General features: G+C 68.8%; 110 protein-coding genes and 3 tRNA genes (2 of these 113 cut by a window edge). 100 read left to right on the top strand and 13 right to left on the bottom strand.

Translation table 11 applies throughout. The features are described 5' to 3' along the window. The 12 genes from QFW96_RS10760 to rplA all read left to right on the top strand — a co-directional run. Positions 1-602, top strand: the 3' portion of a protein-coding gene (locus tag QFW96_RS10760; RefSeq protein WP_281455423.1) for an alpha/beta hydrolase. 373 nt of this gene lie to the left of the window's left edge; the window shows 602 of its 975 coding nt (coding positions 374-975); its start codon lies beyond the left edge, outside the window; its stop codon occupies positions 600-602. A gap of 315 nt (positions 603-917) precedes the next feature. Beyond that, entirely contained in the window at positions 918-3,545 is a 2,628-nt protein-coding gene (locus tag QFW96_RS10755; protein WP_281455422.1) for a putative bifunctional diguanylate cyclase/phosphodiesterase, read from the top strand. A gap of 132 nt (positions 3,546-3,677) precedes the next feature. Then, positions 3,678-3,750, top strand: a tRNA-Thr gene (locus QFW96_RS10750). 102 nt (positions 3,751-3,852) lie between these two features. Next, positions 3,853-3,928 (top strand) — tRNA-Met (locus tag QFW96_RS10745). A gap of 64 nt (positions 3,929-3,992) precedes the next feature. Continuing rightward, positions 3,993-4,157 (top strand): 50S ribosomal protein L33, encoded by a 165-nt coding sequence (rpmG, locus tag QFW96_RS10740; protein ID WP_132621563.1) that lies wholly within the window; start codon positions 3,993-3,995, stop codon positions 4,155-4,157. A gap of 197 nt (positions 4,158-4,354) precedes the next feature. Then, on the top strand, positions 4,355-4,804 hold the full coding sequence (locus tag QFW96_RS10735) for an FAS1-like dehydratase domain-containing protein (RefSeq protein ID WP_281455421.1): 450 nt from the start codon (positions 4,355-4,357) through the stop codon (positions 4,802-4,804). Further along, a complete protein-coding gene (locus QFW96_RS10730) occupies positions 4,801-5,226 on the top strand; it encodes a MaoC family dehydratase (RefSeq protein WP_281455420.1) in 426 nt (141 codons plus the stop codon). The genes QFW96_RS10735 and QFW96_RS10730 overlap by 4 nt, the downstream gene beginning before the upstream one ends. Positions 5,227-5,404: 178 nt before the next feature. Beyond that, positions 5,405-5,477, top strand: a tRNA-Trp gene (locus tag QFW96_RS10725). Between the two features lie 30 nt (positions 5,478-5,507). After that, on the top strand, positions 5,508-5,882 hold the full coding sequence (gene secE / locus QFW96_RS10720; RefSeq protein ID WP_281455419.1) for a preprotein translocase subunit SecE: 375 nt from the start codon (positions 5,508-5,510) through the stop codon (positions 5,880-5,882). Between the two features lie 79 nt (positions 5,883-5,961). Then, a complete protein-coding gene (nusG, locus tag QFW96_RS10715; RefSeq protein ID WP_281455418.1) occupies positions 5,962-6,801 on the top strand; it encodes a transcription termination/antitermination protein NusG in 840 nt (279 codons plus the stop codon). A 154-nt stretch (positions 6,802-6,955) separates the two neighbouring features. Beyond that, positions 6,956-7,390 (top strand): 50S ribosomal protein L11, encoded by a 435-nt coding sequence (rplK, locus tag QFW96_RS10710; RefSeq protein WP_281455417.1) that lies wholly within the window; start codon positions 6,956-6,958, stop codon positions 7,388-7,390. A gap of 93 nt (positions 7,391-7,483) precedes the next feature. Beyond that, positions 7,484-8,191, top strand: coding sequence for a 50S ribosomal protein L1 (gene rplA, locus QFW96_RS10705; RefSeq protein WP_281455416.1), 708 nt, complete (start codon positions 7,484-7,486; stop codon positions 8,189-8,191). A 198-nt stretch (positions 8,192-8,389) separates the two neighbouring features. On the opposite strand, the gene QFW96_RS10700 is transcribed toward rplA, so the two are convergent. Continuing rightward, on the bottom strand, positions 8,390-9,181 hold the full coding sequence (locus QFW96_RS10700; RefSeq protein ID WP_281455415.1) for a hypothetical protein: 792 nt from the start codon (positions 9,179-9,181) through the stop codon (positions 8,390-8,392). Positions 9,182-9,481: 300 nt separating this feature from the next. Between QFW96_RS10700 and rplJ the strand changes: the two genes are divergently transcribed. From rplJ to QFW96_RS10635, 13 genes are all read left to right on the top strand, one after another. After that, complete coding sequence (gene rplJ / locus QFW96_RS10695; protein WP_281455414.1) at positions 9,482-9,997, top strand: 50S ribosomal protein L10; 516 nt, start codon at positions 9,482-9,484, stop codon at positions 9,995-9,997. A gap of 131 nt (positions 9,998-10,128) precedes the next feature. Continuing rightward, positions 10,129-10,515 carry a 50S ribosomal protein L7/L12 gene (rplL, locus tag QFW96_RS10690; RefSeq protein WP_093414235.1) on the top strand — a complete coding sequence of 129 codons (387 nt, stop codon included), beginning with the start codon at positions 10,129-10,131 and terminating at the stop codon, positions 10,513-10,515. A gap of 479 nt (positions 10,516-10,994) precedes the next feature. Next, positions 10,995-12,269, top strand: a complete 1,275-nt coding sequence (locus tag QFW96_RS10685) for an ABC transporter ATP-binding protein (protein WP_281455413.1) — start codon at positions 10,995-10,997, stop codon at positions 12,267-12,269. Further along, the gene (locus QFW96_RS10680) at positions 12,266-13,054 is read left to right on the top strand and encodes an MlaE family ABC transporter permease (RefSeq protein WP_281455412.1); all 789 of its coding nucleotides are present in this window, start codon (positions 12,266-12,268) and stop codon (positions 13,052-13,054) included. The genes QFW96_RS10685 and QFW96_RS10680 overlap by 4 nt, the downstream gene beginning before the upstream one ends. A gap of 22 nt (positions 13,055-13,076) precedes the next feature. Further along, positions 13,077-13,916, top strand: a complete 840-nt coding sequence (locus tag QFW96_RS10675) for an MlaE family ABC transporter permease (RefSeq protein WP_281455411.1) — start codon at positions 13,077-13,079, stop codon at positions 13,914-13,916. Continuing rightward, positions 13,913-15,256 (top strand): MCE family protein, encoded by a 1,344-nt coding sequence (locus QFW96_RS10670; protein ID WP_281455410.1) that lies wholly within the window; start codon positions 13,913-13,915, stop codon positions 15,254-15,256. Before QFW96_RS10675 ends, QFW96_RS10670 begins: the two co-directional genes overlap by 4 nt. Further along, positions 15,253-16,320 (top strand): MCE family protein, encoded by a 1,068-nt coding sequence (locus QFW96_RS10665; protein WP_281455409.1) that lies wholly within the window; start codon positions 15,253-15,255, stop codon positions 16,318-16,320. Before QFW96_RS10670 ends, QFW96_RS10665 begins: the two co-directional genes overlap by 4 nt. Further along, complete coding sequence (locus tag QFW96_RS10660; protein WP_281455408.1) at positions 16,317-17,297, top strand: MCE family protein; 981 nt, start codon at positions 16,317-16,319, stop codon at positions 17,295-17,297. The genes QFW96_RS10665 and QFW96_RS10660 overlap by 4 nt, the downstream gene beginning before the upstream one ends. After that, positions 17,294-18,487 (top strand): MCE family protein, encoded by a 1,194-nt coding sequence (locus QFW96_RS10655; RefSeq protein ID WP_281455407.1) that lies wholly within the window; start codon positions 17,294-17,296, stop codon positions 18,485-18,487. Before QFW96_RS10660 ends, QFW96_RS10655 begins: the two co-directional genes overlap by 4 nt. Before the next feature lie 56 nt (positions 18,488-18,543). Beyond that, positions 18,544-19,674 carry an MCE family protein gene (locus QFW96_RS10650; protein WP_281455406.1) on the top strand — a complete coding sequence of 377 codons (1,131 nt, stop codon included), beginning with the start codon at positions 18,544-18,546 and terminating at the stop codon, positions 19,672-19,674. Continuing rightward, positions 19,674-20,777, top strand: a complete 1,104-nt coding sequence (locus QFW96_RS10645) for an MCE family protein (protein ID WP_281455405.1) — start codon at positions 19,674-19,676, stop codon at positions 20,775-20,777. Before QFW96_RS10650 ends, QFW96_RS10645 begins: the two co-directional genes overlap by 1 nt. Before the next feature lie 12 nt (positions 20,778-20,789). Further along, a complete protein-coding gene (locus QFW96_RS10640) occupies positions 20,790-21,308 on the top strand; it encodes a nuclear transport factor 2 family protein (RefSeq protein WP_281455404.1) in 519 nt (172 codons plus the stop codon). A 37-nt stretch (positions 21,309-21,345) separates the two neighbouring features. Further along, complete coding sequence (locus QFW96_RS10635; RefSeq protein WP_281455403.1) at positions 21,346-22,323, top strand: hypothetical protein; 978 nt, start codon at positions 21,346-21,348, stop codon at positions 22,321-22,323. Between the two features lie 235 nt (positions 22,324-22,558). Here the strand turns inward: QFW96_RS10635 and QFW96_RS10630 are convergent, their stop codons facing one another. Then, positions 22,559-25,828 carry a CHAT domain-containing protein gene (locus QFW96_RS10630; RefSeq protein WP_281455402.1) on the bottom strand — a complete coding sequence of 1,090 codons (3,270 nt, stop codon included), beginning with the start codon at positions 25,826-25,828 and terminating at the stop codon, positions 22,559-22,561. A gap of 1,082 nt (positions 25,829-26,910) precedes the next feature. Between QFW96_RS10630 and rpoB the strand changes: the two genes are divergently transcribed. Together rpoB and QFW96_RS10620 are read left to right on the top strand one after the other, a co-directional pair. After that, on the top strand, positions 26,911-30,405 hold the full coding sequence (rpoB, locus tag QFW96_RS10625; RefSeq protein ID WP_281455401.1) for a DNA-directed RNA polymerase subunit beta: 3,495 nt from the start codon (positions 26,911-26,913) through the stop codon (positions 30,403-30,405). A gap of 116 nt (positions 30,406-30,521) precedes the next feature. Further along, a complete protein-coding gene (locus QFW96_RS10620; RefSeq protein WP_281455400.1) occupies positions 30,522-34,433 on the top strand; it encodes a DNA-directed RNA polymerase subunit beta' in 3,912 nt (1,303 codons plus the stop codon). Positions 34,434-35,100: 667 nt separating this feature from the next. Here the strand turns inward: QFW96_RS10620 and QFW96_RS10615 are convergent. Next, positions 35,101-35,574, bottom strand: coding sequence for a DUF6319 family protein (locus QFW96_RS10615; protein ID WP_281455399.1), 474 nt, complete (start codon positions 35,572-35,574; stop codon positions 35,101-35,103). 100 nt (positions 35,575-35,674) lie between these two features. After that, positions 35,675-37,024: a MocR-like pyridoxine biosynthesis transcription factor PdxR gene (gene pdxR, locus QFW96_RS10610; protein ID WP_281455398.1), complete on the bottom strand. Its 1,350-nt coding sequence runs from the start codon at positions 37,022-37,024 to the stop codon at positions 35,675-35,677. A gap of 159 nt (positions 37,025-37,183) precedes the next feature. On the opposite strand from pdxR, the gene QFW96_RS10605 reads away from it, so the two are divergent. The 40 genes from QFW96_RS10605 (at position 37,184) to map (ending at position 72,720) form a co-directional block, all read left to right on the top strand. Continuing rightward, complete coding sequence (locus QFW96_RS10605) at positions 37,184-37,732, top strand: YbaB/EbfC family nucleoid-associated protein (RefSeq protein WP_281455397.1); 549 nt, start codon at positions 37,184-37,186, stop codon at positions 37,730-37,732. 15 nt (positions 37,733-37,747) lie between these two features. Continuing rightward, a complete protein-coding gene (locus QFW96_RS10600; protein ID WP_281455396.1) occupies positions 37,748-38,056 on the top strand; it encodes an ESX-1 secretion-associated protein in 309 nt (102 codons plus the stop codon). Then, entirely contained in the window at positions 38,053-42,585 is a 4,533-nt protein-coding gene (locus QFW96_RS10595) for a hypothetical protein (RefSeq protein ID WP_281455395.1), read from the top strand. Before QFW96_RS10600 ends, QFW96_RS10595 begins: the two co-directional genes overlap by 4 nt. Positions 42,586-42,592: 7 nt before the next feature. Beyond that, positions 42,593-42,946, top strand: coding sequence for a hypothetical protein (locus tag QFW96_RS10590; RefSeq protein WP_281455394.1), 354 nt, complete (start codon positions 42,593-42,595; stop codon positions 42,944-42,946). Continuing rightward, on the top strand, positions 42,943-44,970 hold the full coding sequence (locus QFW96_RS10585) for an ADP-ribosylglycohydrolase family protein (RefSeq protein WP_281455393.1): 2,028 nt from the start codon (positions 42,943-42,945) through the stop codon (positions 44,968-44,970). The genes QFW96_RS10590 and QFW96_RS10585 overlap by 4 nt, the downstream gene beginning before the upstream one ends. Positions 44,971-45,042: 72 nt before the next feature. Next, the gene (locus QFW96_RS10580) at positions 45,043-46,101 is read left to right on the top strand and encodes an ADP-ribosylglycohydrolase family protein (protein WP_281455392.1); all 1,059 of its coding nucleotides are present in this window, start codon (positions 45,043-45,045) and stop codon (positions 46,099-46,101) included. Continuing rightward, a complete protein-coding gene (locus QFW96_RS10575) occupies positions 46,053-46,568 on the top strand; it encodes an ADP-ribosylglycohydrolase family protein (protein WP_281455391.1) in 516 nt (171 codons plus the stop codon). The genes QFW96_RS10580 and QFW96_RS10575 overlap by 49 nt, the downstream gene beginning before the upstream one ends. A gap of 18 nt (positions 46,569-46,586) precedes the next feature. Further along, the gene (locus QFW96_RS10570) at positions 46,587-50,321 is read left to right on the top strand and encodes an ADP-ribosylglycohydrolase family protein (RefSeq protein WP_281455390.1); all 3,735 of its coding nucleotides are present in this window, start codon (positions 46,587-46,589) and stop codon (positions 50,319-50,321) included. Further along, positions 50,318-51,754 (top strand): glycohydrolase toxin TNT-related protein, encoded by a 1,437-nt coding sequence (locus tag QFW96_RS10565; RefSeq protein ID WP_281455389.1) that lies wholly within the window; start codon positions 50,318-50,320, stop codon positions 51,752-51,754. The genes QFW96_RS10570 and QFW96_RS10565 overlap by 4 nt, the downstream gene beginning before the upstream one ends. 507 nt (positions 51,755-52,261) lie before the next feature. Then, positions 52,262-52,636: a 30S ribosomal protein S12 gene (gene rpsL, locus QFW96_RS10560; RefSeq protein WP_009948619.1), complete on the top strand. Its 375-nt coding sequence runs from the start codon at positions 52,262-52,264 to the stop codon at positions 52,634-52,636. After that, on the top strand, positions 52,636-53,106 hold the full coding sequence (gene rpsG, locus QFW96_RS10555) for a 30S ribosomal protein S7 (protein ID WP_093414201.1): 471 nt from the start codon (positions 52,636-52,638) through the stop codon (positions 53,104-53,106). Before rpsL ends, rpsG begins: the two co-directional genes overlap by 1 nt. Positions 53,107-53,203: 97 nt before the next feature. Next, on the top strand, positions 53,204-55,306 hold the full coding sequence (fusA, locus tag QFW96_RS10550) for an elongation factor G (RefSeq protein ID WP_281455388.1): 2,103 nt from the start codon (positions 53,204-53,206) through the stop codon (positions 55,304-55,306). Between the two features lie 204 nt (positions 55,307-55,510). Next, entirely contained in the window at positions 55,511-56,704 is a 1,194-nt protein-coding gene (tuf, locus tag QFW96_RS10545) for an elongation factor Tu (RefSeq protein ID WP_281455387.1), read from the top strand. A gap of 510 nt (positions 56,705-57,214) precedes the next feature. Further along, complete coding sequence (gene rpsJ / locus QFW96_RS10540) at positions 57,215-57,520, top strand: 30S ribosomal protein S10 (protein ID WP_009948626.1); 306 nt, start codon at positions 57,215-57,217, stop codon at positions 57,518-57,520. A gap of 35 nt (positions 57,521-57,555) precedes the next feature. Next, complete coding sequence (gene rplC / locus QFW96_RS10535; RefSeq protein ID WP_281455386.1) at positions 57,556-58,206, top strand: 50S ribosomal protein L3; 651 nt, start codon at positions 57,556-57,558, stop codon at positions 58,204-58,206. Next, the gene (rplD, locus tag QFW96_RS10530) at positions 58,206-58,889 is read left to right on the top strand and encodes a 50S ribosomal protein L4 (RefSeq protein WP_281455385.1); all 684 of its coding nucleotides are present in this window, start codon (positions 58,206-58,208) and stop codon (positions 58,887-58,889) included. The genes rplC and rplD overlap by 1 nt, the downstream gene beginning before the upstream one ends. Next, complete coding sequence (gene rplW, locus QFW96_RS10525; protein WP_093414194.1) at positions 58,886-59,185, top strand: 50S ribosomal protein L23; 300 nt, start codon at positions 58,886-58,888, stop codon at positions 59,183-59,185. The genes rplD and rplW overlap by 4 nt, the downstream gene beginning before the upstream one ends. A gap of 31 nt (positions 59,186-59,216) precedes the next feature. Beyond that, positions 59,217-60,050: a 50S ribosomal protein L2 gene (gene rplB, locus QFW96_RS10520; protein ID WP_093414192.1), complete on the top strand. Its 834-nt coding sequence runs from the start codon at positions 59,217-59,219 to the stop codon at positions 60,048-60,050. 18 nt (positions 60,051-60,068) lie between these two features. After that, positions 60,069-60,350, top strand: coding sequence for a 30S ribosomal protein S19 (gene rpsS / locus QFW96_RS10515; RefSeq protein WP_093414191.1), 282 nt, complete (start codon positions 60,069-60,071; stop codon positions 60,348-60,350). Positions 60,351-60,392: 42 nt separating this feature from the next. Further along, entirely contained in the window at positions 60,393-60,806 is a 414-nt protein-coding gene (rplV, locus tag QFW96_RS10510) for a 50S ribosomal protein L22 (protein ID WP_281455384.1), read from the top strand. Then, positions 60,806-61,648, top strand: a complete 843-nt coding sequence (rpsC, locus tag QFW96_RS10505) for a 30S ribosomal protein S3 (protein ID WP_281455383.1) — start codon at positions 60,806-60,808, stop codon at positions 61,646-61,648. The genes rplV and rpsC overlap by 1 nt, the downstream gene beginning before the upstream one ends. Positions 61,649-61,651: 3 nt before the next feature. Further along, complete coding sequence (rplP, locus tag QFW96_RS10500; RefSeq protein WP_132624366.1) at positions 61,652-62,071, top strand: 50S ribosomal protein L16; 420 nt, start codon at positions 61,652-61,654, stop codon at positions 62,069-62,071. Then, on the top strand, positions 62,071-62,313 hold the full coding sequence (gene rpmC, locus QFW96_RS10495; RefSeq protein ID WP_093414185.1) for a 50S ribosomal protein L29: 243 nt from the start codon (positions 62,071-62,073) through the stop codon (positions 62,311-62,313). The genes rplP and rpmC overlap by 1 nt, the downstream gene beginning before the upstream one ends. Further along, positions 62,310-62,585, top strand: coding sequence for a 30S ribosomal protein S17 (gene rpsQ / locus QFW96_RS10490; RefSeq protein WP_132624370.1), 276 nt, complete (start codon positions 62,310-62,312; stop codon positions 62,583-62,585). Before rpmC ends, rpsQ begins: the two co-directional genes overlap by 4 nt. 318 nt (positions 62,586-62,903) lie before the next feature. Next, complete coding sequence (rplN, locus tag QFW96_RS10485) at positions 62,904-63,272, top strand: 50S ribosomal protein L14 (RefSeq protein WP_010315405.1); 369 nt, start codon at positions 62,904-62,906, stop codon at positions 63,270-63,272. Between the two features lie 2 nt (positions 63,273-63,274). Next, positions 63,275-63,589 carry a 50S ribosomal protein L24 gene (gene rplX, locus QFW96_RS10480; RefSeq protein ID WP_093414697.1) on the top strand — a complete coding sequence of 105 codons (315 nt, stop codon included), beginning with the start codon at positions 63,275-63,277 and terminating at the stop codon, positions 63,587-63,589. 2 nt (positions 63,590-63,591) lie between these two features. Beyond that, on the top strand, positions 63,592-64,155 hold the full coding sequence (gene rplE / locus QFW96_RS10475; protein ID WP_281455382.1) for a 50S ribosomal protein L5: 564 nt from the start codon (positions 63,592-63,594) through the stop codon (positions 64,153-64,155). A gap of 3 nt (positions 64,156-64,158) precedes the next feature. Further along, entirely contained in the window at positions 64,159-64,344 is a 186-nt protein-coding gene (locus QFW96_RS10470; protein WP_093414180.1) for a type Z 30S ribosomal protein S14, read from the top strand. 243 nt (positions 64,345-64,587) lie between these two features. Next, entirely contained in the window at positions 64,588-64,986 is a 399-nt protein-coding gene (gene rpsH / locus QFW96_RS10465) for a 30S ribosomal protein S8 (protein ID WP_093414178.1), read from the top strand. 16 nt (positions 64,987-65,002) lie between these two features. Then, positions 65,003-65,542, top strand: a complete 540-nt coding sequence (gene rplF, locus QFW96_RS10460; protein ID WP_281455381.1) for a 50S ribosomal protein L6 — start codon at positions 65,003-65,005, stop codon at positions 65,540-65,542. Positions 65,543-65,544: 2 nt separating this feature from the next. Continuing rightward, positions 65,545-65,943, top strand: a complete 399-nt coding sequence (gene rplR, locus QFW96_RS10455) for a 50S ribosomal protein L18 (protein ID WP_281455380.1) — start codon at positions 65,545-65,547, stop codon at positions 65,941-65,943. A 35-nt stretch (positions 65,944-65,978) separates the two neighbouring features. After that, positions 65,979-66,590: a 30S ribosomal protein S5 gene (rpsE, locus tag QFW96_RS10450; RefSeq protein ID WP_281455379.1), complete on the top strand. Its 612-nt coding sequence runs from the start codon at positions 65,979-65,981 to the stop codon at positions 66,588-66,590. 5 nt (positions 66,591-66,595) lie between these two features. Next, the gene (gene rpmD / locus QFW96_RS10445) at positions 66,596-66,778 is read left to right on the top strand and encodes a 50S ribosomal protein L30 (RefSeq protein ID WP_093414171.1); all 183 of its coding nucleotides are present in this window, start codon (positions 66,596-66,598) and stop codon (positions 66,776-66,778) included. A gap of 1 nt (position 66,779) precedes the next feature. Further along, complete coding sequence (gene rplO / locus QFW96_RS10440; RefSeq protein WP_281455378.1) at positions 66,780-67,229, top strand: 50S ribosomal protein L15; 450 nt, start codon at positions 66,780-66,782, stop codon at positions 67,227-67,229. Between the two features lie 347 nt (positions 67,230-67,576). Beyond that, positions 67,577-68,059, top strand: a complete 483-nt coding sequence (locus QFW96_RS10435; protein ID WP_281455377.1) for a hypothetical protein — start codon at positions 67,577-67,579, stop codon at positions 68,057-68,059. A 12-nt stretch (positions 68,060-68,071) separates the two neighbouring features. Beyond that, complete coding sequence (locus tag QFW96_RS10430) at positions 68,072-68,725, top strand: hypothetical protein (RefSeq protein ID WP_281455376.1); 654 nt, start codon at positions 68,072-68,074, stop codon at positions 68,723-68,725. Positions 68,726-68,843: 118 nt separating this feature from the next. After that, a complete protein-coding gene (locus QFW96_RS10425; protein ID WP_281455375.1) occupies positions 68,844-69,443 on the top strand; it encodes a hypothetical protein in 600 nt (199 codons plus the stop codon). Positions 69,444-69,747: 304 nt separating this feature from the next. Beyond that, on the top strand, positions 69,748-71,061 hold the full coding sequence (gene secY / locus QFW96_RS10420) for a preprotein translocase subunit SecY (RefSeq protein ID WP_281455374.1): 1,314 nt from the start codon (positions 69,748-69,750) through the stop codon (positions 71,059-71,061). Between the two features lie 194 nt (positions 71,062-71,255). Continuing rightward, positions 71,256-71,810, top strand: coding sequence for an adenylate kinase (locus QFW96_RS10415; protein ID WP_281455373.1), 555 nt, complete (start codon positions 71,256-71,258; stop codon positions 71,808-71,810). A gap of 115 nt (positions 71,811-71,925) precedes the next feature. Continuing rightward, on the top strand, positions 71,926-72,720 hold the full coding sequence (map, locus tag QFW96_RS10410) for a type I methionyl aminopeptidase (RefSeq protein WP_281455473.1): 795 nt from the start codon (positions 71,926-71,928) through the stop codon (positions 72,718-72,720). Between the two features lie 222 nt (positions 72,721-72,942). Here map and QFW96_RS10405 read toward each other — a convergent pair whose 3' ends face one another. Next, positions 72,943-73,539: a class I SAM-dependent methyltransferase gene (locus tag QFW96_RS10405; protein WP_281455372.1), complete on the bottom strand. Its 597-nt coding sequence runs from the start codon at positions 73,537-73,539 to the stop codon at positions 72,943-72,945. A gap of 122 nt (positions 73,540-73,661) precedes the next feature. Beyond that, positions 73,662-74,264, bottom strand: coding sequence for a class I SAM-dependent methyltransferase (locus QFW96_RS10400; RefSeq protein WP_281455472.1), 603 nt, complete (start codon positions 74,262-74,264; stop codon positions 73,662-73,664). Positions 74,265-74,665: 401 nt separating this feature from the next. On the opposite strand from QFW96_RS10400, the gene infA reads away from it, so the two are divergent. The 8 genes from infA (at position 74,666) to truA (ending at position 79,362) form a co-directional block, all read left to right on the top strand. Then, positions 74,666-74,887, top strand: coding sequence for a translation initiation factor IF-1 (gene infA / locus QFW96_RS10395; RefSeq protein ID WP_009948665.1), 222 nt, complete (start codon positions 74,666-74,668; stop codon positions 74,885-74,887). Positions 74,888-74,940: 53 nt separating this feature from the next. Continuing rightward, complete coding sequence (gene rpmJ, locus QFW96_RS10390; protein ID WP_093414693.1) at positions 74,941-75,054, top strand: 50S ribosomal protein L36; 114 nt, start codon at positions 74,941-74,943, stop codon at positions 75,052-75,054. A gap of 162 nt (positions 75,055-75,216) precedes the next feature. Then, positions 75,217-75,597 carry a 30S ribosomal protein S13 gene (rpsM, locus tag QFW96_RS10385; protein WP_093414155.1) on the top strand — a complete coding sequence of 127 codons (381 nt, stop codon included), beginning with the start codon at positions 75,217-75,219 and terminating at the stop codon, positions 75,595-75,597. A 25-nt stretch (positions 75,598-75,622) separates the two neighbouring features. Next, positions 75,623-76,027 carry a 30S ribosomal protein S11 gene (gene rpsK / locus QFW96_RS10380; RefSeq protein WP_093414154.1) on the top strand — a complete coding sequence of 135 codons (405 nt, stop codon included), beginning with the start codon at positions 75,623-75,625 and terminating at the stop codon, positions 76,025-76,027. A gap of 27 nt (positions 76,028-76,054) precedes the next feature. Further along, positions 76,055-76,660, top strand: coding sequence for a 30S ribosomal protein S4 (gene rpsD, locus QFW96_RS10375; protein ID WP_281455371.1), 606 nt, complete (start codon positions 76,055-76,057; stop codon positions 76,658-76,660). Positions 76,661-76,808: 148 nt separating this feature from the next. Next, positions 76,809-77,891, top strand: coding sequence for a DNA-directed RNA polymerase subunit alpha (locus QFW96_RS10370; protein ID WP_281455370.1), 1,083 nt, complete (start codon positions 76,809-76,811; stop codon positions 77,889-77,891). A 50-nt stretch (positions 77,892-77,941) separates the two neighbouring features. Further along, complete coding sequence (gene rplQ, locus QFW96_RS10365; protein ID WP_281455369.1) at positions 77,942-78,463, top strand: 50S ribosomal protein L17; 522 nt, start codon at positions 77,942-77,944, stop codon at positions 78,461-78,463. Between the two features lie 17 nt (positions 78,464-78,480). Continuing rightward, positions 78,481-79,362, top strand: coding sequence for a tRNA pseudouridine(38-40) synthase TruA (gene truA / locus QFW96_RS10360; RefSeq protein ID WP_281455368.1), 882 nt, complete (start codon positions 78,481-78,483; stop codon positions 79,360-79,362). 114 nt (positions 79,363-79,476) lie between these two features. Here truA and QFW96_RS10355 read toward each other — a convergent pair whose 3' ends face one another. Then, positions 79,477-80,208, bottom strand: a complete 732-nt coding sequence (locus tag QFW96_RS10355) for a hypothetical protein (protein ID WP_281455367.1) — start codon at positions 80,206-80,208, stop codon at positions 79,477-79,479. Then, the gene (eccE, locus tag QFW96_RS10350; protein WP_281455366.1) at positions 80,205-81,419 is read right to left on the bottom strand and encodes a type VII secretion protein EccE; all 1,215 of its coding nucleotides are present in this window, start codon (positions 81,417-81,419) and stop codon (positions 80,205-80,207) included. The genes QFW96_RS10355 and eccE overlap by 4 nt, the downstream gene beginning before the upstream one ends. A 263-nt stretch (positions 81,420-81,682) precedes the next feature. Here eccE and eccB point away from each other — a divergent pair, with 263 nt between their 5' ends. The 3 genes from eccB (at position 81,683) to QFW96_RS10335 (ending at position 84,964) form a co-directional block, all read left to right on the top strand. Next, on the top strand, positions 81,683-83,239 hold the full coding sequence (gene eccB / locus QFW96_RS10345; RefSeq protein WP_281455365.1) for a type VII secretion protein EccB: 1,557 nt from the start codon (positions 81,683-81,685) through the stop codon (positions 83,237-83,239). 160 nt (positions 83,240-83,399) lie between these two features. Further along, positions 83,400-83,711 (top strand): hypothetical protein, encoded by a 312-nt coding sequence (locus QFW96_RS10340; protein WP_281455364.1) that lies wholly within the window; start codon positions 83,400-83,402, stop codon positions 83,709-83,711. Positions 83,712-83,713: 2 nt separating this feature from the next. After that, positions 83,714-84,964 carry a WXG100 family type VII secretion target gene (locus QFW96_RS10335; RefSeq protein WP_281455363.1) on the top strand — a complete coding sequence of 417 codons (1,251 nt, stop codon included), beginning with the start codon at positions 83,714-83,716 and terminating at the stop codon, positions 84,962-84,964. A 338-nt stretch (positions 84,965-85,302) separates the two neighbouring features. On the opposite strand, the gene mycP is transcribed toward QFW96_RS10335, so the two are convergent. Both mycP and eccD read right to left on the bottom strand, forming a co-directional pair. Further along, positions 85,303-86,697, bottom strand: a complete 1,395-nt coding sequence (gene mycP, locus QFW96_RS10330; protein ID WP_281455362.1) for a type VII secretion-associated serine protease mycosin — start codon at positions 86,695-86,697, stop codon at positions 85,303-85,305. A 14-nt stretch (positions 86,698-86,711) separates the two neighbouring features. Then, positions 86,712-88,154 (bottom strand): type VII secretion integral membrane protein EccD, encoded by a 1,443-nt coding sequence (gene eccD / locus QFW96_RS10325; protein WP_281455361.1) that lies wholly within the window; start codon positions 88,152-88,154, stop codon positions 86,712-86,714. Between the two features lie 312 nt (positions 88,155-88,466). Between eccD and eccCa the strand changes: the two genes are divergently transcribed. Further along, entirely contained in the window at positions 88,467-92,549 is a 4,083-nt protein-coding gene (eccCa, locus tag QFW96_RS10320) for a type VII secretion protein EccCa (protein WP_281455360.1), read from the top strand. A gap of 184 nt (positions 92,550-92,733) precedes the next feature. Here eccCa and QFW96_RS10315 read toward each other — a convergent pair whose 3' ends face one another. Continuing rightward, positions 92,734-92,955: an HC3 family zinc finger protein gene (locus QFW96_RS10315; RefSeq protein ID WP_281455359.1), complete on the bottom strand. Its 222-nt coding sequence runs from the start codon at positions 92,953-92,955 to the stop codon at positions 92,734-92,736. A 113-nt stretch (positions 92,956-93,068) separates the two neighbouring features. Between QFW96_RS10315 and QFW96_RS10310 the strand changes: the two genes are divergently transcribed. The 18 genes from QFW96_RS10310 to QFW96_RS10225 all read left to right on the top strand — a co-directional run bounded on the left by QFW96_RS10310 (position 93,069) and on the right by QFW96_RS10225 (position 107,690). Beyond that, entirely contained in the window at positions 93,069-93,923 is an 855-nt protein-coding gene (locus tag QFW96_RS10310; RefSeq protein ID WP_281455358.1) for a helix-turn-helix domain-containing protein, read from the top strand. Next, positions 93,908-94,093, top strand: coding sequence for a DUF397 domain-containing protein (locus QFW96_RS10305; protein WP_281455357.1), 186 nt, complete (start codon positions 93,908-93,910; stop codon positions 94,091-94,093). The genes QFW96_RS10310 and QFW96_RS10305 overlap by 16 nt, the downstream gene beginning before the upstream one ends. Before the next feature lie 138 nt (positions 94,094-94,231). After that, entirely contained in the window at positions 94,232-94,630 is a 399-nt protein-coding gene (locus tag QFW96_RS10300) for a hypothetical protein (protein ID WP_281455356.1), read from the top strand. A gap of 19 nt (positions 94,631-94,649) precedes the next feature. Further along, positions 94,650-95,159, top strand: coding sequence for a DUF3558 family protein (locus QFW96_RS10295; protein ID WP_281455355.1), 510 nt, complete (start codon positions 94,650-94,652; stop codon positions 95,157-95,159). Positions 95,160-95,180: 21 nt separating this feature from the next. Beyond that, the gene (locus tag QFW96_RS10290) at positions 95,181-96,521 is read left to right on the top strand and encodes a hypothetical protein (protein WP_281455354.1); all 1,341 of its coding nucleotides are present in this window, start codon (positions 95,181-95,183) and stop codon (positions 96,519-96,521) included. A gap of 69 nt (positions 96,522-96,590) precedes the next feature. Then, a complete protein-coding gene (locus QFW96_RS10285; RefSeq protein WP_281455353.1) occupies positions 96,591-97,406 on the top strand; it encodes an ESX secretion-associated protein EspG in 816 nt (271 codons plus the stop codon). A gap of 377 nt (positions 97,407-97,783) precedes the next feature. Then, the gene (locus tag QFW96_RS10280) at positions 97,784-99,580 is read left to right on the top strand and encodes a type VII secretion-associated protein (protein ID WP_281455352.1); all 1,797 of its coding nucleotides are present in this window, start codon (positions 97,784-97,786) and stop codon (positions 99,578-99,580) included. A gap of 209 nt (positions 99,581-99,789) precedes the next feature. Continuing rightward, on the top strand, positions 99,790-100,104 hold the full coding sequence (locus QFW96_RS10275) for a WXG100 family type VII secretion target (RefSeq protein ID WP_281455351.1): 315 nt from the start codon (positions 99,790-99,792) through the stop codon (positions 100,102-100,104). 63 nt (positions 100,105-100,167) lie between these two features. Beyond that, positions 100,168-100,458: a WXG100 family type VII secretion target gene (locus QFW96_RS10270; RefSeq protein ID WP_281455350.1), complete on the top strand. Its 291-nt coding sequence runs from the start codon at positions 100,168-100,170 to the stop codon at positions 100,456-100,458. Positions 100,459-100,872: 414 nt separating this feature from the next. Beyond that, on the top strand, positions 100,873-101,319 hold the full coding sequence (gene rplM / locus QFW96_RS10265) for a 50S ribosomal protein L13 (RefSeq protein WP_132624452.1): 447 nt from the start codon (positions 100,873-100,875) through the stop codon (positions 101,317-101,319). Continuing rightward, a complete protein-coding gene (gene rpsI / locus QFW96_RS10260) occupies positions 101,316-101,825 on the top strand; it encodes a 30S ribosomal protein S9 (protein WP_406688644.1) in 510 nt (169 codons plus the stop codon). Before rplM ends, rpsI begins: the two co-directional genes overlap by 4 nt. 231 nt (positions 101,826-102,056) lie before the next feature. Continuing rightward, positions 102,057-103,391, top strand: coding sequence for a phosphoglucosamine mutase (gene glmM, locus QFW96_RS10255; RefSeq protein WP_281455349.1), 1,335 nt, complete (start codon positions 102,057-102,059; stop codon positions 103,389-103,391). Positions 103,392-103,442: 51 nt separating this feature from the next. Next, positions 103,443-103,604, top strand: coding sequence for a hypothetical protein (locus QFW96_RS10250; RefSeq protein WP_281455348.1), 162 nt, complete (start codon positions 103,443-103,445; stop codon positions 103,602-103,604). Positions 103,605-103,611: 7 nt separating this feature from the next. After that, positions 103,612-103,734, top strand: coding sequence for a hypothetical protein (locus QFW96_RS10245; protein ID WP_281455347.1), 123 nt, complete (start codon positions 103,612-103,614; stop codon positions 103,732-103,734). 38 nt (positions 103,735-103,772) lie between these two features. Continuing rightward, positions 103,773-104,045 (top strand): hypothetical protein, encoded by a 273-nt coding sequence (locus tag QFW96_RS10240; RefSeq protein ID WP_281455346.1) that lies wholly within the window; start codon positions 103,773-103,775, stop codon positions 104,043-104,045. Positions 104,046-104,195: 150 nt separating this feature from the next. Further along, positions 104,196-104,507: a hypothetical protein gene (locus QFW96_RS10235; protein ID WP_281455345.1), complete on the top strand. Its 312-nt coding sequence runs from the start codon at positions 104,196-104,198 to the stop codon at positions 104,505-104,507. Beyond that, a complete protein-coding gene (locus QFW96_RS10230; RefSeq protein ID WP_281455344.1) occupies positions 104,507-107,083 on the top strand; it encodes a hypothetical protein in 2,577 nt (858 codons plus the stop codon). The genes QFW96_RS10235 and QFW96_RS10230 overlap by 1 nt, the downstream gene beginning before the upstream one ends. A 22-nt stretch (positions 107,084-107,105) precedes the next feature. After that, positions 107,106-107,690, top strand: coding sequence for a hypothetical protein (locus tag QFW96_RS10225; RefSeq protein WP_281455343.1), 585 nt, complete (start codon positions 107,106-107,108; stop codon positions 107,688-107,690). Between the two features lie 42 nt (positions 107,691-107,732). Here the strand turns inward: QFW96_RS10225 and QFW96_RS10220 are convergent, their stop codons facing one another. Then, positions 107,733-108,473: a hypothetical protein gene (locus QFW96_RS10220; RefSeq protein ID WP_281455342.1), complete on the bottom strand. Its 741-nt coding sequence runs from the start codon at positions 108,471-108,473 to the stop codon at positions 107,733-107,735. Between the two features lie 52 nt (positions 108,474-108,525). Then, positions 108,526-109,359, bottom strand: coding sequence for a dienelactone hydrolase family protein (locus QFW96_RS10215; RefSeq protein WP_281455341.1), 834 nt, complete (start codon positions 109,357-109,359; stop codon positions 108,526-108,528). A 153-nt stretch (positions 109,360-109,512) separates the two neighbouring features. Between QFW96_RS10215 and glmS the strand changes: the two genes are divergently transcribed. The 3 genes from glmS to alr all read left to right on the top strand — a co-directional run. Continuing rightward, a complete protein-coding gene (glmS, locus tag QFW96_RS10210; RefSeq protein ID WP_281455340.1) occupies positions 109,513-111,375 on the top strand; it encodes a glutamine--fructose-6-phosphate transaminase (isomerizing) in 1,863 nt (620 codons plus the stop codon). Between the two features lie 152 nt (positions 111,376-111,527). After that, positions 111,528-113,051, top strand: a complete 1,524-nt coding sequence (locus tag QFW96_RS10205; protein ID WP_281455339.1) for an NAD(P)H-hydrate dehydratase — start codon at positions 111,528-111,530, stop codon at positions 113,049-113,051. A 165-nt stretch (positions 113,052-113,216) separates the two neighbouring features. Further along, positions 113,217-114,152, top strand: the 5' portion of a protein-coding gene (gene alr / locus QFW96_RS10200) for an alanine racemase (RefSeq protein WP_281455338.1). The gene runs 216 nt beyond the window's last position; only the first 936 of its 1,152 coding nucleotides appear in the window; it begins with the start codon at positions 113,217-113,219; its stop codon lies beyond the right edge, outside the window.

Below are 114,152 nucleotides of genomic sequence, written 5' to 3'. Positions count from 1 at the left end.
GCGACCTGGTGCGCTGCGAGCGGGAACGCGACTCGCGACCGATCGTGCTGCTCGGCGTGAGCACCGGCGGCAGGCTCGCCTACGACGTCGCCGCGACGACGCAGGTCGAAGGCGTCATCACCACCTGCCTCGTGGATCCCAGCCGCGACGAGGTCCGGCGGGTGCTGGCGGCGCGGCCCGAGATGGCTCGCTGGTCCGGGCTGCTGTCGCTGGTGCGGCCGCCGCTGTCGGCGGCGCGGGTGCCGGTGCACTGGCTGGTCAACATCGCCGCGGTGTCCAACCAGTCCCAGTACGCCAACCTCGTGTGGGCCGACGAGCTCGCCGGCGGTGGCTGGCTCTCGCTGCGCTTCGCCCGCAGCTGCCTGGCGACCGCCCCGGCGCTGCCGCCGGAGCGCTTCACCGGCACGCCGCTGCTGCTCGCCCACCCCGACGAGGACCGGTGGACGCCGCCGCTGCTGTCGGAGGCGTTCTTCGACCGGATCGCCGCGCCGACCCGGTCGGCGGCCCTGCGCGGGGCCGGTCACCTGCCCGTCGAGGAGTCCGGGCTGGCCGACCTCGACCGTGCTGTGCGTGACTTCCTGGACGAGTTCGATCTCCAATGATGACCTCTTGTGGTCAGACCGAACACGTACCGTTACCAGCGTGTGGTGTTGTTGCGGTGATCCTCACAAAGTTGTTCACCGGCGCCGCTGAGCGCAAGCGTATCTTCCGATTCCACTTGATCGGTTCAATCTTCGCAGGTCAGAGTGCTTCTGGCGGAACGAAGAACCACGCCACCCGCCGGTTGAACTCATCTGATGCGTGCATCCGGAGTGCCCTGGCGCGACCATTCGACCCTGGCCATCCGTGCTCTCGTGCGTCACGATCGGCGGACGGACACATGTGGTACGGCCGTATCGCCAGCGGGAGGAGCGTGGATGATCGAGCGTCACCGCTCCCTTGGTCCGCATTCCGGTCTGGAACCAGCCAGGCCTCCGGTCAGAGCCGAAGTGGATCCGGTCCGACGCCGGACGTTCGCGATCTTCTCGTTCGTGGTGCTGGCGGCGGGCATCCTCGTCTCGCTGCTCACCGCGGGCGGCTCGCCCGGGCGGTACAGCCCTGAGCTGCTGTTCATCGGCCCGCTGCTGGCGGTCGGGTTCCTGCTCGCCGAGCAGCTGACCATCGACGTCGACGTCAAGCGCGTCGGCTGGACGATCTCCTTCACCGAGATCCCGCTGCTGCTGGGCCTGCTCACCGCGCCGTTCGAGGTCGTCCTCGCGGCGAACCTGCTGGCCGGGCTCGGCGCCCAGGTGGGCAGGCGCGCGGCGACCCACGTCGTCTACAACGCCGGTGTGCTGTGCCTGGAGATCGCGGTGCCGTTCGCGGTCGCCAACCTGGTCAACGCGGCCCTCGTCGGCGTCGCCCCGGACTGGTTCGGCCCGGTCCTGGGCACCCTGACCTCGCCGCTGATCAGCTGCGGCTTCGCGCTGGCGGCGCTGACCGTGCTCGGCGGTGCGATGAAGGTCGCCGCCGGTGCTCGGCTGGCCGGCCGCACCCTCGCCGTCGGTCTCCTCAACACCTCCGTCGGCCTCATCGGCTACGAGGTCGCCATCGGGACCCCGTGGGGCTGGCTGCTCGTCGGCCTCGTCGCGGTCGCGGTGATCGGCCTCTACCGCGCCTACTCCGACCTGCTGCGCGAGCAGCGCGACCTGGAGGCGCTCAGCGACGTCAGCCTCAGCGTGGCCCGCTCCGGGCAGGGCGCGCCCGCCGCTCCCGACCCCGTCGGCGAGCAGGCCGTGCCGGTGGGCGAGTGGGAACCGGTCGCCGAGCGGATCCGCGAGCAGCTCAACGCCACCCGGGTCGTGCTGCGGCTCCGGCTGGACCCGCGCGGTGAGGTCACCACGCTCGTCGCCGGTGAAGCCCTGCCGGACGCCGCGGTGCAGGCCGCGCCCGACGCGCTGCGCGACGACCCGCTGCTGCAGCTGCCGGGCAGCCACGTGCGGTCCTTCCGGACCCTCGAAGCGCCCGAGGAGGTGCGCCGCGTGCTGCGGCAGCGCGGCGCCTACGAGGCGCTGGTGGTGCCGCTGCGCGGTGCCAGCCAGCTGCTCGGCGCCGTCGAGGTGCACGACCGGGTCAGCCGCTGGCGCGGGTTCGGCCGCGCCGACGTGCGCCTGCTGCACACCCTGGCCAGCCACCTGGCCACCGCGATGGACAACCGCAGGCTGCTCGCGCGACTGCGGCACGACGCCTACCACGATCCGCTGACCGGGCTGCTCAACCGCACCGGCTTCCGCGAGATCTCCGGTGAGGAGCTGCGCAGCGGCCGCGCCGCCGTGGTGCTGCGGGTCGACCTGGACCTGCTCACCACCGTCAGCGAGGCGCTGGGCTACACCTGGGGCGACCGGATGGTCGTCGCCGCAGGGCAGCGGATGCGCGAGGCCCTCGGCGACGCGCCGCTGGCCCGCCTGGAGGCGAACTCGTTCGCGGTGCTGCTGCTCGACCACACCGAGGAGCAGGCGCACGAGGTCGCCGTGAAGCTCTGCGACGTGATCGCGATGTCCTACCCGCTGGACCGGATCGTCGTCGAGGCCGCCGGGGTCGCCGGCTACGCCTCGTCCGACCCGGAGGACGGCGAGGCCGAGACCGACGTGGACACGCTGCTGCAGCACGCCGACGTGGCGGTGCGGGCCGCGCGCAACGGCGAGGACGGCGTCCGCTGCTACGCCCCGGCGATGGGGCAGGTCTTCCTGCGCCGCTTCCAGCTGGTCACCCAGTTCCGGCAGGCGCTGGACACCGGGCAGGTCGAGGTGCACTACCAGCCCAAGGTGGCGCTCCCGGAGCGCCAGGTCGTCGGCGCCGAGGCGCTGGTGCGCTGGTCGCACCCGGAGTACGGGCGGCTGGATCCGGACGAGTTCGTGCCGCTGGTGGAGGCCACCGGCCTGGTCGACGCGCTCACCGCGTTCGTCATGGAGTGCGCGCTGATCAAGATCCGGCAGTGGCTCGACCGGGGGCTGCGGATGTCGGTGGCGGTGAACCTGTCGGTGCGCAACCTCGCCGACGAGACCTTCCCGGACCGGGTCGCCGAGGCGCTGGAGCGCCACGACATCCCGCCCGAGCTGCTCACCCTGGAGCTGACCGAGTCCAGCGTGATGGCCGACAAGGAGCGGTCCCTGCCGGTCCTGCGGCGGCTGCACGCGATGGGCGTGGTGCTCGCGGTGGACGACTTCGGCACCGGCTACTCGTCCCTGGCCTACCTGCGGCAGCTGCCGGTGGACGAGGTCAAGATCGACAAGAGCTTCGTGCTGGGCATGGGAACCGATCTCAGCGACCTGGCGGTCGTCCGCACGATCGTCGAGCTCGGCCACTCGCTGGACCTCGCGGTGGTGGCCGAGGGCGTCGAGGACGACGCCGCGCGCGATCAGCTGGTCGGCATGGGGTGCGACGTGGCCCAGGGCTACCTGATCTCCCGCCCGCTGTCCGAGGAGCGCTTCGAGGCGTGGTTGCAGGCCCGCACCAAGCGCGACCGCGGCAGCCGCGAGGAGACCGTGCTCACACTCCTGCACTGATGACCCGCGTAACCCGATCCGGTGGGGCGCTGGCTGAAAAGGCGGCAGTGACCTGCGGTTTCACGAAAAGGTACCCCCCTGTTCGCAGGGGTTCGGGCGGTGTGTAAAGTTCTACCCGTTCCGCAAGGAAACGCCCCAATAGCTCAGTCGGCAGAGCGTCTCCATGGTAAGGAGAAGGTCTACGGTTCGATTCCGTATTGGGGCTCGAAAGACAGCTGCGGTGCTCGGTAAACTGGGTGCTGTGGCTGTTTTGCGTGGGATATCCTGCGTCGCTTGAGGCAACCGGTTCACACCGCGTCCTCGGCATGGCGGTGTAGCTCAGTCGGTAGAGCAAGCGGCTCATAATCGCTGTGTCGCCGGTTCAAGTCCGGCCACCGCTACCAGTCACGGGTTCGCGAGGATCTGTCCAGCGAACCGCCCAGTAACGACCGAGAGAAAGGCACCCCCGTGGCCGCCACCGACGTTCGACCCAAGATCACGCTGGCGTGCGAGGAGTGCAAGAACCGCAACTACATCACCAACAAGAACCGGCGCAACAACCCGGACCGGTTGGAGATGAAGAAGTTCTGCATGAACTGCGGCACGCACAAGCTCCACAAGGAGACCCGCTGACACCAGCGGTTCCTTCGCGAACGCCTTCGAGAGCCCGTTCCCTCATGGGGACGGGCTCTTCTCGTTCTCAGGACGGGTCAGTGGCCAGTGGTCCTGCTGCGTGGCGGCCGCTCAGAACCCGCGGCGGTGCCGGCGCCTCAGGCGGTGGAGGAGAAAGTGGCTCCGCCGCTTCAAAGGCGACCGGGTAGCCTTCCCGCGTGCCGCTCGACCAGTCATTCATCGGACGTGAATACCCGCCCACCGAGCCCTACGAGGTGGGCCGGGAGAAGATCCGCGAGTTCGCCCGCGCGATCAAGGACGACTCCCCGCTGCACGTCGACGTGGACGCGGCCAAGGCCGCGGGATACCCCGACGTGATCGCGCCGCCGACCTTCGCGGTGATCCTCTCGATGGCCGCCCAGGACCAGATCGTCGAGGACGACCAGCTCGGGCTCGACTACAGCCGGGTCGTGCACGGCCAGCAGGACTTCGTCCACCACCGCCCGATCCGGGCCGGTGACCGGCTGGTGACGGTGGCGCACGTGGACGACATCAAGACGCGCGCGGGCAACGACTTCCTGACCGTCCGCGCCGAGATCGCCACCACCGACGGCGAGCCGGTGTGCACCGCCACGTCGATGTTGGTCGTGAGGGGGCCTGAAGCGTGAGCCTGAAGCTGTCGGAGATCTCCGTGGGCGACCAGTTGCCGGGGCTGAGCGTGCCGCTCGTGCGCTCGGACCTCGTCCGGTACGCGGGGGCCTCGGGGGACTTCAACCCGATCCACTGGAACGAGCGGTTCGCCACCGGCGTCGGCCTGCCCGACGTGATCGCCCACGGGATGCTCACGATGGCCGTGGCCGGGCGGCTGGTGAGCAACTGGACCGGCGACCCGGGCGCGATCGTGCGCTACGGCGTCCGGTTCACCCGGCCGGTCGTCGTCCCGGACGACGACGAGGGCGCGACGGTGGAGCTCAGCGGCAAGGTCGCGAAGATCAACGACGACGGCACGGTGAAGGTCGGCATCACCGCGAAGTCGGCGGATCAGGGCGTGCTCGGCGGGGCGTCCGCCACGGTGCGTGTCGCGGCGTGACACCCTGCGCTCACCAGCGGCGAAGTCGTCTTCCCGCCAACACGGGGGGTGCCGTTGGAGGAGCGTTCCGGTCGTGCCGTACACTTTCGAACCTGGGATGCCCGAGCACCTTGGAACCCCGAGTTCCAGGGATGGTCAAGGGCGTCCCGACTTTGCGGTCGGGCTCCACGGGCCGCAGAGGGGTGTAGCTCAATTGGCAGAGCAGCGGTCTCCAAAACCGCAGGTTGCAGGTTCAAGTCCTGTCACCCCTGCGTCGATGCGACGGTGAGCGGAGGATGGTCGTGAGCGAGGACCGCGAGCAGGGCCAAGACGGTGAGCGCGAAGGCGCACGTCCGTCCAGCGCTGCGGCGCGGCGCGAGCGTCGTGCCTCCGCCCGTTCCGGGTCGGACTCCGGTCCGGCGCGCACAACTGAGTCGAAGGGTCGGCCGACGCCCTCGCGGGATGGCCGGCAGGGTCGGGTTTCGCTGTTCCGGAAGATCGGACGCTTCCTGCGCGAGGTCGTCGCCGAGCTGCGTAAGGTCATCTGGCCGACGCGCAAGCTGCTGATGACCTACACGCTCGTGGTGCTGGTGTTCGTCAGCATCATGGTGGCGTTCGTCGCCGGCGTGGACGTGCTCTTCGCGAAGGGCGTGGGCTGGCTGTTCGGCACTGGCTGAACCTCCGGGCCCGCCTAAGTGGTGCCGGCGGCGAAATGACGACCCGGCACGCAACGCACGAGAGGAAGCGAGACCGACTGTGACCTCGCACGAGGAGACCTCCCAGGAAGCCACCGGCCTCACCGACGAGCAGGTGCAGCCCGAGGCTGCCGAAGCCGAGGCCGCGTCCGTCGAGGCTGAAGAGGCCGGCGCAGTCGATTCCGCGGACACCGACTCCGCCGATGAGGCCGGTGACACCACCGACGCCGACGCCACCTCCGAGGAAGCCGACTCCGAGGACGCCGCTGACGAGGCCGAAGAAGCCGACCCGGTCGAGGAGCTGCGCGCCGCGCTGCGCCGCGCGCCCGGCGACTGGTACGTGATCCACTCCTACGCGGGCTACGAGAACAAGGTCAAGACCAACCTCGAGACCCGTGCTCAGACGCTCGACGTCGAGGACTACATCTTCCAGGTCGAGGTGCCGACCGAAGAGGTCACCGAGATCAAGAACGGCCAGCGTAAGATGGTGCAGCGCAAGGTGCTGCCCGGCTACATCCTGGTCCGGATGGATCTCAACGATCAGTCATGGAGCGCCGTGCGCAACACGCCGGGTGTGACCGGATTCGTCGGTGCGACCTCCAAGCCGTCGCCGTTGACCATTGACGACGTGCTGAAGTTCCTCGCCCCGCAGGTCGAGGAGAAGAAGCCGGAGGCGGGCAAGAAGGCCCCGAGCGGCCAGGCCGCCGCGGCGACCAAGACCGCGGTCGAGGTCGACTTCGAGGTCGGCGAGTCCGTCACGGTGATGGACGGCCCGTTCGCGACGCTGCCGGCCACCATCAACGAGGTCAACGCCGACGCCCAGAAGCTCAAGGTGCTGGTGTCGATCTTCGGCCGCGAGACCCCGGTCGAGCTCTCGTTCGACCAGGTCTCCAAGCTCTGACCGCTCTCCCGGTCGCGGGAGCGCGGCGGGCTGCGCGCGGACCTGGCAGGACCCGCGCAGCAGGGGCGATTCCACCGTCTCGTGGTCTCGCCAGATTCGGTGCCGCCTTCCGGCGTCGCCGAGCAACCGGATAGCGAAGACACAGGAAGCAAACATGCCGCCCAAGAAGAAGAAGCTGGCAGGGATCATCAAGCTGCAGATCCAGGCCGGCCAAGCCAACCCGGCTCCGCCGGTCGGCCCGGCGCTGGGTCAGCACGGCGTCAACATCATGGAGTTCTGCAAGGCGTACAACGCGGCCACCGAGGCTCAGCGTGGCAACGTCGTGCCGGTTGAGATCTCCGTGTACGAAGACCGGTCCTTCGAGTTCAAGCTGAAGACCCCGCCGGCCGCGAAGCTGCTGCTCAAGGCCGCCGGCGTGCAGAAGGGCTCCGGCGAGCCGCACAAGACCAAGGTCGGCAAGGTCTCCATGGAGCAGGTCAAGGAGATCGCCCAGACCAAGATGGAAGACCTCAACGCCAACGACATCGACCAGGCCGCGAAGATCATCGCCGGTACTGCTCGGTCGATGGGCCTGACGGTCGAGGCCTGATCCGCTGCCGGTCCCACCGGCGCGAGAGGGCAGTGGGAGGGCTCGCGCGGCCCGACCAACCACAACTGATCCACACTGACTTCAAGGACAGACATGGCACAGCGCAGCAAGGCATACCAGCAGGCGGCCGAGCTGGTCGACCGGGAGCGCCTCTACACCCCGGCCGAGGCCGCCGAGCTGGCGAAGAAGACCGCCAAGGTCAAGTACGACGCCACCGTTGAGGTCGCTCTGCGACTGGGCGTCGACCCCCGCAAGGCAGACCAGATGGTCCGCGGCACCGTGAACCTGCCGCACGGCACTGGTAAGACTGCCCGCGTCATCGTGTTCGCCACCGGCGACAAGGCCGCTGAGGCCGAGGCCGCCGGCGCGGACGCGGTTGGTTCCGAGGACCTGATCGAGCGCATTCAGGGCGGCTGGCTCGATTTCGACGCGGCGATCGCCACCCCGGACCAGATGGCCAAGGTCGGCAAGATCGCTCGGGTGCTCGGCCCGCGCGGCCTGATGCCGAACCCGAAGACCGGCACCGTCACCCCGAACGTCACCAAGGCGATCGCGGACATCAAGGGCGGTAAGATCAACTTCCGCGTCGACAAGCAGGCCAACCTGCACTTCATCATCGGCAAGGCGTCGTTCGACACCGACAAGCTGGTGGAGAACTACGCGGCCGCGCTGGACGAGATCCTGCGCGCCAAGCCGTCGGCGTCGAAGGGCCGGTACCTGAAGAAGGTCACCTTCACGACCACGATGGGCCCGGGCATCCCGGTGGACCCGGCCGCCACGCGCGCGCCGGCTTCCGCCTGACCGGAACACCGCATCTGAGAAAAGAGGGCGAGCGCTCGCTGGAGCGCTCGCCCTCTTTTTCTCGTTTTCCCGGGCGGGCTCAAGATCGATATCCCTTTTGCCCGGTCAATTGCCGCGGAAAACTTCTCGGCCCGGAAATGGTGACGGCGGGTGCCGAGCCGGACACTCGCGATTCACCCATTTCCGGGCCGGTGGAATTCACGGGCAGGCGGACGAGGTGCGGGCGTAGGCCGAGATGGTCCAACCGCCCTGCGGAGTCCTGGTGAGTTTGAACGTGCCGAGCTGCGGACCACCGGTGACTTGCATCCGGCAACCGAGCACCTGCGCTTCGGAACCGGCTTCGACGATCGCGTCGTGGCCGAATCCAGGATTCGCGTAGGCGTTGGGATCGGTGATCTGCGCGTGCACCGCCCGGGCGGCCGCGGCGCAGTCGCCGGGCGCGCCGTGAGCGCTGCCGAACCCGGCCTTGCCCTGGGCGTCGAACAGCGCGCAGGCCTGTTCCGGCGGCTCGGCGCGCAGGTAGTTGTGGACGCTGCGGATGGCCTGCTGCGGGTTCTGCGCGGTCATCGGAACCGCGTCCACCGGGGCGCTGCCGCCGGTGCCGCCGCCGCTCGACGAGCCGCCGCTGTCGCCGAAGTAGTGGTCGTAGGCCAGGTTCAGCAGGAGCAGGGCGATGAGCACGTAGAGGATCCGCCGGACCCACTTGTACCGGAGCGTCCCGAGAGCCTTCTTCCACCACGGCTTCTCGGGCTGCGGCTGCGGGGCGCTCGCTGCGCCGCCGCCCTGGGCGGCCTGCCACTCCTTGAACCGCTTGAACTCCAGGAACTCCTGGTACTCCGCGTCCTCGGCGGTCTTCGGCGCCTGGGGGCGCGGGGGCGGTTCCGGGGCCCGGTCGGTCTCGGCAGCCCGGTCGGTCTCGGCGACGTCGACGACCTCGGCGTCGACGATCTCGGGCAGGTTGTCGGAGCGCGGTTCCCGCTGATCAGCCACGCACACATGATGCCGGGCAGCGGGGGGTCGGTGGAAGCGCCCGCACCGGGTCCAGTACTCTTGAGGAGGTTCCACCCAAGACCGCTGGTCTTCCTCCACGCTCGGCGACGGGCCGCGAGGAACGAAGGTCCCGTGAGATGCGGGCGACCCGCGCAGGAGGTCCGAGGCTGGTGAAGCGCGTTTCGTGCGCGCGACATCGTTCTTCACGCCCCGTGCTGCCCTGCGCCGGGGCGTTTCGTCGTCTCAGGGCCGACTCTGACCGGCTAGGTCTGCCGCAGTCGGAAACAGAGAGGAGGCGACATGGCGAAGTCCGACAAGGTCGATGCGGTCAGCGAAATCGCGGAGAAGTTCAACAACTCCACCGCTGCCGTGGTGACCGAGTACCGCGGTCTCTCGATGGCTCAGCTGTCTGAGCTGCGACGCGCGCTCGGTTCGAACGTGAGCTACCGTGTCGCGAAGAACACGCTGGTCAAGCGTGCCGCCGAGCAGTCGGGCGTCGAGGGCCTCGACGACCTGTTCGTCGGTCCGACCGCGATCGCCTTCGTCGAGGGCGAGCCGGTCGACGCTGCCAAGGCCATCAAGGAATTTGCCAAGGGCAACCAGAACCTGGTGGTCAAGGGCGGGTACATGGACGGCCGCCCGCTGTCCGTGTCCGAGGTCGAGAGCATCGCCGATCTCGACTCGCGCGAGGTCACGCTGAGCAAGCTGGCCGGCGCGATGAAGGCCAAGATGAACCAGACCGCCGCGCTGTTCCAGGCGCCGGCGTCGCAGGTGGCTCGCATGGCCGCTGCCCTTCAGGAGAAGAAGGGCGAGTAAGGCTCTCCGCAGTCCGCAGTGGACGGTGCGTGAGAGCGCGCCGCCGAAGTGGGCCGCAGGAACGTCTTTCGCGCGAAACCCCTTCCCGGACGCCGCCGGTGCCCGGGCTTTGAGCAGAAAGGAACGCCGACATGGCGAAGCTGAGCAACGACGAGCTGCTGGACGTCTTCAAGGAGATGACCCTCCTGGAGCTGTCGGAGTTCGTGAAGCAGTTCGAGGAGACCTTCGACGTCACCGCCGCCGCCCCGGCCGCGGTCGCCGTGGCCCCGGCCGCCGGTGGCGAGGCCGCCGCCGCTGAGGAGCAGGACGAGTTCGACGTCATCCTCGAGGGCGCTGGCGACAAGAAGATCCAGGTCATCAAGGTCGTTCGCGAGATCGTCTCCGGCCTGGGCCTGAAGGAGGCCAAGGAGCTGGTCGAGGAGTCCGGCAAGGCCATCCTGGAGAAGGTCGACAAGGAGAAGGCCGAGGAGGCCAAGGGCAAGCTGGAAGAGGCCGGCGCCAAGGTCGTCATCAAGTGACCCTCTAGGACCGGTACTCACCTTGCTTGGCGGTGCCGGTAGCGGAACCTGACACGCCGGCTGGACTCCGTGCGCCACTCCTGATGTATGCCAATACACGGCGTCGCGGCGTACTCGCCAGACGACGTGTCAGAACCCGCGGCGGTGCGAGCTGCTTAGGTGGCTTTCACTGCTCGCGGCTCCGCCGCTTGCACAAGGTTTCATACCGGTTCTGGTCTGAGGACTCACAGTAAGAGAACGGGCACTCGCTGTTGCGGGTGCCCGTTCTCTTTTCCTGAGGACGGAAACAACCATCTTTTTTCGGACGTATGTCTGCGGGTCACTTGATTTGTAGTGAACTCATGAGTAACCCTGCTGCGTCGTGCTCGTTGCATAGGTGTGACGCCAACTACCTTCGTTAAGCGCGTCACATGTGCAAGGGTGCTTCTCCGGGGAATGTCGTCCCCGGAATCGGTGTAATCGAGGACGCGGAGGTTCGGATGGGCGTCGAGGTGGTTGTCGACGGGCTCTCGAAGTCCTTCGGCCCGCAGACCATCTGGCGGGACGTCTCGCTGAATCTGCCCCCGGGCGAGATCAGCGTGCTGCTCGGGCCTTCCGGCACCGGTAAGTCGGTGTTCCTGAAGTCGCTGGTGGGTCTGCTCAAGCCGGACGAGGGTCAGGTGATCATCAACGGAACGGACATCTGCACCTGTTCCGAAAGTGATCTCTACGAGGTCCGCAAGCTTTTCGGCGTGCTGTTCCAGGACGGCGCGCTGTTCGGTTCGATGAACCTCTACGACAACATCGCCTTCCCGCTCCGCGAGCACACGCGCAAGAGCGAGTCCGAGATCCGCAACGTGGTTCTCGAGAAGATGGAGATGGTCGGGCTCATCGGTGCGGAGGACAAGCTCCCCGGTGAGATCTCGGGCGGTATGAAGAAGCGCGCCGGTCTTGCCCGCGCTCTCGTGCTGGACCCGGAGATCCTGCTGTTCGACGAGCCGGACTCGGGTCTGGACCCGGTCCGGACCGCGGTGCAGAACCAGCTGATCGTCGACCTCAACGCGCAGATCGACGCGACGTTCCTGATCGTCACCCACGACATCAACACCGCGCGGACCGTGCCGGACAACATCGGCATGCTCTACCGCCGGAACCTGGTGATGTTCGGGCCGCGCGAGGTGCTGCTGACCTCCGACGAGCCCGTGGTCGTGCAGTTCCTCAACGGTCGTCCCGACGGGCCGATCGGCATGAGCGAGGAGAAGGACAGCGCGCTGGTCGAGGCGGAGCTGGCCAAGCACGGTCGGCCGAAGGTGCCGCACATGATGCCGCAGCTGGAGGTCAGCCCCGGGCTGCCGGACCGCTCCGCGGTGCACCGCCGCAAGGACCGCGTGCTGCGGCAGCTGCGCTCGCTGAACCCCTCGGCGCAGGAGGAGATCCTCAAGAGCCTGACGCCGGAGGAGCTGGCGCTCTACGGCTTCCAGTCCCCGGCGACGGGTTCGTGGCCCCAGCAGCAGGCCCAGCCGCAGCAGACCCAACCGCAGCAGGCCCAGCCGCAGCAGCGCCAGGCCCCGCCGCCGCAGAGCTTCCCGCAGCAGCAGCCCCAGGCCCAGCAGCCCCAGGCCCAGCAACCCCAGCCTCCGCAGCAGCAGCGGCCTTCGCCGCACCCGCGCCAGCAGGAGGAGCCGGTGTGGCCGGGCGGTCTGCAGGCGGAGCAGGAGACGGAGTCGGCGGGTGGCCGCCGGCGTTGGTTCGGCCGCAAGCGAGGTGAGCAGTGAGCGCGTCCCGGGTGCAGTTCCCCGGTGCCGGCGGGCTGCGCCAGACGGGCCGCCTGTTCGCACTCGGCATGGACATCGTGCGGGCCATGCCCTCGCGTCCGTTCCAGGTCCGCGAGTTCATCCAGCAGTGCTGGTTCATCGCCAGCGTCACGATCCTGCCGACCGCGCTGGTGTCGATCCCGTTCGGCGCGGTCATCGCGCTGCAGCTGGGGTCGTTGACCCGGCAGATCGGCGCGCAGTCGTTCACCGGTGCCGCGAGCGTGCTGGCGATCATCCAGCAGGCCAGCCCGATCGTGACGGCGCTGCTGATCGCCGGTGCCGGTGGCTCGGCGATCTGCGCGGACCTGGGTTCGCGCAAGATCCGCGACGAGATCGACGCGATGGAGGTGCTGGGCGTCTCGCCGATCCAGCGCCTCGTGGTGCCCCGGGTGCTGGCCGCGATGCTGGTGGCCGTGCTGCTCAACGGCATGGTCAGCGTCGTCGGCGTGATGGGCGGCTACACGTTCAACGTGATCATGCAGGGCGGTACGCCGGGTGCGTACATGGCCAGCTTCAACGCGCTGGCCCAGCTGCCGGACCTGTGGATCAGCGAGCTCAAGGCCCTGATCTTCGGCTTCCTGGCGGGAGTGGTGGCCGCCTTCCGCGGCCTGAACCCGCCACCGGGTCCGAAGGGCGTCGGGGACGCCGTGAACCAGTCGGTGGTGATCACCTTCCTGCTGCTGTTCGCGGTGAACTTCATCCTCACGACGCTGTACCTGCAGTTGGTCCCGCCAAAGGGAATGTGACGGCCGCCAGGGGAATGGGAACATGGTGACGATCTCGCAGCGCGCCAAGCGCGCGGCCCGACGGCCGGTGGAGCTGCTGGACGACCTGGGTGACCAGATGTCGTTCTACATCCGCTCGCTGGCGTGGATTCCGCGGGCCATCACCCGCTACTCCAGGGAAACGCTGCGCCTGCTGGCCGAGGTCAGCTTCGGCAGCGGCGCCTTGGCGGTCATCGGCGGCACGGTCGGCGTGATGATCGGTCTGACGCTGTTCACCGGCACCGTCGTGGGTCTGCAGGGCTTCGCGGCCCTGGACCAGCTGGGCACCTCGGCGTTCGCCGGCTTCATCTCCGCGTACTTCAACACCCGGGAGATCGCGCCGCTGGTGGCCGGTCTGGCCCTGTCGGCGACGGTGGGTTCCGGGTTCACCGCCCAGCTCGGCGCGATGCGGATCTCCGATGAGATCGACGCGCTGGAGGTCATGGGCGTGCCGAGCCTGCCGTACCTGGTGACCACCCGCGTGATGGCCGGGTTCATCGCGGTCGTGCCGCTGTACGTGCTGGGCCTGCTCACGTCCTACGTCGCGTCGCGGGCCGTCACCGTCTACCTCTACGGGCAGTCGGCGGGCACCTACGACCACTACTTCAACCTGTTCCTGCCTCCCGAGGACGTGCTGTGGTCCTTCGGGAAGGTCCTGATCTTCAGCGTGGTGGTGATCATGACGCACTGCTACTACGGGTACCGCGCCAGCGGCGGCCCCGCCGGGGTCGGCGTCGCGGTGGGACGTGCGGTGCGGACCGCGATCGTCACCACCGCGCTGCTGGACTTCTTCCTGAGCCTCGCCATCTGGGGCACCACCACGACCGTTCGGATCACCGGATGAGCGCGCAGGGAGCGGTCCCCAAGGTCAAGCGCAGGCTGATGGGTCTGGCGCTGCTGATGAGCATGGTCATGTTCGTCGTGCTGTGCCTGGCGTTCTACAACAAGTCCTTCACGTCCTCCTCGGACGTCATCCTCAAGGCCGCCTCGACCGGCAACCAGCTGCTGCCGGACTCCGACGTGAAGGTCCGCGGCATGGTCGTGGGCCGGGTCGTCGAGGTGAAGTCCGTCGGGAAGGGCGCCGAGCTGCACCTGGCGCTGCAGCCGGACAAGGCCGAGGCGATCCCGGCGAACGTCTCCGCGCAGCTGCTGCCGCGCACCCTGTTCGGCGAGCGCTACGTGGCGCTGGAGCTGCCCGACAAGCCCTCGTCGAAGACGCTCGCTGCCGGCGGCGTCATCGAGCAGGACCGCACGCGCGCCGGGCTGGAGCTGGAGACGGTGCTGGCCGACACGATGCCGGTGCTGCAGGCCGTCAACCCCGACGACCTGGCGGCGACGCTCAACGCGCTCGACCAGGCGCTGTCGGGTCGCGGTGACCAGGTCGGCGACACGCTGTCGCAGCTCAACACCTACCTGGACGGGTTGAACCCGGCGATCCCGGACCTGCGGGACAACCTCCAGGAGCTGGTCGGGGTCGCGCAGACCTACGAGGAGGCCGCGCCGGACGTCATCAACGCGCTGGACAACTTCTCCACCACGGCCCGGACCCTGGTGCAGCAGAAGCAGAACCTGCAGAAGCTGACCGGCCAGGTCACCACGACCTCCGGTGATCTGACGACGTTCCTCGACAACAACGGGCAGAACATCATCCGGCTCGCGGACGCGCAGCGCCCGACGCTGGACCTGCTGGCCCGGTACTCGCCGACCTACCCGTGCTTCCTGGGCGAGATGGCGGAGTTCGTGCCGCGCATCCGCCAGGCGTTCGGCGAGGGCACCGACGAGCCCGGCCTGCACGTGACGCTGGAGATCGCCCCGCACCGCGGCAAGTACCGCCCCAACCAGGACGAACCCGAGTTCGCCGACCACCGGGGGCCGCGTTGCTACAACTTCATGGAGCACCTGAACCCGATGCCGGAGTACCCGCCGGACGGTCCGTTCAAGGACGGCTCGGTCCCGCCCGCGCCGTCGCGCGCGGTGACCGGCGGCCTGAACCCGCCGGCGACCACCACCCAGCAGTCGACCCCGGCCGGTACCGCGACGCAGTGGGTGAACTCGCCCGCTGAGCGCGACATGGTGGCCACGGTGCTGGCCCCGGCCCTGGGCAGGCCCTCCTCGGAGGTGCCCGACTGGGGTGGCCTGCTCGTCGGACCGGTGCTGCGAGGCGCGGAGGTGAGCTACCGATGAACGGGATCAGCATTCGCGGACCGCTGACCAAGTTCCTGATCTTCGTGGTGGTCACCTCGCTGGCCACCGGCCTGCTGATCATGACCATCGCGAACCAGGACCTGCGCTCGGCGAGCTCCTACAAGGCCCGGTTCACCGACGTCACCGCGCTCAACGTGGGCGACGAGGTGCGGATCTCGGGCGTGAAGGTCGGCGAGATCGAGGACATCGAGCTGGTCGACAACAAGGTCGCCGAGGTCGAGTTCAACGTCGCCGACCGGCGCCTGCCCTCGTCGGTGACCGCGACCATCAAGTACCGGAACCTGGTGGGGCAGCGCTACATCGCGCTCGAACAGGGCGCCACGCCCACCGGCAACGGCGGCGCCGCCGCGGCCCCGGGTCGCACCGTCCGAGGTGGGTACCTGGCGCCGGGCGAGACGATCCCGCTGGACCGGACCAAGCCCGCGCTGGACCTGACGGTGCTGCTCGGCGGTTTCAAGCCGCTGTTCCAGGCGCTCAACCCGGACGACGTCAACAAGCTGTCCTACGAGATCATCCAGGTCCTGCAGGGCGAGGGCGGCACGGTCGAGAGCCTGCTGTCCCACACGGCGTCGCTGACCACCACCATCGCCTCCCGCGACCAGGTGATCGGCGAGGTCATCAACAACCTCAACGGCGTGCTCGACACCGTCAACGCCCGCGACCAGCGGCTCTCCGAGCTGGTGGGCCAGCTGCGGCAGGTGGTGTCCGGGCTCGCCGAGGACCGCGACTCCATCGGCAGCGCGATCACCGCGATGGACGGGCTGACCAACACCACCGCCGGGCTCCTGCGGGACGCCAGGCCGGGGCTGCAGGCCGACATCGACGGTCTCGGTCAGCTGTCGCAGAACCTCAACGGCCACGAGCAGCTGGTGGACCGGGTGCTGCACAACATGCCGAACAAGCTCGAAAGCCTGTCCCGCACCGCCTCGCACGGGTCGTGGTTCAACTTCTTCCTGTGCCAGACCTCCGGCAACGTCGGCGTCGGCGACATCAACCTGCCGCTGCCGCTGACGCCCGTGACCCAGCCGAGGTGTCAGCGATGAGTTCCTTCTCCCAGCGCGATCCGCTCAAGATCGGCGTCGCCGGCATCCTGGTGCTGGTGGTGCTGTTCCTGCTGGCCGCGAACTACGAGCGGTTGCCGTTCATCAGCGGCACCACCTACACCGCGGAGTTCTCCGAGGCCGCGGGCCTGCGGGCGGACAACGAGGTCCGCGTCGCGGGCGTGAAGGTCGGCTCGGTCTCCGACGTCGAGCTCAAGGGCGACCGGGTGCTGGTCAGCTTCCGCGTCTCCGACGCCGAGCTGGGCGACCACACCACGGCGGCGATCAAGGTCAAGACGCTGCTCGGCCAGAAGTACCTGGCGCTGGACCCGCAGGGCTCCAAGCCGATGGACGAGGACCAGCCGATCCCGCTGAACCGCACGATGTCGCCCTACGACGTCATCGACGCGTTCAGCGACCTGTCCAAGAACGTCGACCAGATCGACACCCAGCAGCTCGCCAAGAGCTTCGAGACGCTGTCGAGCACGTTCAAGGACACCCCCGGTGAGGTCAGCGGCGCCCTGAACGGGCTCTCCCAGCTGTCGCAGACGATCTCGTCGCGCGACGAGCAGATCGAGCACCTGCTCAACAACACCACGCAGGTCTCGCAGCAGCTCGCCGACCGCAACGAGGACTTCGAGAAGCTGCTCTCCGACGGCAACCTGCTGCTGCAGGAGCTGCGGGCGCGCCGCGACTCGATCTCCTCGCTGCTGACCGGCACCCAGGAGCTGTCGCAGCAGCTGACCGGTCTGGTCGACGACAACCAGGCCCAGCTCAAGCCGACGCTGGAACAGCTGGACAAGGTGACCAAGATGCTGCAGCGCAACCAGGCCAACCTGGACAAGAGCCTCAACACCTTCGCCCCGTTCACGCGGCTGTTCTCCAACGTGCTCGGCAGCGGGCACTGGTTCGACACCTACATCTGCGGTCTGCTGCCTCCCGCCGTCGGGCCGATCAACCAGGAGGGTTGCAAGCAATGACGAACGCACCCTCGAAGAGCTCCAACCTCGCCAAGATCCTCACCATCGGGATCGTGGTCGTGCTGCTCGGCGCGGTCGGCGGCTGGTGGCTGTTCTACGGAGCGGCCGAGCGCAAGGTCACCGCCTACTTCGACGCGGCCGTCGGCCTCTACCCGGGCGGCGACGTGCGGATCCTCGGCGTGCCGGTCGGCACCATCGACGAGGTCACGCCGCAGGGCAAGCAGGTCAAGGTCGTGCTCAGCGTGGATCGCGACACCGCGATCCCGGCCGACGCGAACCTGGTCGCTGTCTCGCCCAGCATCGTCTCCGACCGGTACGTGCAGTTCGCGCCGGTCTACAAGGGAGGCCCAAAACTCGGTGACAACGCGGTGATCCCGGCCGACAAGACCGCGACCCCGGTCGAGCTGGACAACATCTACCGCAGCCTCAACGACCTCACCCAGGCCCTGGGCCCCAACGGCGCCAACAAGAACGGCGCGCTGACCGACCTGCTCAACACCGGTGCCGCCAACCTCGAAGGGAACGGCAAGGCGCTGTCGGAAACCCTCCGCAACCTCGGCGAGGCGGGCACGACGATGTCCGGGAACAGCGAGGAGCTGTTCAAGACCGTCGACAACCTGCAGAAGTTCACCGGGATGCTGGCCGACAACGACGACCAGATGCGCCGGTTCAACACGCAGATGGAAGAGGTCAGCAGCAACCTCGCCGGCGAACGCAACGACATGAGCGCCGCGCTGGCCGAGCTGTCGGTGGCGCTGGGCAAGGTCGAGTCGTTCGTGCGCGACAACCGCGGGCTGCTGCAGTCCAACGTCAGCCAGCTGCACGACGTCGCCGCGGTGCTGGTCAAGCAGAAGGAAGCGCTCAACGAGTCGCTGACCACCGCGCCGCTGGCGATGAGCAACCTGAACAACACCTACAACGGCGCCTCCGGGACGCTGGACCAGCGGGCGATGTTCAACGAGCTCAACCAGCCGCCGCTGGTGTCGGTGTGCAAGCTGCTCGACCAGTCCACGCCGCAGCAGGTCCCGATCGAGGTCAGCAGCGCCTGCGACGCGCTGAAGCCGGTGCTCGGCGGCACCGAGAAGCTGCCGACGCTGGCCCAGACGCTCAACTCGGTGCAGAACGGCACGCTGCCGCCGTTGCCGCTGCCGCTGACCAACGGACTCCAGCCCGCCGGAGGTGGCCAGTGATCTCGCGGTTCGTGCGATCCGTGTTCAACCGCTCCTCCGCGGTCAAGGTGGGTGCGGTGGCGACCGTCGGCCTGCTGGCGCTGTCGGGGTGCTCCTCGCGCGGCGTCTACGACATGCCGCTGCCCGGCGGGGCCGACGTCGGCGACCGCCCGTACGACGTGAAGGTCCGCTTCGCCGACGTCCTCGACCTGGTGCCCAACGCGGGTGTGCGGGTCAACGACGTCGCCGTCGGCAAGGTCTCGAACATCAGCCTGGCGCCCGGCAGCTGGGACGCCGAGGTGACCGTCACCGTCAACGGCGACGTGAAGCTGCCCGCGAACTCCATCGCGCGGCTGCGCCAGTCCAGCCTGCTCGGTGAGAAGTACGTCGAACTGGCCGCGCCGCCGCAGGCCGCCTCCGGGCGGCTCTCCGACGGCGACACCATCGGGATCGATCGCACCAACCGCAACCCCGAGGTGGAAGAGGTCCTCGGCGCGCTGTCGCTGCTGCTCAACGGCGGTGGTGTCGCGCAGCTGCAGGACATCACCAAGGAGCTCAACAAGGCCATGAGCGGACGCGAGTCCGACATCCGCGGCCTGCTCAACAACCTCGACGAGCTCGTCGCCGGGCTCGACGCGCAGCGCGACGACATCGTGCGCGCGCTGGACAGCATCAACCGGCTCTCGGCCAAGCTCAACGAGCAGCGCGGCAGCATCGACACCGCGCTCAACGACCTCGGCCCCGGGCTGCAGGTGCTCAACGAGCAGCGCGGGCAGCTGGTGACCATGCTGCAGTCGCTGGACAAGCTCTCGGGCGTGGCGACCGACGTCGTCGACAAGTCCCACGAGGACCTGGTGCACGACCTCAACCAGCTGGCCCCGACGCTGCACCAGCTGGCCGCCGCGGGCGACTCGCTGCCGAAGTCGCTGGAAACCCTGGTCACGTTCCCGTTCCCGGACAACGCGGTGCAGGGCATCGGGGGCAGCGACTACAACAACCTGTTCCTCAAGGTCGACCTGAACCTGAGCACCATCGTGGACAACCTCGGGCGCTCCCGGCAGCCGCTGATCCCGCTGCCCGACTCGGTCCCGCTGCCGCTGAACGGTCAGCAACAGGAGCAGCAGCAACCCGCACCGACCCAGCCGAAGCCGGAGCAGCAGGAATCCGGCGGCGGTGTGCTGGGCTGGCTGTTCGGAGGTGACAACTGATGCTCACCCGTCGAGCCCGATTCCAGATCATCGGCTTCGTGCTGATCGCGCTGATCGGTTGCAGCTACGCCGGATTCAAGTACGCCGGTGTCGACCGGCTCTTCGGCAACCGCGGTTACGTGGTGGCGCTGCAGCTGGCCAGCACCGGCGGTGTCTTCCAGAACGCCGAGGTCACCTACCGGGGCGTGCCGATCGGCCGGGTCGGCGAGCTGAAGCTCACCGATGACGGCGTGCAGGTCCCGCTGGACATCGAGAACAGCGCGCCGCCCATCCCGTCCGATGTGGAGGCCGTGGTCACCAACCGCTCGGCGGTCGGTGAGCAGTACGTGGACCTGCGTCCCAAGCAGGACAAGGGCCCGTACCTCAAGGAGGGCTCGGTCATCGCCGAGTCCCGGACGACCACGCCGCTGCCGGTCCAGGACCTGATGATGAACCTGGACGGGTTCGCCAAGTCGGTGCCGCAGGACTCGCTGCGCACCGTCGTCAGCGAGCTCGGCACCGCGTTCCGCGACAACGGCGGACACCTGCAGACCATCCTGGACACCTCCCGCGAGTTCACCACGCAGGCGCAGAACCACCTGCCGCAGACGGTGCAGCTGCTGGAGGACGGCAAGACGGTCCTGGGCACGCAGAACGAGCAGGGCTCGGCCATCAAGTCGTTCAGCAAGGACCTGAACCTGCTGTCGCAGTCCCTGGAGAAGTCCGACGGGGACCTGCGCGGCGTCATCCAGAAGGCGCCGCCCGCGGCCCAGCAGCTGTCCGGGCTGATCAAGGACAACCCGCGGATCGGCCCGCTGCTGGCGAACCTCACCACGACCTCGCAACTGCTCTCGGCGCACCGGGACGGCATCGAGCAGCTGTTCATCAGCTACCCGGCGCAGGTCGCGGTGTCCAACACCGTCGTCCCCGGGGATGGCACCGCTCACTTCGGACTGGTTCTCAACCTGTTCGACCCGATGCCGTGTACCAAGGGATATGAGGGGACGCCGGAACGCACCGGTACCGACATGTCGCCGGCACCGCTGAACAAGGACGCGCGCTGCGCGGAGCCTCCGGGCAGTCCGATCAACGTGCGCGGCGCGCAGAACGCACCCGGGCAGTAAGAGAGGCAACACGTGACCGAAGAAGCCGAGACCGCTCGCCGGCGGCCCACGCTGTCGCTGGTGCTGTTCGTGGTGAGCCTGGTGTGCGCCCTGGTGTTCGGGGTGTTGTGGGTGTTCGCGCTGAACAACTCCTCGGTCGCCTACGCCGAGACGCGCGACGCGGCGCTGCAGCAGGGCCAGGAAGCGATCATCAACTTCAACACCCTGGACCACAAGGACGTCGACCGCGGCCTGCAGCGGTGGGAGGACTACTCCACCGGGCCGCTGCGGGACGAGGTCAAGAAGGGCCGCAAGGACTACGCGACCCGGATCCAGCAGGCGAAGAGCACCACCACGGCGCGCGTGCTCGACGCCGGCATCGCCGAGCTCGACGAGAACGCGGGCAAGGCGCGGATGATCGCGGTCGTGCAGATCACGGTGACCGTCGAGGGCCAGCCCCCGGCCAACAAGCAGGATCGCTACCAGGCAGAACTCACGCGTGAGGGCGACGTCTGGAAGCTCAGCGGACTGGGCACCGTCCCGGTCGGCTGAACGGCGACACCCGAGAGCGATTCGAGGAGTACAGCCAGTGCCAAGCAACCGCCGTTCCGGCGCGAACCGGCAGCCTTCGGCCCGCCGGCCGAAGGTCGCCGGCCTGCGCAAGCGCCCCACCTCGCCCGCCTCGACCGACGCCGCCCCGGCGGAGGACGAGGCGGTCAACGGCACTGCGGTGACCGAGCAGCCGGAGGCCGCCGAGGCCCCGGCCGGGTCGACCGGGTCGGAGGAGTCCGAGGCCGCTGCGTCGTCGGGGGAGTCCGGTTCGTCCGAGGCGGCTGAGCCGTCGGAGACGCCCGAGTCCGTTGAGGAGCCCGGTTCTTCCGGCGATTCCGGGTCTTCCGAGGGGGTCGGTTCTCCCGAGGGCCCCGGGTCCACTGAGGAGTCCGGGGTGTCCGATGAGGACGAGTCCTCCGACGCGTCCGGTGCGGCCGCGACGTCCGGGGAATCCGCGACCTCAGGGGGGTCCGAGTCCGCTGAGGCCGAGTCGGAGTCCTCCGAGGCCGAGTCGAAGTCCGGGAAGCCGTGGGTGCTGTGGGCGGCGACGGCCCTGCTGTTCGCGCTGGCGATCTTCTTCGGCGTCGCGACCTACACGACCTACAACACCGGCCCGGCCGCCAACGAGGCGCTGACCTCGGCGGGCGAGACCAGCGAGGTCAACGGTCAGGTCAGCGACGGCGTCCAGAAGCTGTTCTCCTACGACTTCAACGACACGGCCAAGACGGAGAACGCCGCCAAGGACCTCCTGGTCGGCTCGGCCGTGCAGAAGTACAACGAGCTGTTCGCCCTGGTCAAGCAGCAGGCCCCGCAGCAGCAGCTGATCGTCACGACCACGGTCAAGAACAGCGCGGTGACCCGCCTGGAGGGCGACCGCGCCGAGGTCCTGGTCTTCGTCGATCAGCACGCCATGCGCGCCAACACCGGCGAGTCCAACATCGGCCCGGCGCAGCTCTCGGTCTCCGCCGAGAAGCAGGGCGACACCTGGAAGATCGCCAACCTCACCCTCCGCTGACCGACCCTCCACGAGCCCCTCCCGCCCGAAACCTCGGTGCCGGAGGGGCTCGTGCGTCAGCAGGGGGCAGTTTTAGCCATAACTGTCCGGGCAAAAAGGACATTGATCATGGGTGATTATGGCTAAAACTGTCCCCTGGTGAGCCGAGAACCCCCGCACCTCCCCAGCCCCTCTGCACTTCCACCCCTCCGCACTTCAACCTTCCGCACTTCCGTGGTGCGGCAGGGTGGCGGGGTCAGGGGCCGACGTGGATGTGGGCGCTCCAGGTGGCGTGGTCGTTCGGGCGGGCGTTGCGGAGCTCCCGGGCGGCGTTGTGCAGGGCGTAGGCCGCGCCGTCGGTGCCGTAGCCGTTCTGCCCGAAGACCTCCGAGTAGAAGTCCGCGTGCGCGTCGATCGAGCTCGTCGCGTCGACCTCCCACAGGGTGCCGATGACGTGCGTGAACCCGGCGAACCCGAGCGCCGAGGCCAGCGACAGCGCCGCCGCGCACGGCTGATCCGCCGCGGTGGCCACCTGCCCCAGGTAGCAGAACTCCGCCTGGTCCAAGGCGACCTGACCGAGCTCCACCAGCCCCAGCGGCCGCTGCCCGTCCCGGTCCAGCAGCATCCCCGCGGCCGGCTGCGCCGGGAACTGCGAGCTTGGCTCGCAGACGTGCACCCACGGGTAGTTCGGCAGCATCCGCAGCACGTCGGTCGCGCTCGCGCTCTCCGTCGAGACGATCTCCGCGGTCGGCCAGAACCGGGCCAGCACCTGGTTCTGCGGCGGCAGCTCCCGCGACACCTGGACCGCCGAGCCCGCCGCCACCAGCGCCTCGCCCTCCGGCACCGGGCGGGTGCGGGCGCGCAGCAGGCAGCCGAGCGTCGGCGTGTACGAGGACACGACCCGGTCCAGCGCCGAGGCCCCGGCGTGCGCGGTCGCGGCGTGCAGCGGCAGGTACGCAGCCGCCCCGAAGCAGCTCCACCAGACGCGCGGCCAGCGGGCGCCCGCGGCGGGCGTGTTGAGGTACCCCATCCGGTCCAGCACCGGACGCACCACCCGCACCCACGTCCAGTCCAGCACCTCGGCCATCGTGGCGTGGTCGTCCTGCTGCGCGGCGGTCAGCAGCGCCAGCGACTGCTCACCGGCCTTGTCCGGGGTCGCGTGCGAGATCGGGACGGTCAGCACCCGGCCGCCGAAGATCACCAGCACGTCCGACCGGTACCGGCTGAGGTTGACGATCGCCACCGACCCGTCACCGCCGACCCCGCTGAGCTCGGAGAACGGCCGCACCCGCAGGTGGCCGGGCTGAACCTCGCGCACCTCGGCGATCAGCGCGGACCAGGCGTCGGCCAGCCGCATCCGGTCGTCGGCGTCGCCGAGGTCGGGGTCCTCGGCCGGGCGGTCCAGCAACCGCCGCAGCCGCACGACCTCGTCGGCCAGGTCCGGGTGGTCGCGGTGCAGCGCGCCGAGCTCTCCGCCGCTGGGCAGGAAGTCGGCCAGGATCGCCGACCGGCCGTGCTCGATGAGCTCCACGGCCTTGTCCGGCTCACCGGCCTCGATGGCGCTGGCCGCGGCGTCCGCCACGATCGACGCCCACCGCTGCTGCGCGCTCGGCGAGGCCACGACCCGCTTGCCGCGCGTCATCAGCGGCAGCAGCTCGACGGCGGTGGTGAACGACTCCAGCGCCTCCGACCAGCGCTGCTCCTGCGCGCTGATCCGGCCCGCCAGCGCAGCGGCCCGCAACCGCTGCTCGGACGGGGCGTTGCCCTGACCGGCGGCCTCGGTGAGCACCTTGCGCGCCCACCGGTAGTACCGCCTGCGACCGGTGCGCTGGTGCAGCGCCTGCAGCGCGAGCCCGAGCTGGATGGACACCGCCGCCCGGCCGGGGGTGGTCTCCGGCATCGCGATCAGGGCCTGGTCGAACAGCTCGATCGCGGTCTCGACGTCCTGCGCGCGCCCGGCCCGCTGGAACCGGTGGGTGAGCACGGCGCCGAGCTGGACCCACGCGATCTGCTGGGTCTGCGGCACCGCGTCCTTGGCCGCCTCGCGCGCGAGGTCGGCGGCGCGGTCGAGGTCGTCGCGGCTCTCGCCGTGCTCGTAGCGCACCAGCAGGCTCGTGTTCAGGGCGGTGATCATCCGCGCGCGCTGCGACGGCGCCGCGGCCTCCACCGACGCCTCCCCGGCGGTGACCGCGGTGTCCAGCGCCTTGGCCTCGCCGCCGTGCAGGAAGTGCCTGCGCAGCAGGATCGCGTAGCCGCCCAGCGCCAGCGAGCGGGAGGTGTCCTCGGCGGCCATCGCCCGCACGGCCGGGGTGATCGGCCGCAGCACGCGGCGCAGCTGCCCGGACTCGCCGGTGGCGTCGACGTGCTCGATGGTCGCCGCGCACAGCTGCCACACGGCCGTGCCGAGCTGCGGGTTCCCGCCTTCCAGGACCCCGAGGACGCCGATCAGCTCGTTGATCGCGGAGTTGAGGTCGGTGAGGTCGCCGTTGCGCTGGAAGCGCAGCCGCAGCGCCTCGGCGTAGCGGCACAGCCCGCCGCGCCGGGTGTCTCCGTCCGGCAGCGCCCCGGAGCCGGCCGCGAGGTGCTTGATCGCCTCGTCGAGGTCGTCGGGGTCGCTGCCGCGCTGGTAGCGGCGCATCAGCGCGGCGCCGAGGTTGATCAGCAGCTCGGAGGTGGTGGCGTCGGAGGCCGGGGAGATCCGGGCGGCCTCCCGGAACACCGCGATCGACTCCTCGTCGGACTCCGGCGAGTCGGCGAGCTGGGCGTGCAGCTTGAGCGCGTTGGCCAGCCGCAGCAGCACCATCGGCCGCCGCTGGTCGCGCTTGGGCGTCTGGGCGACGGCGTCGCGGGCGACCTGCGCGCCGTCGGCGGCGATCCGGGGCTGACCGGTCTTGGCCGCGAGGTCGGTGAGGGCGAGCGCGAGGTTGCAGAAGTAGAGGATGCGGTCGCGGTCGCCGGAGTGCGCCGAGTCGGTGGCCGAGCGGTAGTAGCCGATGGCGTCCTCGAGGTCGGCGAGGTCGCGGCTCTGCACGTAGCGCAGCTGCGCGGCGCTGCCGAGGTTGTTGAGCACGCCGGCCCGCGCGGGGTCGTCCGCGCGGAGCACGCCCGCGGTGTTGCGGAAGATCTCGGTGACCCAGGGCAGGTTGGTGAAGTCGAGGCTGGTGACGATCTGGTTCATCGCCGCGATGGCGTCCGCGTAGCGCTGCTCGGCGCTGCGACGCTCACCACTCCCTGGTCCGGGGTTGGGCGGGCCCGGGTGCTGTCCGACGGCCCGGTGCCCGCCGGTTCCCGGATTCGTCCCGTAGCCCGGGTTGGTCCCATATCCCGGGTTGGTCCCGTAGCCCGGGTTGGTGCCGGTGTGCGGGCCGCCCGATCTCGCGTCGGGCGCTTCCCCGGTGGTCTCGCCGTCGTCCTCCGGCGCGAACCAACTGGATTGCGAGGGTTGCTGGCCGCTCTGGTCCTGGCCTCCGGTCCAACGCTGCAGCCCGCGGAACCGCTCGCTCGCGCGGCTTGCATCGTCTGTCATCGGTCGTTTCTCCTGTGGCCTGCCGGGCACCGGTCGGGGGCCGGTGGTGATCTCACGTTACCGGCGGAGGTAATTGTCGAGTAGCCCATGTGTTACTCGGTGGGATCGCCTCCGGAGGCTGCGCGTCCCCCCGTTGGATGTAATTGCTGAGCTTCGATGGGAGAAACTACTAGCTCTGCGCGACGGGTTCAGCCCCGTAGGGGAATGTTTGAGGCAACCCGTGGTCTCGATGCGGTCAAGCGAGCATGATCATCGCTCCGCGTTGATGTCGAGGCTCGTTCGCTACGACGTTCGGGGGACGGCCGTCCAGGTCATGAGGCGCGGCGCCACACACCGTAGTTGATCATGAACGGTCGTTTCCAGATGCTCTCGGGCCGCCCGAGTGGTCTCGGGTGGTCCCGCGAATTGGCGTGGACCAATCTTTTCAAGATCGCGAAAGTGGGACGCCCGAATTTCTTCGCGCGGTCCAATCCGCCGGGTGTGCGAATTGGGTCGCGTGGGGCGGGTGGGAATTGCGCCGACCCCCTCGGAGGGAGGAGCGAACCGCCCACTTTCGTGTGGACCTTCCACCCGCCGGGTGGTCTCGGGTGGTCTCGACGACCGCGCGATGTGATCCGCGCGGCCTCGCGCCACCCTCCTCCGTGGACTCGCAGGAGGGTTCAGAGCGTTGTCAAGAGCCGATCGGAGGGGGTTCGCCAACGGCGTGACGGGAGTACCGCATACGATGATCAAAAGCGCCTGACCAGGTTAAAAAGGGTTCTCAGCGGTCACGTGAGGTGATCGTGTTTTCCGCCACGAGAGTGATCGATCGGTGATCTCTTGACTGAGAGCGCGTGCGGGTTCACTCTGGTCCTCAACGCGGGGCTGGGCCGCCATCGGTGGGCCCCCTCGACAGCTGGCGTCCTTCCGGCTAGACTGCTACTTTGCGCTGCCCTCTTATTGGTCTGTCCCGCACTGGACCGTAGGATGGTCGGCGCCATTGCACCCTTGACAGCTGTGCTAGCGATCTGCGCGCTTGCCTGACGCGCGCTTGTTGCGGCGAGCACGGCTGTAGCCAGTTCAGAGTCCCGGAAGGACGCATCTTGGCAGTCTCCCGCGCGACCAAGGTCTCTGCAGCTTCCAACTACACGTCGGGGATCCCTGGGGCACCCAAGCGGGTCTCGTTCGCGAACATCCGCGAACCGCTGAACGTGCCGAACCTGCTAGACCTGCAGATCCAGTCCTTCGAATGGCTTGTCGGTAACGAGGCCTGGTTCCAGCGCCGGGTCGACGCCGGCGAGGACAATCCGGTTGGTGGTCTTGAGGAGGTCCTGAGCGAGATCTCCCCGATCGAGGACTTCTCCGGATCGATGTCGCTGTCTTTCTCCGATCCGCGCTTCGACGAGGTCAAGGCCTCCGTCGGGGAGTGCACGGACAAGGACATGACCTACGCTGCCCCGCTGTTCGTCACCGCGGAATTCACCAACCACTCCACTGGCGAGATCAAGAGCCAGACGGTGTTCATGGGTGACTTCCCGATGATGACCGACAAGGGCACCTTCATCATCAACGGAACCGAGCGGGTCGTCGTCTCCCAGCTCGTGCGTTCCCCCGGTGTCTACTTCGACCAGTCGGTCGACAAGACCACCGACAAGGACGTCTTCAGCGTCAAGATCATCCCCAGCCGCGGTGCGTGGCTGGAGTTCGACGTCGACAAGCGCGACACCGTCGGTGTCCGCATCGACCGCAAGCGCCGCCAGCCGGTCACCGTGCTGCTCAAGGCGCTGGGCTGGTCCACCGAGGCCATCCGCGAGCGCTTCGGCTTCTCCGAGACGCTGATGGCGACCCTGGAGAAGGACCACACCGGCGGCACCGACGAGGCGCTGCTCGACATCTACCGCAAGCTGCGCCCGGGCGAGCCGCCGACGAAGGAGAGCGCGCAGACCCTCCTGGAGAACCTGTTCTTCAAGGAGAAGCGCTACGACCTGGCTCGCGTCGGCCGCTACAAGGTCAACAAGAAGATCGGTCTCTCGCAGTCCTACGAGACCGGCGTGCTGACCGAAGAGGACATCGTCACCACCATCGAGTACCTGGTCCGCCTGCACGCGGGCGAGACCGAGATGGCGGCTCGCGGTGACGAGGCCGGCGACAACATCCCGGTCGAGGTCGACGACATCGACCACTTCGGCAACCGCCGCCTCCGCACCGTCGGCGAGCTGATCCAGAACCAGGTCCGGGTGGGCCTGTCCCGCATGGAGCGCGTCGTCCGCGAGCGGATGACCACGCAGGACGTCGAGGCGATCACGCCGCAGACCCTGATCAACATCCGCCCGATCACGGCGGCGATCCGGGAGTTCTTCGGCACCTCGCAGCTGTCGCAGTTCATGGACCAGACCAACCCGATCGCGGGTCTGACGCACAAGCGTCGCCTCTCCGCGCTCGGCCCGGGCGGTCTGTCCCGTGAGCGCGCCGGCATGGAAGTCCGAGACGTGCACCCCTCGCACTACGGCCGCATGTGCCCGATCGAGACGCCGGAAGGCCCGAACATCGGTCTGATCGGCTCGCTGGCCACGTTCGCTCGGGTCAACCCGTTCGGCTTCATCGAGACGCCGTACCGCAAGGTCATCGACGGCCGGGTCACCGACCAGATCGACTACCTCACGGCCGATGAAGAGGACCGCTACGTCAAGGCGCAGGCGAACGCCAAGATCGACGACGAGGGCAACTTCGTCGACGACCGCGTCCTGGGTCGGCGGAAGGGCGGCGAGGTCGAGCTGCTCGCCCCGAACGAGATCGACTACATGGACGTCTCGCCGCGGCAGATGGTCTCCGCCGCGACCGCGATGATCCCGTTCCTGGAGCACGACGACGCCAACCGCGCCCTGATGGGTGCGAACATGCAGCGTCAGGCGGTGCCGCTGCTGCGCAGCGAGTCCCCGCTGGTCGGCACCGGCATGGAGCTCCGCGCCGCGGTCGACGCCGGTGACGTGATCACCGCCGAGAAGGCGGGCGTGGTCGAGGAGCTGACCGCGGACTTCGTCACGATCATGGCCGACGACGGCAGCCGCCGCTCGTACCGGATGCAGAAGTTCTCCCGGTCCAACCACGGCACCTGCATCAACCAGAAGCCGATCGTCAACGAGGGCGACCGGATCGAGGCGGGTCAGGTCATCGCGGACGGTCCGTGCACCGAGAACGGCGAGATGGCCCTGGGCAAGAACCTGCTCGTGGCGATCATGCCGTGGGAGGGGCACAACTACGAGGACGCGATCATCCTGAGCCAGCGCCTGGTGCAGGACGACGTGCTCACCTCGATCCACATCGAGGAGCACGAGGTCGACGCCCGCGACACCAAGCTCGGCGCCGAGGAGATCACCCGGGACATCCCGAACGTCTCCGACGACGTGCTGGCCGACCTCGACGAGCGCGGCATCATCCGCATCGGCGCCGAGGTCCAGGGCGGCGACATCCTGGTCGGCAAGGTCACGCCGAAGGGCGAGACCGAGCTGACCCCGGAGGAGCGCCTGCTCCGCGCCATCTTCGGCGAGAAGGCCCGCGAGGTCCGCGACACCTCCCTGAAGGTGCCGCACGGCGAGACCGGCAAGGTCATCGGCGTCCGCGTGTTCAACCGCGAGGACGACGACGAGCTGCCCCCGGGCGTCAACCAGCTGGTCCGGGTCTACGTCGCGCAGAAGCGCAAGATCTCCGACGGTGACAAGCTCGCCGGCCGCCACGGCAACAAGGGCGTCATCGGCAAGATCCTGCCCGCCGAGGACATGCCGTTCCTGTCCGACGGCACCCCGGTCGACATCATCCTGAACACCCACGGTGTTCCGCGTCGTATGAACATCGGCCAGGTGCTGGAAACGCACCTCGGCTGGATCGCGTCGCGGGGCTGGACGATCGACCCGGACGCCGAGTGGGCCCAGCGCCTGCCGGAGGAGCTGCTCGACGTCGAGCCCGGCACCAACACCGCCACGCCGGTGTTCGACGGTGTGCGGGAGGAGGAGATCACCGGTCTGCTCGCCTCGACGAAGCCGAACCGCGACGGCGACCGCATGGTCGGCGCCGACGGCAAGGCGCAGCTGTTCGACGGCCGCAGCGGTGAGCCGTACCCGTACCCGACCGCGGTCGGCTACATGTACATCCTCAAGCTGTCGCACCTGGTGGACGACAAGATCCACGCCCGTTCCACCGGCCCGTACTCGATGATCACCCAGCAGCCGCTGGGCGGTAAGGCGCAGTTCGGTGGTCAGCGCTTCGGTGAGATGGAGTGCTGGGCCATGCAGGCCTACGGTGCGGCCTACACCCTGCAGGAACTGTTGACGATCAAGTCCGACGACGTGGTGGGCCGCGTCAAGGTCTACGAAGCGATCGTCAAGGGCGAGAACATCCCCGAGCCGGGTATCCCGGAGTCGTTCAAGGTGCTGCTGAAGGAGCTTCAGTCGCTGTGCCTGAACGTCGAGGTGCTCTCCAGCGATGGCGCCGCGATCGAGATGCGCGACACCGAGGACGAGGACCTGGAGCGCGCCGCTGCCAACCTCGGCATCAACCTGTCGCGCAACGAGAACCCGTCGGTGGACGACATCGCTCACTGACCCTCGCCGCCGGCCCGGGGGACTGCTCCCGGGGGCCGGCGACCGACCCAACCTGGCACTCGCTTCCCCCGGTGGCACCGGGAGGAGCACCATTCGACCAAGGGAGAAGACCCGACGTGCTTGACGTCAACTTCTTCGATGAACTCCGCATCGGCCTCGCCACGGCCGACGACATCCGCCAGTGGTCGTACGGCGAGGTCAAGAAGCCCGAGACCATCAACTACCGAACCCTGAAGCCGGAGAAGGACGGGCTCTTCTGCGAGAAGATCTTCGGTCCGACCCGGGACTGGGAGTGCTACTGCGGTAAGTACAAGCGGGTCCGCTTCAAGGGCATCATCTGCGAGCGCTGCGGTGTCGAGGTCACCCGCGCCAAGGTGCGCCGCGAGCGGATGGGCCACATCGAGCTGGCCGCCGCCGTCACGCACATCTGGTACTTCAAGGGCGTTCCGTCGCGGCTGGGCTACCTGCTGGACCTGGCCCCGAAGGACCTCGAGAAGATCATCTACTTCGCGGCCTACGTGATCACCGGTGTGAACACCGAGCTGCGGCACAACGACCTGTCGACGCTGGAGAGCGAGATCAGCGTCGAGCGCAAGCGCGTCGCCGACCAGCGCGACGCCGACCTGGAGGCCCGGGCCCAGAAGCTCGAGACCGACCTGGCCGCGCTCGAGGCCGAGGGCGCCAAGAGCGACCAGCGCCGCAAGGTCAAGGAAGGCGCCGAGCGCGAGATGAAGCAGCTGCGCGACCGCGCGCAGCGCGAGCTCGACAAGCTCGACGAGATCTGGGACACCTTCACCAAGCTGGAGCCCCGTCAGCTCATCGCCGACGAGGTCCTCTACCGCGAGCTCTACGACCGGTACGGCGAGTACTTCACCGGTGGCATGGGCGCCGAGGCGATCCAGACGCTGCTGGCGAACTTCGACATCGGTGCCGAGGCCGAGTCGCTGCGCGAGACCATCCGCAGCGGCAAGGGCCAGAAGAAGCTGCGCGCCCTCAAGCGGCTCAAGGTCGTGGCGGCCTTCCAGGCCACCGGCAACGACCCGAGCGGCATGGTGCTCAACTGCGTGCCGGTCATCCCGCCGGACCTGCGTCCGATGGTGCAGCTGGACGGTGGTCGCTTCGCGACCTCCGACCTCAACGACCTGTACCGCCGCGTGATCAACCGCAACAACCGCCTCAAGCGACTGATCGACCTCGGCGCGCCCGAGATCATCGTCAACAACGAGAAGCGGATGCTGCAGGAGTCCGTGGACGCGCTGTTCGACAACGGCCGTCGCGGGCGTCCGGTCACCGGCCCGGGCAACCGGCCGCTGAAGTCGCTGTCCGACCTGCTCAAGGGCAAGCAGGGTCGTTTCCGCCAGAACCTGCTGGGCAAGCGAGTCGACTACTCGGGCCGTTCGGTCATCGTCGTCGGCCCGCAGCTGAAGCTGCACCAGTGCGGTCTGCCGAAGGAAATGGCAGTCGAGCTGTTCAAGCCCTTCGTCATGAAGCGGCTGGTCGACCTCAACCACGCGCAGAACATCAAGTCCGCGAAGCGGATGGTGGAGCGCCAGCGCCCGCAGGTGTGGGACGTGCTGGAAGAGGTCATCGCCGAGCACCCGGTGCTGCTCAACCGTGCTCCCACGCTGCACCGCCTCGGCATCCAGGCCTTCGAGCCGCAGCTGGTGGAGGGCAAGGCCATCCAGCTGCACCCGCTGGTCTGCGAGGCGTTCAACGCCGACTTCGACGGTGACCAGATGGCGGTCCACCTGCCGCTGTCGGCCGAGGCCCAGGCCGAGGCCCGGGTCCTGATGCTGTCCAGCAACAACATCCTGTCGCCGGCCTCCGGTCGGCCGCTGGCGATGCCGCGTCTGGACATGGTCACGGGCTTGTACCACCTGACCCGCCTGGTCGAGGGCGCCAAGGGCGAAGGCCTGGCGTTCTCCTCGGTCGGCGAGGCGATCATGTCCTTCGACCGCGGCGTGCTGGACCTGCAGGCCAAGGTCAAGATCCGGCTGCGGGACCTGGTCCCCAACGCCGAGCAGATGCCGGAGGGCTGGGAGCCGGGCCAGCAGTGGATCGCCGAGACCACGCTGGGCCGCGTCTGGTTCAACGAGCTGCTGCCGGAGGACTACCCGTTCGTCGACGACCTGCTGCCGAAGAAGAAGCAGGCCGCGATCGTCAACGACCTCGCCGAGCGGTACCCGATGGTCACCGTCGCCCAGACGCTGGACAAGCTGAAGGACGCCGGTTTCCACTGGGCCACCCGTTCCGGTGTGACCGTGTCGATCACCGACGTGGTCGTGCCGCCGAACAAGACCGAGATCCTCGACAGCTACGAGGCCAAGGCGGACCAGGTCGAGAAGCGGTACCGCCGCGGTGCGCTGTCCTACCAGGAGCGCAACGCCGAGCTGGTCAAGGTCTGGACGGCGGCCAAGGACGAGGTCGCCGAGGCCATGGAGACCAACTTCCCCGAGGACAACTCGATCAGCACGATCGTGAAGTCCGGGGCCGCCGGTAACATGACCCAGGTCGTTCAGCTGGCCGGTATGCGTGGTCTGGTGTCGAACCCGAAGGGTGAGTACATCCCGCGCCCGATCAAGGCGAACTTCCGCGAGGGCCTGTCCGTGCTGGAGTACTTCATCTCCAACCACGGTGCCCGCAAGGGTCTGGCGGACACGGCGCTGCGCACCGCCGACTCGGGTTACCTGACCCGTCGTCTGGTGGACGTCTCGCAGGACGTCATCGTCCGCGAGACCGACTGCGGCACCGAGCGCGGTGTGAAGATGCCGATCGCCGAGGTGCTGCACGACGGCCGGATCATGCGTCACCAGCACGTCGAGACCAGCGTCTACGCCCGCACGACCGCCGAGGACGTCACCGACGCCGACGGCAACATCGTGCTGGCCCGCGGTTCGGACCTGGGCGACCCGGCGATCGAGAAGCTGCTCGCCGCCAAGGTCACCAAGGTCAAGGTCCGCAGCGTCCTGACCTGCGAGTCCGGCGTGGGCGTCTGCTCGGTCTGCTACGGCCGCTCGATGGCCACCGGCAAGCTGGTCGACGTCGGCGAGGCCGTCGGCATCGTCGCCGCCCAGTCCATCGGTGAGCCCGGTACGCAGCTGACGATGCGCACGTTCCACCAGGGCGGTGTCGCCGGTGACGACATCACCACCGGTCTGCCGCGTGTGCAGGAGCTGTTCGAGGCCCGCGTCCCGAAGGGCAAGGCCCCGATCGCCGACACCTCCGGCCGCATCCGGCTGGAGGACAACGACCGCTACTGGAAGATCACGATCATTCCGGACGACGGCGGCGAGGAGATCGTCTACGACAAGCTGTCCAAGCGTCAGCGGCTCGCGGCGATCTCGGTCGACGGCACCGAGCGGCAGATCTCCGACGGCGACCACGTCGAGGTCGGGCAGCAGCTGCTCGAAGGCGCGGTCGACCCGCACGAGGTGCTGCGCGTGATGGGCCCGCGCGAGGCCCAGCTGCACCTGGTGAACGAGGTGCAGGAGGTGTACCGGTCGCAGGGTGTGGGCATCCACGACAAGCACGTCGAGGTCATCGTCCGCCAGATGCTGCGCCGGGTCATCATCATCGACTCGGGTGCCACCGAGTTCCTGCCCGGTTCGCCGGTCGAGCGCTCGCAGTTCGAGGCGGAGAACCGCCGCGTCGTCGCCGAGGGCGGCGACCCGGCTTCCGGCCGTCCGGTGCTGATGGGCATCACCAAGGCGTCGCTGGCCACCGAGTCGTGGCTGTCGGCGGCCTCCTTCCAGGAGACGACCCGCATCCTCACCAACGCCGCGATCGAGGGCGCGAGTGACAAGCTGGTCGGCCTGAAGGAGAACGTGATCATCGGTAAGTTGATCCCGGCCGGTACGGGCATCAACCGGTACCGCAACATCCAGGTGCAGCCGACCGAGGAGGCACGGGCCGCGGCCTACGCGATCCCGTCCTACGACGACAGCTACTACACCCCGGATGTGTTCGGCGCCGGCACCGGTGCGGCCGTCCCGCTGGACGACTACGACTTCGGCCGGGACTACCGCTGAAGTTCCGAGTGAAGTAGCCGAGAGCCCCTGCCCGACTCCTCCGGGCAGGGGCTCTTTCTCGTTCCGGGACCGCCACGAGCGGCGCGGGGTGGAGCGGACTGCTGTGCTCCGTCCCCGGCCGCGTGACCGGGTTCGTGCTGGTCAGTCCTCGTCCGCGGGCTCGTCGCCCGCGGCGGGCTGGGCGTCGTAGTGGTCGGCGAGGGCTTCGGCCTCGATCTTCGGCATGGGCAGGGTCTGCTCAACGGGGGCTTGGGTCATGGTTCTGGAAGCTAGTCCAGGTGAGACCCGACCGGAACCGCCCTTGATCATTTCGTTGACTACTCCGGATCGACCCAGGCCCGTCCTCGGACCGTGGGTTTGTGGGGTGGGGAAGTTTTCATGAAAACTGCGCTCCCCACAAACCCAGGGGAAGTTTCACCGGAAACTTCCCCCGACGAACCCGGGAACCCCGCCCCACCAGCACGTTCTCACGTTGTGGGGGTGGGTGAGATGTCAGTTGAAACCTCGGTTCGGGGACGTGGAGGGGGAAGTTTTCATGAAAACTTCCCCACCCCCACAACGAGCCCGGAGGACTCTGGACATGAAAAAGCCCCTGCTGGGCAGGGGCTTTCTCATGTCCAGGGGGCCGTGCCTGGGAGGGGACCACGGCGCCCCGGGAGTCTTCGGGTCAGCCTTCGAGCTCGGCGAGGGCCTTGCGGACCCGCTCGACCTCGGCCTCGAGTTCGGCGAGCTTGGCCTCGTGCTGCTGGCGGGCTTCGTTGATGACGCCTTCGATGGTCTCGAAGATTTCCGGGTTCAGCTCGGCGGCGGCCTTGGACACCGCGGCGGCGGCGACCGGCAGGGCCTGGACGACGCGCTTGCCCTGGTGCATCAGCTCCGCCTGCCACTCGCCGTCGGCGGTGCCGGTGACCGTGAGGGTGAGCTCGACCGTGCGGGTCTTCTTCGCCGAGCTCTTGCGGGTCTGGCGCTTCTTCGGCGCTTCGGCCTCGGCAGGAGCCCCGGAAGTCTCAGCGGGAGTCTCGGCGGCAGCCGGCGCCGGAGCTGCCGGAGTCTCGGGCGAGGTCGGCTCGGTGGCGACAGCGGTGGAGGCGGTGCTGTCGAAGCCGGTGGCCTCGGCCGGGGTGGTCTGCTCTTCGGTCAACTTGTCTCCTGTTTATCGCGGGAGGGGACACCAGAATAGAACAAGTGTTCCCCGTTCGTGCTACGGACACGGCGGCGACGCGCAGTGTCGCCCGATCGAGTCACCGCTCCAGGACGGTGACCAGCGCTCGCAGTGCGGGACGGAACGCGTGGTCCGAGGGTGCGGCGTACCCGACGATCACGCCGGGCGGGTGCGCACCGGGAGCGACCCAGTGCGGCCCCAGCACCTGGAGTTCCACCGAGTGCTGCCGCGCCCTGTCCAGCACCTCGCCTTCCGTGGGTCCTTCCGGATCCAGCTGCAAGGTCACGTGCAGGCCCGCCGAGATCCCGGCCGGGTGCGGCCGGTGGTTCGCACGCATCCCGCGCAGCGCTTCACCGAGCTGCTCGCGGCGCTGTCGGTAGGTGGCGCGCGATCGGCGGACGTGCTGATCGTAGGCCCCCGACAAGATCAACTCTGCCATGGCCAGCTGTTCGAACAGCGGTGCGTGCAGACCGCTGTTGCGCTTGAGCTCGCGCACCGGCTCCACCAGCCGCGACGGCAGCGCCAGCCACGCCAGGCGCAGCGCCGGGGCCAGCGTCTTGCTCGCCGTCCCGGCGTAGACGACGTTCTCGGGCGCCATCCCCTGCAGCGACCCCACCGGCTGCCGGTCGAAGCGGAACTCGCCGTCGTAGTCGTCGTCGATGACCAGCAGGTCCTCGTCCTTGGCGCGGCGAGCCAGCTCGGTCCGCCGCGCGGAGCTCATGCTCACGCCGAGCGGGAACTGGTGCGCCGGGGTCACCACCACGGCCCGGCTCCGCAGCCGCGACACGTCGATGCCCTCGGCGTCCACCGGGATGCCGTGCACGGCCATCCCGAACCCGGCCGGGATGTCCCACAGGTGCGGCGCGGACGGGTCCTCGAAGTCCACCGACGTCTCGCCCAGATCCGCGAGGGCATTGCTGAGCAGCGACAACGCCTGGGTGTAGCCGTTGCAGACGATGATGTTGGCCGGGGGCGCGGCCACCGCCCGCTCGCGCGCGAGGTAGTCGGCCAGGGCCTCCCGCAACCGCGGGTGACCCTGCGGGTCGCCGTAGTCGAGGTCGTCGGTGGGCGCGTCGCGCAGCGCCCGGCGGCTGGCCGCCAGCCAGTCCCGGCGCGGGAAGGCGCTCAGGTTCGGCCGCCCCGGACGGAAGTCCCAGCGGGCCACCTCGGGCTCCGGCTCGGCCGATGCGGGTTCCTCGGGAGCGGGGGTGGCGAGCAGCTCGGCGACGACCGTGGGCGCGCCCTGCCGGGCGATGAGGAAGCCCTCGGCGGCGAGCTGGTCGTAGGCCCGGGTGACGGTGCCGCGCGCGATCCCGAGCTCCTGGGCGAGCGAGCGGGTCGAGGGAACCCGGCTCCCGGCGGCCAGCGAACCGTCGCGGATGGCGGCCCTGAGGGTCTCGGTCAGCTGCTTGCTGTCCGGCCGAACCAACGCAGCGAACCATCCCCCCGTCACGGTCCCGACCTTACATTCCGGGTTCCCGGACGGCGTGATCCTCGCCTCGGGCGGGAAAGTTCGGATCCGGTCTACCGGCACACGATCGGTTGATAACGTGCTCATCCGCTGGCCAGTTGATCGACGGGGAGTGCTGTGGCGGAGGACTTCGGCAGGGACATCGGCGCCGCCGAGCGGATGGTCCGGGAGTGGCAGGACCGCGCGGCGGAGAAGGCCGAGAAGTTCACCCGGCTGCAACAGCAGGTCGAGAACATCGCGGTGACCGAGTCCTCCCGCGATGGCGCGATCCGGGTGACCGTCGCCTCCAGCGGGATGCTGCAGGACCTCCAGCTCGCCGACAACGCCGACAACCGCCCCATGGCCCGGCTCGGCGCGGACATCATGCGCCTCGTCCAGCAGGCGCAGGCCAAGATCCCCGGGCAGATGCAGCAGGCCGTCGAGGACACCGTCGGCATGGGTGATTCGGCCGCTCAGCACGTGCTCGACCAGGCCCGCAGGCACTTCCCGGAGCCGCCTCCGGAGGAGGAACCGCCGGCGCGCGGCGGGCGCAACGAGATCCGGACGCCCGTCGAGGACGCCGCCCAGCCGCCGCGCCGCCCCCAGCCCCCGCAGCAGTCCCCAGGTCGTCGTAGGCCGGACGACTTCGACGACGAGGACTTCGGCAACGGCTCCTTCCTGCGCTGATCTGGGGGATCGCACATGTCTGACGAGATGAGCGTCGTCATCGAGAACCTGCGCACCCACGCGTCCAAAGTGGATGGTGTGGTGGATCAGCTGAGCACGGCGGTCGACGCCTCGCAGCAGGTCTCGCTGGACAACAGCGCCTACGGAGTCCTGTGCCAGCCGTTCGCGCAGATGATCGACATCGCCGAGCAGCAGGGCGTGGACGCGGTCCGCGAAGCGGTGAAGTCGATGCAGCAGATCGCCGATGACGTGCGCACGACCGCCGAGGACTACCAGGAGATCGACGACCGCAACAGCGAGATGATCCGCGGGGTGCAGCCGTGAGCAACCCGCTCGTCGAGAAGCAGCCGGAGAGCGACGACGGCTTCATCACCAAGGGCACCGGCGACCAGGGCTGGGCGGCGGGCATCGGCATCGCCGAGTCCGTCAACGACGTCTCCAGCCTCAACGAGGGGTCCAGCTGGGTCGAATCCGGGCTCGCCTACGGCGGTCTCGCGCTCGAAGGCATCAGCATGGCCGTCGACCCGATCGGCACGCTGCTGTCCTACGGGCTGTCCTGGCTGATCGAGCACGTCCAGCCGCTCAAGGAGGCCCTCGACTGGTTCGCCGGCGATCCCGACGGCGTCGCCGCCTACGGCAAGACCTGGGAGAACGTCTCCAAGGCCGTCGAGGAAGCCGCGAGCCAGTACGAGGACGCCGTCAAGGCCGACACCGCCGACTGGACCGGCGCCGCGGGCGACGCCTACCGGCGGACCGCCGCGGAGAAGGGCGAAGCGCTCGCGGGCGCGGCGAAGCTGGCGGGCACCATCAGCTCGGTCGTGACGGTCATGGGCGAGGTCGTCTCGTTCGTCCGCGAGTTCGTCCGCGACCTGGTCGCCGACTGCATCTCGCGGCTGATCACCTACGCGCTGGAAGCCCTGCTGCCGCCGATCGCCTCGCTGGCCTGGGTGGTCCCGCAGGCGGTCGCGTTCATCTCCAAGACCGTCAGCAAGATCGCCGACGTGGTCAACAAGCTGATCAAGACGATCAGCAACGTCTCCCCGAAGCTCGCCAAGCTCGCCGAGGTCTTCGGCGACATCATGAAGACCCTGGGCGGCAAGGCGAAGGCCGGAGCGGGGGCGGTCAGCAAGGTCGCGGAGAAGCTCGACGTCGCCGAGCACCTGGCCGCCAAGTCCTGGAAGAAGATCGACGAGACCTTCGGCACCGACGTCGTCGGCCGTCACAACGCCAGGTTCGGCGGGCCGGACAGCCCGAACGCCCCGGACTCGGGCGACGACGGCGGTTCGCCGTCCGCGGAGGGCGGCCGTTCGTCGTTCCAGGGGGATGCGTCCACGCGATCGGGGTCGACCTCGGACGGCGGTTCGCAGTCGGAGGGGGCTTCGGGGGCTGGTTCGGCGCAGTCGGATTCGAGTTCCGGGGGCAGCGGTGACTCCGGCTCGGGTGCGTCCGGCGACCCGGGTTCGAGCGGGTCGGCCCAGTCGCGCTCCAGCTCGGATTCGCCTTCCGCGCAAGCGGATTCGGGTTCGGGTCACGGTGACGCGGGATCGCAGTCGCGGTCGAGCTCCGATTCGGGTCAGTCGGGTTCGAGTTCTGCTGATGCGGGGCCGCAGTCGCGTCCCGACTCCGGTTCGAGCCGGCCGGATCCGGGTTCGAGCCACGCTGACGCGGCTTCGCAGTCGCGGACGGATTCCGGTTCGGCGCAGGCGGATTCGGGTTCGAGCAGGTCGAACGTCGATCCGGGATCGCAGTCCGGTTCGGGTTCCACGCACTCGGGTTCTGGCGGTGCGACGCACACCGACGCCCCTCGCGGCGACGCCGGATCGCCGTCCGCGCAGACACACACGGGTTCCGGCGGTTCGACTCCCGACGCCCAGCGCGCTCCCGCGAACACCTCCGCAGCCGGCGTCGACGCACCTGCCAGGCCGCCGGAGGCCGCCGCTCCGCAGTCGGCTCCGTCCGCTCCGCGCCCGGACCAGCCGTCGAGCGCGGCTCCGGCCGGAGCCGCGAGCCCGTCGGCCCCGTCAGGTGGTTCCCCGTCCGGTGCCGCGCCGTCGCCGCGCGGCGCGGGACGCCAGGGATCGGGCGGGTGGACCGGCACGTCCGGCCATCCGGGCGCCGCGCACACCCCGAACCGACCCCGCGCGGACGCGCCGAACCGCCCTGCGGCGTCGCGTGCGGACGCGCCGAATCGTCCTGCGGCGTCGCGTGCGGACGCGCCGAACCGGCCCCACGTCGATGCCCCGAGTCGGCCGCGCGTGGACGCCTCGGCGCACGCGCCGCGCGGCGGGCATGGAGCCCCGAGCCCGTCGCGCGCATCTCAGGCTCGCCCCGGCGCCCCGGTGCACCGCCAGACCGCGGCCCCACCCCGCCCGGAGCACTTGCGCACGGCCGAGGCGCCCCGCACGCCGATCCCCGCCCAGCGCACCCCGGAAACGCCGAACAGCCTTTCTGACCAGCCCAAACCCGACCAGCCGAAGCCGTCGACGGCGGAGTCGATGGCGGCCGAGACCCCGCCGAAGGACTCGTGGCAGGCCGGCCACCACAAGGCGTCGCACACGCCGCGCCTCGACATCTCGGACGAGCTGCGCGAGAAGCTGGGGCCGCGCCGTCGCGACATCGAGGCGAACACGGCCGGGTTGTCGTTCACCAGGCCGCCGAAGGAGCACTACTTCGGCCGCGCGGAGTGGGCCAACAAGCGGCCGCGCTGCTCGGTCGACCCGAACCGCTTCACCGTCGAGATGCACGGCGGACCGAACGGCGTGAGGTTCAAGGACCTGGACCTCGACGCCAAGGAACTCGCCGAGATCATCAAGGGCTCCCCGGGCTACAAGGACGGCACCCCGGTCCGCCTGGTCTCGTGCGAGACGGGCGCCGACGTCCCCGGCGGCAAGAACTTCGCCCAGCAGCTCTCCGAGGAGCTCGGCGTCGAGGTCCTGGCCCCGAACAGCAACGCGTGGGTCGACAACTACGGCAACATCTACGCCAGCGAAACCCGAGCCAAGTTCGACGAGGACGAGTCGGGCACCCCGCACCCCCGCCTGGACTCCCCGGGCGAGTGGACCGCCTTCCGCCCGGACGGCACCAAAGCAGTCCACACCAGCCCCTACCCACCCGGCCACAACCCCGAGTGGACCCGAGGAGGAGTACAAGCAGAACACGCCCAACGACGAGGCTTCTTCCGCCGACGACTCAAGGAAGAAGACTTCGCAATCGACGCGGCCACAGGCCACGACTACAGAACCGGGCCACCGGGCCCCCACCCACCACCACAGCAGCCGAACCACGCCTACAACCCGCAACAACAGCAGGCTTACAGTCCGCAGCAACAGCAGGCTTACAGTCCGCAACAGCAGCAGGCTTACAACCCGCAGCACCAGGCATATAACCCGCAGCAGCAGTACCAGGCATATACCCCGCAGCAGCACCAGGCGTACAACCCGCAGCAGGGATTCCAGCAGCAGAACGTCCAGCCTCCGCAGAGCCGAGGGTTCGCGCAGCACCCGCAGGGCTACGCGCAGCCCGGGCCGAATCAGGGGCACCCGCAGCACGGATACCAGCCGCAGGGTTATTCGCAGCAGGGACCGGCACAGCCCTACGCTCAGCCGAACGCTCCGCAGCACTACTCGGCTCAGCCGCACCAGGGCTACCAGCAGCAGGGCGCCCCGCAGGGATATCCGCAGCACGCCGCTCCGCAGCACCCGGAGCAGGCGGGCGGCGCCTACCCGCAGCAACCGCAGCACGTTTCCCAACAAGGTGGCTACCCGCAGCAGCCCCAGTACGCGAATCCGCAGTATCCGCAACACGCCGGATATGGGCCGCCGCAGCACCCGCAGGGCGGCCGCCCGCCTCAACAGCCAGCCCCCACACAGCCTCGGCAAAACGCGCCACAGGCCCAAGGGAATCCGGTTCAGGGTGGGCAACCGAACGCTTCCCCATCAAGCAGTCCGCAACAGCGGTGGAACGCACCTCAGAGCACCCCAGCTCCGCCGGTAAGCGGGCGCGCAACGGGATCTCAGCAGACCGCCTCCCATCGTCCAGTGGCGTATTCTGAGGCTCCGGGCCCGAACTTTGGAACTCCGCGAGTCGACTCCGGCGCGGCGAGCTTCCCGCCTCCTCCGGATGTGACCCCGCCGACCCGATCCTATGACGACTTCCTGAGCGACAACGGGTTCGAACAGGGAACGTTGCTGCCGGACGGCCCGGACCCGGATGTACCTGGACTCGGTGAACGCAATCCGCTCGACGAGCTCGACTTCTTCGGCGACAGGGACTTCCGCGCGACGGCCGAGGACCACTCTGCCCTTCGGCAGCTCGGCAAGGTGCTGAGTGATGCCGAACTCCAAGAGATCCGAAGCCGACGGCCGGATATCGAGCACATCACCGACGAGGAACTTTCCGCGATGTACCTCTACACCGGTATGGATCACCAGTACTGGAACGAGGCGCTCCGCGGCGGAGACGTCGAAGAGGTGCGCAGGTATGAGACCGTGATTCGCAACGCCGTGTCGGGTATGAACAAACTCCCGGACTGGACTGCGACTCCGGATGTCCCCACGGTTCACCGTGGCATTTTCATCGATTCCTGGAACATGGAAGATTTCCTGGAGCGGTATTCGGATGGCGCAGAGGTCACGGAGAACGCCTTTACGAGTTCCTCGAAGGGGGATCCCTTCCCCGGAAATGTCGAGTTCGTGATCGAGGCACGTGAAGGTAAAGACCTCGAGTTCCTCAAGCCGTATGGGGGAATGCGTGAGGTGGCGTGGCCCCCAGGTAGCCGTTTTGCGGTCAGTAGCAGAAAATTTGATGAGGAAACTGATAAGTGGACGATCTACCTGACTGATCTTGGGCGGTGAGGTGGTCTTGGATGAAGAAGTTGTCTGGCCGCCGAAGGGTCGCTTCGAGCTGCTGAGCAAGGAGTTCAGCGACGGGCTGGGGAAGTGGGTCGTCCACCTGCGGGACCGTGGGACCGAGCCGCTCAGTCATGAGGAGCTCGTGCGGAAGTACAGCGCGGATTGGAGCAAGCTCCCTCCGGAGAAGAGGGAGGCTCTGGAAGCTTCAAGGGAGTGGATGCGCGAATTGCATCGCAGTGGGCGTCAGGGGACTCCCAAACCGGGGGACAACTTCCCCATCGGGCTGGATGACAACTTCAAGCCCTTCCCCGCCAAGCGGAGGCGCGACGCGGAGGGCGCGGTCGAGGACGGAGAAGCGGGATGAGCCAGCAGGGGCCGACGACTGCGCTTGAGCGGGCCATCGAGCGGTACGCGAGTGATCCTGAGGCGATCGATCAGGTGTACCGGGAGTTCCTGATCGCCAAGCTGTTCCTGGTCACGTCGGAGGACTCGGCGGATCCGGTGATGGTCAGCGTCGAGGGCCAGGAGAAGCAGCAGGTCTGGGTGTGCACGAACAAGAAGGCCGTACCGGACTTCGCTCCTGGCACGACCGTCGTGAACGGGTACCAGCTCTTGCCGATGCTGCCCGAGTTGAACGTGCATGTCGCGACCGGTCCTGACGCGCAGGACGTGATGCTGATCGGTTCACGGGCGATTCTGCAGTCGGCGCCCGAGATCACCGATGAGTTGCGAGCCGCGGCACAGCAGCAGCCTGGTACCTGGATCGCTGTGCCGGACCGCATGTACCAGGGGCAGCCGCGCGACAAGGTTCCCGAGCACGCGTTCGTCGGTGAGTACTGGGTTGACGATGCCGGCGCCGTGACGGGGCAGTACCGGCCGAGCTCGAAGTACAAGCCGTCTCCACTGACGCTCGGGTTTCCGGAGCCGGTGAGCATGCTCGAGAAGGTCCTGCACCTGCACACCGCCGGCTACGTTTCGACCGGCGCGCTCGTGACCGTTCTCGCGGACAGCGACTTCGCGCTGGTGGTCGAGGAAGACGGGGCCGCCCCGATCTTCCCGCTCGGCGGCAGGAAGGTTCTGTTCGGTGCGTCGGCGGTCAAGTACGTCCCGGATTTCGCGAAGGGGGCGCACAAGGCCAACCTGGCCTCGATCGAGCCGTTCCTGGACGAAGCCGGTCTCGTGCTCGACATCGCCACGCGGCACCAGGCATTCATCGAAGGCTCGGTGCTCAAGCAGGAACTCGAGAAGCGCCGAGCTGCTGGGCAGAACCCTCAGCCCGCTGCCGTTCCTGCGGAGCCCATCAGTGCCCAAGAGCGGTTCCTCGGGGCCATGCTCGGTGGGGCGATGGGGGATGCGCTCGGTTATGCCGTCGAGTTCAACGACATCGACATGATTCGGCGGCATCACGGGGCTGATGGCGTGACGGGTCCGGTGTTGCGTGACGGGGTTGCTCAGGTCTCCGATGACACGCAGATGATGCTGTTCACGCTGGAGGGGCTGATCCGGGCGCACGTGGCTCGGCGGATGCAGCCGCGGGACAACGATCCGGTTCCCGAGGTGCAGCACGCGTATCAGCGCTGGTACCACACGCAGGGACCGGAGTGGCGCACCTCGGGCGGGCCCTACGCGCAGCACCTGCAGCGGCCGGACGGCTGGTTGATCACCAACCGGGACCTGTTCGCGTCGCGGGCCCCGGGCAGCACGTGCATGTCGGCGTTGGCGAACTTCGCGCAGACGGGCGTTTTCGCGACTCCGCAGCACCGGATCAACAACTCCAAGGGCTGCGGTGGGGTCATGCGGGCGGCGCCGGTGGCGGCGTGGTCGAACGATCCGAGCGAGGTCTTCCTGGTGGCGGTGCGGACCGCCGCGCTGACCCACAGCCACCCGAGCGGGTTCCTGTCGGCCGGTGTGCTGGCGGTGATCGTGCACCAGTTGCTGCGCGAGGTCCCGCTGCGCGATGCGGTCCGGATGGCGCGGGACCTGTTGACGCGCTGGCCGGAGCACGAGGAGCAGCTGCAGGTCCTCGACCGCGCGGTGGCCCTGGCGGAACGCGGTCGCGTGACACCTGAGGAGCTGAAGGCCGAGCTCGGCGAAGGCTGGGTCGGTGAGGAAGCGCTCGCGATCGGGCTCTACGCCGTGCTGGCCACCGACACCCTGCGCGATGCGCTGCTGCTGTCGGTGAACCACTCCGGCGACTCCGACTCCACGGGCATCGTCTGCGGCAACATCGGCGGCGCCCTGTACGGAAACCGCGCCATCCCGGCGGACTGGCTGCAAACCCTGGAACTCCGCCAGATCATCGAAACCATCACCAACGACGCCCTCGCCGAGTTCAGCCCCGGCCCACCCACAGACCTCTCCTGGCCCCAGCGCTACCCGGCCTGGTGATCGTTCGAGGTACGGATGGTTGTGATGGGCGGTACAGGGCCTGAGACCGCCGGCAAGCCGGTGAGGCGCCCCGTGCTGGGCGACGGGGAACTCGTTGCGGAACGCGCGCAGCGATTCCTCGGTGCTGTTGTCGGAGCGATGATCGGGGACGCGCTCGGACACCGGGTCACGTCATCGGGTTGGCCGAAGAACGGGGAACGGTTCGGTGCACCGGGTGCGACCTCGTTGGAGCCAGGCGCCGAAGAGCCGCCGATGTCGGACGGTCTGGTGACGCTGGCTCTGTCCCTGGATGGTTTGATCAGGTCCGATCGCGCATTGGTTCGTGGCTTGGATCCGATGGCCGAGTTGCGGGCTACCTACGCTCTCTGGTCGTCGAGTTCCGCTGAAGCCCAAGGACAGTCCGGTTGGCTGGGAAGGCACCTGCCACCCCGGATTGCCGGATCGCGTGCTGTGGCGGCTGTCGCCGCAGGTCTTTCCGGGCGCCCTGCGGGCTTGCCCGAGTTCCTGTACTCGGCCATTCCCGCAAGTGTGTCCTCTCTGGTCAGTCGAGAGGTCATCGAGCATGTGGGGCGGGTGTGCGGTGTGCTCGGGATGTGTGGTGAGTCGGTTCAAGCAGCTCAGGCTCTTGGGGCGATTCTGCAGCAGACTGTGATGACCAAGAACTACGTCCGTGGATTCGACCAGGTCATCGAGGTTGATGCCGATGAACTAGGTGCTGGGGACGCAGAGCTGTTGCGTCTCATGCGGGCCGCTGATTCCTTGGCATCGCCTGGCATCGCACCTGAGCAGATCGAGACGTTGGGAGACGGTTGCAGACCGTTCTCGGCGCTGGCGATCGCCGCGTGTGCGGTGCAGTCGGGGGGACTCGATTTCGACGAGGTGCTGCGGATCGCGGTCAGCCACTCGGGCAACAGCGTGGTGACCGGGGCGTTGGCGGGAGCCATCGGAGGTGCGAGTTTCGAAGGTCTTGGCGGCATCCCGGCGTACTGGGCCGAGGGGCTCTCGATGTCGGCCAAGCTGGTGTTCAGACTTTCCCAGGACGTTCCGGAGCAGCTGAGGGAATTCCCGAGGGATGATGATGAATGGGATCAGCGCTTCCCGCTCCTGAGTCGGCCGGGGTGCTGGCCGTGATCGTCCACCAGCTTGTCCGCGAGGTGCCGCTGCGCGATGCCGTGCGGTTGGCGCGGGAGCTGCTGACGCGGTGGCCGGAGCACGAGGAGCAGCTCCGGGCGCTGGACGAGGCCGTCGCGCTCGCCGAGCGCGGACCCGTGTCACCTGAGGAGATCGCGCAGGAGCTCGGGGGTGGTTGGGTCGGTGAGGAGGCGCTCGCGATCGGGCTCTACGCCGTGCTGGCCACCGACGGACTGCGCGAGGCGCTGCTTCTTTCGGTGAACCACTCGGGGGACTCGGACTCCACCGGAATGGTGTGCGGCAACATTGGCGGGGCGCTTCACGGGGCTCGGGCCGTTCCGGCGGAATGGTTGGAGACCCTCGAACTGCGCGGACTGGTCGAGACCGCGGCCCGGGACGCGCTGGCGGAGTTCAGCCCCGGACCGCCCTCGGATCCGGGGTGGGCGCAGCGCTATCCCGCCTGGTGAGCAATTGAGGAGAAGGCGATGACCGACCCGCAACCGCAGCTGAGCTGGGCCGATCGTTTCCGCGGGGCGCTGCTCGGCGGTGCCGTGGGCGACGCCCTCGGTGCCGGAGTCCGGCACACCTCGACCGCCGAGATACAGCAGTGGTTCGGGCCGCGCGGCGTCGTCGACTACCTCCCCGTCTACGGGCGGCGCGGGGCCGTCACCGACCTCACGCAGCTCACCGTGTTCACCCTCGAAGGACTGCTGCGCGCGAAGGCCGAGGGCTGCACCGGCTTACCCACCGAGTTCGTCCTCGCCAACCACCTCCGCTGGCTGCACACCCAGGGCGTGCCGTGGGAGTACGCGATGGCCGCGTTCGCCGCGACCGAACCCGCGCCGACCAGCTGGCTGCTGGAACGCCGCGAGCTGTACTCCACCCGCAACCCGGCGGGCTTCTCGCTCGGACTGCTCGGGCGGATGGCCGCGCGATACCCCATCGGCCCCGACGGCCGACCGCAACCCCCGGTCGTCGTCGACGGCTCCGCCGACCACTCGGTTCTGGCCGCGCCCGCGATGGTGTGGTCGAACGTGCCCGAAGGCGTGTACGCGGCGGGCGCGGGCATCGCGAACCTCTACACCTCCGGCGCCAACACCGTCGCCGCCTCCGGGCTGCACGCCGACGTGCTGGCGCAGCTCATCCGCGGCATCCCGCTGTGGGACGCGGTCACCCAGTCCGACCAGCGTCGGCTCAACGCCGCCTACCGCGTCGCCGGGGTGCCCGCCGACGTGCGGCGGACCGTGCACGCGGCCATGTTCGTCGGGCAGCGCGGCGGCGTCCCCGGACCGCTGGACATCGACATCGAGTTCGACGTCGTCGACAAGCCCGGAGAGCTCGGCATCGCGCTCGCCGCCGTCGGCAGCACCCGCAACTTCGCCGACGCCGTGCAGGTCGCCGTCAACAACTCCGCCGACAGCGCCGTCACCGGTGCGCTCGCCGGACAGCTCGCCGGCGCCGTCCACGGGCCCGGCGGGATTCCGCGGCAGTGGCTGGACGAGCTCGAACTCCGCGAGGTCATCGAGACCCTGTGCGGCGACGCGGCCGAGGCGTTCGCGCCGCCGCCGCCGCCGCAGTGGGCGCAGCGCTACACGCGCGGACCGCAGCCGACCGGGCCGCGGCAGATCCCCGCCGGGCCCGCCAAGACCGTCGAGGGCTCGGCCGAGCAGACGATGGTCATGCCCGCGATCAAGGACGACTCGCCGCCTCCCGCGCCGGAACCGCCGCAAGCCGCTGCGCCCCAGGTCGCTGCACCCCAGACCGTCGCGCCCCAGACCATAGCGCCCCAGTCCGCCGCACCGCGGCCCGTCGCGCCGGAACCGCCTGTGCAGGAGGAGGTTCCGCGGTTCGACGGCCGGATCGGTGCGCCGACGTTCCCGGCGCCCGTCGAGGAGCGGCCTGCTGCCCAGAACTCGGTCGAGCAGTATTCGGTCGAGCAGAAGCCGGTCGAGCAGCTTCCCGCCGAGCGGCCCGTTCAGGAGGCCGAGACGACCGCGGTCTTCGCCGCGATCGGTTCCGAGCCGGAACCCGAGCGCGCGCCGGTGGACCTCGAACCGCGCTACCGCACGCCCATCGACCTCGACCCGGGTGAGGCCGAGGAACCCGAGCCGGAGGTCGAGGCGCCCGCGCCGATCCCCGAGACTCCCCGCGTCGACCTCGAACCGGATCCGGAGCCCGAACCGGAGCCGCTGGTCGAGGCCGAGCGCGACCCGGAGCCCGAGCCGGAACCCGTGGTTGACCTCGACCCGGAGCCGGTGGTCGAGGCGGCCGCCTTCGATCCGGGGAGCGCGTCCGACCCGGAGCCCGAACCGGCGAACGACCTCGAACCGGAGGCCGCCGAGCCGGAGACCGATCTCGAACCGGAGGTCGAGCCCGAGTCGGACGTGGAGACCACCGACGTCGTCGAAGCCATCCGGGACGTCGACGCCGACCCCCGGGAAGCCTTCGACCCCGAACCCGTGACCGACCCCGAACCCGTGACCGATACCGAGCCCGTGGCCGATACCGAGCTCGCCGAATTCGAGCCCGCCGACGAGCCCGAGCCCGCCGACCAGTTCGAGCCCGCCGACGACTTCGAGCCGGCTGACGCCGAACCGTCCGGTTCGACCGTGGTCGACGTGAGCGGCATCGGCTCGCCCTTCGACCTGATCTCCGTTCCCGAGCGGGGCGAGAACGAGCCGGAGCCCGACGCCCGCTTCACCCGGGACTCCGACCCGGAGTTCCGCTTCGCCGACGCAGACTCCGAACCCGCGCCGATCGACCTCACCCCGGACCCGGACGTGCTGCCCGGCGTCGCGAAGCCCCCGGAGATCTCCGCGGAGCCCCCGGAGATCTCCGAGGAACGGGAGGAACCCGAGGGAGCGGAACCGGCGCACGACAACACCGAGACCGAAGAACCGCAGGTCACCGAGATCCTTCCGGCCTCGGGTGGTCGTCGCGTGCACGCCAAGAGCGACGGTCCCAGCGACGCTGAGCCGTCGCTGACGGAGCGAGTCCTGGGCTGCTTCCTCGGCGGTGCCCTCGGTGACGCGCTGGGCTCGGACCTGGAGTTCACCAACGCCGCGCAGATCACCGAGCGCTTCGGTCCCTCCGGACCCGACGGCCTGCGCGAGGCCTACGGCGTGCACGGGGCGATCACCGACGACACCCAGATGACGCTGTTCACCGCCGAGGGCCTGATCCGGGGCAGCGTCGCCGCGCGCACGCTCGGCGCCGACGACCCGCTGCCGGAGGTCCAGCTCGCCTACCAGCGCTGGCTGCACACCCAGGGCGTCGAGTGGGACGCGGCCGCGGGCCCGTTCCTCGCCGAGTACCCGGTGCCGGACGGCTGGCTGATCGAGGTGCCGGGCCTGTTCAAGACCCGCGCCCCGGGCAAGACGATCTTCCGCGCGCTGACCGGCTTCGGCGACGGCAAGCCCGCCGGGTCGCTGACGGAGAAGGTCAACGACTCCAAGGGCTGCGGTGGTGCGATGCGCGCCGCCCCGGTCGCGCTGACCTCCACCGACCCGGCCGAGGTGTTCGAGCTGGCCGCGCGCACCGCCGCGATCACCCACAGCCACCCGGCCGGCTACCACTCGGCGGGCGCGCTGGCGGTGATCGTGCAGCAGGCGCTGCTGGGCCGCAGCCTCGACGACGGCGTGTGGCTGGCGCTGCAGGTGCTGGAGACCTGGGACGACCACGACGAGACCACCGCCGCGATCAAGGCCGCCGTGGACCTGGCCGCCGAGGGCGAGCCGACGCCGGAGCGGATCACCGAGGTCCTCGGCGGCGGCTGGGTCGGGGAGCAGGCCGTGGCCATCGCGGTGTGCGCGGCGCTGGTCGCCGGGGACGACGTGCAGCGGGCGCTGCAGATCGCCGTGCACCACGACGGCGACAGCGACTCCACGGGGGCGATCTGCGGCAACATCGTCGGCGCGCTGCAGGGCGTGGGCGCGCTGCCGCTGGACTGGCTGGCGGAGCTGGAGCTGCGCGACGTCATCGAGCAGACCGCCCTGGACTGCGTCGCCGAGTTCGGCCGCGGCGGGTTCCAGCCAGGCCGCGCCGCCATCGACCCGCCGTCCGATCATGACTGGAACGAGCGCTACCCGGTCCGACCGCAGTGGTCGGCCGAACCCGCCACCGTCGGGGCCGAGAGCGGCGGCATCCCGTCGCCGAAGCCGGCGCCGCGTCGCCGCCTCGACGGAGTGGCTCACACCGATACCGCTGAGGGGGACAGTTGATCAACGTCAGGCAGGGTGACCCGTTCCCGGTGCACCCGCCGTTCCCGGCGCCCGCCGCGTTCGGGACCTTCCCGGACCGCTCCGCGGAGCTCGCCGGGCTGCTGGAGGAGCTGCGGGCCGTGGCCGGTTCCACCGAGATCCGCTGCACGGCGCTCGGGACCCGGTACGAGACCGACGCCGGGGACGAGGCGTTCGAACTGCTGCGCCGGATCCGCGACGTCGGCTACACCCCGGACACCGGGGCGTGGACGAGCGCGGTGCTCTCCGGGGGCGAGCTGCGCACCGCCCACGGCGAGCCGCAGTGGCGGACGCCGCCGGAGGACGGCCGCGCCCACCTCGACGAGCTGCGCTTCTACCCGCGCCGCAACCCCGAGCAGTGGCTGCTCGCGCCCGCCTGGGACCACTTCGTCGATGCCGTGACCTACCCGGACGGGGCGACCGGTCCGCTGCGGATGCTGCCGGTGTTCGACGGCCGGGACGCCCAGGGCCGCCCGCAGGTGTTCCGCCCCGCGGTGCCGTGGATCGAGAAGCGCGAGGTCTTCAGCTACCTCAACGGCGGCGAGATCGTGCTCTCGGCGATGTCGACCGACGCCGACGAGCTGGACCCGCAGCGCCGCCCCGAGGTGCCCAAGCAGTTCCACACCGACGGCGTGTTCGTGTGGCCGCAGGCGATGGCCTACTACCTCGAAGAGCACGACATCGCCCCGCCGCCGGAGTTCCTCGACCACATCCGCCGCGCCCGCTACCAGGCGCCGACCGCGGTCGCCGACATCGCCTCGGCGCGGGCCAAGGCGATGATCCTGGCCACCGACCCGGTCGCGATGCTGGCCCGGCAGCCGGAGGAGGCCTTCGCCCTGGTCGGCTCGCACCTGGCGGCGCAGGGCGTGAGCAGCCGGTTCTACAGCTTCGACGAACCGGTGGGCGGCGGCTGGAGCATGCGGCCGGAGCCGGACGGCTGGTGGGCGGTGGAGGCCCACGACGACCGGCCCAACCCCAAGCACCGCTTCCCGGACCCGTGGACGGCCGGCTGCTTCCTCATCGGCGCCATGACCGTCGAGCGCGAGCGCTACCTGCGCGAGCCGGACGAGCCGCTGCTGGACTTCGAGTGCCCGTGGCCGGAGATGGCGGGCGAGCCGCCGCTGTCGGCCTACGACCAGAAGTTCGTGGTCCGGCTGCGGCCCGGTGACGAGGTGGACCGCTTCGGCGAGCCGACCGGCAACACCGCCTACGTCGCGGGCACCACGATCCCGCAGCGCAGCATCGCGCCCGGCGAGCCGCCGGGGCCGTACCACCGCTACCGGGTGGTGCGGGAGTTCGAGGCGATCACCGGGATCGTGCGCCCGGACCACGGCCAGGTCGGCGGAGGTACCGCCTACCTCCTGCCGAACTCGACGAAGGTCCTCGTCGAGGAGGGCTGGCTGGCCGAGGCCTGACCCGCCGACGAGAACGGGGTGTCCACGGGGGACATCCCGTTCTCGCCTGCCGGGAGGCTCTTGTCACACGGGGTAGGGTGGCGGGAGAAGTCGACGCCAGCTCGCACCTCTTCTGCGGCGCACCGGCCGCGCCAGGTGATCGAGCAGGTCAAGGGGACCCCCGTTTTGACCCTCTGAGAACGGGCCGGGTATCTTTGTTTATCGGACCCGACGCCAATCGGGTCGATCCGCATGCCCGTGCATGACGTGGCCGCCCGAGCGGAGGGCCGCGGCAGCGCCGAGGATGTGTGGAACTCTTCCGAAAACCCTCTGGGGTCTACCTCGGTTTCGGCCGAAACGGGCGCTGCAGGGGCCGAGGAGTGGGCGACACGCCCGACCTCGTGGTGCGGGGGAGTCCCGAAACACAGTGCCTGACAGGTGCTCGACGCCCAGGGCACGCCGAAGCTCGAACGAGCGGCTGCTTGGTCGAGTACCTAAAAGACGCGAACGCTGACAGAAAGCCGGTCCATGCCCACCATCCAGCAGCTGGTCCGTAAGGGCCGCCAGGACAAGGTCGCCAAGACCAAGACCGCGGCGCTCAAGGGGAGCCCGCAGCGGCGTGGTGTGTGCACCCGCGTGTACACGACCACCCCGAAGAAGCCCAACTCGGCGCTGCGCAAGGTCGCTCGTGTGAAGCTGACCAGCGGCATCGAGGTGACCGCCTACATCCCGGGCGAGGGCCACAACCTGCAGGAGCACTCGATCGTGCTCGTTCGTGGCGGCCGTGTGAAGGACCTGCCCGGCGTGCGCTACAAGATCATCCGCGGTTCCGCTGACACCCAGGGTGTGAAGAACCGCAAGCAGGCTCGCAGCCGCTACGGCGCGAAGAAGGAGAAGAGCTGATGCCCCGCAAGGGTCCGGCCCCGAAGCGGCCGCTGCACGCTGATCCCGTGTACGGCTCGCCGCTGGTCACGCAGCTGGTGAACAAGGTCCTCGTGGACGGCAAGCGCTCGCTGGCCGAGAAGATCGTCTACGCGGCGCTGGAAGGCTGCCGGGAGAAGACCGGCACCGACCCGGTCGTCACGCTCAAGCGTGCCCTGGACAACGTCAAGCCGACCCTGGAGGTCCGCAGCCGCCGCGTTGGTGGCGCGACCTACCAGGTGCCGATCGAGGTGCGGGCCGGCCGGTCCACCACCCTCGCGCTGCGCTGGCTGACCACCTACTCGCGGCAGCGTCGCGAGAAGACCATGGTCGAGCGCCTGATGAACGAGCTGCTGGACGCGAGCAACGGCCTCGGCGCGAGCGTCAAGAAGCGTGAAGACACGCACAAGATGGCGGAGTCCAACAAGGCCTTCGCGCACTACCGCTGGTGACATCTGGTGGGTCTTGCCCGCCAGCCGAACCGATTCGACAGCTTTGCACCTGTCACCTCGACTTTGCACCTGCTGTTAGGGAACGGGGAAGAATCTCGTGGCACGCGACGTGCTGACTGACCTGACCAAGGTCCGCAACATCGGCATCATGGCCCACATCGATGCGGGCAAGACCACCACGACCGAGCGGATCCTGTACTACACCGGGATCACGTACAAGATCGGCGAGGTGCACGACGGCGCCGCGACGATGGACTGGATGGAGGAGGAGCAGAAGCGGGGTATCACCATTACCTCGGCTGCTACCACCACCTTCTGGGGCGACACCCAGATCAACATCATCGACACCCCCGGTCACGTCGACTTCACCGTCGAGGTCGAGCGCTCGCTGCGCGTCCTCGACGGCGCGGTCGCGGTGTTCGACGGCAAGGAAGGTGTCGAGCCCCAGTCCGAGCAGGTCTGGCGCCAGGCGGACAAGTACGACGTCCCGCGCATCTGCTTCGTCAACAAGATGGACAAGCTGGGCGCCGACTTCTACTACACCGTGAGCACCATCGAGGACCGGCTCAACACCACCCCGCTGGTCCTGCAGCTGCCGATCGGTGCGGAGTCCGAGTTCGAGGGCGTGGTCGACCTCGTCCAGATGAAGGCTCTGACCTGGCGTGGCGATGTCCAGAAGGGCACCGAGTACGCGATCGAGGAGATCCCGGAGGACCTGGTCGAAACGGCGGCCAAGTACCGGGAGAAGCTGGTCGAGGCCGTCGCCGAGACCGATGAGGCCCTCATGGAGGCCTACTTCGGTGGCGAGGAGCTGACCGAGCAGCAGATCAAGGACGGCATCCGCAAGATCACCATCGAGCGCAGCGCGTTCCCGGTGCTGTGCGGTACCGCGTTCAAGAACAAGGGCGTTCAGCCCATGCTCGACGCGGTCGTCGACTACCTGCCCTCGCCGCTGGACGTTCCGCCGGTGCAGGGAACCCTGCCCGACGGCGAGACCCCGGCCGAGCGCAAGGCCAGCACCGACGAGCCGTTCGCCGCCCTGGTCTCCAAGGTCGCGGTGCATCCGTTCTTCGGCAAGCTGACCTACATCCGGGTCTACTCGGGCAAGGCCGCCTCCGGCGCCCAGGTCATCAACTCGACCAAGGGCCGCAAGGAGCGCATCGGGAAGATGTTCCAGATGCACTCCAACAAGGAGAACCCGGTCGACGAGATCCAGGCCGGCCACATCTACGCGGTGATCGGTCTCAAGGAGACCACCACCGGTGACACGCTCTGCGACTCGCAGAACCAGATCGTCCTCGAGTCGATGACGTTCCCGGCGCCGGTCATCGAGGTGGCCATCGAGCCCAAGACGAAGGCCGACCAGGAGAAGCTCTCCACGGCGATCCAGAAGCTCGCCGAGGAGGACCCGACGTTCCAGGTCAAGCTGGACGACGAGACCGGTCAGACCATCATCAAGGGCATGGGTGAGCTGCACCTCGAGGTGCTGGTCAACCGCATGAAGACCGACTTCAAGGTCGAGGCGAACATCGGTAAGCCGCAGGTGGCCTACCGCGAGACGATTCGCAAGTCGATCGAGAAGTACGAGTACACGCACAAGAAGCAGACCGGTGGTTCCGGTCAGTTCGCGCGTGTGATCATCCAGCTCGACCCGATCGAGCAGACGTCCGAGAGCGCGACCTACGAGTTCGTCAACAAGGTCACCGGTGGTCGCATCCCGCGGGAGTACATCCCGTCGGTCGACCAGGGTGCTCAGGACGCCATGCAGTACGGCGTGCTGGCCGGCTACCCGCTGGTCGGTGTGAAGATGACCTTGCTCGACGGCCAGTACCACGAGGTCGACTCCTCGGAGATGGCGTTCAAGGTCGCGGGCTCGATGGCGATGAAGGAGGCCGCCGCGAAGGCGTCCCCGGCACTGCTCGAGCCCATGATGGCGGTCGAGGTGACCACGCCCGAGGACTACATGGGCGAGGTCATCGGTGACCTGAACTCCCGCCGTGGCCAGGTCCAGGCCATGGAGGAGCGCAGCGGTACCCGCGTCGTCAAGGCTCTCGTGCCGCTGTCCGAGATGTTCGGGTACGTCGGCGACCTGCGGTCCAAGACCCAGGGTCGTGCCAACTACTCGATGGTGTTCGACTCCTACGCCGAGGTTCCGGCCGGTGTGGCTAAGGAGATCATCGCCAAGGCAACGGGCGAGTGACCTGCTGGCCGGTTCCGGGTGACCGGGGCCGGCCCAGAGGCGACGCCTCGCGAAAGGCGACCGGGGAGCAATCCCCTCCAGACGGCGGCGAGCGGGACGCGATCCCTCCGGGGTGAGCGATCCGCTCGTCACCTACCCGACAGGACTCCGCCTGGCACAACAAGTCGTACGGCGGAAAGTTAACAAGTCCAGGAGGACAATCCAGTGGCGAAGGCGAAGTTCGAGAGGGACAAGCCGCACGTCAACATCGGGACCATCGGTCACGTTGACCACGGCAAGACCACGCTCACCGCAGCCATCACCAAGGTTCTGCACGACAAGTACCCGGAGCTGAACCCCTTCACGCCGTTCGACGAGATCGACAAGGCGCCGGAGGAAAAAGAGCGCGGCATCACGATTCAGATCGCGCACGTCGAGTACCAGACGGAGAAGCGTCACTACGCTCACGTCGACGCTCCGGGTCACGCTGACTACGTGAAGAACATGATCACCGGTGCCGCCCAGATGGACGGTGCGATCCTGGTGGTCGCCGCGACCGACGGCCCGATGCCGCAGACCCGCGAGCACGTGCTGCTGGCTCGCCAGGTCGGCGTCCCCTACATCCTGGTCGCGCTGAACAAGTCCGACATGGTCGACGACGAGGAGATCCTCGAGCTCGTCGAGATGGAGGTCCGCGAGCTGCTGTCGTCCCAGGAGTTCCCGGGCGACGACGTTCCGGTCGTCCGCGTCTCCGCGCTGAAGGCGCTGGAGGGCGACGCCGAGTGGGCCGACAAGATCGTCGAGCTCATGACCGCCGTCGACGAGAACGTCCCGGACCCGGTGCGCGCCACCGACCAGCCGTTCCTGATGCCGGTCGAGGACGTCTTCTCGATCACCGGCCGCGGCACCGTGATCACCGGCCGCATCGAGCGCGGTGTCATCAAGGTGAACGAGGAGGTGGAGCTCGTCGGCATCAAGGAGAAGCCGCTCAAGACCACCGTCACCGGTGTCGAGATGTTCCGCAAGCTCCTCGACGAGGGCCAGGCGGGCGACAACGTCGGTCTGCTGATTCGCGGTATCAAGCGCGAAGAGGTCGAGCGCGGCATGGTCGTCGTGAAGCCGGGCACCACCACCCCGCACACCGAGTTCGAGGCGCAGGTCTACATCCTGTCCAAGGACGAGGGTGGCCGTCACACGCCGTTCTTCAACAACTACCGTCCGCAGTTCTACTTCCGGACCACGGACGTCACCGGCGTTGTGACCCTGCCCGAGGGCACCGAGATGGTCATGCCGGGCGACAACACCGAGATGTCGGTCCAGCTGATCCAGCCCATCGCGATGGACGAGGGTCTGCGGTTCGCGATCCGCGAGGGCGGTCGCACCGTCGGCGCCGGTCGCGTCACCAAGATCACCAAGTGATGTGACGAGGGCCCGCTTTCCACACGGGAGGCGGGCCCTCTTCTGTTTTGCGTGACTTCGGTCCCGTAAAACGACCCCCGATTTTGGGTGGTGCAGAGGATGTGCCATCCTATATGGGTTGCTCGTTCAGGGCGGCCGGATTTTCCGCGTTGAAGCTCCGGCCGCCCTGGTGCGAGGGCCTCGCGCCCTTGTTCGGTGTTCGGCTCCGTTCTCTTTCGGATTCCGATTCCCCGGCCGCTCGGTCGGCCGAGCAGGGCACAAGAAAGGTGTACGGGCCTCCGGGTCCACCCCATCGGCGACGTTCGAGGGGACCGGTCTGCGACAGCCGGGCGACACGCCCGACCGCGTGTACCGGGCACCTACACACCTGAACAGGGGCGGACTGAGAGCTGTGACGGCTCCCGGTAATCGGGGACGACACCAAGCTGAGGGCCGTGAGGGGCACCGATGGGTGCGCCCTGCACCCAAGTACCTGACCGCGGCACGAGACTAGAGGAACGGCAAGCCACCATGGCGGGACAGAAGATCCGCATCCGGCTCAAGGCCTACGACCACGAGGCGATCGACGCGTCCGCACGCAAGATCGTCGAGACCGTGACGCGCACCGGCGCTCGGGTCGTCGGGCCGGTGCCGCTGCCCACTGAGAAGAACGTCTACTGCGTCATCCGCTCCCCGCACAAGTACAAGGACTCGCGGGAGCACTTCGAGATGCGGACGCACAAGCGGCTGATCGACATCCTCGAGCCGACACCGAAGACGGTTGACGCGCTCATGCGCATCGACCTGCCGGCCAGCGTCGACGTGAACATCCAGTAAGGCACGGCGACGAGGTAGCGGAGAGAACGAGACCAATGTCTGACAGGCAGATCAAGGGGATTCTGGGCACGAAGCTCGGCATGACCCAGGTCTTCGACGACAACAACCGGGTCATCCCGGTGACCGTCGTGCAGGCCGGGCCGAACGTGATCACCCAGATCCGGACCCCCGAGAAGGACGGCTACTCGGCCGTGCAGCTGGCGTTCGGCGCCATCGACCCCCGCCGGGTGAACAAGCCGCGCAGCGGCCACTTCACCAAGGCCGGTGTCACCCCGCGCCGCCACGTCGTGGAGCTGCGCACCGCGGACGCCGGCGAGTACGAGCTCGGCCAGGAGATCAGCGCGGACCTCTTCGAGGCCGGTGCGGTGGTCGACGTGGTCGGCACCAGCAAGGGCAAGGGCTTCGCGGGCACGATCAAGCGGCACGGCTTCCACCGTCAGCCGATGAGCCACGGTGCTCAGGCCGTGCACCGCAAGCCGGGTTCCATCGGCGGTTGCGCGACCCCCGGTCGCGTCTTCAAGGGCATGCGCATGGCGGGGCGGATGGGTTCCAACCGCGTCACCACGCAGAACCTGAAGGTGCACAAGGTCGAGGGCGACAACGGCCTGCTGCTGATCAAGGGCGCCGTGCCCGGCCCCAAGGGCGGCCTGGTGCTGGTGAAGAGCCCCGCGAAGGGTGGTGCGTGATGAGCTTGACGCTCGACGTCCGTACCCCGGACGGCAAGACCGACGGCACCGTCGAGCTGCCGGCCGAGATTTTCGACGCGCAGGCCAACGTGGCGCTGATGCACCAGGTGGTCGTGGCTCAGATGGCCGCGGCTCGCCAGGGCACGCACGCCACCAAGACCCGCGGTCAGGTCTCGGGCGGTGGCAAGAAGCCGTACCGGCAGAAGGGCACCGGTAACGCCCGTCAGGGCTCCATCCGCGCCCCCCAGTTCGCCGGTGGTGGCACCGTCCACGGCCCGCAGCCGCGGGACTACACCCAGCGGACCCCGAAGAAGATGAAGGTCGCCGCCCTGCGCGGTGCCCTCTCCGACCGGGTTCGCGCCGGCCAGCTGCACGTGGTCACCGGCGTTGTCGGCGGCGAGCAGCCGTCCACCAAGTCGGCCAAGACCGCGCTGCGGAACTGGACCGAGGCCAAGAAGGTTCTGGTCGTGCTCGACCGCCACGAGGAGCAGAACTCGTGGCTGAGCCTGCGGAACCTTGAGAACGTGCACCTGATCGACCCGGGTCAGCTGAACACCTACGACGTGCTCAACAGCGACGACGTGGTGTTCACCAAGGCCGCCTACGACCGCTTCGTCGCGGGCCCGGCCAAGGGCCGGTCGGTCAAGGCCGCCGCTTCTTCCGCTGAGGAGGCTGAGCAGTGAGCGCCGACCCCCGGGACATCATCCTGAAGCCGGTGATCTCCGAGAAGAGCTACGGGCTGCTGGAGCAGTCGCAGTACACCTTCTTGGTGGACCCGCGCTCGAACAAGACCGAAATCAAGATCGCCATCGAGCAGATCTTCGACGTCAAGGTCGCCAGCGTCAACACGATCAACCGCAACGGCAAGCGCAAGCGCACCCGCACCGGGTTCGGCAAGCGCAAGGACACCAAGCGGGCGATCGTCACCCTGACGCCGGAGAGCAAGGCGATCGAGATCTTCGGCGGTCCGGCCGCCTGACGGTGCTGATTAGGACGAGGTTTCTTTAGAAATGGGCATTCGCAAGTACAAGCCGACGACGCCTGGCCGTCGTGGCTCGAGCGTGTCCGACTTCGCCGAGATCACCCGGACGGAGCCGGAGAAGTCGCTGATCGTCCCGCTGAACCGCAAGGCGGGCCGCAACGCTCAGGGCAAGATCACCACGCGGCACAAGGGTGGCGGTCACAAGCGGGCCTACCGCCTGATCGACTTCCGCCGCAACGACAAGGACGGTGTGCCGGCCAAGGTCGCGCACATCGAGTACGACCCGAACCGCAGCGCTCGGATCGCTCTCCTGCACTACGCCGACGGCGAGAAGCGGTACATCATCGCGCCGAACGGTGTGAAGCAGGGCGACGCCATCGAGAGCGGCGCTCGGGCCGACATCAAGCCGGGTAACAACCTCCCGCTGCGCAACATCCCCACCGGTACCGTGATCCACGCGATCGAGCTCCGCCCCGGTCAGGGCGCGAAGATCGCTCGTTCGGCCGGTGCCCGGGTGCAGCTGGTGGCCAAGGACGGCCCGTACGCCCAGCTGCGGATGCCTTCGGGCGAGATCCGCAACGTGGACGCGCGCTGCCGCGCCACCGTCGGCGAGGTCGGCAACTCGGAGCACGCCAACATCAACTGGGGCAAGGCCGGCCGCATGCGGTGGAAGGGCAAGCGCCCGACCGTCCGCGGTGTTGTCATGAACCCGGTGGACCACCCGCACGGTGGTGGTGAGGGCAAGACCTCCGGTGGTCGCCACCCGGTCAACCCGAACGGCAAGCCGGAGGGTCGTACCCGTCTCCGCAAGCCGAGTGACAAGCTCATCGTCCGCCGCCGCCGTACCGGCAAGAAGCGCTGAGCAGGGAGGTAAGCAAACATGCCACGCAGCCTGAAGAAGGGCCCGTTCGTGGACGACCACCTGCTCAAGAAGGTGGACGCGCTGAACGAGTCCGGCAAGAAGACCGTGATCAAGACCTGGTCCCGCCGGTCGACGATCATCCCGGACATGCTCGGCCACACCTTCGCGGTGCACGACGGTCGCAAGCACGTCCCGGTGTTCGTCACCGAGGCGATGGTGGGGCACAAGCTGGGCGAATTCGCCCCGACCCGCACCTTCAAGGGCCACGTCAAGGATGACCGGAAGTCGCGCCGCCGCTGAGCGGGTCTGTGACACGAACGAGTAAGAGCAAGGGGTAGCAGGATGACAGCCCGTTCCGACTCCACTGCGGCGGAAGCCCCGCACGCAGTGGCGCGGGCCCGGTTCGTCCGCGTGTCGCCGATGAAGGCGCGCCGCGTGGTCGAGCTCATCAAGGGCCGGAGCGCCAGCGATGCCCTGGCCGTGCTTCAGTTCGCGCCGCAGACCGCCAGCGGTCCGGTGTCGAAGGTGCTCGCCAGTGCGATCGCCAACGCGGAGAACAACCTTTCCCTCGACCCCGACACGCTGGTCGTGCGCCACGCGTACGTGGACGAGGGTCCGACGTTGAAGCGGTTCCGGCCGCGCGCGCAGGGTCGCGCGTACCGGATCCGGAAGCGGACCAGCCACATCACGGTCGAGGTCGAATCTCGGCCGGCGGCGACCAAGTCCCGAAAGAGCCAGAAGGGGAGTGCCCGGTAGTGGGTCAGAAGATCAACCCGCACGGCTTCCGACTCGGCATCACCACGGACTGGAAGTCTCGCTGGTACGCCGACAAGCAGTACTCGGAGTACGTCGCGGAAGACGTCAAGATCCGCCGGCAGCTGTCTCGCGGGATGGAGCGCGCTGGGATCTCGAAGGTGGAGATCGAGCGCACCCGTGAGCGCGTCCGCGTGGACATCCACACCGCCCGGCCGGGCATCGTCATCGGCCGTCGCGGTGCCGAGGCGGACCGCATCCGCGGTTCGCTGGAGAAGCTGACCGGCAAGCAGGTCCAGCTCAACATCCTCGAGGTCAAGAACCCCGAGGCGGACGCCCAGCTCGTCGCACAGGGTGTGGCCGAGCAGCTGTCCAACCGCGTGTCCTTCCGTCGTGCGATGCGCAAGGCCATTCAGTCGGCCATGCGCTCCTCGCAGGTCAAGGGCATCCGGGTGCAGTGCGGCGGCCGCCTGGGCGGCGCGGAGATGTCGCGCTCGGAGTTCTACCGCGAGGGTCGCGTTCCGCTGCACACGCTGCGCGCGGACATCGACTACGGCTTCTTCGAGGCCCGCACCACCTTCGGGCGCATCGGCGTCAAGGTGTGGATCTACAAGGGTGAGCTGGTCGGTGGCCTGAAGCAGAAGCAGCAGGAGTCCGAGGTTCGTCCGCCGCGCGGCGGCGGCAACGACCGCAACGAGCGTGGTGGCCGCGGTGACCGCGGTGGCCGTCGCCGCGGTGGCGACCGCGGTGAGCGCGGTGGTGCTGACAAGTCCGCCAAGACCGAGGCCAAGGCCCCGGAGGGCGAGCAGCAGGCCGCGCCGGCTGAAGAGAAGACGGAGGGCTGAGACGTGCTCGTCCCACGCAGGGTGAAGTGGCGCAAGAGCCACGCGCCGAAGCGTAAGGGCTTCGCCAAGGGTGGCACCCGGATCAGTTTCGGCGAGTACGGCATTCAGGCGATCGAGCACGGCTACGTGACCAACCGTCAGATCGAGTCGGCCCGTATCGCCATCACCCGGCACGTCAAGCGTGGCGGCAAGGTGTGGATCAACATCTTCCCGGACCGCCCGCTGACCAAGAAGCCGGCCGAAACCCGTCAGGGTTCCGGTAAGGGTTCGCCGGAGTCCTGGGTCGCCAACGTCAAGCCCGGACGCATCATGTTCGAGCTGACCTTCCCGAACGAGAAGACGGCGGTCGAGGCGCTGACTCGTGCGGCGCACAAGCTCCCGATGAAGTGCAAGATCGTGTCCCGCGAGGGTGGTGACTTCTGATGGCAGCGGGTGTCACCGCATCCGAGCTCCGCGAGCTGAACAACGAGGAGCTCGTGCAGCGGCTGAAGGAATCGAAGGAAGAGCTGTTCAACCTCCGGTTCCAGATGGCCACGGGTCAGCTGCAGAACAACCGGCGGCTGCGCGTCGTCCGCCAGGACATCGCCCGGATCTACACCATCATGCGCGAGCGCGAACTGGGCCTGACGGTTAACCCCGAAGGCGCTGAGGAGGGCGCGGCATGAGTGAGAAAGGACAGGGCGTGGAGCGCAACAGCCGGAAGGTGCGCGAGGGCTACGTCGTCTCGGACAAGATGGACAAGACGATCGTGGTCTCCCTGGAAGACCGCAAGAAGCACGCCCTCTACGGCAAGGTCATGCGTCAGACCACCAAGGTCAAGGCGCACGACGAGGCCAACTCGGCCGGCGTCGGTGACCGGGTGCTGCTGATGGAGACCCGGCCGCTGAGCGCCAGCAAGCGCTGGCGACTGGTCGAGGTCGTCGAGAAGGCCAAGTAATCAACAAAGTTTTGGGTCGTCCTGCGTAATGGGTCAGGTAGCGGAACCTCAGACGCCTTCTCGCTGCGGGATCTCGGACATCATGTATGCCAATACACCACGTCCGAGCTGTCCTCACGAGAAGACGTCTGAGAACCCGCCGGTGGTCACGCTGCGCAGGCGGTTCTCAAAACGACACGGTGAACCGGCCGGTCGTCGGCAAGATCAGCGACCGGCCGTTTCGCTTGTGGAAGTTGACCGCGCGTGTCAGGTCGGGAATTTGGCACGCCAGAGTGTGTCCGGGCACAAGGTCCGGGCACTTAGGGTCAGGAGTCAGACGTGATCCAGCAGGAGTCGCGACTTCGCGTCGCCGACAACACCGGGGCCAAGGAGATCCTCACGATCCGTGTCCTCGGTGGGTCGGGCCGGCGCTACGCGGGCCTCGGGGACATCATCGTGGCGACCGTCAAGGAAGCCATCCCGGGTGCCGGAGTCAAGAAGGGCGATGTGGTCAAGGCCGTCATCGTCCGCCAGAAGAAGGAAAAGCGTCGCGCGGATGGTTCCTACATCCGGTTCGACGAGAACGCCGCCGTCCTGGTGAAGCCGGGTGGCGAGCCGCGGGGTACCCGCATCTTCGGGCCGGTGGCCCGAGAGCTGCGCGACAAGAAGTTCATGAAGATCATCTCGCTCGCGCCGGAGGTGTTGTGATCATGAAGATCAAGAAGGGCGACACGGTCGTCGTCATCTCCGGTAAGGACAAGGGTGCCAAGGGCAAGGTCATCCAGGCCATGCCGGCGGAGCAGCGGGTCCTGGTCGAGGGTGTCAACCGGATCAAGAAGCACACCAAGGTCTCCCGGACCGAGCGCGGTGCGCAGTCCGGCGGCATCGTGACCCAGGAAGCCCCGATCCACGTGAGCAACGTGATGGTCGTGGACTCGGACGGCAAGCCCACCCGCGTCGGACACCGCGTCGACGAGGACGGCAAGAAGGTCCGCGTCGCGCGCAGCAACGGTAAGGACATCTGATCATGACCACTGCTGAGAAGATCGTCCCCCGGCTCAAGACCCGGTACCGCGAAGAGATCCGCTCGGCGTTGAACGAGGAGTTCAACTACGCCAACGCCATGCAGGTGCCGGGCGCGGTCAAGGTCGTGGTCAACATGGGTGTTGGCGACGCCGCGCGGGACAGCAAGCTGATCGAGGGCGCGGTCCGCGACCTCACCGCCATCACCGGCCAGAAGCCCGAGGTTCGTCGGGCCCGCAAGTCCATCGCGCAGTTCAAGCTGCGTGAGGGCCAGCCGATCGGCGCGCGGGTGACCCTGCGCGGCGACCGCATGTGGGAGTTCCTGGACCGCCTGGTCACCATCGCGCTGCCGCGCATCCGTGACTTCCGCGGTCTTTCGCCGAAGCAGTTCGACGGCAGGGGCAACTACACGTTCGGCCTCAACGAGCAGTCGATGTTCCACGAGATCGACCCCGACTCGATCGACCGTCCGCGAGGCATGGACATCACCGTCGTTACCACTGCCACCAACGATGAAGAGGGCCGGGCGCTGCTGAAGCACCTGGGCTTCCCGTTCAAGGAGAACTGAGCGATGGCGAAGAAGGCGCTGGTTCACAAGGCGGCCCAGAAGCCGAAGTTCAAGGTTCGCGGTTACACCCGCTGCCAGAAGTGCGGACGTCCGCGTTCGGTCTTCCGCAAGTTCGGTCTGTGCCGCGTCTGCTTCCGCGAGATGGCGCACGCGGGCGAGCTGCCCGGCGTGAGCAAGTCCTCCTGGTGACGTGATGCCTGCTTCAGGGTCCCGGTTGTCCGGTGCGAATCGGCGGCCTTTACCCTGAAGCAGGCGCTACCAGGGCTGATGCCCACGCTCCGCACGCGAGCCGTGCTCGTGCACGACTGCAAAAAGGGCTCCGTCACCGTGGCGGGAGGCCCCGACTTCGTCCAGGCCAGAGCCGAGACGTCCGCCCGCAGGGCGTGACCGGTCCGGGCTCATCGGAACCAGACGAGAAAGGTTGAGCAGGTCATGACGATGACCGATCCGATCGCAGACATGCTGACGCGTCTGCGCAACGGAAACTCGGCATACCACGACGAGGTCGTGATGCCGCACTCCAAGCTGAAGGCGAACATCGCCGAGATCCTCAAGCGGGAGGGCTACGTCGCCGGCTCCCGCGTCGAGGACGGGGACACCCACAAGAACCTCGTCGTCGAGCTGAAGTACGGCCCGAACCGCGAGCGGAGCATCGCGGGCCTGCGCCGGGTCTCCAAGCCCGGTCTGCGGGTCTACGCCAAGTCCACGAACCTGCCCAAGGTTCTCGGTGGTCTGGGCGTCGCCATCATCTCGACCTCCGGCGGTCTCGTGACCGACCGGCAGGCCATGAAGAAGGGCGTGGGCGGGGAAGTCCTCGCCTACGTCTGGTAAGGGAGGAGGAGCGGCCATGTCGCGCATCGGAAAGCTGCCGATCACCGTCCCCTCCGGCGTCGAGGTGAACATCGACGGCCAGGCGGTGACCGTGAAGGGCCCCAAGGGCGAGCTTGCCCACCAGGTCCGCGAGCCGATCGTCGTCGAGAAGGACGAGGACGGCGCGGTGCTGGTCAAGCGCCCGGACGACGAGCGGGAGAGCCGGTCCCTGCACGGGCTGACCCGGACCCTCGTCAACAACATGGTGATCGGCGTCAGCCAGGGATACCAGAAGGATCTGGAGATCCAGGGCGTCGGTTACCGCGTGCTGCTGAAGGGATCGAACCTCGAGTTCTCCCTCGGCTACAGCCACCCCATCGTGATCGAGCCGCCGGACGGCATCCAGTTCGCGGTCGACGGCCCGACCAAGCTTTCGGTCAAGGGCATCGACAAGCAGCTGGTCGGCGAGATCGCGGCTCGTATCCGCAAGCTGCGCAAGCCCGACCCGTACAAGGGCAAGGGTGTCCGGTACGCGGGTGAGACCATCCGCCGCAAGGTCGGAAAGACGGGTAAGTGACCATGAGCGAGACAGCTACCAAGCGCAAGCCGGTTGGCAAGGACATCTCGACCAAGCGTCGGCTCTCCCGCGCCAAGCGTCACACGCGCCTCCGGAAGAAGATCCTGGGCACCGCCGAGCGCCCGCGTCTGGTCGTCACCCGGTCGCTGCGCAACATCACCGCGCAGGTCATCGACGACACCAAGGGCTTCACCGTGGCCTCGGCCACGAGCCTGGAGTCCGAGCTCCGCGGCTTCGAGGGTGACAAGAAGGCCGTGGCCACCAAGGTCGGCGAGCTCGTCGCCGCCCGGGCCAAGGACGCCGGTGTCGAGAAGGTCGTGTTCGACCGCGGCGGCAACGCCTACCACGGTCGCGTCGCCGCTCTGGCCGACGCCGCCCGTGACGGCGGACTGGAGTTCTGACAAGTGCGTAAGAACGAGACTGGAAGGGACGCCTGATGCCTGGACGCACTCGGCGTGAAGGCGGGGAGTCCGGCGGCAAGGACCGCCGGGACCGCCGCGACGGCGGCCGTGGCGGGGCGGCCCAAGAGAAGACCCCGCAGTTCGAACGTGTCGTGACCATCAACCGCGTCGCGAAGGTCGTCAAGGGTGGTCGGCGCTTCAGCTTCACCGCTCTCGTCGTCGTCGGCGACGGTGACGGCGTGGTCGGCGTCGGCTACGGCAAGGCCAAGGAAGTTCCCGCGGCCATCGCCAAGGGCGTCGAGGAGGCGAAGAAGAACTTCTTCCGCGTCCCGCGCCTGGGCGGCACCATCACCCACCCGGTGCAGGGCGAGGACGCCGCGGGCGTCGTGCTGCTGCGTCCGGCGAGCGCCGGTACCGGTGTCATCGCCGGTGGCCCGGTGCGCGCGGTGCTGGAGTGCGCCGGCATCCACGACGTGCTGAGCAAGTCGCTGGGCTCGGACAACCCGATCAACATCGTGCACGCCACGGTGGACGCCCTGAAGCAGCTGCAGCGTCCGGAGGAGGTCGCGGCTCGTCGCGGCCTGCCGCTGGAAGATGTCGCTCCGGCGTTCATCATGCGGGCACGCGCTGCCGGGCAGGGGGTCTGATCGTCATGGCTCAGCTCAAGATCACTCAGGTGCGCGGGCTGGTCGGCACCAAGCAGAACCAGCGCGACACCATGCGCAGCCTCGGTCTGCGCAAGATCCGTCAGTCCGTGGTGCGCCCGGATGACTCGAACGTGCGCGGCATGGTCAACGCCGTCCGTCACCTGGTGACGGTCGAGGAGGTCGACTGACATGGTCATCAAACTGCACGACCTGCGTCCGGCCCCCGGTGCCAAGCGCGACAAGATCCGCGTCGGCCGCGGTGAGGCCTCCAAGGGCAAGACCGCCGGTCGCGGTACCAAGGGCACGAAGGCCCGCAAGACCGTCTCCCCTCGTTTCGAGGGTGGGCAGATGCCGATCCACATGCGGCTCCCGAAGCTCAAGGGCTTCAAGAACCGCTTCCGCACCGAGTACCAGGGTGTGAACCTCGGCAAGCTGGCCCAGGCGTTCCCGGAGGGCGGCACCGTCGGTTTCGACGAGCTCGTCGCCAAGGGCCTGGTCAAGAAGAACGAACTGGTGAAGATCCTCGGCGACGGGGACCTGGAGGGCGTCAAGCTGGACGTCACCGCTCACGCCTTCACCGGTAGCGCTCAGGAGAAGATCACCGCCGCCGGCGGTTCGGTCACCAAGATCGAGCGCTGATCCAGCTCACGGGAAGACCCGCCACCCCTCGGGGTGGCGGGTCTTTTCTTTTCCCGTTCATCCCCCTCCTTTCCGCTGATTCCCACTGGTTCCCAGTCGGGATACGCTGCGCACCCGGCACATCACCCTGGGCAGTTCACTTAGCCGGATCGCGAGTTCCGCGGCCCCGAGATGCGCGAGTTCCGGGGCATCCGGCCGGTCCAAGCGGCTGCGCCGATGAGTTTCAAGCGAAAGTGGGCTGCCACGGCTCCTTTTCGTGGGTGTTGCCGCCATCACAGGACTCCCTAGCTTGATCGGCGCCGTTCCGACCGGACGGCGCTTGATCAATCGAGGGAGGAGCGACGGCGATGCGACCACGACAGGTGGGACGGCGTGCCGTTCTGATGATCGTCGCGGTGTTGGCCGCGGTCGTCCCGGGAGCGGCGGTGGCGCAGGCGAACGGCCAGGCGGCCCCGCCGCACTGCAGCTACCACTTCAGCACCGGCGAGACCCGGTGCTTCGCGACGCTGGCCGAGGCCACCGCGCAGTCGCGGGACGCGCGCGGCGACGTCATCCAGGCGACCTTGTTCGCCGACCCGAACTACGGCGGCGGCAGTTTCACCGTCTACGGCTCCGACATGTGCGAGAAGGACGGCGTCGTCAACTTCCAGATCAACCTGCCCGACGACTGGAAGAACACGGTCTCGTCGGTCCAGCCGTGGGGCGGGTGCTGGATCTGGCTGTACCCCGAGCCGGACCTCGGCGGTGAGCGCGACGGGCCGTTCGACGAGAACACGCCCGACGTCGGTTCGATGATGAACGACCGCACCCAGTCCGTCGGTCTGAGCTGAGGGGATTCCGCCATGCAGGCACGAACGATCCGCACCCTGGTGGCCTCGGCGAGCGTGCTCGGCGCGCTGGTCACCCCCGCCACCGCGACCGCCACCGCGGAGGACGCCGGCGTGATCAACGCCCGCGGGGTGCACGCCGCCGAGGACCCGACGGTGCGCGAGCTGCTGGAGAAGTGCGACAACGGCACCGACAGCTGCGTGTTCCACCCGGCAGGTGAGCCGGAGTACTTCACCGCCGACGCCAAGCAGGTCGGCGACCCGGTCTACAACTGCACGCCGGACGACCAGCGGCACAACGTGACCTGGTCGGACACCACGTCGCAGAGCAACAGCGTCGGGCTGTCGATGACGACCGAGGCCGGGTTCGGGAAGGTCTTCGCGGTCAGCTACGAGCAGACCTTCCAGCACACCTGGGAGGAGTCGCACACCGAATCGCAGTCGACGTTCGTGGACACGAGCTCGCACCAGGTCGGCTGGGTCGAGCGGGCGGCGCAGATGCAGAAGGTCCGCGGCACCTACGAGTTGCACTTCGAGGACAAGTTCCACGACCACTACATCTGGTACGTCAACGACTTCGAGGCGACCGGGCCCGCCGAGGACTCCTCGTCGGCCGTCAGCCAGCACACCCGCGACATGACCGAGGACGAGGTCAACGCCTGCCCGTGACCGTCCGCCCGCACGGGACGACCGGAATACGGCCGTATTCCGTCACCCGATTACGGCCGTGTTCCGGTCATCCCTCGGGGCGCGAGTCTGGAACGGGAAGCCGATCGAGAGGAACTCGATGAACAAGCGCATCGCGATGAGCTGCGCGTCGGTGATCGGGGCGGCGCTGCTGCTGGCCCCGCCGGCCGCGGCGGCGGACGAGCCCACGGTACGGGAGCTGCTGGAGAAGTGCGACAACGGCACCGACAGCTGCGTGTTCCACCCGGAGGGAGAGGTGGAGTACTACCAGAACACCTCGGAGGAGGTGGGCGCTCCGGTCTTCAACTGCACCGACAAGGAGCAGATGATGAGCGTCGCCTGGTCCGACAGCACCGCGGAGAGCAACAGCGTCGGTCTGTCGATGAGCACCAGCTTCGGCGAGGTGTTCAAGGTGACCTTCAAGGCCACGTACGGTCACGAGTGGCGTTCCGAGCACACCGAGTCGCAGACGACCTTCGTCACGGTGCGTCCCGGTGAGGTCGGGCAGGTCTACCACGGGTCGAAGATGCAGAAGGCCAAGGGCACTTACGAGCTGCACTTCGAGGACAAGTTCTACGACCACTACATCTGGTACGTCAAGGACTTCGAGGCCAGCGGCCCGGCCGACGACCAGGGAGGCACGGTCACGCAGTCGACACGCCCGATGACCGACGACGAGAAGGCCGCCCACTGCGGTTGATCCGAGGCGGGGGACGTTCTCGCGGGAACTTCCCCCGCCCCGGAACACCGCAGGTCACCCTGTGAATAACGGCAACCGCGCCGAACCGGGCGCGGTTGCCGCTGTTGGGCGGCGATGTTGCGAAACGTTGATCGTCGTGAGGGTTCGGTCGCTGTCCGTATCCACCTCGCGGCCTGCTAAAGTCGCGCGGTAGTGCCGTGGGTGACCACGGCCCTTGTCCATGGAGTTTCCCGCCGTGCCGGCTGGCGAAGCCGGCCGCTTGTTTTCCGGCCGGTTCCGACCGGCTCGCGTACAGGAGGTTCGCGTGCTCGGCGCCTTCCGCTCGGCTCTGGCAACGCCGGACCTGCGCCGCAAGATCCTGTTCACGCTGGGAATGGTGGTGCTGTACCGCCTCGGCGCGACGATCCCGTCGCCCGGTGTGTCGTACCCCAACATCCAGCAGTGCATCGAGCAGATTCAGGGCAGCGGCGCCCAGAGCGTGTACTCACTGCTCACCCTCTTCAGCGGCGGCGCGCTGCTGCAGCTGTCGGTGCTGTCGCTGGGCATCATGCCCTACATCACGGCGAGCATCATCATCCAGCTGCTGCAGGTGGTCATCCCGCGCTTCGAGCAGCTGAAGAAGGAAGGCCAGTCCGGCCAGGCCAAGCTCACCCAGTACACCCGGTACCTGACGATCGCGCTGGCGATCCTGCAGGGCACCGGCATCGTCGCGCTCGCGGTGCGCGGGCAGCTGTTCCAGGGCTGCTCGGTCTCGCCGATCCCGGACGACTCCGTGCTGAACCTGATCACGATCGTGGTCGTCATGACCGCGGGTGCCGCCATCCTGATGTGGATGGGCGAGCTGATCACCGAGCGCGGCATCGGCAACGGCATGTCGCTGCTGATCTTCGTCTCGATCGCTTCGCGCATCCCGGCCGAGGGCGGCAACATCCTGACCTCGCACGGTCCGCTGGTGTTCGCGATGATCTGCCTGTTCGCGGTCGCGATCATCGCCACGGTGGTCTTCATCGAGCAGGCGCAGCGCCGGATCCCGGTGCAGTACGCCAAGCGCATGATCGGCCGTCGGATGTACGGCGGGACGTCGACCTACCTGCCGCTGAAGGTCAACCAGGCGGGTGTCATCCCGGTCATCTTCGGTTCGTCGCTGCTGTACCTGCCGCAGCTGATCGGTCAGCTGGCCGGCAACCAGGACAGCTGGTGGGCGCGCTTCCTGCAGACCTACATCGTCGACCCGTCCAGCTGGGTGCACATCCTGCTGTACATGCTCCTGATCATCTTCTTCGCCTACTTCTACGTGTCGATCACGTTCAACCCGGAGGAGCGGGCGGACGACATGAAGAAGTTCGGCGGGTTCATCCCCGGCATCCGCCCGGGGCGCCCGACGGCGGAGTACCTGAGCTTCGTGCTCTCCCGCATCACCCTGCCCGGTGCGCTGTACCTGGGCATCGTGGCGATCCTGCCGATGTTCTTCCTGGGCTTGACCGGTGGTCAGGGCCAGAACCAGAACTTCCCGTTCGGCGGCACCGCGGTGCTGATCATGGTCAACGTGGGCCTCGACACCGTGAAGCAGATCGAGAGCCAGCTCACGCAGCGCAAGTACGAGGGCTTCCTCCGGTAGGCTGGAGCGTCCGGGCGTGTGCCACACACGCCCGGACCTGCGTGCGTGCCCTTGCGCTCACTTCCGCATGGGCGTGTTCGCACGCCCGCCGTCCATGCGTAGGGTGGTTGGGATCGCGGCGCCGTCGGTCCGGGGCGGCGCGGCGCAGCTCGTCAGCAGTTGGCGCGCGATGGTGAGGATTCGGAGGCAGACCCTTGGTGCGATTGGTTCTCGTCGGCCCGCCCGGTGCCGGTAAGGGTACCCAGGCGGCTGTGCTCAGCGAGAAGCTCGGTGTGCCGCACATCTCCACCGGAGATCTGTTCCGCGCGAACATCGGCAACTCCACGCCGCTCGGCCAGAAGGCCAAGAGCTACATGGACGCCGGTGAACTGGTGCCGGACGAGGTCACCAACGAGATGGTGCGCGACCGCCTCGGCGACGAGGACGCGGCCCGGGGTTTCCTGCTCGACGGCTACCCGCGCAACACCGCGCAGGCGGAGGTGCTCACCGGCATCCTCGGTGAGAAGGACCTGCAGCTGACCGCGGTCGTGCAGTTCGACGTCCCGGAGGAGGAGCTGGTCAAGCGCATGCTGGCGCGCGGCCGCTCCGACGACACCGAGGACGTCATCCGGCGTCGCCTCGCGGTGTACCACGAGGAGACCGAGCCGATCCTGGGCTACTACAAGGACAAGGTCATCAAGATCGACGCCCTGGGCTCGATCGAGGAGATCACCGGCCGCGCGTTGGAAGCGCTGCGCAGCCACCAGTGAACGTTGGCGCGGCCGGTCACCTCGGGTGGCCGGCCGTCGCATTTCCACCAGCTTCTTCTTGCATCCCGCCGGGCGCGACCCGGCACCGTCTGGACATACTTCGAAGGTGAGTGCCTTGTTGCGTCGGGGGAAGGGCATCGAGCTCAAGTCGCGCGGTGAGATCGAGGCGATGCGCGCCGCCGGTCTGGTCGTCGCGCGTGCGCTGGCCGCGGTCCGGGAGAAGGCCGTGCCGGGCGCCAGCACCGGCGAGCTCGACGCCGTGGCCGAGCACGTCATCCGCGACGCGGGCGCGGTGCCCTCGTTCAAGGGCTACCACGGCTTCCCGGCCTCGATCTGCGCTTCGCTGAACGAGAAGGTCGTGCACGGCATCCCGTCGGTGCGCGAGACCCTCTCCGAGGGCGACATCCTGTCCGTCGACTGCGGCGCGATCCTCGACGGCTGGCACGGCGACTCCGCCGTCACGCTGGCCATCGGCGAGATCAGCGACGCCGACCGGGCGCTGTCGGCCGCGACCGAGGCGTCGATGTGGGCGGGCATCGAGAAGGTGCGCGCGGGCAACCGGCTCACCGACATCTCGCACGCCGTGGAGACCGCCGCGCTCGCCGCGGCGAAGGCCGACGGCCGCGAGTACGGCATCATCGCCGAGTACGGCGGCCACGGCATCGGCACCCAGATGCACATGGAGCCGTTCCTGCCGAACCTCGGCAAGCCCGGCCGCGGGCCGAAGCTGCGCGTGGGCATGTGCCTGGCGGTCGAGCCGATGCTCACCGGCGGCACCGCGGAGACCGAGGAGCTCGACGACGCCTGGACCGTCGTCACCGAGGACGGCTCCCGCGCCGCTCACTGGGAGCACACGGTCGCCATCACCGATGAGGGCCCGTGGGTGCTGACCGCCCCCGAGGACTCCTGACAGAGCGAAGTTTTCATGAAAACTGCGCTTCCCCGCACCACGGGAAGTTTTCATGAAAACTTCCCTCCCTCCAACCCCACGAATCTCCCCAGGACACGTCCGTCACTCCTGACCAGGGAGGTTTCCAACGGGAACCGGACTCCCTGAGTCGGGTGAGGAACTTGGGGTTCGTGGGGAGTGGGGCAGTTTTCATGAAAACTTCCCCACCCGAGGGGTGAGGGGTCAGGCCTTGGGGCGCCGGCAGGCGTAGACGCGGGCCGGGGGGATGTTGCGCCAGACGGCGCTGCGCGGGAACACCTCGTCGAACGTCTCGTCGAGGGCGCCGACGAACTCCTTGGTCTGCGCGCGCCACAGCGTCGTCAGGTAGGTGACCGTGGTGAACACGGCGTCCGGTGACATGACCGAGGCGGTCTCGTGCAGCAGCTCGCGCTGCTTGTCGCCCGGCAGCAGCGTCCACGGGATCGAGCTGATCACCGCGTCGACCCCGTCCACGCCCGCGTCGGCGAGGAGTTTGCGCAGGTCGGAAGCATCCCCGTGGATCACCTCCAGCCACGGCTTGGTGCGGTTGAGGTAGCGCACCAGCGCCGGGTCGATCTCCACCGCCAGATGCCGGGACCCGGGCGCGATGCGGTCCCGGATCGGCCCGCTGAGCGCCCCGGTGCCCGGGCCGAGCTCCAGCACCGTGCTGGGGCGGTTGCTGGGCACGACGTCGGCGACCGCGCGTGCCACGTGCTCCGACGTCGGCAGCACCGCGCCCACCTTGGACGGGTTCTGCACTGCGCGGCCCACGAACGTCAGGTATTCGCGTGACTTGTTCACGGTTCTCCTGCCCCTCCCCGGGTTGAGATGCCGCCCGACCGTAACCGGTCCGCAATCGGTCTCCGACATCGACCGATCCCGGGCTTTTGCCTGGAAGTACCCGCTCGTCGGGGTCGGGAAGCTCAGGCCAGGGGCCGCCGGCACAGGTAGTGCAGGATCGGCGGGAAGTTTCGCCACGTGGTGTGGGTGAGGACCTCGTCGAAGGACTCGTGCAGCCGCTCCCGGAACCGCCGCGCGTTGCGGGTCCGCTCGGCGGGCAGGTAGGTCAGGGCGGTGAACGCCCCGTGCGGCGCGAGGGCCTGCGTGACCTGGTCGAGGATGTGGCCCTGGACGGGGTCGTCGAGCAGCGACCAGGGGATGCTGCTGATGACCGCGTCCACCCGGTCGATGCCGCGGTCGGCGAGCACCGCCTTGAGCTCGCCCGCGTCGCCGTGCACGACCTCCAGCCACGGCTTGTTGTCGCGCAGGTGCGCGACCAGGTCGGCACCGAGCTCGATGCCCAGGTGGCGGGCCCCGGCGGGCAGCCGCGCGTGGATGCCGTCGGACAGCGATCCGGTGCCGGGGCCGAGCTCGACGACCACGGGGTTGCCGGTGCTGGGCACGACCTGGGCGACGGTCGCGGCGACCGCGGAGGAGGTGGGGGTGGCCGCGCCGACCATGCGCGGGTTGCGCACCGCGGTGGTGAAGAAGGTGCGGTACTCGGCGAACTTGCCGGTCAACGGCATACCGGTGCGCTGCTGCTGGGCTGTCACGCTGCTCCTCGGGTCTTCCGGGGTGGCCGCGCCCCGACGCCGGTGTCGAGGGTGTCGAGTATGCGATCGAAACTAGTGAGCCGGAGAAGACCCGCGCAAGCCGCCGATGGCGTCGGATGCGCTGTGAGCAGCCCCGATGTGTGGTGCTCATTCGGCTGCGCGTACGATGGACTATCGGCGCACGAGTGGCGCCGGTTCGTTGTGCCCGGAGTGTCCGTCCGCGCGACTCTGGTTCTCAGAGTATCCGGATCGGGTGGTTCATCGGTATTTCGAATCGGACCCCGCGTGTGTCGGTCATGGGTTCCGGGGCCTCCGGTGCCCGTGGCAGGGGTTGTTAGCCCCGCAAACCGTCACCGTCACGAAACGCGGAGGACATGGGCAAGAAGGACGGGGCCATTGAGGTCGAGGGTCGGGTGATCGAGCCGCTTCCCAACGCGATGTTCCGTGTCGAGTTGGAGAACGGCCACAAGGTCCTCGCGCACATCAGTGGCAAGATGCGCCAGCACTACATCCGAATCCTCCCGGAGGACCGGGTTGTGGTGGAGCTCTCGCCGTACGACCTCTCCCGTGGGCGCATCGTCTACCGCTACAAGTGACCTCCACGGTGTCCGGGGCGACCCGGACACGCGTCCAACAGGAGAGCACGACCGTGAAGGTCCAGCCGAGTGTGAAGAAGATCTGTGACAAGTGCCAGGTCATCCGTCGTCACGGACGGGTCCTGGTGATCTGCGACAACGCCCGTCACAAGCAGCGTCAGGGCTGAGCGCAGACCACTTCGGTCGCAGACGACATCGAGAAGAACTCCCACGACCTGTCGGCTCGAGAGATGAGCCGGCTGACCTCCGGACCAGGCCGGGGCTCCGCACGTCACGTGCGGGGGCGGCGTGGGAGCAGACCTGGACCGATCTAAGGAGAAGGAGCCGACATGGCACGGCTCGTTGGCGTCGACCTCCCGCGCGAGAAGCGCATGGAGATCGCGCTTACCTACATCTTCGGGATCGGCAAGACCCGGGCCAAGGAGATCCTCTCCGGCACCGGCGTCTCCGCCGACGCGAAGCCGCGTGACCTCGACGACGAGCAGCTGACCAAGCTGCGCGACTTCATCGAGGAGAACTACCGGGTCGAGGGTGACCTCCGCCGCGAGGTCCAGGCCGACATCCGCCGGAAGATCGAGATCGGTTGCTACGAGGGTGTGCGCCACCGTCGTCACCTGCCCCTGAACGGGCAGCGGACGAAGACCAACGCGCGTACCCGCAAGGGGCCGAAGAAGACGGTCGCCGGCAAGAAGAAGGCCGGGAAGAAGTAAGCCTCGCTAGGAGAAAGCTGAAGCTATGCCACCCAAGGCTCGCGCTGGCGCCGTCAAGAAGGTGCGGCGCAAGGAGAAGAAGAACGTCGCCCACGGGCAGGCTCACATCAAGAGCACGTTCAACAACACGATCGTTTCGATCACCGACCCCACCGGTGCGGTGATCAGCTGGGCCTCCGCCGGCCACGTCGGGTTCAAGGGCTCCCGCAAGTCCACCCCGTTCGCCGCGCAGATGGCCGCCGAGAACGCGGCCCGCAAGGCCGCGGAGCACGGCATGAAGAAGGTCGACGTCTTCGTCAAGGGTCCGGGCTCGGGCCGGGAGACGGCGATCCGCTCGCTGCAGGCCGCAGGCCTCGAGGTGGGCACCATCCAGGACGTGACCCCGCAGCCGCACAACGGCTGCCGCCCGCCGAAGCGTCGTCGGGTCTGAGCCGCGGGAAAGGAGTAAGGATCACCAATGGCTCGTTACACCGGTCCCGCGACCCGCAAGTCCCGTCGTCTCAAGGTTGACCTTGTCGGCGGAGACCAGGCATTCGAGCGTCGCCCGTACCCGCCGGGGCAGCACGGTCGCGCGCGCATCAAGGAAACCGAGTACCTGCTGCAGCTCCAGGAGAAGCAGAAGGCCCGGTACACCTACGGCGTGCTCGAGCGTCAGTTCCGCGCGTACTACGAGGAAGCCAACCGCCGCCCCGGCAAGACGGGTGAGAACCTGCTGCAGCTGCTGGAGTGCCGGCTGGACAACGTCGTGTACCGCGCCGGTCTGGCCCGCACCCGCCGGATGGCGCGTCAGCTCGTCAGCCACGGTCACTTCCTGGTCAACGGCAAGAAGGTGAACGTCCCCAGCTTCCAGGTTTCGAAGTGGGACATCATCGACGTCAAGCCGAAGGCTGCCGGCACCACGCCGTTCCTGATCGCCAAGGAGACGCTGGGCGAGCGCCCGGTGCCGGCTTGGCTCCAGGTCGTGCCCTCGAACCTGCGCATCCTGGTGCACCAGCGCCCGGAGCGCGCGCAGATCGACACCCCGGTCACCGAGCAGCTCATCGTCGAGCTCTACTCGAAGTGACGCGTCCCGCCGGCGATCTCCTCGCGAGGTCGCCGGCGGCCGCAGCCAGCGGTGGCGGTGCAGGAATCCGTCGCCGGCCCGCGATCCTTCGCGGGCATGCCGTTCCATCGGCGTCAAATAGCGGGCGCCGTGAGGAAAGGAATACGAAGTGCTCATCTCCCAGCGACCCACACTGTCCGAAGAGGCCGTGTCGGAGACCCGTTCCCGGTTCGTCATCGAGCCGCTGGAGCCGGGCTTCGGTTACACCTTGGGCAACTCGCTGCGCCGTACGCTGCTCTCCTCCATCCCGGGGGCGGCGGTCACCAGCCTGCGCATCGACGGTGTGCTGCACGAGTTCACCACGATTCCGGGTGTGAAGGAGGACGTCACCGACGTCATCCTGAACATCAAGGAGCTCGTCGTCTCCTCCGAGGAGGACGAGCCGGTCACCATGTACCTGCGCAAGCAGGGCCCGGGTGAGGTCACCGCCGCGGACATCGTCCCGCCGGCCGGTGTCACCGTGCACAACCCCGATCTGCACATCGCCACGCTCAACGCGAAGGGCAAGCTGGAGATCGAGCTCGTCGTCGAGCGTGGCCGTGGCTACGTCCCCGCGATGCAGAACAAGCAGACCGGTGCTGAGATCGGCCGGATCCCGGTCGACTCGATCTACTCGCCGGTTCTGAAGGTGACCTACAAGGTCGAGGCCACTCGTGTCGAGCAGCGCACCGACTTCGACAAGCTGATCCTCGACGTCGAGAGCAAGCCCTCCATCACGCCCCGCGATGCGGTGGCGTCGGCGGGTCGCACTCTCGTCGAGCTGTTCGGGCTCGCCCGCGAGCTCAACGTCGATGCCGAGGGCATCGAGATCGGCCCGTCGCCGGCGGAGGCCGACACCATCGCGGCCTACGCGATGCCGATCGAGGACCTGGACCTGACGGTTCGCTCTTACAACTGCCTCAAGCGGGAGGGCATCCACACCGTCGGCGAGCTGGTTTCGCGCAGCGAGGCCGACCTGCTGGACATTCGCAACTTCGGTGCGAAGTCCATCGACGAGGTCAAGATGAAGCTGGCCGGTCTGGGCCTGGCCCTGAAGGACAGCCCGCCCGGGTTCGACCCGTCCGCTGCCGCGGCCGAGTACCCCGCGGAGAGCTGGACCGCCGAGGACGAGGTCATCGTCGGCTCGGCGGGTCCCGTCGAGGACCACGGCTACGACGACGGTCAGGACTACGCGGAGACAGAGCAGCTGTAGCTGTGTTGCGCGTCCGGGGTTCACCGGCGCGCCCTCGAGAGGAGCAACCGATGCCCACCCCGACCAAGGGTCCGCGTCTCGGCGGGTCCCCGTCGCACGAGCGGCTCATCCTGGCCAACCTGGCCACCTCGCTGTTCGAGCACGGTCGGATCACCACCACCGAGGCGAAGGCGAAGCGGCTGCGGCCGATCGCCGAGCGGCTGATCACCAAGGCCAAGAAGGGCGACCTGCACAACCGTCGCGAGGTCATGAAGACCATCCGCGACAAGGACGTCGTGCACAAGCTCTTCGCCGAGATCGGCCCGTTCTTCGCCGACCGCAACGGCGGTTACACCCGCATCGTCAAGACGATGCCGCGCAAGGGTGACAACGCGAAGATGGCCGTGATCGCGCTGGTGGCGGAGAAGACCGTCACCTCCGAGGCGGAGGCCGCCCGCGGCACCACGTTCGCCAAGGACGAGCCGAAGGCCGCTGAGCCCCAGGCCGCCGAGTCCGCGGAGACCACCGAGGCCGCCGAGGCCCAGGTGGAGTCCGCTGAGGACACCGCCGCCGAGAAGAAGGACGAGTCCTGATTCTGGGCAGTGATGCTGTGAACGAGCCCGTTGTCCCCGCTGGGGATGACGGGCTCGTTCGCGTGCGCCTCGACCTGTCCTACGACGGGACGGACTTCAAGGGCTGGGCGAAGCAGCCGGGTCTGCGCACGGTGCAGGGCCTGGTGGAGGACGCCCTGGCCAAGCAGCCGCCGGGCCGCGAGGTGCCGAAGTCGGTGGTGGTCGCCGGTCGCACCGACACCGGCGTGCACGCCACGGGTCAGGTGCTGCACTTCGACGTCGTCCCGCTGGATCCCTCGGCGCCCGGGCGGTTGGCCGTCGACGAGCGGGGGATTCCGGACCTGACGCGTATGGTGCACCGCTGGAACCGGATCCTGCCGCCGGACGTGCGGATCCTGGGTGCTCAGGTGGTCCCCGCGGAGTTCGACGCGCGCTTCTCGGCGCTGCGCCGCCACTACCGCTACCAGGTCTCGGACGCGCCGTGGGGCGCGGATCCGCTGCGGCGCAAGGACACGCTGGCCTGGAACCGCCCGCTGGACGTGGACGCGCTCAACGCCGCGTCACGGGAGCTGTTGGGCCTCAACGACTTCGCGGCGTACTGCAAGCCGCGCGAGGGTGCGACGACGATCCGGGAGCTGCAGCGCTTCACCTGGAGCCGGGTGGAGGACAACCTCATCGTCGCCGAGGTCTCGGCCGACGCGTTCTGCCACTCGATGGTCCGCAGCCTCGTCGGCACCCTCCTGATGACCGGGGACGGCCGGCGTTCGGACTCCCACCCGGCGGACCTCCTGGCGGAGGGAACCCGCACCACAGCGGTGGCCCCGCCCCACGGCCTCACCCTCCGCGCCATCGACTACCCCCCGAACGCGGACCTCGAAGCCCGCAAGCACCAAACCCGCGCCACCCGAACCCTCCCCTGAAGAACCCGGACCGCTTCTTCGAGGCCTTGTTCAGAGGCGAAGTTTTCATGAAAACTTCCCCCGGACGGCAGAAAGCCCCCGGGAGTTCCGGGGGCTTCCGCGTGGTGCTGGAGGTCAGTCGCCTCGGCGGATGGGGCCGAGGATGTCCTTCTCCTTCTGGTTCGTGACCAGGCGGATCATGGTCCAGGTCATGTTGCCCAGGGCGATGAGCTGGTCGTCCTGGAGCTGCGTGAGCGGCTGCACCTGGTGGTTGCGCAGGCTCCAGATGCGCTGCGCGAGCTGGGCCTGGTTCAGCGGCAACCGCTGCAGCAGCACCAGGTCCGCGGTGTTGGCCGCCGTGCCGCTGCTGACCTGCGGGTGCAGGTAGGGCAGCACGTACATGGTGGTCTGCCACGGGGCGCGCGGCGGGAACAGCTCCTGCGGGACCGCGCCACCGTCGTGGATCACCAGCAGCGGGGTGTCCTCGGACGACCTCGGCAGGTCGAACGGGGCGAGCCGGCGGATCTGCACCAGCGGCACCGGCTTGCCGTCGGGCGTCTCGCCCGCGGCGCGCTCCAGCATCTTCCACGCGGCCGGACGCCCGGTCGCGATGATCACCCACGCGCCGGTCGCCATCGCGCGCAGCGCGAGCTGGCGGGCCAGGTAGAGGCCGCCGACGGTGACCATGCGGGTCGGCAGCGACCGCAGGATCGACGCGGCCTGCGCCCCGCCCTGCGGGTCCGACCCGATGATGACGCCGCCGCGGTCGCCGGACGGGCTGATCGCGTCCAGCGTCTCCGGCGTGACCAGGAACTCCGGTGCCGGACCGTGGCTTCCGGGAACGTCGATCGTCCTGCTTCGGCTCATGCCGCACCTCCGAGCGGCAGCGTCGCTGCGTAACCGGCCAGCTGCGAACCGCGCAGCGGCGTGAGCGTCAACCCGAGTCGGTTGCTGATGGCCTTCAACCGCGCGTCGGCGGTGTCGAGCTCGGCGGGCGTGCGGGCCGAGACGCGGACCAGACCGCGCAGGCCGACCTCGCCCTCCTCGCCGACCGGCGACACCGACAGCGCGATGCTGGTCGACAGCGCCCGGATGCCGGTGAGCGCGTTGAGGCTGTCGTTCATCTGGTTCGGCCACGACGTGACGGCGTAGCTGGAGTGACCCACACCGCCCGCCGTGACGCCGTCCCAGCGCTCCTTGAGCGCCACGGGGCGGTTCGTGCCGAGCACGGTGTGCAGCTCCGCGGACGAGACGCCCGCCTGCAGAAGCTCGTCCGGGTCCAGCGGGCGGGCCGGAATTCCCTGCTGCTCCAAGGAGGAACGCACGCGCGAGAGCGCACCGATCAGCGCGCGCTGGGCGCCGAGGACGCCGCCGCCGCGCTCGCCGATGGCCTTGGCGCACCGCTGCGGGTCGAGCCGCACGGCGATCCAGGTGGTGCGGCGGGCGGCGGCGGGGAGCCGGCCCAGCACCTCCAGGTAGGAGTTCAGCGCCGGGGAGTTCGACGGCAGCGCCGCGCTTCCCGGGTAGCAGTGCCAGATGACCTGGATCGCGTCGAGCACCACGCCGCGGTCCTCCAGGCACGGCACGAGAGCGCTCATCGGCAGGTTCGGCGCGTTGTCCACGGGGTTGAGCAGCGAGGGGGTCGGCTCGACCATCAGCACCGCGGTCCACTTGCCGTCGTGCCAGGACATCCCGACCGGGTTGCGGTCGTGGTCCTGCGCTCGGGCGATCACGAGGTCTTCGACGACGACGCGCAGCAGCGCCACCCGGTGGTTCTCGTCCGGGCCGATGATGCCGTCGCCGTCCTTGTCCTCAGCGGGCTCGGCGATGTCGACGTTGGCCGGGTGCGAGACGCGGGTGTGGTTGCGGCTGCGGTACTCCAGGACCTGGCCGAACCACTGCGTGAACCAGCGGCCGCGACGGCGCAGCAGCGCGAGGATCAAGGCCAGCAAGGCGATTCCACCCGCGATCGACCACATGACGGGATCGCGCGGGTTGATCAGGAACACGCCGGCGCCGATTCCCAGGCCGACTTCGATGAGCACGATGTTGGCCGCCGGGATTCCGGCGAGCGTCACGCCGTTGATCCGCCGACGCCGCGCGCGAATCCGGGCGCGGGTCGGGTTGGCTGGCCCGGGAGCCTTCGGCTGGGCCGGATGTTGTGTGGGCACGGACATCCGTTCGGTCTCTCCCCCTCGCAGGTAGGTGCGGCGGACGCGTTCGTCGGAGTTGAGCCGCGTGCAGAGAATACTGACGGAGTCCGCCGAACCGCACCCATTCGGTATATCTCAGCGACTATCCTGCGAAACCGTACCTCGGACGGGAGAGCTGTAGGCGAAGAATGGCATCAACACCCACAACGAAGTCACAGGTTCAGGCCTATCGGTTCGTGCTTCGCCGCATGGAGTCGGCGCTGGTGCGGAAAGACGCGGTGATGCTCCACGATCCGATGGGCTCGCACAAGCGGGCCACGGTCGCGGGTGCGGTGCTGGCGGCCGTCGGTGTGATCGGGTTCCTCGTCTGGGGCCTGTTCGGCGGCAAGGGCACGGTTCCCGAGCCCGGGAACATCGTCGTGGCCAAGGAGAGCGGCAGCGTTTTCGTCGTCACCTCCGACGACAAGGCGCAGAAGCGGCTCATCCCGATGCTGAACATGGCCTCGGCGAAGCTGCTGGTCATGCAGCAGGGCGGCAAGCAGGGCAGCGGCGCGGTGCCGACGACCACGGTCAAGGAGGCGGCGCTGGCGGACTTCCCGCGCGGTCCGCTCACCGGCATGGTCAACGCGCCGACGTACGTGCCGAGCGCGGACAACCCCGCCGAGCCCTCGTGGGCGATCTGCGACGTCGGCCAGGTCCAGGGCAACCTCAACTCCGAGCGGGTGGAGGCGGCCACGAAGGTCGAGACGACGGTCATCGGCGGTGACGGCAACCACGGCATCGAGCTCAACCCCGACCAGTCGCTGTTCGTCGAGGACCAGAGCTCCGGCGACGAGTACCTGGTCTACCGGGTCGGCCGGGACGACAACACGCACGCGGTGAAGTCGAAGATCGGCAAGAACGAGTCCGTCGTGCGCGACGTCTTCGGGCTCGACGGCGCGACCCCGCGCACCATCAGCACCAACATGCTCAACGCGATCCCGAGCGTGCCGGACCTGTCGGTGCCGAGCATCTCGGGCGAGGGCGACCCCGCGCCGTACCTGACCCGGTACAAGGTCGGTGACGTGGTCAAGCGCAGCGTTCCCGGTGAGCCGGAGCAGTTCTTCGTGCTGATGAAGGACGGCAAGCAGGAGCTGAGCGCCGAGGGTGCGGCCGCGGTGCTGCACGCGGGCCGGCTCAACAGCAAGGACATCCCGAACGTCACCGGTGCGATCACCGACGCGCCGCGCACCGAGAGCCCGGTCGACCTCGACTACTTCCCGATGTCGGTGCCGAAGCCGGTTTCCTTCCAGCAGGCCGACACCTCGTGCCTGAGCTGGAAGAACGTCGGTGGCGCGCAGATGATCACGGTGACCCTGAACAAGGGCACCCCGGCGGTCAAGCCCGCGGTGAAGCTGGCGCAGTACGACGGTTCCGGCCCGAAGGTCGACTACTACTACGGCCCGGCGGGCAAGGCGGCGGTCGTGCGCGGCACGTCGAACGAGGCCGGTGCCGAGAGCGGCCCGATCTTCCTGGTCTCGGACCAGGGCGTGCAGTACGGCGTGAAGGACGTCGCCACGGCGCAGGGATTGGGCGTGGCGAAGAGCGCGGGCGACATCAAGGCGGGCCCGTCGTGGCTGATGCGGACGTTGCCGCGCGGTGACTTCCTGGATCCGGCGGGGGCGAGCGTCACCTACGACTCGGTTCCGGTGGGTCCGGGCGGTGTGAACCGCCCCGCTCCGAAGCCGCAGGCCGGAGGGGCCTAGTCGTGTGGTGGGTGGGGAAGTTCTCATGAAAACTTCCCCACCCGCACGAGGAACCGGACCGCCGGGTTCGGACGTCCGAGGGAACGAGCAAACCGCCCGCAGCCACGGTGAGCTGCGGGCGGTTTCGTCTGGGAAGCCAGATCCGATCTTGGAGGTGCGGATGTCGGGGATCAGGATCGACATCGACTGGCTGTCGACCCACGCGCGACAGGTCCGCGAGGCGGGCGAGGACATCACCACCGGCCGCGCGCGGCTGGCGGAGGCCGAGCTCGGCGCTGATTCCTTCGGCGAGATCGGGCGGGAATCCGGTGCGCCGGAGGCCTACCGGCGGTTGTGCGAGCAGCTGCTGGACCGGCACCGCAAGGCCGCCGAGACGTTGACCAGCGCGGGCGACGAGCTTCGCGAGGTGGTCGACTTCCACTCGGTCGGTGACGATGACAGCGCTGTTGACCTGCGCAGACAGGAGGCGTGACGATGTCGGCCGAGAACCTGCACTACCTAGCCGGAATCGCCGACGAGCTCGACGTCGCGCACTCCATCCCCGCTGACGCGGGCGAGCTCATCGGGCGTCCGGACGACTTCCGCGACGCCGCCCGGGTCTGGCGCGAGGCCGCCGCCGCGGTCGAGGACTCCTCCGGTGATGTGGACGGCAAGCTGGGCGGGATCGACACCGCCTGGCAGGGCGCGGACGCGGAGGCGTTCGTCGCGCACATCCGCGACGCCGGGCTGGCGGGCAAGGACCTCGCGGACGCGATGACCGGCCTCGCCGATGCTCTGGAGCACACCGCGGAGGGCGTGGGTGCGCAGCAGCGACGTTTCACCGACCTGGTAGCTCAGACGGCTGAGGAGGTCAGGGCTGCGATGGACGCCTCCGATGAGGACGGAGCTCGTGAGCGCCTGGCGGAGCTCGCCGATCCGGCTCGGGAGCTGCTGGAGTCCATCGCGGACTACTACACGGCCTTCACCCGCCTCTGCGACGACATGGCCGGCGGGGCGACTCGGGAGCCCGGCCGTTGGGAGGCGGGGGAAGTTTTCATGAAAACTTCGCCCACCACAGGAGAACCGGAGAACACCGGGGTTTCCGGGAACTCTGGGGTTCCTGGGGCTGCTGGGACCGCTGCGGCGAGTGCGTCGGGGGAGTCCGAAGAGGGCCAGTCCGGTGCTGGGGCGGCTGCGGGTGCGGCCGTGGGCGGTGCCGCCGTGGGCGGTGCCGCCGTGGGGGCTGCCGGTGTCGGGATGGGCATGATGCCGATGGGCATGATGGGCGGAATGCTCGGTCAGCGCGGCGGTGGTGGTGGCAAGGAGCGGCAGAACTCCTCCCGCCTGAAGTCCAACCCCGAGGAGCTCTTCGGCAGCGCGCCGGAAGCCCCGCCCTCGGTCTTCGGCGAGACGGCGAAACCCCAGCAACCCCAACAGGACCAGCCTGACAGCGCCCGGCCGAAGCTGGACCTCCCCTCGACCCTCCAACCGGCACCGCCGAAACCCTCCATCGACGAAGCCCTAGCACCACCCCAAACCTCCCAGAACCCCACAGCACCCCAGACCCCCACGACCTCGCAGAACCCCGCAACCTCGCAGACCCCCGCAACCTCCCAGAACCCCACGACGTCCCAGAACTCGGGACTGACGGTCGAAGCCGGGGTGCTCCAGGACTCCAAGGGCTCGACGCCCGAGGTGCGGACCGCTGGAGTGGAGGACGCGCCGCCGCCGAAGCCCCGCGGTTAGGTCCCTCGCGTCTCGAAGTGCTGGGCCGGGGACAGTTTTAGCCATAACTGTCCGGACATAACGGACATTGATCATGGGTGATTATGGCTAAAACTGTCCCCGGCCCCGACACGCCCGACGCGAGTCGGCGAACCAGGGGGAGTCGGGCGCTCGGTGGTGCGCGGAAATCCTTGGTTAACTTTCGCTGGGAATGTACTTTGTGACGCGCGTGATGTGTGGATGTGAGAAAGGGCCGTCTCCGCAGGGAGACGGCCCTTTCTCGGTGCTGGAAGCGGACGTTTCGCTTCACGCGTTGGAAGCGGACGTTGCGCTTCGGTCGCGGGAGCTGTCGTCGTGCTTCAGCGGTTCTGGCGGGCTCGGGCTCGGACGTTGCGGACCGCGTTGGCGAGGAACGCCGTGAAGACGATGCCCGCGATGCCGGCTCCCGCGCCGCCGATGGCGACGATGATCGCCGGGAAGTCCTTCTGCTGCAGGGCGTCCGCCGCGAGGTGCGTCGTCTTCTTCGGCGGTTCCTGCTTGCCGTGCTCGGCCGGGACGACGTCCTGCAGCGCGGCCATCGGGTCGATCATGCCGTAGCCGACGATGTCGTTGCGGCCGTTGACCCCGCCCGGGTGCAGCGCCGTGGTCTTGATCCGGTCCATGACCTGCGCGGCCGACATCCCGGGGTACTTCTGCTGGATCAGCAGGGCGAGCCCGGACACGTACGGCGCCGCGAAGCTGGTGCCCTGGATCGGGCCCATCTGCCCCTGCTGGCCTTCCGCGATCTGGCTGACCAGGCCGTTCCCGCCCTGGCCGGGGTCGATGGCGATGAGGTTCTCACCGGGCGCGGCCACGTCGACCCAGGGGCCGGGGACCGTGAACTCCGACGGGGCGCCCTGCTGGTTCAGCGAGGCCACGGTGAGCACCTCGTCGTCGAACCAGGCGGGGAGCACGGCCGTCGAGGGGCTGCCGGGGGAGTTCTTCTGGCAGTTCCCGCCCACGTTGCCCGCCGCCGCGACGATCACGACGTCGCTGTTGTAGGCCTTCTTGACCGCGTTGTGCAGCATCTGGTTTCCCCAGTTGCTGTACTGGCCGGCCTGCGCGACCGGCTGGCACGACGACTGCGAGATGTTGATGACCTTCGCGCCGCGGTCCACCGCCATGTTGATGGCCTGCGCCATCGTCTCGGTGGTGCCGACGGTGGCGTTGGTCTGGTCGTCGACGAACAGGTTCGACGTCTGCCGGATGGACAGGATCGTCGCGTTCGGCGCGACGCCGACGTAGCCGGTCTCCCCGGTGGGGTCCGGGTCGGCGCCGATGATGCCGGCCACGATCGTCCCGTGGCCGTCGCAGTCGTTGGTGCCCCGACCGTCGGGGATCGCGGTGCCACCGGACTCGACCCCGCCGGCGCCGAGCCTCGGCTGGTCGCTGTTCACACCGGTGTCGATCACGGCGACCTTCGAGCCCGCACCGGTCAGCCCCAGCTCGTGAGCCCGTTCGTAGCCGAGGACCAGCTGGCTCCAGGGCTTCTCGGGGATCGTGCTGCCGGGGCTGCCGTTCATGCAGCCCTGCTTCTGCGGGAATTTCTGGGTCGAGAGGTTCGACCCGGTCACCTGGCTCGGGTCCAGAGGCGGCGGCCCCACCTGCTGCGCCAAGGCCGGGGCCGCCGGTCCGCTGAGCCCGAGGACGCCCACCGCGGCGCACAGCGCGAGACCGCGCCGTGCGCCGCGAGAGCGGGGGTGCTTGAAGCCCATGTGCGAGGCCCCTCTTAGAAGTTCAGGTTCAGGTCGCGGATGGCCATGTAGAGGTCCATCGCGGCCAGCGCCAGCGGGAGCACGAGGGCGATCAGGACGGCTTCGAGGATGTCGACCATCCGCCGCTGCACCGGCGAGAACCGGCGGTTCGGGAACACCACGCCGAAGATCACCGCGAGGCCGCCGAGGATCAGCAGCGGCGGGAACACCGCGGCCACGTACAGCGGGTTGTCGGCGACCTGGGCGAGCAGGCCGATGGCGATGCCGCCGGCGGCGAGCAGGCCGTTGAACAGCAGCGCGAGGGCCTGGCTGCCGTTGGCGTAGTTGCGGCCGCGCAGCAGCAGGACTGCGGCGACGACGATCGCGAACGCCGCGCCCCAGATGGGGTTGGTGGCGGCGGCGACGATCGCGCCGACGGCGGCGACGAGACCGCAGCCGATGATCAGGCCCGTCATGTACTGGTGGGCGAGCCCGGTCTGCCGCTCGATCATCCGGAACTCGGGGAAGCCGGAGTCCTCCTTGAGGTCCTCCGCGCTGCCCGGCACGTGCGGCAGCGGCAGCTTCGACAGCTGGATCGTGATGCGCGGCAGCAGGGAGATCCCCGCCAGCGCGACGGCACCCGCACCTGCGGCGACACCGGAGGCGGTGACCTGCGTGAAGATCGTCGCCACGATGAAGGCGATGGTGCCGAAGGCGCCGGCGGTGGCGGCGGCGATGAACGTCACGATCCCCGCGCCGATCACCATGATCGCCACCGAGGAGAAGATGAACACCAGCGCGCTGCCCAGCAGCAACCGCGGCTCCAGCGTGTTGCCGGGAACCATGTTGAAGCCGGCCACGAACGCCATCGGCAGGCCACCGGCGGCAGCGATCACGGTGCCGGTCGTGGACGCCGCGTAGGCGCGGGTGACGATCGAGCCGATGCCGGTCGCGAAGATCGCGACGACGATCGCCGCCACGGCCGCGACCAGCTGGAACACGACCGCGGTCGTGCCCTGGATGGTGGTCGGGTGCAGCATCCCGGCGGGTCCGGCGAGGCCGAGCGCGGCGGCCGCCGCGACGAGGCCCAGCGCACCGGCGGTGTGACCGACCTTCGCCGAGGTCTCCTTGGTCCACGGCCGGTAGCTGCCCGGCTCCGCCTCCGCGAGCGCGTCGACGACGTCGTCGTAGAGCGGCGGCGGCGGGTCGTCCGACCGGCGGCGAAGTTGCAGGATGTCGCCGTCGACGACGCCTTGCGAGGACAGCGACTGACTCGGATCCAGCGCCGCGCTCTCACCGAGCTTGGCCAGCACCCAGCCGCCGTGCCGCGAACCGCCGTCCGGGGTCATCTCGCGGGCCATGTCCAGCAGCATCGGCAGCAGGTCCGCCACCGATACGTCTGAAGGCAGCGCCAGGTCGATACGAGTTGTAGGCGCCACCACCGTCACGCGGCTGAACACCGTGGTCCCGGTCGCCACTTGGGCCCCCTACTCCCTGAAAGTTGATTGCCTTGCATTCATTTGTCGAGGGCTCGATCCAACCAAGCTCGGGTTTTCTTGTCGAAACCCACCCGCCCGATCGGAGAGCGCCCCTAGTATGGCCACACCGACCGTCCACGGGTGACGGGTTTGGCGGAACTCGTGTCAACTACTTGGTATCTGGTTGGTCACGCTGAGCCGGACCCCGTCATCCAGAGCTGCGCGGCAGTGAACAATGCTGGCTGCGAGTTCGACGAGCACCGGAGGTCTTCTGGTGTTTCCAGGCACGTCTGAGAAAGGTTGTTGCGTCCGGTGAGCACGCTGCAGTTCAAGCGAACGCCACGCCTGGCCGCGCCCCGGCCACCGGGCGGGGAGGTGCATCTCGAGCCACCGCCGGAGATTCCGCGGACCATCCCGGGCAACATCGTTCAGAAGGTCTTGCCGGGCCTGATGATCGTGGCGTCGCTGGGAATGATGGCGTTCATGTTCACGCGGGCCCAGAACAACCCGATGATGATGATGCCGATGATGATGCTCATCTCAACATTCGGGATGATGGCCGGCGGCGGTCGGGACGGCAGTCAGAAGAAGGCCGAGATGGACGAGGACCGCAAGGACTACCTGCGGTACCTCGGCCAGATGCGGGACCGCGCCCGCGAGGCCGCCGACGAGCAGCGGCTGGCCCGCGAGTGGGTGCACCCCGATCCGCAGACCCTGTGGTCGATGGCGGCGGGCAGCCGCCGCATGTGGGAGCGGCGCCCCAACGACAACGACTTCTGCCAGGTCCGCGTGGGCCGCGGTTCCCAGCGGTTGGAGACCCGCCTGGTCCCGCCGCAGACCGGCCCCGTCGACGAGCTGGAGCCGATCACCACGCTGGCGCTGCGCCGCTTCGTGCGCGCGCACTCGCTGGTGCAGGACCTGCCGATCGCGACGTCGCTGCGCGGCTTCGCGGCGGTCGGGCTGCAGGGCGAGAAGGAGCAGGTGCGGGGTCTGGCCCGCGCGATGCTGTGCCAGCTGGCGACGTTCCACACGCCCGAGGACGTGATCATCGCGGTCGCGAGCTCGGGTCAGGCTCGCCGCGAGTGGGAGTGGGTGAAGTGGCTGCCGCACGCGCAGCACCCCACCGAGACCGACGGCATCGGCCAGATGCGGCTGATGGCGGGTTCGCTGGCCACGGTCGAGAGCATGCTCGCCGAGCAGCTCGCCGAGCGCCCGCGCTTCCAGCGCAACGCGGCTCCGCCGGAGGGCCAGCCGCACGTGGTGATCCTGATCGACGACGCCGAGATCAGCCGGGAGGAGGCCCTCTACGTCGAGGGCGGCCTGGCGGGCGTCACCATGATCGACCTGTCCGACCTGCTGGGTCCGCTGACGGCGCGCCGCGGCATGCGGATGGTCGTGGAGGAGGACCGCATCGGTGCCCGCGGCGGGTCCGGTGTGGAGTGGTTCGGCAAGCCGGACTCGCTGACCACGGAGGAGGCGACGTCGCTGGCCCGCCAGCTGGCGCCGTACCGGGTCGCGGGCGGTCCGGCCGTCGACACCGACTCGGGCAGCTACGAGCCGCTGACCACGCCGCTGAACTACATCGAGCAGCTGGGCCTGGCCGGTGACGTGGTCACCTTCGACCTCAACGAGGCCTGGCGCCCGCGTCCCACCGACGATCTCTACAGGGTCGCGATCGGTCCTGGTGAGCAGGGCGAGATCGTGCACCTGGACATCAAGGAGACCGCCTCGGGCGGCATGGGCCCGCACGGCCTGTGCATCGGTGCGACCGGTTCCGGCAAGTCGGAGTTCCTGCGCACGATCGTGCTGGGCCTGATGGCCACGCACTCGTCGGCGATGCTCAACTTCGTGCTGGTCGACTTCAAGGGCGGTGCGACCTTCAACGGGTTCGACACGCCCCACGTGTCGGCGTCGATCTCGAACCTCGAAGGCGACGGCTCGCTGATCGACCGGATGCAGGACGCGCTGGCCGGTGAGATGAACCGCCGCCAGGAGGTCCTGAACAAGGCGGGCGCGAAGAACGTCTGGGACTACCGGAAGATGGCCGAGGCCGGTGACGAGCACGCCCAGGAGCCGCTGCCCGCGCTGTTCGTGGTCATCGACGAGTTCTCCGAGCTGCTCTCGCAGCAGCCGGAGTTCGCCGAGCTGTTCGTGATGATCGGTCGTCTGGGTCGTTCGCTGCAGGTCCACCTGCTGCTGGCCTCGCAGCGCCTGGAAGAGGGCAAGCTGCGCGGTCTCGACTCGCACCTGTCGTACCGGATCGGTCTGAAGACGTTCAACGCGGCGGAATCCCGCGCCGCGATCGGTGTTCCGGACGCCGCGGACCTGCCGGCCAGCGGTGGTCACGGTTACCTGAAGCACCCCAACGGCATGGATCGCTTCCGCGCCGCCTACGTGTCCGGCCACATGCACCAGACCAGCGGTCGTCGTCCCGCGCTGCGGGGCGGGGCGTCGCCGGTGACCGGTGAGAAGATGCCGCGCTACTTCATCCCGGACTTCATCGAGAAGCCCCCGGAACCGGAGAAGCCGGTCGAGCCGGAGGCCAAGGAGGAGCAGAAGGACCCGGAGTACACCGACTTCCAGATCATCGTCGACAAGTTCAAGGAGATCGCTGCGGTCCCGGCGCACCAGGTGTGGTTGCCGCCGCTGGACGCACCGCCCACTTTGGACACCCTGCTGCCGCCGCTGCAGCAGACCGACGATCGCGGCTACACGGCCGCGGGGTACTCGGGCAGCTCCCGGTTGCAGATCCCGATCGGCATCATCGACGTGCCCTACCACCAGCGTCAGGACCCGATGGTCCTGGACCTGTCGGGTCAGGGCGGACACGGTGCCGTGGTCGGCGGTGTCGGTTCCGGCAAGTCGAACGCGATCCGCGCGATCATCGGCTCGGCGGCGCTGACCCACACGCCGCAGGAGATGCAGTTCTACTGCGTCGACCTCGGTGGTGGTTCGCTGACCTCGCTGCGCGGTCTGCCGCACGTCGGCGGCTACGGGTCGCGGCGCGACCCGGACACGGTCCGCCGGTCGATCGCCGAGCTCAAGGCGGTGCTGGCCGAGCGCGAGGGCCGGTTCCAGCAGCTGGGCGTCGAGGGCATGAACGACTACCGCAACCGCAAGCGTCGCGGTGAGTTCGACGACGACCCGTACGGCGACCTGTTCCTGGTCATCGACGGCTGGCGCGCGTTCCGCGAGGAGTTCGAGGCGCTGGAGCAGGACGTGCTGAACCTGGCCTCGAACGGTCTGGCGTTCGGCATCCACGTGCTGGTCACGGCCACCCGGTGGGCGGAGATCCGGCCCGCGATGAAGGACCTGATCCAGACGCGCATCGAGCTGCGGCTGGGTGATCCGAGCGAGTCGGAGATCGACCGCAAGGCCGCGGTGAAGGTGCCGCAGGGGCGTCCGGGTCGCGGCATGCACGACTCGAAGCTGCACTTCCTGATGGCCCTGCCTCGTGTGGACAGCGAGAACATCGGTGACCGCGTCGAGGTCGAGAAGCAGGCCGCCGAGGACGAGCGCCGTCCCGCGCGGATGGGCTGGGAGCTCTACAACGACGACGTCTCCGACGGTGTCGCCGACCTGGTCAACCGGGTCAAGAGCTCGTGGAAGGGGCGTCCGGCCCCGCAGGTCCGCCTGCTGCCGGAACTGCTGCCGCACCAGCAGCTCCCGCGTCCGGAGCAGCAGCCGAACCCGAAGCTGGTGCCGATCGGCATCAACGAGGACGGCCTGCACCCGGTCTACCTGGACTTCCGCGCGGAGCCGAACTTCTACGCGTTCGGCGAGCGGGAGTCGGGCAAGACGGCGCTGCTCAAGACGATCGTCCGCGGCATCACCGAGCGGTACACGCCGAAGGAAGCGCTGATCCTGCTGGTGGACTACCGGCGTTCGATGCTGGGCTTCCTCAACTCCCACCTGCTGGAGTACTCGGTCAGCGCGGACCAGCTCAAGAGCAACATCAAGGACGTCACGGCGTCGTTGAAGAAGCGGTTGCCCGGACCGGACGTCACGCAGGAGCAGCTGCGGGACCGCTCGTGGTGGAAGGGCCCGGAGCTGTTCGTGGTCGTCGACGACTACGAGCTGGTCGCACCGCAGGGGAACAACCCGCTGGCCCCGCTGGCGGAGTTCATCCCGCAGGCGGCCGACGTGGGTCTGCACATCATCCTGGCCCGCAACTCCGGTGGCGCGGGACGTGCGCTGTTCGAGCCGGTCATCGGCAAGATGCGCGAGACGTCGGCCCCGGGCCTGGCGATGAGCGCCAACAAGGACGACGGACAGCTGGTCGCCAACATCAAGTCGCGCCAGCTGCCCCCGGGCCGAGGCACTCTCGTCTCCCGCACTCTCCGCGGAGGCCCGCAGATGATCCAGACAGCGATGATCACCGAACAACAGCAGTGATCTGAAAGCCGAAAAAGCCTCCCCCCGAACACACTTCGAGGGGAGGCTTTTTCGTTGCGGTGGTTTTGCGAGGGTGTCGACGATGGTGGGCAGCGGACAGTTTTAGTGAAAACTGTCCATGATCAATGTCCGTTTTGTCTGGACAGTTTTCACTAAAACTGTCGTTTCTCCAGGACTGCGCCCCTCAGGTGCGCGGTGGGGTGTCCGCGAGGTGCTTCCAGCAGTCCATGCAGGTGGGTTCGAGGATCCAGGCGAGTTCGTCGAGGTCGTGGAGCTTCGCGGCTTCGACCTCGGTTCCGCAGTAGGCGGTGGCGGTCTCCTCGGGGGTGAGCTTGGTGGCGGCGATCGGGAACGCGTGGCGACTTCCCGGCACGGGCCGCCAGACGTAGGTCAGGTATTCGGGCATCGAGACTCCCCAGTGAGTTGGCTTGGGCAAGTTTGCCGGTTATTGGGCAAGCTGATCAATTACACGAAAGAGGGAGGTCAGGAAGGCTGTTCGGGCACTCGTAAGCTGTGCTCATGTCGGACACACCCAGGGCGCGCACCTTGGCGAAGGAACTTCGATCGGCCCGAGCCGCGACCGGGATGACCGCGCGGGAACTCGCTCGCACCTTGGGGTGGTCCGAAGCGAAGGTCAGCCGCATCGAGACCGCGCGCCGCGGGATTCGCGTCGAGAACGTCGAAGCGATGCTCGAAGTCCTGAAGGTGAGGGGGAAGGAGCGCGATCGGCTGGTCAAGATGGCCACGGCCGTTCGTGAACCGGCCTGGTGGGAGGTGGGGCGTGATCTGCCCGAGCAGCTCTCGGCCCTGATCGACGCCGAGTCCCGCGCGAAGCGCATCACCGACGTCACCCTCAACGTCCTGCCCGGACTGCTGCAGACCAGGGCCTACACCCGCGCGATCATGGAAAGCGTCGATCTCGCCGAGGAGGAGATCGAGGACCGCATCGGGATTCGCCAGATGCGGCAAGGGATTCTCAGTCGCCGGAATCCGGTCGAACTGCGCACCTTCATCGACGAGACCGCGCTGCTCCGCCCGATCGGTGGTGCGCGGGTGATGGCTCAGCAGCTGCGGCAGATCGTCGCCGCGACGGACGAGCCGAACATCAGCGCGCGCGTGCTGCCCGTGTCGATGGGCGTCCACGCCGGGTTGAGCGGAACCTTCGTGCTGTTCGAGTTCAGCAGGTCGCGTCCGGTCGTCTACATGGAAGCCCGCAGCACAGGTGCGTTCATCGACGAACCCGACGACGTTCGGCCCTTCCTCGATTCCGTCGAACTCCTCGAAGCTCAGGCATCGGATTCCGAAGGCTCCCGCGAGATACTGAACACGTACGTGGAGCAGTACGAACGGGAGACGGAATGGCATCCGGCTTAGCCGACTGGCGCAAGTCCAGCAGGAGCGCCGTCGAGGGCAACTGCGTTGAAGTGGCCGTGGCTCCGGAGGTCGTCGGGGTTCGGGATTCGAAGGATCGTCAGGGCGGTGTCCTGGTGTTTTCCTCCGATCGATGGGCTGAGTTCGTCGAGGGGCTACGCCGTTCCGGCTGACGTTCTGGGCTGTTCGGCTGGTGTGTGAGGTAGGTCCCTCAAAACCGCCTCCGCACCGGTTCGTCGCCTTGTACTCTCTGCGTCCGTGATCGCTCGGTTGAGTGACGTTCATGATCACGAACGTGGAGGGGGCTCTCGATGACCACCGGGATGGAAGGCTTAGCCGCCGGCGCCAACGCGCTGGCAGGCCAGTCAGCCGGCCTGCGCGCAGCCGTCGACAACGGCCAGCTCGTCATGGACCCGGAGAGAGCCGAAGCCGTGGCCAAGGTCTACGAGGACAAGGCGGACGACCTCGACAAAATCGTGGGTCGAGCCGACCGCCTCGTCATCAATGACTCCTTCGGTGATTGCTTCATCGGACGACAGCTTGAGGAGAAGTTCCGCGAGAAGATCAATGCGCGGGACGTCGGGCTGATGGGAATCCTGACTCGCATGCAGAAGATCATGTTGGAAATGGCGGCTGCCTACCGCGATTCGGCCCGCGACATGAAGAACATCGACGACGACCACGCCAGCAACCAGAAGCGGATTGTCTGATCTGATGGTGACTATGCGTATGACACGACTCCTGGTGGCAGTGGCCGCCGCGGCGACCGGTTTTGCCCTTGCTGGATGTTCTGGCGGTGCTGCTCCTGAGGCGCCTGCACCCAAGCCCGAGAACGCCTTGGCAGGGTTCGACCCCTGCAAGGTTGACCTGCAGAACTTCGGTGCGAGCGCGCCCGGCGAGCCGGTCGATCAAGGTGTCGGAGAGCAGGGTTGCGAGTACGACGCCGAGGGCATGACCGTTGCGGTCTACAAGGGCGAGACCAACGACTTCAAGTACTGGGAGCAGCGGCGCGGCAACCTCGCCGTGTTCGAGCCCAACCAGGTCGGGTCGCACCAAGGGATCAAGCAGATCGCGAACGGTTCCGTGGGCCAGGGCGTCTGCAATCAGGCGATCATGGTGGGCTCCGGTTCGGTGTCCGTCCAGGTCAACAACAGTGCTTCCAACGAGCAGAGCGACGACGCGACGTGCGCGAAGGCTCTGGAGATCGCGAACGCGATCGAACCCAGCTTGCCGCAGTAGGAACTGTCGAGGGGGAACGACATGGGGAACGGGTTCACCGACTTCGTCGGCGGTGTCGCGTCGTCGGCGGGCGACTTGTTCGTCGGTGCCGTCGGTGGTGAGACCTCCGCTCAGGAAGACGCTCGGCTGGCGCGGGAGGAAGCCGCGAAGCACGGGCGCCAGGACCTCCGGGCGCTCACGCAGCAGCAGCGGAATCTCGAACTCAGCGGCCACGACCCCGCGTCGATCACCCAGCAGGACAACTGGAAGAACTGGGACCAGGCCCGTCTCGCGACGCAGCTGAAGCCCTCGCTGAACCCGGAGCAGATCGCGAAATCCGGTCGGGCGTGGGAGAAGCTCGGCAACGACATCGCCGAGATCTTCGGCGACCTCGACCAGAAGGCGCGGGACGCCGCTGGTGACGGCATGCGCGGCCAGGCGGCCGAGGCCGGGTTCAACGCCTCGAAGCCGTTGCAGGAGTGGGGGCGTGCGTTCGGGGACTCCGTGCGCGGCACGGGCCTGAAGATCCAGGAGGCCGGGGTCGCGGCGGAGCAGACGAAGGCGTCGCTGCAGCCTCCGGCCGGGTACGACTCGGTGCGCGGCGGGATGTCCGCGATGCTGGGCCCGAGCGGCGCGCTCGTGGACGGCGCCATGCAGATGCGGGAGCAGAAGGAGGCCGATCAGCAGGCCCGGCAGGTCGCGGAGAACGTCTACGCGAAGAGCTACCAGGCCGTGGACACGAGCACTCCGACGTTCCCGCCACCGGTGAATCCGCTCGCTCCTCCGCCGCCTCCGCCCGGTGGCGAGACTCCGGGTGGGCCTGGCACGGGCTCCGGCTCGGGGTCCGGGTCCGGTAGTGGCAGCGGGTACTCCGGCTCGTCCGTCGGCGGTGGTTCCGGTGGTGGGTACTCGGGTTCCGCTCCTGCGCAGAGCAGTTCGCAGTGGGCTTCTCCCGCTCCGACCGGCCCCGGTTCCGGTGGCGGGATGCCGCCCGGGGCGAATCCCGGTCAGGGCGGTCCGGCCGCCGGGTTCGCCGGGGCGATGCCGCCGGGAGCCGGTGCCGGAGCAGGTCGTGGTGCCGGTGGCGCGGGCGGTGCGCGCGGTGCAGGCATGGGTGCCGGGGGCAAGGCCGGTGGCGGCATGGGTGCCGGCGGCCGGGCCGGGATGGGCGGTCTCGGTGCCGGTGCCGGTGCCGGTGGTGCTGCCGGTGCGGGCGCCGGTGGTCGCGGTGCCGCGGGCGCGCCCGGTGGTGGCGCCGGTGCCGGTCAGCGCGGTCAGGGCGACGAGGACAACGAGCACGAGCGTCCCTCGTGGCTCGAAGAGCAAGAAGACATCTGGATGGACGACATGCCCAAGACCGCACCGCCGGTCTTCGGGGAGTGACCTGGGGTGGGGAAGTTTTCATGAAAACTTCCCCACCCCACGATCCGCAGGTAGCTGGGGGAGGAAAGCGTGTCGGAGCGTTGGCTGCTGCCACCGCTGTGGTTCGACCTGTGCTGGGAGATCGGCGGGTTCGACGAGCACCCGTTCCCGATCTCCGTCCGCTCGCACGGCGAAACGCTCGAAGAGCGGGCCGTGCTGCGCCAGCGCACCCTCCCCGACCTGCACAACGCCGGTCTGCTCGGGCAGAACGGCCTGACCCAGCGCTTCGCCGAGATCCTCGGCCAGCTGGCCAAGCCGGGACTGTGGATCGAGGGCCTGTGGATGCCCGACGACACGGGTGACTCCCCGGCCCGGCTCCTGTCGGTCGCCACCGAGCAGGGCGCGCTGCTGCTCGTCCAGCAACCCGGCGACTCCGAGAGCTACGGCGGTGACCTGCGGATCTCGGTCCTGCCGCGCACCTCGATCGGTGCCGCGGCCGTGCAGGGGATGCCTCCGGCGCCGGTCGGCAAGCGCCCGCGCCTGGCGGTTCCGGCCGCCGACATGGCGCAGCGCAAGCCCGCCGACGACTTCGAGAACATCGACCACATGCAGTCGGCGGGACCGCGCAAGGCCCCGGCCGCCGAGACGCTGCGCGGTTTCGTCGAGGCCCAGCACTTCCGGGACGGCCAGTTCACGGCCAACCTCCGCGACCGCTTCGGCCGGACCCACCGCTCCGCGGTCCTCAAGTGGTTCGACGCACCGGAACCCGACGGTCGCTACGGCCTCACCCAGGCCCAACGCGCCGGCGTCGGCGTGGAGATCATCCTCGCTGGTCTCGGAGCCCCGGAACTCACCGCTGCTCTCGACAACCGAGTCGCCGAAGTCCGCGCCCTCGCCCAGTCCTGACCAACACCCAACCGGGTGTCACGGCCTCGCCCACCTGCGGTTCTCGCCGTGCTCCACCGGATTTCAATGGAAATCAGGAACCCGATCTCCATTGAAATCGGGCGCACCCCCTGCGCGGACGAGCCCGGGTTGCACGTCGGGGACCGGAATACGGGCGTAATCGGGGGCCGGAATACGGCCGTAATCGGGGACCGGAATACGGCCGTAATCGGGGTCCGGAATACGGGCGTAATCCCGTCACCCGCGGGTGCGGCGCGGGAGGATGTTGGTGCTGGGGCGGGCGGGGCCTCTAGGGTGCTCACCCGGGGGGACGGTGCCGTCCGGACGGCGGGCCGGTTGACGACGTCGTCGCAGGCGAGGGCCTGCGGCGACGGTGAATGGAGTACTGGGTGTCCCTGCACGTCTCGATCGACTTCGGCACATCGAGCACATGCACGGTGGTCTCGGTCGGCGGTGCCGAACCACAGGTGGTCGTCATCGACGGGCAGCCGCTGGTGCCCTCGGCGGTCTTCGCCGCCGCGGACGGCACGCTGTTCGTCGGCCACGAGGCCGAGCGCCAGGCCGCCGTCGATCCCGCCCGCTTCGAACCGCACCCCAAGCGCCGCATCGACGAGGGCGAACTGCTGCTCGGCAGCACCGTCCTCAAGGTCGGCGACGTCATCCGCGCCGTCCTGCAGCGCGCCGTCGGCGAGGCCCGCCGCTTCGCGGGCGGAGCCGCCGTCGACCTCCTCGTGCTCACCCACCCCGCCGACTGGGGTTCGGTGCGCGCCGCCGAACTCCGCCAGGCCGCCACCGGCCTAGGCAAGGAGATCGTGCTGGTGCCCGAACCCGTGGCCGCCGCGGTGTTCCACTCGGCGGGCAACGGGCTCCCGGACGGTGGGGCGCTGGCCGTGCTCGACCTCGGCGGCGGCACCATCGACGCCTCCGTGGTGCGCAAGCAGGGCGCGTCGTTCCAGGTCCTGGCCACCAAGGGAGAACCGAACTTCGGCGGCGCCGACGTCGACCAGCTGCTGCTGGAGCACGTCGGCGAGCTCGTCGGCAGCACCGATCCGGCCGCGTGGCGCAAGCTCGTCGAGGGCCGCGAGATGCCCGACCGGCGTCGCCGCCGGGTGCTGCGCCAGGACGTGCGCGGGGCCAAGGAGACGCTGTCCCGCCACGCCTACACCGACGTCCCGATGCCGCCGCCGTTCTCCGACGCGCACGTCACGCGCGCCGACCTCGAAAAGCTCATCGCCGCACCGCTGGCCCGGGCCGCCGACCTGGTGCTGAGCACGCTGCGCGACGGTCAGGTGCCGCGAAGACAGCTCGCCGGGGTGTTCCTCGTCGGCGGATCCAGCCGGATCCCGATGGTCGCGCGGCTGATCCACGAACGCACCGGCGTCGTCCCGGCGACGCTCGACCAGCCCGAAACCGTCGTCGCCCGAGGCGCTTTGCGCGCCGTGCGGCTCGATCCCGGGCGCAGCGGCGGACTCGCCCCGACCGGCGCGTGGGCGGGCACGACCGTGCGCGACTACCCGATTCCCGGGCAGACGACCAGGGGCGACTCGCTCAGCCGCGCCCGTACCGTGATCATGACCGGCGACGAGCCGACCCGGCCGGTCACCAAGCGCCCGAAGATCAAGCGCAAGCGCAAGACCCCGTGGATCGTCGGCGCCGGAGCGGTGCTGCTCGCCGCGGTCGCCGGGGTGACCGCGCTGCTGCTCACCGACCCGCCGCCGCAGGCCGATCCGGCCGTGCCCGCGCAGCAGATGGCGGCTTACGACTACCACTTCGCCTATCCCGGCGGCTGGCGTCCGGCGGGCGGTGATCCGGCGAAGTTCCAGACCCTCGTCGAGCCCGCGGCCGGCCCGCAGGGCGCGCTGGTCGCGGTCGAGGAGGGGCGGCTGACCTTCGACACCGACGGCGATCGCAACCGCGCGGTGCAGCTGCTGCGCGGCGAGTACGAGAAGAGCGTCGCGGCGGGCGAGGAGTTCTCGCTGTTCACGCCGTCCACGAGCTTCGCCGGGCGGGACGTCGTCTACTACCGCGAAACGCTGCCTTCGGCGACGGTCGAGTGGTACACGCTGTACAAAGGTCAATTCAAAGTCAGCGTGGGCTGCAAGTACGGCGCCGACGGCAGGGATGAGGTCGTTCGCGCTTGCGAACAGGTCGTGGGTTCTCTCGCGCTCGGCTGATGCGAATGCGAACGGGGTCCGTTCGGACGAGTCGCCTTTGAGGTTTTCGCAACCGCAAAACCGTTGTTGACCAGCGGGTTCCCCGTTCCGCGTTTACAACAGCAACGGCTTGCGAAGAAATCCAGGACAACGGGGAACCGAACGTGGCAATGTCTGCGTCGCAGGTTCATCAGAGCTTGATACCGAGTTTGAAGGGGGTCATCGGAGAGATGGCTGGAATTGGTGCGGACACCGAGGCGATCCAGCAGGCGTCGGTCGACATCGACGAGGCCCGCAACGCCGTCGAGCAGGCGCTGCAGCAGCTGCAGGGGCAGCTGGAGGGCCCGGTGCAGAACTGGAAGGGCGCTGCGGCGGACGTCTTCCGCAAGCTGATGGAGCAGTACGAGCAGAGCGGCAAGACGATCATCCAGAAGCTCGACGAGCTGGGCCAGAACGTGAAGTCCTCGGGTCAGGACTACGCCGCCACCCAGGAGGAGCAGGCGCAGGAGATGCAGTCCAAGATCGGCAGCCTGCTCGACGGCTGATTTCGCTTCCGCAGTTCGCAGATTCCACATTTCTTGATCTAGAAGATTCCGAGGGGACAGGTAATGAGCGAGATCAACGTCAACTTCGCGGAGCTGCAGCAGGCTTCCGACGACCTGCAGCAGGCGGCCCAGAAGATCCAGGGCGAGCTGGACGACCTGGAGGGCAAGATCCAGAAGCTCGTCGCCACCTGGGACGGCGAGGCCGTGGGTGCCTACCAGGAGGCGCAGCGCTCCTGGGACCAGGAAGCCGCCAAGATGCAGGAGACCGCCGCCAAGATGGGCATGGCCGTCGGTGCGGCCAACGAGTCCTTCCAGGCCGGTGAGAAGAAGAACGCCGGCCGTTTCGGTGGCTGAGCTCACTTCGCACTGATTTCCGCGCTGATGGCTCCGGCGTTTTCGCCGGGGCCATCAACGCGTCCGGCGGGTGATCTCCATTTGCGGAGGTCCGATCGGCTTTGCCGGGGCGCCCGTCGGCGACCAGCGGGCATTGCTATGCTGGTTTCGGCGATCTGGCAGGTCAGGGCCTCAAAAGAAGAACCGAGGACCCGTTTTGACCGGCCCAGAAGCCACCAAGTACCCTCATTCTTTGTTGTGCGGTGCGCGGCTGCAGTTCGCGCCAGCGGAACGGACTCGCTCAGCGAGTCGCGGTCCCGGCGGCGGTACTGGCGGACGTGCCGGTTCCACGAGCAGACCTCGTGTGAACCGTCCGGCGTGATCGAGACGGGCTCCGCACTGAGATTCCGACGCGAACGACGACGAGGTAGACCCGTGCGCACGTACAGCCCGAAGCCCGGCGAGGTGACCCGCGCCTGGCATGTGATCGACGCCGAGGATGTGGTGCTCGGCCGGTTGGCAACTCAGGCCGCGACGCTGCTGCGCGGCAAGCACAAGCCGACCTACGCGCCGCACGTCGACACCGGTGACTTCGTCGTCATCATCAACGCCGAGAAGGTGGCCCTCACCGGTAACAAGCGCGAGCAGGCGTTCCACTACCGGCACTCCGGGTACCCGGGTGGCCTGCGCAAGCAGTCCTTCGGCCAGGTGCTCGACTCGCACCCCGAGCGGCTGCTGGAGAAGGCGATCAAGGGCATGCTCCCGAAGAACAAGCTCGGCCGGGCCATGGGCAAGAAGCTCAAGGTCTACGCCGGTCCGGAGCACCCGCACCAGGCCCAGAACCCGCAGGCGTTCGAGATTAAGGCGAAGGTCGAGAAGTGACTGACGAAGAACTGCAGCAGGAAGAGGCAGTGACCGCTGCCGAGGAGACGGTCGAGGCCGTCGCCGCCGAGGAGACCGTCGACGAGGCCCCGGCTCCCGCCCCGGTTCCGGTTCCGGCCGGTGGCGCGGTGCAGACCGTGGGTCGTCGCAAGGAAGCCGTGGTCCGCGTCCGGCTGGTGCCGGGCAACGGCGGCTTCAAGCTCAACGGCAAGAGCCTCGAGCAGTACTTCCCGAACAAGGTTCACCAGCAGCTCATCAAGGAGCCGCTGGTCACCGTCGAGCGCGTTGAGAACTTCGACGTGCTGGCCACCCTGAGCGGTGGCGGCCCCTCGGGCCAGGCCGGTGCGCTGCGCATGGCGATCGCCCGCGCGCTGACCGCCTTCGACTCCGAGGACCGCCCGGCGCTGAAGAAGGCCGGCATGCTCACCCGCGACTCGCGGGAGAAGGAGCGCAAGAAGTACGGCCTCAAGAAGGCCCGCAAGGCGCCGCAGTACAGCAAGCGCTGACGCGAGCCCAGCATCACCTGCGGGAGCAGGTCCGTCCCTTTCCGGGCGGACCTGCTCCCGCAGTCGTTTGTTGGGGGCGGGGGCAGTTTTAGTCATAATTGACCGGGCAAAACGGACTTTGATCATGGGCAGTTATGGCTAAAACTGTCCGGGACCGCTGTGGAGTGCCGACCGACCGGTTGTGCGAGGCTGTGTGCCACCGGTCGCAGACACGAGGAGGACTTGCTGCTGATGGCTCGGTTGTTCGGCACCGACGGTGTGCGCGGATTGGCCAACGGCGATCTCACGCCGGAACTGGCGATGTCGGTGAGCTCCGCCGCCGCTCGCGTGCTCTACGACCGGGACGACTCCCGGCGCCGGGTGGCGCTGGTCGGTCGTGACCCGCGGGCCAGCGGCGAGATGCTGGAGGCCGCCGTCGTGGCGGGCCTGACCTCGGCCGGCGCCGACGTCGAGCGCATCGGAGTCCTGCCGACCCCGGCCCTGGCGCACCTCGTCAAGGAACTGGGCGCCGACATCGGCGTGATGATCTCCGCCTCGCACAACCCGATGCCGGACAACGGCATCAAGCTCTTCAGCGCCGGTGGCAACAAGCTCCCCGACGCGCTGGAGGACGAGATCGAGACCCGCCTGGGCGAGCAGGTGGACCGCCCGACCGGCGTGCACGTCGGTCGCGTCCGCGACGTCCCGGACGCGCTGCGCCGCTACACCGATCACCTGCTGGTCGCGGCCCCGAACCGGCTCGACGGCCTCAAGGTCGTCGTCGACTGCGCGAACGGCGCCGCCTCCGAGGCGGCCCCCGACGCCTACCGCCGCGCGGGCGCCGAGGTCATCGCGATCAACGCCGAGCCGGACGGTCTCAACATCAACGACGGCGTCGGCTCCACCCACCTGGATGTGCTGCAGGCCGCGGTGGTCGAGCACGGCGCCGACCTGGGCATCGCGCACGACGGCGACGCCGACCGCTGCCTGGCCGTGGACGCCGCGGGCGAGGTCGTCGACGGCGACCAGATCATGGCGATCCTGGCCGTGGACATGCACGAGTCCGGTGAGCTGGCCGAGGACACGCTGGTCGCGACGGTCATGAGCAACCTCGGTCTGCACCTGGCGATGCGCGAGCACGGGGTGTCGCTGCGCACCACGGCCGTCGGCGACCGCTACGTGCTGGAGGAGCTGCGCGCCGGTGGCTACTCGCTGGGCGGCGAGCAGTCCGGCCACGTCGTGCTCCCCGCCCACGCCACCACGGGCGACGGTCTGCTCACTGCGCTGCGCCTGATGGGCCGCGTCGCGTCCACCGGCACCCCGCTGTCCTCGCTGGCGAAGGTCATGCGCCGGCTGCCGCAGGTGCTGATCAACGTTCCCGTCGCCGACAAGGCCGCGGCCGTCGTCGCGCCCGAGGTCACCCAGGCCGTCGCCGCGGCCGAGACCGAGCTGGGCGAGACCGGTCGGGTCCTGCTCCGCCAGTCCGGCACCGAGCAGCTGGTCAGGGTCATGGTCGAGGCCGCGAGCGAACAGGACGCGCAGGACATCGCGGACAGACTGGCGAAGATTGTCTCCGCTATCCGGTGATCTTTGTGATTTGGGTCTCCACGGAGCTTGATTCTGTGAGACCCTGCTCACATGGGTGCCATCGTCGTCGCCATGGTTGTCGGGCTCATCGCTGTTGGGCTCGTTGTCGGGATCATCGCGTTCGGAGCGCTGATGATCGGAGCTCTCAAGGCTGTCAACGCAGCTCACGAGGGCCGTTCCTGGTACGTCAACCGACGCCACCACAAGGTGTGAGATCCCGATGCGCCTCCTCGGCGACGTCTGGACGATCCTGATCGTCCCGCTCCTCTGCATGCTCCTGGGCGCACTGGTGTTCGCAGTGGTCCTCGCCCAGGGCTGGGGCCTCCACACCCTCATGCACTGAGTCCACCAGGACGGGTTGGCCTGGCATGATGCCGGGCTATGTCGATTTGGATTCCGGCTATCGGACTCGTGCTTCTCCTCGTGATCGCTGTCGTGATCACGCTCGTCGTGCTGGCCAAGCGGAAGAGCAAGTCTGCCCCGCCGCCCTACGGCCAACCTCAGCCGTGGGGCGGACAAGCGCCGCAGCAATGGCAGCAGTATCCGCAGGCACCGCAGCAATGGGGACAGATGCCCCAGCAGTGGCAGCAACAACCTCCCCAGCAGCAGTACCCGCCCCAGCAGGGCTATGGGCAGTACCCGCCGCAGCAGTGACGCCTTCGCGGTTGCAAGTACCTGGTCGTTCCGGCCTTCCGCGGGCCTCTTTCCTGCCAAGATGAGGAACCAGACCGTCTTGGTTCGCGTCGGAACCTGTGCTTGAGCGCCGTGCGAGCGACGGCGGGTTCTTCGGATGGAGGGGGAAGGGTGACCGGGTTCGGGGCCAACGCCGGTGAGTTCTCATCGGCAGGAGGAAGCATTCGTGCTGCGGCGGATCCCGTCCGCGACAAGCACAGCAAGGACATCGCCGACATGGGGATGGGTCAGGCCGACTTCGGCAAGGCCCACGGCGAGAACTTCCAGCCCTACCAGCAGGCGATGGACAAGATCTCCAAGTGCGTCGCGAGCCTCGCAGACGGCATGGACGACTTCGCCGGAAAGCTGGAGCAGAGCGGATCCGGCTACACCTGGTCCGACGCCGACGCAGCCGGCACCGTCGGAAAGTCTGGGGGTAACTGATGGGCGACGAGTCCAATCTCCCGGCATGGGAGGACGTCAAGAAGGTCCTCGACGACCCCAACGTTTCCGACGACAAGAAACGTCAGCTCGCGCTGGATTACGCCGGTGAGGACGATCTCGGCTACTTCGGCATGCGGGATGAGATCGAGCCCTACCTCGACAAGTACGACGATGGGTATTCGCGGGTCGTATTCGGCGAGGGTTTCACCACCACAGACGCGGAGGCAGACCTCCGGGAGTCGTACAAGGCCGCGAAGGACGAGAGCGACAAGGCCGCGAGCGACAAGCGGGAGCACGACAAGGCAGTCAGCGACGGCAAGGGCAAGCTCGAAGACGTCAAGCGCAAGTCCGAGAACGGCGAGAACGGCGGCGCAGGCGCCAAATCCGGGGATGAGCTGCTGGACGCGGGCAAGCCGGGGCTGAAGTTCTTCGAGACCTGGGTGCCGCTCTACGAGAAGATCCAGCACGACTACAACGACAAGAGCAAGGTTCCGAAGCTCGACAAGATCAAGGAGCACTACGACGAGCAGCGCCAGCTGAACTTCGACAAGTTCGCCAAGAACATCGACGACCTCGAAAAAGCCGAGAAGGGCATGCGGGAGTCGATGCAGACCATGTCCGACAAGCTCGGCGGTCTGTGGAAGAGCTGGACCGGCGGTGCGTCCGATGCTTCGCAGGACTTCTTCTCGTCGAAGTTCACCCCCACCGCGCAGGAGCGCGTGATCCAGACGGTCAGCGACGGTGCGTCGTCGACCAAGGAGACGGTGAAAGCCGTTTCGTCGCTGATCCAGACGAAGGCCAACGCCGCGCTGGAGCTCGACCAGTACTCCACGAGGATCGGCGGTAAGGCCGAGCAGGACTGGGACACCACCATCACGGTGGCCAACGGCACCGATGACGACACCACGCTCCGCAAAGCGTGCTCCATCTGGGACATCCAGATCGATGAGAGCTGCGGCGACCTCACCCAGGATGTGAAGGACAAGATTTGCGACGAGTGTCGCAACGTCGTCCGCAACACCTTCGCCAAGCAGGTCGAGGAGTCCACGCACGGCTTCGTGAAGATGTGCGAGGACACCAAGAAGAACATCAACGACGCCTGGAAGAAGCTCAACGAGGAACTGGGCAAGGCGGAGGAGAACCCCTTCAAGAACCCCGGTCCGGCCGACAAGGGCGGTGACCAGAAGCCCGGCGGTCAGCAGGGCGGAGGCTCCGGCGGCGGTGCCGGTGGCGGCGCTGGTGGAGGAGCCGGTGGCGGTGCTGCTGGTGGCGGTGCGGGCGGAGGCGCCGGTGCCGGTGGTGGCGGCGGTGCCATGCCCGCTGCTCCGGAGATGCCCAAGCCCCCCGAGATGCCGGAGATGCCGCAGGCCCCGGGCATGCCCGGCCAGGGCGGCCCGGGTGGGCCCGAGGGGGAGAAGGTCACGCTCGGCCAGGGCCAGAACGCCGTCACGGTTCAGGAACCGGGCGCGGACGGCAAGCCCCAGGTCCAGTTGACCGGGCCGGACGGCCAGCCCAAGACCTACGCGGTCGACTTCGGCCAAGGGCAGCCGGGGCAGATGCCCGGGCAACCCGGTGCGGTTCCGGGCGGCGTGCAGACCATGCCCGCACCGGCGCCCGGCGCCCCGGGAGCCCCCGCACCGGGTGGGCCGCAGCCGATCCCGGTCCAGGCCGGTCCCGACGGGCGCGCGGTCATCCACGAGGGCGACCGCACGATCACGCTGGAGCAGGGCGCCGGTGGCGAGATCAAGGTCAACGTCGACAACGGCGGCGGCCAGCCCCCGCTGAACCAGACGATCGACTTCGGCGACGAGCCGCAGCCACCCACCTTGGGTGGGCAGGCTCCTCCCGCTGAGGGCGGCATCGTCGGCGGCCCGCACCCGGGCGAGCCCCCGCAGTCCTTGACGCCGGAAGCACCCCCGGTCGCGCCGGGTCCGCCTCCGGCGGAACCTGCGCCGGCGCCGGCGCCGCCGATTCCCGAACCCGCGGAAGCCGGTGCGACGAGCGGCTTCACGACCATGCCCGCTCCCGACACGAGCGGGTTCACCACGATGCCCGCTGCGGATACGAGCGGGTTCACCACGATGCCCGCTGCGGACACGACGGCCGAACCGGTGCCCGGTGCCCCGGCGGCCACCACCGCGCAAGCCGCGGGAGTCGCTTCGTCCGGGGCTTCCGGCGACGGCGTGCAGAACTCCTTCGGGAGCATGTCCGGCGACCTGTTCGGCGGCGCCCCGGACGCGCAGCCACCTTCCGGTTCCGCAGGGCTCGCCTCGCTGGGCGGCGATCCCGCTGGTGGAGCGGCTCAAGGCGCCGGGTCGACCGGTCTCTCCTCGCTCGGCGGCGACCCGGGAGCCGGTGCGCAGACCGGTGGTTCGCAGAACGGGCAGGGCGGTTCGAGCGCGATGGGCGGCGGCATGATGGGCGGCATGATGGGCGCCGGCCAGGGGCAGCAGGGCGGCGAGCAGGAACGCACCAACGACAGCCCGTGGCGCACCCAGGGTCAGCTCTTCGACGACGGGGTGGAAGCGTCCAACGTGCGCTTCCAGTCCGTGCTGGGCGAGGACCGGGATCAGTGAATCCCGGTGAAGGAGTGCAGCGGTGATCAGTGAGAACGCCAAGGCCTTCCGCAACGCGATGGAAGGTCTGGTGCGGGAGAACTCGGCGAGCGTCCGCGCCGTCCAGCAGAGCTGGGCGGACTCGGCGAAGGCCGCGGACAAGGCCGCGCAGGAGACCACGGAGAAGGGGCAGAAGCTCGTCGAGCGCATCCGCGAGCGCGCCGAGAACCTGCGCCGCGCCGACGAGAAGTCCGGCGTTCAGGAGATCTCCGTCGGCGAGGAGCCGGAGACCGTGGACCCCGATCCCGAGGTGGAGCGGTTCGGGCAGCAGCTCTACGCGACGCAGAAGAGCAAGGCGGAGGAAGCCGCCGCGACGACCGCGCAGGCCGCGGAACCGCAGGCCCCCCAGCAGGTCGGCCACGCGCCGGTTCCGCCCGCGCCGCAAGCACCTCCGGCCGACAACGGGTGGAACGTGCAGGCCGGGCGCTTCGGGCGGCGGAACGCTCCGCCGCCCTCGCCGCCGCCTGCCGCGCCGAAACCGCCTGCGCCGCCGAAGCCCGCGCCGCGACGGCAGCAACCGGTGTTCGACGACGACGATGACTACGAGAACCAGAGCTGGCTGCGCTGAACGCAATTCGGGCCGTGATCCCCAGGATCACGGCCCGATTCGTCACTGCTGCGGATAGCCGCCCGGCTGCTGCGGTCCACCCGGCTGCTGCGGCGGATATCCGGGCTGCTGCGGGAATCCTTGCTGCTGCGGGTATCCCGCTTGCTGAGGCGGGTAGGCGAACCCGCCCTGCTGGGGATACCCGCCGAACTGCACCGGCTGCGCCGCGCGGGAACCACCGGGCCTGGGCTTGAGCGACTTGCGCACGACCGGCAGGAACGCGAGCACCGTGACGACCAGCCCGGGCAGGAACGTCGCGATCCCGGCGAAGGGGAGGAGCGCTTCGGCGATCGTGTCGTCGCGGTCCATCGTCATCAGCCCGAAGATCACCGCCCACACCAGGTTCCCCAGCAGCAGGACGCCGCCCCCGAGCACGACGAACGGCGCGAACCAGAACCGCAGCACCAGCAGGACACCGCCCGCGATCAACACCAGTCCACCGGTCACGCACATCACGATTCCGCGGAGGCTGTCCATCCCGTCGAAGAAGACGACGAGCCCCGCGATGATCGCGATGGCGGCCGTGAGGAACCCGATGATCCGGCCTGGACCAGAACCGCCCTGCTGCGGTCCCGCCTGCTGTGGATAACCCTGTGGATAACCTGTTTGTTGCTGCGGATGAGCAGGCTGCTGGGGGTATCCCGGCTGGGCATGGCCCTGAGGTGGAAGTCCCTGCTGCGGGTAGCCGGGTGGCTGAACACCGGGCTGCTGGGGCTGACCGTGGGGCGGCTGCGGCGAGGTCATGGGCGGGATTCTCCCGCATCCGTTCGTCGCACCGGGAGGGTTCCGGGAAGGTCTACGCGGCGAGTTTCCCGTGGGTGTTGACCTGGTCGATGGTGCTGCCCTTGATGTTCTCGTTGAGCAGGAGGTCTCCGCGGCGGTCGTTGGCGAGGGCGCGGAGGAAGAACGCCGTGAGCAGGCCCTTGGTGATGCGCTGGGTGGTGTACTCCGGCTTGCCGTGCAGCAGCAGCTGGGACCAGTGCGCGCCCTCGGTGAAGCCGAGGTGGGTGGCCTTCTTGATGGTGCGCAGCTGCACCGGGCCGCCCCAGGCGCGGGAGATCGGTTCGGCGTTGGCGACCGGCGGGGTGAGCAGGTCCTCGGCGGCGGCGAGGTGCAGGGCCGGGGCCTTGACCTTCGGGGCCGCGTCGAGGGCCGACGGGTGGGTCTCGGCGGCGGCGAGGGTGGCGACCGCCTTGATGCGCTGATCCTCGGCCGCGGCCAGCACGGCGCAACCTCCGCCCATCGCGTGACCGGCGGCGCCGAGCTTGTTCTCGTCCACGCTGATCTTGCCCTCGCCCAGCCGGACGCCGACCGCGACGTCCAGGGCGGCGCGCATGTCCTCGGCGTAGAGCCGGTGCGAGGCCAGCGGGCCGCGGTGGGTGGCGGGCGAGACCACGACGATGCCCCAGCTCGCGAGGTGCCTCATCAGGGCCAGGTAGCGGCGCGGCGGCTGCAACCAGCCGTGCCCGAACACGACGGCGGGCAGACCCGTCCCCGTGCGCGGGGTGCAGACCGTGCCGGGCAGACCGACCAGGGCCATGTCGCCGTGCAGCACGTCGTGCGGACCACGACGGGACAGCTCGACGAACGCGTGCTTCGCGGAGGGCAGCTTCTTGGCTTTGCGCGCCATGGTCGACAACGGTAGCGGATCTACGCGCACGCGCGCGTCAACCGTTATCCGGTGGTCGCCTTGCTCGGCGGTGCGGGTAGGAGAACCTCGAGCGACGTGGGTCACCAGGGCTCCGTCATGTTCTGTTCGGGCGGAATGGCTACCCTGGCTCGCGTGTGCGGCATCGTGGGTTACGTAGGACATCGCCAGGCGCTGGAAGTCGTGCTGGGCGGACTTCGGCGACTTGAGTACCGGGGTTACGACTCGGCGGGCGTGGCGCTGCTCGACGGTGAGGGCGGCCTCGCGGTGGAGCGGGCGGCCGGAGCGCTGTCGAACCTGGAGAAGAAGCTCGCCGAGAGCGACGGCTCCCGGTTCGAGGGCAACGCGGGCATGGGGCACACCCGGTGGGCGACGCACGGTGCACCCACCGACCGCAACGCCCACCCCCACCGGGACTCGACCGACCGGGTCGCGGTGGTGCACAACGGCATCATCGAGAACTTCGCCGCGCTGCGGGCCGAGCTCGAGGCCGACGGCGTCGAGATGGCCAGCGAGACCGACACCGAGACCGCCGCGCACCTGGTGTCCGCGGCCTACGCGGCCGGGCCGACCGCCGGTGACCTCTCCGCCAGCGTCTGCGCCGTGGCGCGACGCCTCGAAGGCGCGTTCACGCTGGTCGTGACGCACGCCGACGAGCCGGGCTCGATCGTGGCCGCGCGGCGCTCCTCGCCGCTGGTGGTCGGCGTCGGCGAGGGCGAGCACTTCGTCGCCTCCGACGTGGCGGCGTTCATCGAGCACACCCGGGACGCGGTGGAGCTCGGTCAGGACCAGGTCGTGACCATCACCCGCGACGGCTACCGGGTCTCCGACTTCGACAACGCCGAGGTCGAGGCCAAGCCGTTCCGCGTGGACTGGGACCTGTCGGCCGCCGAGAAGGGCGGCCACGACTACTTCATGCTCAAGGAGATCGACGAGCAGCCCGCGGCGCTCGCCGACACCCTGCGCGGCCACTTCGCCCACGGCCAGGTCGTCCTCGACGAGCAGCGGCTCACCGAGCAGGACCTGCGCGACATCACCAAGGTCTTCATCGTCGCCTGCGGCACCGCCTACCACTCGGGCCTGCTCGCCAAGTACGCCATCGAGCACTGGTGCCGCATCCCCGTCGAGGTCGAGCTGGCCAGCGAGTTCCGCTACCGCGACCCGGTCCTGGGCCGCGACACCCTGGTGGTGGCGATCTCGCAGTCCGGTGAGACCGCCGACACCCTGGAGGCCGTGCGCCACGCGCGGACCCAGCGGGCGCGGGTCCTGGCGATCTGCAACACCAACGGCGCGCAGATCCCGCGCGAGTCCGACGCGGTGCTCTACACCCACGCCGGCCCGGAGATCGGCGTCGCCGCCACCAAGACGTTCCTCGCCCAGATCGCGGCGAACTACCTGGTCGGGCTGGCCCTGGCGCAGGCCCGCGGCACGAAGTACTCCGACGAGGTGGCGCGCGAGTTCAACGAGCTCGCCGCGATGCCGGAGGCGGTGAGCGCGACGCTGTCGACCGTCGACCAGGTCCGCAAGCTCGGCAAGGAGCTGGCGGACTCGAAGGCGGTGCTGTTCCTGGGGCGCCACGTCGGCTACCCGGTGGCGCTGGAGGGCGCGCTCAAGCTCAAGGAGCTCGCCTACATGCACGCCGAGGGCTTCGCCGCGGGCGAGCTCAAGCACGGCCCGATCGCGTTGATCGAGGACCAGCTGCCGGTCGTGATCGTGATGCCGTCGCCGACCGGTCGGGCGCTGCTGCACTCCAAGATGGTCTCCAACATCCGGGAGATCCAGGCGCGCGGTGCTCGCACGATCGTGATCGCCGAGGAGGGTGACGACGAGATCGAGCCCTTCGCCGACGAGCTGATCACCATCCCGGCCGTGCCGACCCTGCTGCAGCCGCTGGTGTCGACGATCCCGCTGCAGGTCCTGGCCGCGGAGATCGCCCGTTCGCGCGGCTACGACGTCGACAAGCCGCGCAACCTCGCGAAGTCCGTCACCGTCGAGTGATCCCCGGGGGTCCGGATTTCATCGGAAGTCCGGTCCCCGATTTCAATGGAGATCGGGGACCCGGTTTCCATTGAAATCGTGTCACCCGGGAGGTGGCAGCGGGCCTGGGGCAGACTGTCGGCGGATCTTGTCCCCGGGCGAGAGGACTCGTGATGCAGGGCGTGTGGACTCCTGACCAGGTTCGGGCCGCCGAGCAGCGGTTGTTCGCCCGGACCCCGGAACCCGTCGTGATGCGCCGGGCCGCCTACGCGGTGGCCGGTCAGTGCGCGCGGGTGCTCGCCGATCAGACCGGCGGCGTCGCCGGGCGGCGGGTCGCACTGCTGGTCGGGGCCGGGAACAACGGTGGTGACGCGCTGTGGGCGGGCGCGTTCCTGCGTCGGCGCGGCGTCGGCGTGACCGCCGTGCTGCTGGCGCCGGAGAAGACCCACGCGGCCGGGCTCGAAGGGCTCCGCCGCGCCGGTGGCCGGGCGGTTCCGGCCGAGGGCGCGGGCGCCGACACCACCGGGATCGGCGCCGAGGCCGCCGACGCGCTGGAGCGCGCGGACCTCGTCGTCGACGGGATCGTGGGCCTGTCCGGGAGCGGCCCGCTGCGGCCGGTCGCGGCCGAGCTGGTGCGGCGGGTGATCGTGCCGATCGTGGCCGTGGACCTGCCGTCCGGCGTGGACCCGATGACCGGGGCCGTCGAGGGACCGGCCGTCTCGGCGGATCTGACGGTGACCTTCGGCGGGCTCAAGCCCTGCCACGTGCTCGGGGCCGGTGCGGTGCGCTCCGGCGAGGTCATCGCCGTCGGCATCGGCATCACCGAGGAACTGCCCGAACCGGAGCTGTCGCTGCTCGACGCCGCCGACATCGGCGAGAACTGGCCGGTCCCGGGCCCGGAGGACGACAAGTACAGCACCGGTGTGGTGGGCGTCGCCGCCGGTTCGGCGACCTACCCGGGTGCGGCGGTCCTGGCCACCGGCGCCGCCGTCCGGGCCACCGCCGGGATGGTGCGCTACGCCGGTCCCGCTGCCGACGAGGTGCGGGCCCGCTGGCCGGAGACCGTGGCGACCGGCTCGATCGGCGACGCCGGACGCGTGCAGGCGTGGTCGGTCGGACCCGGCATCGGGGTCGGCGCCAGCGGCCGCGACGTGCTGCGGTTCGTGCTGGAGTCCGGGCGGCCGGTGTGCGCCGACGCCGACTCGATCACGATCCTCGCCGACGACGACGCGATGTGGGACTCCCGCGACCCGGACGCGCCGCTCGTCCTGACCCCGCACGCGGGCGAGTTCGCGCGGCTGGCCGGTGCCGAGCTCGGCGCCGACCGAGTCTGGGCGGCCCGCGAGGTCGCCGCCCGCTGCGACGCGTTCGTGCTGCTCAAGGGCAACACCACGGTCATCGCGGCCCCCGACGGCAGGGTCCTGGTCAACGACGCCCGGCAGGCGTGGCCCGCCACGGCCGGTTCCGGCGACGTGCTCACCGGCCTCATCGGCGCGCTGCTCGCCACCGGCGTCGAACCCCTGCTGGCCTGCGGTTACGCCGCCCACGTCCACTCCCTGGCGGCGGAGATCGCGGCCCACGGCGCCTCCGGCGACGGCCCGCGTTCCGAGGCCGGCGCCCCGATCGGTGCCTCGGCCCTGCTGGAGGCGGTCCCGGCGGCCATCCGCGCGGTCCGGGACGCCGCCCTGAACGCCTGACCCGCGTGAAGGTCCGAACTTCGCGCGGGATTCGAGCGGATTCCACACGATGGTGGGATGTGGCGTGGATTTCGCGTTCGGGGGTCGTCCCGTCAGTGCGTTGAGCTGGGGAAAGGCCACGTCGGGCGAAGGGCGGGACGGCGTATGTGGGAGCATGACCGGGCCATGAGTGACCAGCACGTGTACCGCGCCGACCTGCGGATCGACGTCGATGCGATCCGCCACAACGTCCGGGTTCTCGCGGGCCGTGCCGCCGACTCGGGCGCGCGCACGATGGTGATCGTGAAGTCCGACGGCTACGGCCACGGAGCCCTGACCGTCGCGCGCGCCGCGCTGGAGGCCGGGGCCGACCGGCTCGGAGTCGCCGCGCTCGGCGAGGCGTTGCAGCTGCGCGAGGGCGGCATCACCGCGCCGGTGCTGTGCTGGCTGTTCACCGAGGGCGACGAGTTCGGCCCGGCCATCGCCGCCGACATCGAGCTCTCCGCGTCCTCGCAGGCCACGCTGGCCCGCATCGTCGCCGCCGCAACGGCGCAGGACCGCGTCGCGCGGGTCCACCTCAAGATCGACACCGGGCTGGCGCGCAGCGGCTGCCCCGCCGACCTGTGGCCCGCGCTGGTCGAGGCCGCCGCGAAGGCCGAGGCCGCCGGGCGCATCCGGGTCGAGGCCGTCTGGTCGCACCTGGCCTGCGCCGACGAGCCCGGCCACCCGTCGATCGACATGCAGGCCGAGCGCTTCGCCCGCGCCTACGAGCAGGCGCGGGCCGCCGGGCTGGACCCGATCCGGCACCTCGCCAACTCCGCCGCCGTGCTCACCCGCCCCGACCTGCACTTCGAGCTGGTCCGCCCGGGCATCGCCGTCTACGGGCTCGACCCCGTGCCGCAGGCCGGTGATCACGACCTGCGCCCGGCCATGACCTTCCGCTCCTCGGTCTCCCTGACCAAGCGCGTCCCCGCAGGTGAGAGCGTCTCCTACGGCCACTCGTGGACCGCGCGGAAGGCCACCAACCTGGCGCTGGTGCCGGTCGGCTACGCCGACGGCGTGCCGCGCAGCCTGTCCGGCCGGATGGACGTGTGGCTGGCCGGGAGGCGCAGGCCGGTGCGC

The organism is Saccharopolyspora ipomoeae (assembly GCF_029952525.1).
Taxonomy (GTDB): Bacteria; Actinomycetota; Actinomycetes; order Mycobacteriales; family Pseudonocardiaceae; genus Saccharopolyspora; species Saccharopolyspora ipomoeae.
This window is presented reverse-complemented; position numbering and strand designations above follow the sequence as displayed.

Excerpts from the sequence above, each read along its gene's own strand:
- QFW96_RS10755 (WP_281455422.1), top strand. The coding sequence starts at position 918 with ATGATCGAGCGTCACCGCTCCCTTGGTCCGCATTCCGGTCTGGAACCA.
- rplK (WP_281455417.1), top strand. The coding sequence starts at position 6,956 with ATGCCGCCCAAGAAGAAGAAGCTGGCAGGGATCATCAAGCTGCAGATC.
- rplA (WP_281455416.1), top strand. The coding sequence starts at position 7,484 with ATGGCACAGCGCAGCAAGGCATACCAGCAGGCGGCCGAGCTGGTCGAC.
- rplJ (WP_281455414.1), top strand. The coding sequence starts at position 9,482 with ATGGCGAAGTCCGACAAGGTCGATGCGGTCAGCGAAATCGCGGAGAAG.
- rplL (WP_093414235.1), top strand. The coding sequence starts at position 10,129 with ATGGCGAAGCTGAGCAACGACGAGCTGCTGGACGTCTTCAAGGAGATG.
- QFW96_RS10685 (WP_281455413.1), top strand. The coding sequence starts at position 10,995 with ATGGGCGTCGAGGTGGTTGTCGACGGGCTCTCGAAGTCCTTCGGCCCG.
- QFW96_RS10675 (WP_281455411.1), top strand. The coding sequence starts at position 13,077 with ATGGTGACGATCTCGCAGCGCGCCAAGCGCGCGGCCCGACGGCCGGTG.
- QFW96_RS10670 (WP_281455410.1), top strand. The coding sequence starts at position 13,913 with ATGAGCGCGCAGGGAGCGGTCCCCAAGGTCAAGCGCAGGCTGATGGGT.
- QFW96_RS10665 (WP_281455409.1), top strand. The coding sequence starts at position 15,253 with ATGAACGGGATCAGCATTCGCGGACCGCTGACCAAGTTCCTGATCTTC.
- QFW96_RS10660 (WP_281455408.1), top strand. The coding sequence starts at position 16,317 with ATGAGTTCCTTCTCCCAGCGCGATCCGCTCAAGATCGGCGTCGCCGGC.
- QFW96_RS10655 (WP_281455407.1), top strand. The coding sequence starts at position 17,294 with ATGACGAACGCACCCTCGAAGAGCTCCAACCTCGCCAAGATCCTCACC.
- QFW96_RS10645 (WP_281455405.1), top strand. The coding sequence starts at position 19,674 with ATGCTCACCCGTCGAGCCCGATTCCAGATCATCGGCTTCGTGCTGATC.
- QFW96_RS10630 (WP_281455402.1), bottom strand. The coding sequence starts at position 25,828 with ATGACAGACGATGCAAGCCGCGCGAGCGAGCGGTTCCGCGGGCTGCAG.
- QFW96_RS10600 (WP_281455396.1), top strand. The coding sequence starts at position 37,748 with ATGTCTGACGAGATGAGCGTCGTCATCGAGAACCTGCGCACCCACGCG.
- QFW96_RS10585 (WP_281455393.1), top strand. The coding sequence starts at position 42,943 with ATGAGCCAGCAGGGGCCGACGACTGCGCTTGAGCGGGCCATCGAGCGG.
- QFW96_RS10575 (WP_281455391.1), top strand. The coding sequence starts at position 46,053 with ATGGGATCAGCGCTTCCCGCTCCTGAGTCGGCCGGGGTGCTGGCCGTG.
- QFW96_RS10570 (WP_281455390.1), top strand. The coding sequence starts at position 46,587 with ATGACCGACCCGCAACCGCAGCTGAGCTGGGCCGATCGTTTCCGCGGG.
- rpsL (WP_009948619.1), top strand. The coding sequence starts at position 52,262 with ATGCCCACCATCCAGCAGCTGGTCCGTAAGGGCCGCCAGGACAAGGTC.
- rpsG (WP_093414201.1), top strand. The coding sequence starts at position 52,636 with ATGCCCCGCAAGGGTCCGGCCCCGAAGCGGCCGCTGCACGCTGATCCC.
- rpsJ (WP_009948626.1), top strand. The coding sequence starts at position 57,215 with ATGGCGGGACAGAAGATCCGCATCCGGCTCAAGGCCTACGACCACGAG.
- rplC (WP_281455386.1), top strand. The coding sequence starts at position 57,556 with ATGTCTGACAGGCAGATCAAGGGGATTCTGGGCACGAAGCTCGGCATG.
- rplD (WP_281455385.1), top strand. The coding sequence starts at position 58,206 with ATGAGCTTGACGCTCGACGTCCGTACCCCGGACGGCAAGACCGACGGC.
- rplB (WP_093414192.1), top strand. The coding sequence starts at position 59,217 with ATGGGCATTCGCAAGTACAAGCCGACGACGCCTGGCCGTCGTGGCTCG.
- rpsS (WP_093414191.1), top strand. The coding sequence starts at position 60,069 with ATGCCACGCAGCCTGAAGAAGGGCCCGTTCGTGGACGACCACCTGCTC.
- rplV (WP_281455384.1), top strand. The coding sequence starts at position 60,393 with ATGACAGCCCGTTCCGACTCCACTGCGGCGGAAGCCCCGCACGCAGTG.
- rpmC (WP_093414185.1), top strand. The coding sequence starts at position 62,071 with ATGGCAGCGGGTGTCACCGCATCCGAGCTCCGCGAGCTGAACAACGAG.
- rpsQ (WP_132624370.1), top strand. The coding sequence starts at position 62,310 with ATGAGTGAGAAAGGACAGGGCGTGGAGCGCAACAGCCGGAAGGTGCGC.
- rplX (WP_093414697.1), top strand. The coding sequence starts at position 63,275 with ATGAAGATCAAGAAGGGCGACACGGTCGTCGTCATCTCCGGTAAGGAC.
- rplE (WP_281455382.1), top strand. The coding sequence starts at position 63,592 with ATGACCACTGCTGAGAAGATCGTCCCCCGGCTCAAGACCCGGTACCGC.
- QFW96_RS10470 (WP_093414180.1), top strand. The coding sequence starts at position 64,159 with ATGGCGAAGAAGGCGCTGGTTCACAAGGCGGCCCAGAAGCCGAAGTTC.
- rpsH (WP_093414178.1), top strand. The coding sequence starts at position 64,588 with ATGACGATGACCGATCCGATCGCAGACATGCTGACGCGTCTGCGCAAC.
- rplF (WP_281455381.1), top strand. The coding sequence starts at position 65,003 with ATGTCGCGCATCGGAAAGCTGCCGATCACCGTCCCCTCCGGCGTCGAG.
- rplR (WP_281455380.1), top strand. The coding sequence starts at position 65,545 with ATGAGCGAGACAGCTACCAAGCGCAAGCCGGTTGGCAAGGACATCTCG.
- rpsE (WP_281455379.1), top strand. The coding sequence starts at position 65,979 with ATGCCTGGACGCACTCGGCGTGAAGGCGGGGAGTCCGGCGGCAAGGAC.
- rpmD (WP_093414171.1), top strand. The coding sequence starts at position 66,596 with ATGGCTCAGCTCAAGATCACTCAGGTGCGCGGGCTGGTCGGCACCAAG.
- rplO (WP_281455378.1), top strand. The coding sequence starts at position 66,780 with ATGGTCATCAAACTGCACGACCTGCGTCCGGCCCCCGGTGCCAAGCGC.
- QFW96_RS10435 (WP_281455377.1), top strand. The coding sequence starts at position 67,577 with ATGCGACCACGACAGGTGGGACGGCGTGCCGTTCTGATGATCGTCGCG.
- QFW96_RS10430 (WP_281455376.1), top strand. The coding sequence starts at position 68,072 with ATGCAGGCACGAACGATCCGCACCCTGGTGGCCTCGGCGAGCGTGCTC.
- QFW96_RS10425 (WP_281455375.1), top strand. The coding sequence starts at position 68,844 with ATGAACAAGCGCATCGCGATGAGCTGCGCGTCGGTGATCGGGGCGGCG.
- QFW96_RS10400 (WP_281455472.1), bottom strand. The coding sequence starts at position 74,264 with ATGCCGTTGACCGGCAAGTTCGCCGAGTACCGCACCTTCTTCACCACC.
- infA (WP_009948665.1), top strand. The coding sequence starts at position 74,666 with ATGGGCAAGAAGGACGGGGCCATTGAGGTCGAGGGTCGGGTGATCGAG.
- rpsM (WP_093414155.1), top strand. The coding sequence starts at position 75,217 with ATGGCACGGCTCGTTGGCGTCGACCTCCCGCGCGAGAAGCGCATGGAG.
- rpsK (WP_093414154.1), top strand. The coding sequence starts at position 75,623 with ATGCCACCCAAGGCTCGCGCTGGCGCCGTCAAGAAGGTGCGGCGCAAG.
- rpsD (WP_281455371.1), top strand. The coding sequence starts at position 76,055 with ATGGCTCGTTACACCGGTCCCGCGACCCGCAAGTCCCGTCGTCTCAAG.
- rplQ (WP_281455369.1), top strand. The coding sequence starts at position 77,942 with ATGCCCACCCCGACCAAGGGTCCGCGTCTCGGCGGGTCCCCGTCGCAC.
- QFW96_RS10355 (WP_281455367.1), bottom strand. The coding sequence starts at position 80,208 with ATGAGCCGAAGCAGGACGATCGACGTTCCCGGAAGCCACGGTCCGGCA.
- eccB (WP_281455365.1), top strand. The coding sequence starts at position 81,683 with ATGGCATCAACACCCACAACGAAGTCACAGGTTCAGGCCTATCGGTTC.
- QFW96_RS10340 (WP_281455364.1), top strand. The coding sequence starts at position 83,400 with ATGTCGGGGATCAGGATCGACATCGACTGGCTGTCGACCCACGCGCGA.
- QFW96_RS10335 (WP_281455363.1), top strand. The coding sequence starts at position 83,714 with ATGTCGGCCGAGAACCTGCACTACCTAGCCGGAATCGCCGACGAGCTC.
- mycP (WP_281455362.1), bottom strand. The coding sequence starts at position 86,697 with ATGGGCTTCAAGCACCCCCGCTCTCGCGGCGCACGGCGCGGTCTCGCG.
- QFW96_RS10315 (WP_281455359.1), bottom strand. The coding sequence starts at position 92,955 with ATGCCCGAATACCTGACCTACGTCTGGCGGCCCGTGCCGGGAAGTCGC.
- QFW96_RS10310 (WP_281455358.1), top strand. The coding sequence starts at position 93,069 with ATGTCGGACACACCCAGGGCGCGCACCTTGGCGAAGGAACTTCGATCG.
- QFW96_RS10305 (WP_281455357.1), top strand. The coding sequence starts at position 93,908 with ATGGCATCCGGCTTAGCCGACTGGCGCAAGTCCAGCAGGAGCGCCGTC.
- QFW96_RS10300 (WP_281455356.1), top strand. The coding sequence starts at position 94,232 with ATGACCACCGGGATGGAAGGCTTAGCCGCCGGCGCCAACGCGCTGGCA.
- QFW96_RS10295 (WP_281455355.1), top strand. The coding sequence starts at position 94,650 with ATGACACGACTCCTGGTGGCAGTGGCCGCCGCGGCGACCGGTTTTGCC.
- QFW96_RS10290 (WP_281455354.1), top strand. The coding sequence starts at position 95,181 with ATGGGGAACGGGTTCACCGACTTCGTCGGCGGTGTCGCGTCGTCGGCG.
- QFW96_RS10280 (WP_281455352.1), top strand. The coding sequence starts at position 97,784 with ATGGAGTACTGGGTGTCCCTGCACGTCTCGATCGACTTCGGCACATCG.
- QFW96_RS10275 (WP_281455351.1), top strand. The coding sequence starts at position 99,790 with ATGGCTGGAATTGGTGCGGACACCGAGGCGATCCAGCAGGCGTCGGTC.
- QFW96_RS10270 (WP_281455350.1), top strand. The coding sequence starts at position 100,168 with ATGAGCGAGATCAACGTCAACTTCGCGGAGCTGCAGCAGGCTTCCGAC.
- glmM (WP_281455349.1), top strand. The coding sequence starts at position 102,057 with ATGGCTCGGTTGTTCGGCACCGACGGTGTGCGCGGATTGGCCAACGGC.
- QFW96_RS10250 (WP_281455348.1), top strand. The coding sequence starts at position 103,443 with ATGGGTGCCATCGTCGTCGCCATGGTTGTCGGGCTCATCGCTGTTGGG.
- QFW96_RS10245 (WP_281455347.1), top strand. The coding sequence starts at position 103,612 with ATGCGCCTCCTCGGCGACGTCTGGACGATCCTGATCGTCCCGCTCCTC.
- QFW96_RS10240 (WP_281455346.1), top strand. The coding sequence starts at position 103,773 with ATGTCGATTTGGATTCCGGCTATCGGACTCGTGCTTCTCCTCGTGATC.
- QFW96_RS10230 (WP_281455344.1), top strand. The coding sequence starts at position 104,507 with ATGGGCGACGAGTCCAATCTCCCGGCATGGGAGGACGTCAAGAAGGTC.
- QFW96_RS10220 (WP_281455342.1), bottom strand. The coding sequence starts at position 108,473 with ATGACCTCGCCGCAGCCGCCCCACGGTCAGCCCCAGCAGCCCGGTGTT.
- QFW96_RS10215 (WP_281455341.1), bottom strand. The coding sequence starts at position 109,359 with ATGGCGCGCAAAGCCAAGAAGCTGCCCTCCGCGAAGCACGCGTTCGTC.
- QFW96_RS10205 (WP_281455339.1), top strand. The coding sequence starts at position 111,528 with ATGCAGGGCGTGTGGACTCCTGACCAGGTTCGGGCCGCCGAGCAGCGG.